Below are 115343 nucleotides of genomic sequence, written 5' to 3'. Positions count from 1 at the left end.
GAAACGCCAGCGTGTTGCTGCACAGCTGGGTCGGCACATCCAAGCTCTCGTGCCCGTCGGAGCAGGCCAACAGCGGCCTCGGCTCGATCGGCTCGAACCGCTTGCCGGTCCAGGGTGAGAACCGCCGTCCCACCCGCCACGCGAGGTTGAGGCTGTTGATGTTGAGGCTGCCGAGCGGGCCCGGCGACACCCATGAGATCAGCGCGACGTGGTAGAAGCCGTCCATGTACTGCGGCGCGAGGCCAGCGTCGTGCAGCGCCCGCAGCTTGGCGAAGATCGTCGAGTCGGCGGTCGGCGTGTGGTTCAGGGCGCCGCTGTACGACGCGAGCATGTGCAAGATCGTGACAGCATCTCGCAGATCACGGCGCACCAGCGCGAGCGGATCGGTGTCGGCTGTCGTCGGTGGTGACTCGGCGAGGGTCAGGGTCGTGAGCTTGGCTGGCGGCTTGACCGACGCTGGCAGCGGCGAGTCCTCGGCGACGCGGGTGACGATCGCGGCGCGCGGGATCTCGAGGTGGGGGAACAGGTCGCGGGCGACGACATTGAGGGTCTCGTCGAACAGCACGACGAAGCCGCAGTGTTGATACCGATACGACGCGTCGGCGGCCGTGGGATCGTAGGTCTCGAGCAACCCGGCTGTCGCGAAGGTCAGCTGGCCAAGCAGCACGCCCGGCGCGATCTCGACGAGCTCGGTGATCAGGTGGGGCAAGGGCGGGTGGTTGCCGAGGCCCGAGAACCGATAGTTGAGGCGCAGGACCTGGCGCGGGGTGCCGGGGTAGACCGAGGCCGCGCGGTAGACCACGCACTGGCCCCCGTCGCGCTGGTGGCCGTAGCGCAGCTGCTGGTCCGTGGGCGCGTCGGCGAGGTGCCACATGAAATTGATCAGCGCGTTGCCGGCCAGGTTGACCGGCGCGTGGTGGATGACCTTGAAGTGGTTGGTCGCCCGGTACATCGGCACGTCATCGGGCACGACCTTGCCGGTGATCTGGTGCCGATCTCCCTCGCTCATGCTCGCGAAGGTCTGGCCCGACCAGGCCCGGTTCTCGCCGACCGCCGTGCCCCACACGCACCCGAGCAGGTTGCCGAAGTCGGCGATCGGCTCGGCGAGGTCGCCGGTTCGCAGCGCCAGAGTCACGCCGTAGTAGTGGCCGGTGACGCGCTCGGGCACCGCGCCCAGCCGAAACAGCTTGCACAGCTTGCGCAGCGGCAGCGCGTTGTTGTTCTTGTCGCCGACGAGCGCGCTCATGTAGTGCTTCATGAGCCCGAGCACCGAGCCCGCCGCGGCCAGATCAGCGCGGATCTGAGCGGCCAGCGGGTCGTCCGGCGCGGCGTGGTCGAGGCAGGGCAGGGACTTCAGGCGCTCGCTCGCGATCAGCGGGACCGGCAGCGCCAGCGTGATCCCTGCGGCATGCAGGGTCTGGCTGGGGAGCTCGACGTCGATCCGCTCGTCGGGCCCGGCGTGGAACCGGGTCACCGCCTGCGTGGTGTGGAGGACCCGACCGGCGACGGACTTGACCACCAAGTAGATGTCGGTTGTTCGCGAGAACACCTTCAACGTGCGACCGCGCTCGTAGTTGAGCTCATAGCTGCCGTCGCTCGCCGAGAGCACCTGACCGATGCGTTCGTCGCGGAGATGGCCCTTGTTGAACGCAGCCACGATGACGCCTGGCACACCAGCGCCGCCTTCGTATTCGGTGATCTTGCCGCGTATTCTTGCTTGCATATGCTCATACCAAGGCGAGGGCGTCTTGTAGTGAAACACGTTTAATTCGGATCGCCCCGCGCAAGCTGAGCGCGGGTCTGGGTCGCGATGACGCTGGTGTTGCGCATCCGCTGCGGGTCGAGCGGGAACCGATGCGTGGGGACGGCGGGGCCATCGACCCGCGGGGCGCGCAGCCGTGCGCTGAACTCTCGGCATCGCAGCCGATCGCGGCAGCTCGGCGAATGACCCCGACGGGCTCGGACCTCGACGCCCGCGGCGGTCGGAAAACCGTCGCCATGTCGCGGTGTTGCGGCTGCATCCTGGGCGGACTGGCGGCCCGAGCCTCGCGCTTTGGGGCCCGGCAACGAAGTTGGCACCCGCTGGTTTCTCCTGGCACCGAAACCTGGGTACCTTCACCCGGATGATGGACCTGACCCCAATCGCCCAGGCGATCTTGGTCTACACGGTGCTCGCCGTGGGCGTGCTCGTGTCCCTGTTCGGCGGCCTCGCGCAGCTGCGCGAGCTCCCGCGCGCGCTGAAGTCTGGCCCGAGCGCGGCGCTGGTGCGGCGCGGCTTTCTGGCTGCGAGCGTCGGCATGGGCAGCGTGGGCGGCTCGCTGCTGGCGCTCGAGCTCGGCGGCCCCGGTGCGATCGGCTGGATGTGGGTCGCGTCGTTCCTGGGTATGGGCTTGATCTACGCCGAGGTCATGCTCGCCCTGCGCTACCGCCGACGGTTCGGCGAGCAGCAGCGGGTTGGCACGGTCTACGCCCTGGCTGACGGGATCCCGCCGCTGCACGTGCGCGCGCTCGAGTGGCTGGGCGCGCCCAACCTGATCTCGGGGAAGACCCTGGCGCTGCTGTTCTCGCTGGTGTTCATGGTGTTCGCGGTCGCGGCCGGCTCGATGTTCCAGACCCAGCAGAGCGGCGTGCTGCTGGCCACGCTCGGCGGGGATCGCTGGCTGGTCGCGGGGTTCCTGGTCGTGGCCGCTGGGGTCGGCGTGATGGTGCCGAAGCTGCGCGACTTCGTGGTCGCGCTCGGGCCGGTGGCCGTGGCGCTCTACGTGCTCGCGGTGATCTTGATGATCGTGCGCTCGCCCGGTGACCCCGGCGCCGCGCTCAGCCAGATCCTCGCTGGCATGGGCGGCGCGAGCCCGGCCGAGCTCGCGGGCGGGGCCGCTGGTGGCGGCCTGCTGATGGCCATGCAGGTCGGGTTCTTGCGCGGGACCCTGGCGACCGAAGCGGGGATCGGCAGCGTTGGGTTCACGCCCCAGGCCGACGACGTCAAGCGCCCCGAAGCTGCAGCTGCGGCTGCGATGCTGGCCCCGCTGGTCAGCGGCATCGTCATCCCGACGCTGACCGCGATCGTGGCCCTGACCTCGACCCCGTGGGTCAACCAGCGGGTCGATGAGCCCGGCGAGCGGCTGGCCAGCGCCGACGAGCGGCTGGCCAGCGACGCCGAGCTGATCGAGATCGCCGCCGTCTTGGGTGACGGTGATCTCGACCGACTCAGCCCCGATGATCGCAAGCGCGTCGTCGCGCTGTGGGCTCCGCTCGAGCGCCCGCAGTCGCGGGGCACGGCGGCGAGCTTGCAAGCCGGGCAGACGGTCGTGCTGCCGCTCGACGCGATCGCGCCCGAGGGCGCGACCGACGACAGCCAGGGCCTGCTCGAGGATCACGTCTACCCGATGGTCATGCGCGCGAGCCCGCGCGGCATGAAGGTCCCGACCCGGGAGGGCCAACCCTCGCTGGTGCTCGGGTTCGCCGAAGAGACCCAGATGATCCGTGAGGTCGTGTTTCACGATCGCAACGCCGCCCGGGGCATGCACGCGGCCTACGATGTGCGGATCCCGGTCGAGAACGAGGTCATCGGGCCCGAGGGCCAGCAGTACATCCAGCTGACCCCGGTCGACGACAGCGTGGACCTGCATCGCATGTCCAAGACCCGCGACGGCCCCTACGTCGTGTTCGGCGACTTTCGCTTCGAAGGTCGCGTGGTCAAGATGTTCCAGACCCGGTGGGGGGTCCACCACGCGCTGATCGAGGCCGACCCGCCGCCCAATCGCCCGCTGAGCCTGCGGACCACGGTCCCGTCGGCGGCGTTTCGGGGGCCCTACTTCGACAACGGCGACGCTCGGGCGCCCCTGGCCATGGTCACCCGCGAAGAATTCAACGCGCCGATCGGCGCGCGCCTGCAGATGGAGTTTCGCCCGCCTCCACGGGGCATGGAGTTCGGCCACCTGCTGACCTCGGGCGAGCTCCTGACTCCGCCGTGGGCGTTCTTGGCGGACACCACCACGGCGGTGATCCGCCACAAGACCGACCCCACCAAGGACTTGCTGATCCCCGTCAGCTCGACCCTGGTCGACGGGACCCTGCGGTTCTTGAGCGGGCGCAAGGACATCGCGGACTTCGCCAAGGTCGATCGCTGGCGCGACTACACCGGTCCGTATCTGCTGCCGCCGGCGCAGCAGTTCGAGGTCGAGGTTCACGCGGGCGCCCGGTTCCCGGCCTCGAGCAGCTATTTGAGCCGCCTGGGTCTCGACCGCAGCTCCATGGCCGGGCCGCTGTCCGACCGCCGCACGCTGGTCGCCGTGCACCCCTACGGCGAACCGCAGGGCTCGCGCGGCGAGCTCTACACCCCGCATCCGGCCGAGCTCGCGCCGTTCATGGACGGGCCCTACGTCTCGGGCCAGGGGCTCGAGCGAGTTGGCTGGGCCTCGCGCATGACCGTCAAGCGCAGCAGCGCGCTGTTGCTGTCGATCAGCGTGCTGCTGTTGGCGCTGACGACCATGATCGCGTGGTCGGGCTACGGCGCCCGCGCGGCTGACTTCGCGCTCGGCCGCGGGGCCGGGATCGGGTTTCGCATCGTGTTCTTGCTCGCTGGCCTGAGCGGCGCCGTGCTGACCGTGATGCCGATCCTCACCGTCGCCGACTACGCAATGCTGGGCCTCGTCACCCTCCACGGGCTCGGCCTGATCATCTTGCTGATCCGCACGCGCTCGCTGAAGTCACCGAAACCGCCAAGCGCATGACGACCACGACCCTGCCCCTGCACCGCCGCCTCCTGACCTTTGCGACCTGGGCGGCGGTCGGGGCGGCGGTCGGGGCGGCAGACTGAGCGATCACGGCAAACGCCTTGCTTCATGCCTCTCCGTCCACTTGCAGCGCGGGGAACGGGTTGGGGCGCTCCGACCAGCTCTTGCTGTCGCTCGAGGCGAGCGCCTCGTCGAGCAAGCAGGCGTCGAGTCGAGCTCGGACCGCCGCTTCGTCGACGTTCTGCCCGATGAAGACGATCTGCTGCGAGCGGTCACCGAAGCGGGGGTGCCAATCGGGCGCCTGATCCGGGCGCTGCCCCTCCTGTGGCCAGCGATCACGCGGCACCGCGGCCCACCACGTGCCCATGGGGTGGACGTTGCTCGTCCGGCCTGCCTGTCCCCACTCGTAGGCCACGCGATGGTCCTCCGCGACCCAGAAGAAGCCCTTCGAGCGCAGCACACCCTTCCAGACCGCGTCGTCGTGGAGGAAGGCCCACAGCTTCTGGGCGTCGAAGGGCCAGGCCGAGCGATACGTGAAGCTCGAGATGCCGTACTCCTCGGTCTCGGGCGTGTGCTCGCCCTGAAGCTCCTTGATCCACCCGGCTGAGCTGGCGGCCGTCTCGTAGTCGAAGCGGCCCGTGTCCAGCACCGACTCCAGCGCGACCTTGCCGTGCGACGCGGTGATGAGCTCGGCGCCCGGGTTGAGCGCGCGGATGATCGACTCGAGCTCGCGGGCGCGCTGCGGCGTGACCAAGTCGACCTTGTTGAGCACGATCACGTCGGCGAACTCGACCTGCTCGATCAGAAGGTCCGTCACCGTGCGGTGATCGTCCTCCCCGAGGGACTCACCGCGGTCCGCGAGCGCATCGGCCGAGTCGTAGTCGGACAGGAAGCTGGCCGCGTCCACGACCGTGACCATCGTGTCGAGCCGCGCGACCTGGCCGAGGCTGACGCCGTCCTCGTCCTCGAAGGTGAAGGTCTGCGCCACCGGGATGGGCTCGGAGATGCCGGTCGACTCGATCAGGAGGTAGTCGAAGCGCCCCGCCTGCGCGAGGCGAGAGACCTCGGCGAGGAGGTCGTCCCGCAGCGTGCAGCAGATGCATCCGTTGGACATCTCGACGAGCTTCTCCTCCGTGCGAGAGAGCTCGGCGCCCCCGCGCTCGACGAGCATCGCGTCGATGTTGACCTCGCTCATGTCGTTGACGATCACCGCCACCCGGCGACCTTCGCGGTTGTTGAGGACCTGGTTGAGCAAGGTGGTCTTGCCGGCTCCGAGGAATCCAGACAAGACGGTGACCGGCAGGCGTCGATCGGCCTGTGCCGCGGGGATGTTGGTGTCGACGGGCATGGTGGGCCTCGAGCTTTACATGCAACTCCATTGCATTTGCAAGTGAAGTCAACTAGGACTCGGCCGAGGCGCGCAACCTCGAAGACGCCACGACCCCCCGATCCAAGCCCCGCGTCTCGTGAGCCTGATCGCGGGCTCTTTGGGCGTGGGCAAGACCTCCGCGATCAATCACCTACTCATGAAGATGCTCGACTGGCTGATCATCGGCGCTGGCGTGCACGGCCTCCATGCGGCCGCTCGCCTGCGTCGGCGCGGGTCGACGCTGCGCTTGCTCGACCCCCACCCGCACCCCCTGGCCGAGTGGGAGCGGCGAGCCGAGGTCCTCGCCATGGGCCACCTGCGCTCGCCCCTGGATCAGGACATCGACGTCGGGGAGCTCTCGCTGCATCACTTCGCCGAGGCGCAGCCACGGCTGGAGCCCGGATCGTTCGCGGGGCCGTGTCGCGCGCCCTCGGTGGCGCTGTTTCGTCGCCACGTCGAGTGGGTCCGCGGGCGACTCGACCTCGACGCCCTGCTCGAGCGTGGCCTGGCCCGGAGCGTCGAGCTCGTCGAAGGCGGCGTGCGGGTCGAGAGCGACCGTGGGAGCCTGACCGCGCGTCGACTCATTGTCGCGATCGGCCGACCACGGACACACGTGCCCGCGTGGGCCAAAGCGATCGGCGGTCCAACCTTGCACGTGTACGATCCCGAGTTCGACCGCAGCCCGCCGAGCGGATCGGTCGTGGTCGTGGGCGGAGGGCTCTCGGCGGCGCAGCTGGCCTTGCGCTGGGCTCAGCTGCGGCCAGGCGCGACGACCTTGATCTGTCGCCGCCCCCCGCTGATCGCCGAGCTCGACGCGGCCCCGCGCTGGGCCGGTCCGCGCTGGTCCTGGCGCTTCGCAAATTTTCCGCTCGCCGGACGGGTCGCCATGCTCGACAGCGAGCTTCGTCGTGGGAGCGTTCCGCCGCGGGTCGCCGCCCGCCTCGCCCGCGCGCAGCGACGCGGGAGCCTGCGCGTCGTGTTCGGTGAGGTCACCCATACCCAACGAGAGGCGGCCGGGCTCGCGCTCTCGATCAACGGTGACCCCGCGCTGCGCTGCGATCGGCTCGCGCTCGCGACCGGCTTTGCCCGCGGGTTCGAGGGCGTGCCTCTGTTCGACCTGACCGCCCAGGCCCTCGGGCTCGCGCGCGGGCCCCGGGCGACTCCTCTGCTCGACGCGGCGCTGCGCTGGCATCCCCGGATCCACGTGATCGGTGCGGCGGCCTGCCTGAGCCTGGGTCCGCTCGCGGCCAACATTGCCGGAGCTCGGCTCGCCAGCGCCCGACTCGAGGTGCTCGCCCTGCCGTGAGCGGAGCAATCGCCCTTGGCCCGCTCGGCCCGTTGGCGTATGCGAAGGCATGCCGACCACCGACCCCGAGCTCGCCGCGCAGCTGTGCGAGATCGAGCTGTTGATCTGCGATGTCGACGGCACGCTCACGGATGGCACGACGACGTGGTTGGGCCCCGACCACGGCTGGTCGCAGACCTACCGCCACCGTGACGGCGACGCGATCCGTGCGCTCATGGCAGCCGGCGTCGGCTTCGTGCCGCTGTCGCGCAACGGCAGCGCCTGCGCGCGCGCCCGGATGCAGGCGCTGGGCCTGGACACCAACTGGCTCGGCGTCGACGACAAGCTCGCGGCGCTGCGCGAGCTCCTCGTGGCGTACGGGGTCTCGGCCCGCAAGGTCTTGATCATGGGCGACGGCACCCACGACGCGGAGCTGATGCCTCATGTCGCGGTGGGCGTCGCGGTCGCGGACGCCCACTCGGCGGCGATCCGCGCGGCCCGCCATGTGACCAAGGCCGGCGGCGGGCAGGGGGCGGTCGAGGAGCTGATCATCCAGATCTTGGCAGCCCGCGCTGAGCGAGCCTGAGCGAGCCTGAGCAAACAGATCAGGGCGCCGACTCGCCAGCGTTCGTGTACACCGGCTTGATGTCGACGGGGATCCCATCGAGCTTCGCCAGCGCCGCCTCCATCGGCGGCGACATCACGGCGTACTTGGCCAAGAACGCGTCGACGGCCGCCTTGTCGCCGTTGTGCTGAAGCATCACGACGTCGTGCACGAGCGACTCGATCGACTTCTCGAGCTTCTTGGTGTCCACGCTGAATTGCCCGGTTTTCTCGTCGAAGCTCACGGCGCCGTCCTCCAGGAACCGATTGATCTGGAACGCGGCGCCCTTGCCATGGGCCTCGGCGACGCCAAATCGCACGCTGCGAAACAGCCCGGCGAAGTAGGTCACCAACAGCTGATCCCGAAACGTCTTGGGGAACTGCTTCTTGTCGATCATGAACAGCACGTTCCACGCGCCCATGACGTCGGCCTTGCCCTCTTCGAGCGGGGAGTAGCTCGACCCCAGCGCGACCCGAACCTCGACCTCGCGGCCGTCGACCTCGACCATCGCGGGGCCCAGGCTGTGGCTGAGCTCGTGAAACAGGACCTCGTTGAAGAACGCCTCTTGCGAGAGCAGGGGCAGCTGCTCGGGGTTCATGATCCGCTCGGCGATCGGCTTCATGATCACGTCGAACTTGGCGTTGATCGCGTTGCGCAGCATCACCTTCTTGGCGCCCTTCTCGGCCCGCACGCGCTCGTCGTTGGGCAGGTTGAAGGCGATCGTCTGGACCGACTTGCGCGCGTCCCCAGAGGTGAACACCAGGTCGACCACGCGGATCGGGCTCTCGGCGCCGCGCTTGGTCTTGACCTCCTTGGGCACGGGCAGGTTCTGCTCCATCTTGGGCAGCCAGTCCTTGTAGACCCCGAGCTTTTTTGACGCGACCGGATCGGACACGGTCACGAACGCTTCATAGCTGGCCTTGAGCCCGAGCAGCTCGTCCTCGTAGGTCTCGTACGGGCCGATCGTGATCTCCACGTCGGAGTCGAGGTCCATCCAGTCCTTGTCGGATTGGTAGTAGTCGTCGCTGCGAAACGCGGCCGCGCGCGAGCGCAGGAAGGTGGCGAGCGAGGCGTTCTTGGTCAGCGCGGCGGCGGCCTCGAGCTTTTGCGCGGCCGGCTCGAGCCACTCGGAGAACGCCTCGCTGTAGGCGACCGGGCGGAGCTGGGTCGGGTCGTTGGGGTCGCGGACGACCAGCGTGAACAGACCCTCGAGGTCGTCACGCATGGCCGGGTTGGCCGCCGTGAAGGCCCGGAATTCATCGGCGGTCAGGCCGGGCGGATAGAACCCCGCGCCGGGCGGGTGCGGGATGTTGATCGCAAACGGGGCGAAGTGATCCTGCCGGTCCCAGGGTCCGCGCATGATCTGGAAGTAGTCGTAGCGCAGCTGCTCGAGCTCCCCGCCGGCCTTGGCGGCGTCCGCGAGCCGCTGCGCGTGGGTCGGGTACTCCGCCCAGACCTGGCGATCGAAGATCGGATCGAGCAAGCGCGCGGCGGCGATCAGCTCTTCGAGCGCGGCGCGCTCGGACTCCGGCAGCGCCGAGAGATCCGCGTGCAGCACGACCGGCTGAAACTGGGCGACTTTGGCCTGCAGCGCGGCCGCGTCGACCTCCGGGTTGCCGAGCGCGTAGCCCGTTGGCTCAGCTGACTCAGTCGTCTCAGTGGGGTTTGCGGTGGGGGTCACGGTCGGCTCGGGGGCGGGCTTGTCACACGCGCTGGTGAGCGCGCAGCTGAGCGCGAGGCTGGACAGAAGCAAGACGGGGCGCAGTTGGAAGTCGGGCATCGGGTGCTGCGCAGGCTCGCACACGACCCTGAGCAGGTAAACTGCTCGGGATGCGACGCGTGATCGTGGTGAACTCGCTGACGAATTGCACCGAGCACGAACGTCCGGAGCCGTCGGCTTGAGCCAGCTCGGTCCGCGGCTGTCGGCGATCGCCCGGCACGTGCTCGCAGGCTCGCCGGTCGCAGATCTTTGCTGTGATCACGCCGCGCTGGCGATCGCGCTGGTCACCAGTAAGCGCGTCCCCAGGGCGATCGCGGGTGACCTCAACCTGGCCCCGCTGAGGGCCGCCGCCGCGACCATCGAACAGCTGGGCCTGGGTGATCGCGTGGAGCTGCGCCAGGGCTCGGGTCTGCAGGTGGTGACACCCGGCGAGGTTGGCACCGCCGTGATCGCGGGTATCGGCGCGCCGCTGGCCGAGCGCTTGCTGACCGAGGCCGAGGCCGCTGGCGCGCTCGCTGGATTATCTCGGTTGATCATTCAGCCCAACCACGGCTACCCCAAGCTCGGCAGCCTGCGGGCCCAGATTGACGCGCTTGGCTGGGCGATCGTCGATGAGTCCCTGACCCGCGATCGTGGTCGGCTGTATGTGATCCTCGTCGCCGAGCCGGGGCCGCCGACGCTGCATGACGAGGTCGACCGCGAGCTCGGACCGATCTTGCGCCGCGCCGACGACCCGTTGTTCGGTGAGTGGGTCGAGCATGAGCGCGCCCGCCTGACGCGGGCCTGCCACGGGATGCAGCGTGGCCGCGGCGATCCTTCCCAGCTCGGGTCGTACCAGCGGATGCTGACGATCCTCGATTGACACCCAGTGTTGCTCGGCGCCGACGGTGGCGGCGGCGCCGGGCATGCTCGCGCGAGCGGACACGTCGCGGATGCCTGCGTGGATCGGCGCGGGAAGCAAATTTTGCCTCGATCCGGGCGCTGCTCCCGAGCGGTCGTATATCCGTTCACGCCTAGTCTACCGCCGACATGCGCAAGCTCATCGACGACATTCTGTCCAGCCTGTGGTTTCGCCCCGGGCTGTGGATGTTGGCGTACACCGTGTTGGCCGTCGCCCTGGTCTACGGCGAGATCCAGCTGCATGCGCAGGGCGTCGACACGAGCCGCTACGAGCTGCTGCGGATCGACGCCGCGGGCGCCCGGACCATGCTTGGGTCGATCGCGACGGCGATGCTCACGGTCACCTCGCTGTCGTTCTCGGTGATGATGCTCGCGGTGGTCCAGACTGCCAACGCGTACTCGCCACGGCTGCTGCGTCGGTATATTCGCGACCCCCTCAACCAGCACGCACTCGGGATCCTGCTTGGCACCTTCCTGTACAGTATGATCGTGCTGCGCTCGATCTGGAGCATTCCGGACTTTGTCCCGTTCATGGCCACGAACGTGGCGCTGGGGCTGTCGTTCGTCGCGACCGGGGCGCTGCTCCACTCGCTCAATCATGTCCCGCAGTCGATCAAGGTAAGCTCGATCATCTCACTGATCCTCGAGCAGACCGAGACCGTGATCGAGCGCGGCTTTCCGCGAGATGTCGGGCGGGCGTGGCCGGGCGAGGGCGACCCCGAGCTGCCCAAGTGTGAGCCGCGCGAGGTGCTGGCGGGCACATCGGGGTATATGCAGCACTTCGACCACGAGAAGCTGCTTTCGACCGCCGAGCAGGCCGATGTCGTGATCCGCATGCGCTGGATCATTGGCGACTACATCCTGGCTGGGACCCCGCTCGCGAGCGTGTGGGGCAAGGTCGACGCCGAGCTCGAAGACACGATCCAGCGGGCCTGCGTACGCGGCAGCGAGCGGAGCTCACCGCAAGACGCCGGGTTTGGTCTGGATCAGATCACCGACATCGCCGTGCGCGCGCTGTCGCCCGGCGTCAATGACCCCGCGACCGCAGCGACGGCGATCGATGCGCTGACCTACCTGCTCCGCAAGCACCTCGTGCATGAGGCGGCCTCGTCGTACCGCTGTGATCTGAACGGACAGCTGCGGCTCGTGCTGCCTCGCTGGTCGTTCAACCACATGATTGAGGACACCTACCTGCGGATCCTGCAGTACGGTGGTGAGGACGTGCTGATCGTCCGCCAGCTGCTCCGCGCCTGTGAGCAGCTGACCTGCATCGCTCGCGGTGAGCCCGAGCGCGAGCTGCTGTGGGCGCTCGTCCAGGAGATCCACACCCGCGCCCGCGTGGCGTTCTCGAGCCAAAGTCAGCTAAGTCAGATCGACCGCCTGTTTCAGCACACGACCGCCGAGCTGGGCCGGCCGCCGCTGCCGCTGTTGTCGGGGACGGAGTGACCATGTCTGCCATCGCGACTCAGTCAAGCCGCGCCGCGGCGCTCGGACACGTGCTGACGGCCTCCACGGGCCTGTTCCCGGCGCCGCTTGGCTCGATCCGGCGGCTCCGCAACGGCGATCAAATTTTCCCCGCGATGCTGGCCGCGATCGAGGGGGCGCAGCGACAGATCGGCTTCGTCACGTTCGTGTACTGGACCGGCACCATTGCGGATCGCTTCGCTGATGCGCTCGCGGACGCCGCCCGCCGCGGCGTCGAGGTACGCGTGGTGCTCGACGCCGTCGGCGCCCGGGCCATGAAGGAGCGCCTGATTGATTCGATGCGAGAGGCCGGCGTGATCGTGCGGTGGTATCGGCCGCTGAGCCCCTGGCGGATCTGGGAGTCGACCCACCGTACCCATCGCAAGCTGCTGGTCGTCGACGGTCAGCTTGGGTTCACGGGCGGCGTGGGGATCGCCAAAGAGTGGGAGGGCGACGCCCGTGATTCCTCGCAGTGGCGCGACTCTCACTTCGAGCTCGACGGGACCGCGGTGCTGGGCTTGTGGGGGGCGTTCCTCGCAACGTGGCTCGAGGCTGGCGGCGACCCGATCGCCCCGCCGACGCCGGCCCCGACACCGGCCTCCGAGCAGCCGCTGCGCGCCCACGTGGTCCCGGCGACCGCGGCGATCGGCTGGACCGCGATCGCGACCGCGCTGTGGGGGCTGATCGACGCTGCCGAGCGCTCGATCAAGATCGCCACCGCCTACTTCACGCCGGACGACGAGACGGTCGAGAGGCTGGGCGCCAAGGCCCGGTCCGGGGTCGATGTCGACCTGCTGCTGCCGGGTGATCACGCGGATCAACGGGTCGTGAAGATGCTGGCCGAGCCCAAGCTGCGCCCGCTGATCGAGGCCGGGGTCCACGTCTACTATTTTCGGCCAACGATGATGCACACCAAGGTGTTGATCATCGACGACGTCTTCACGTGCTTTGGATCGGCCAATATCAACAGTCGATCCATGCGCAAGGACGAAGAGATCTTGGTCGCGACGGGGGCGGCCGCGCTGGTGCAGGATCTGCTGATCGACTTTGCCGCGGACCTCGAGCGCAGCCGGTTGCTGACCGTCGACGAGCTGCGCGAGCGGCCCTGGTGGCAGCGGGCGCTGACGACCCTGATGGCGCCGCTGGACTCGGAGATCTGACCAGTAGCCAGACTGGTCACGCCGGAGCCCTGCCGCCGCGGCGGTTCAAGAAGGTCTTGACGTTGCGAGCGTAAGTGGGAAACTGACGCCGCCACGTGCTCGAGATGACTCAACGCCGCCGCCTGGCCCGAGTACTCGCCGTCCTGTTGGGCGTCGTGCTCTGGTGGCCAGCCGCGCATCGCGTCATCTCGCAGTCGCAGCAATCGAGCGTTTCGTCCAATGACGAAGATCCGCGCCCAAACGGGAAGCTCGAGCAATCGGACGACGTGCCGAGCGAGAGCAGCGAGGGTGGGGACACCGAGCTCGAAGACGGCTCCCTCGACCATGTCGCGTTTGTCTCACCGCTGCGCGCGTCGAGGACCACGGCCACGCGACTCGCCATGCTCCAGCATGCGCTCCCGCGGCTGAACGCTGGCTACGACGGCCTCGAGCGCGAGCGCGGGCCCCCCATCGGCTGAACGACGAATGATCTGCGTTCGGGCCACGCCGTGGCTCGGGCTGCCGATCAATCTTGGTTCGCGACCCGCACGTGGCTCGTGAACCCTGTCGTCCCAATGGCGGGTCGGCCCACTCGGCCCACTCGGCCCACTCGGCACTAAGCCGATCGCCGTGGGCCTCGCCGTGCCCGAAATCTGTCCGTCCGACGAATCGAGGAAGTCCGTGATCCGGCTTCGATCTCCGCTCCTATTGAACAATTTCACGGCCACAGCGATCGCGGCTCTACTGCTCTCGGGTGGCTGCACGCGGCTGCTCGGCGACAACGTCGCGCGGGCCGCTGAGCGCGATGTCCCAGACGACTGGAGCGCCGCGGTGGCCAACACGCAGACCAGCTCCGCGGCTCAGCGCCAGTGGGACGAGTTCTTCGACGATCCCCACCTCCGCGCGCTGATCGAGGAGGCGCTCGGCAACAACCAGGAGCTCGACATTCGTCTCCAGGAGATCATCATCGCCAAGACCGAGGTCGGGACTCGCCGGGGGGAGTACGTCCCGCGGCTCGACGGTGTCGTTGGGGGTGGTGTCGAGAAGGTCGGTCGCCACACGAGTCAGGGGGCGGCTGACGAGGCCAACAGCGTGGCCGAGAACCTGCCTGATCTTCACTTTGGACTGGCGGCCTCGTGGGAGGTCGATGTCTGGGGAAGGCTGCGCAACGCCAAGAAAGCCGCGGACAAGCGCTACCTGGCCAGCATCGAGGCTCGCAACTTCGTCCTGACCCAGATCATCGCCGAGGTCGCCGCTTCCTACTACGAGCTGCTCGCGCTCGACAACCAGCTCGATCTCCTCGACCGCTACCTCGAGATCCAACGAGACGCGGTCGAGATCGCCAAGCTGAAGAAGGAGGCCGCGCGCGCGACCGAGCTCGAGGTCCAGCGCTTCGAGGCCGAGGTCTCGAAGATCCTCAGCCTCCGCTACGTGATCATACAGGCCCGGGTCGAGATCGAGAACCGGATCAATTTCCTCGTCGGTCGGTTTCCCCAGCCCGTCACGCGGGACGCCTCGACCTTCCAGCAGACCGAGCCGCCGACGGTCGATGCTGGGCTCCCGGCCGAACTACTCGACAACCGGCCCGACGTCCGCAACGCCGAGCGGTTGCTCGAAGCGGCCGAGCTCGACGTCAAGTCGGCCAAGGCCCGGTTCTTCCCCTCGCTGAGCATCGACGCCGAGCTCGGCTACGAGTCGTTCAACGCCAGCCACCTCGTCGATACGCCGGCCTCGCTGGCTTATGACATCGCTGGCAACCTCGTCGCGCCGCTGCTCAACTTCGCTGGGATCAAGGCCAACTACCAGGCCGCCAACGCACGACAGATGCAGGCGGTGCTCGAGTTCGAGCGAACCTTGCTGCAGGCCTACACGGAGGTCGTCATCTACCTGGCGAAGATCGACAACCTCAACCATCGGTTCATGAGTCTGCGCGAGCAGGTCGCCAAGCTCGAGCAGGCGATCGAGACCTCAAACATCCTCTACCGCTCGGCCCACGCAGACTACATGGAGGTCCTCCTGACCCGCCGCGATGCCCTCGACGCCGAGCTCGACCTGGTCGAGACGCGCCTGGCCCAGATGCAGGCGTTTGTCGGGATCTACAGGGCGCTCGGGGGCGGGTGGCGGACCGCCGAGTAGCGACCTGGCAGCCACGTTCATGAATTCGCAGTCGAGTACAAATGCCATGAGCCTCTCATCAATTCACTCCGCTCTCCTCGCGTTGCTATGCCTCGCCCCGATCGCGTGCTCGGGGGCACAGGGGCACGAGGAGGAACACGAAGTCCAGCGCAAGGTCGTGCTGACCAGCCCCGTGGCGAAGGACGTCGTCCACACCCAGCAATATGTCTGTCAGATCCACTCGCGCCGCCACATCGAGCTCCGCGCGCTCGAGCGCGGCTACCTCGAGGAGATCCAGGTCCAAGAGGGCCAGGCGGTGAAGAAGGGCGAGCTCTTGTTCAAGATCCTCCCCGTCGTCTACAAGGCCAAGCTCCACGCCGACCAGGCCGAGCTGCTGCGCGCAGACATCGAGCTTCGGAACACCAAGAAGCTGTACGAACGAGACGTGGTCTCGGACCAGGAGCTCGCGCTCGCCCAGGCGGCGCGAGCCGGGGCCAAGGCCAAGGTCGAGCTGGCGGCGGCGGAGCTGGCCTTCACCGAGATCAGGGCCCCGTTCGACGGCATCATCGACCGCCAGTACGAACAGGAGGGGAGCCTGATGGAGGAGGGGGACATCCTCACGACCGTGTCCGACAACAACGTGATGTGGGTCTATTTCAACGTCCCGGAGGCCATCTATCTCGCGTTCGAGGCAATTGAGGGAGCTGTCGATCCAGCGCATCCGCAACACCTCACGTTCCCGGACGCGCGAATCGAGCTCCAGCTGGCGAACGGCGAGACCTTCACCCACGGCGCGGGCGACTCCGTCACAGTCGAGTCCGACTTTGACAACGAGACAGGCAACATTCTGTTCCGCGCGGACTTTTCCAATCCGGAGGGCCTGCTGCGCCACGGTCAGACCGGGACGCTGTTGATTCATGGGACGCTGAAGGGCGCCGTCGTCATCCCCCAGCGCGCGACCTTCGAGATCCTCGACAAGCAGTACGTTTACGTCGTCGGGGAAGACGGGGCCGTGCATCAACGCGCGATCACCATCTCGCACGAAATGGACGACATCTTCGTTGTCGAGGACGGACTCGATGTCACCGACAAGATCGTCCTCGATGGGATCCGACAGGTTCACGAAGGCGATTATCCGGAGACGGAGTTTCGCGAGCCTGAAGCGGTCCTCTCCCACATGAAGTTTCACGCCGAATAGCAGCGGCTCACGGGTACGATCATGTTCAAGAAAACTCTCCAGCGGCCGGCCCTGGCGCTCGTCACCTCGATCCTGCTCCTGTTCCTGGGGATGCTGGGGATCGCGCGGCTCCCGATCGCCCAGTTCCCCGACGTCGCCCCGCCGACCGTCTACGTCTCCGTCGCGTATCCCGGTGCCAGCGCCAACGTCTTGGTCGACTCGGTCATCGTTCCTTTGGAGCAGTCGATCAACGGGGTTCCAAACATGCGCTACATGGTGTCCGCCGCGACCAGCGCGGGCGAAGCGACGATCCAGATCTACTTCGAGCCTGGCACGGATCCCGACATCAACGTCGTGAACGTGCAGAACCGGGTCAACATCATGTCGAGTCGGCTACCGGAGCTGGTGGTGCGCGAGGGCATCCTCGTCAGCCAGGTGGTGCCGAGCATGTTGATGTACTTGAACCTCTACAGCACAGACCCGAACACGGACCAAAAGGACCTCTTCAACTACGCCAACGTCTACATCATGCCCGTGCTCAAGCGGATCCAGGGCATGGGTATCCCGCGGAATCTCGGCAACCGCAGCTTCGCCATGCGCATCTGGTTGAACCCCGAGCGCATGCGCGCCTATGACGTCTCCGTCGAAGATGTCATGGAGGCCCTGGCCGAGCAGAGCATCATCGGCTCGCCGGGCCGCCTGGGTCAGGCCACAGGCATGACCTCGCAATCAAAAGAGTACGTGCTGACCTATGTCGGGCGCTACAACAAGCCAGAGCAGTACGGAAACATCATCCTGCGGGCCAAGTCCGACGGTGAGATTCTTCGGTTGAAAGACGTCTGTGTGCCCCCCAAGGTGAGCACACCGGTGTGGGAACCGAGCGAGGGGGAGGAGCCGCCAGACCACGGGGTGGCAGGGACCCCGCGCAACCAGCAGCACGCCGGCATCGAGCTCGGCTCGGAGTTCTTCGACATCTACTCCGACGTCGACGGCTACCCCGCGGCGTCCGTCGTGCTCAAGCAAGCCCCCGGGTCCAACGCGGCCGAGGTCATCGACGAGGTCAAGACGACGCTCGAGGAGTTGAAGCAGTCCTTCCCGCCCGGAATGGACTACGAGATCGCCTACGACGTCTCCAGGTTCGTCGACGCCTCGATCGAGAAGGTGCTCCACACCCTGCTCGAGGCGTTCATCTTGGTGTCTCTGGTGGTCTACATGTTCCTCGGGGACTTTCGTTCCACGCTGATCCCGACGCTGGCGGTGCCGGTGTCGCTGGTGGGGACGTTCTTCGTCCTGGACCTGATGGGCTTCTCCATCAACCTGATCACGCTCTTCGCCTTGGTCCTCGCCATCGGGATCGTGGTCGACAACGCGATCGTCGTGGTCGAGGCGGTCCACGCCAAGATGGCCGAGAAGCAGCTCTCGCCGTATCGGGCGACCCTGGACGTGCTCCACGAGATCAGCGGTGCGATCGTCGCAATCACGCTGGTGATGACCTCCGTCTTCGTTCCGATCACGTTCATTCCCGGGCCGGTCGGCGTCTTCTACCGCCAATTTGGCGTCACCATGGCCACGTCGATCGTCCTGTCCGGCGTGGTCGCGCTGACGCTCACGCCGGTCCTGTGTGCGATGATCCTCGAGCCCCACGCCCACGCCGACGCGGGTCACGAGGACAAGCCGAACAAGCCGCGCCGACTCGCGACTGTCGCGGTGTACGTGCTCGTCGGGTTGCCGGTCCTGGGGAGCCTCAGCTATCTGGCCTACACCTTGTGGGGGCCGTTTGGCTTGCTGATCGCCGCGGTGCCCTTTGTCCAGCGTCCGTTCAGCCGCGGCGTCGACATGGTCACCAACGTCTACGCGAGGATCCTGCGGCGGATCGTCACACGCCGCGTGCTGACCCTGGCGGTCGTCGGGGCCTTTGCCGCCGGCATTGTCGCGACGAACAAGCAGATGGCGAGCGGCTTCATCCCGAGTGAGGATCAGGGCATCATCTACGCCGTCATTCAGACGCCGCCCGGATCGACGCTCGAGTACACCAACGCCAAGTCGCAGGAGCTGGAGGTCATCGCCAAGCAGGTCGAGGGCGTCGCGTCTGTCACCTCCGTGGCCGGCTACGAGATCTTGACCGAGGGCCGGGGCTCGAACGCCGGGACCGCGATCATCAACCTGAAAGACTGGTCCGAGCGCGAGCAGACGGCCCGCGAGATCATCGAGCAGCTCGAACGAGAGACCCATGAGATCACGGACGTCAAGCTCGAGTTCTTCGAGCCACCCGCGATCCCTGGGTTTGGCGCAGCTGGCGGGTTCTCTGTGCGCGTACTCGACAAGACCCAGTCGAGCACGGCCGACTACCAGCGACTCGGCGAAGTGACCGAGGAATTCATGGCCGCGCTGTCCGAGCGCCCGGAGGTGCAGAACCTGTTCACGTTCTACGCCTCGGACTATCCGCAGTACGAGATCGTGATCAACAACGACGTGGCCATGCAAAAGGGCGTGTCGATCGACAAGGCGCTGGAGAACCTCAATATCCTCATTGGCAGCACCTACGAGCAGGGCTTCATTCTCTTCAACCAGTTTTACAAGGTCTACGTCCAGGCCTGGCCGGAATTCCGGCGGATGCCCGATGATCTCGGCGAGTTGTTTGTGAAGAACGACGCCGGGGAGATGGTCGCCTACTCCTCGTTCATGACGATCGAGAAGCAGCAGGGTCTCAACGAGATCACCCGCTACAACCTGTACCCCTCCGCGCCCATTCAAGGTGTTCCAGCCCCCGGGTATTCGAGCGGTGAGGCGATCGCCGCGATTCAAGAGGTCGCCGCCGAGACGCTGCCGCAGGGCTACGACCTGGGCTGGGAAGGCCTGTCCTGGGACGAGTCGAGCCAGGGGAACGCGGTGATCTACATCTTCTTCGTTGTCGTTGCGTTCGTTTATTTGGTGTTGGTCGGCCAGTACGAGAGCTTCCTCATTCCGCTCGCCGTGCTGCTGTCGCTGCCGGTCGGAGTCTTCGGTGCGTTCTTTTTGCTGCAGGCAGTGGGGCTGGCCAACGACGTCTGGGCCCAGCTTGGGGTGATCATGCTGCTCGGCCTGTTGGGCAAGAACGCGATCCTGATCGTGGAATTCGCGGTCCAGAAGCGCCGGGAGGGCCTGTCGCTCGAAGACGCCGCCATCGAAGCTGGAAAGCTTCGCTTCCGGCCGATTCAGATGACGTCCTTCGCCTTCATCGCCGGTCTCATTCCGCTGGCCATCGCGACCGGCGCCGGGGCGATCGGCAACCGGACCATTGGCACGGCCGGGGTTGGCGGGATGATCGTGGGCACCGTGATCGGCGTGTTGTTGATTCCCGGCCTCTACTACTTGTTCGGCCGAATCGCCGACGGTCGGGCGCTGCTCCCGGACGAGACGGCGGAGCCGCTGTCAGAGCGCCTCGCGGAGCGTCTCGAGGGAGATCCGACCAGCCCGGACAGCGAGGGGCCCGCGTAGTCCTCCGCAGCGCTTGTTGCTACCCGTGTTCACGCGGATCGACCGGCAGCTCGCGTGCCACGATCATGGCTCCGCGACCCTACCGTCGGCCGCAAAGAAGCGCGCCTGGACGATCCGCGAGGGCACGCTGGCGCCGCAGGCGGCGACGTGATCCGAATCAAGCGACCCCGAGCGCGGCGGCGCAGGCGTTCGCCGACGCGATTCATGCGTGGAGCTGACGGGGCGGTCAACAACACGCCGGGAGTGACCATCAACTGGAGCTGACGCTCGGCTCACCGGATTCATCGTGCGGCAACACACGTCGCTTTCGAGCTGAGCTGACGTGGTCCAACAACCGACGGAGACTGGTACCACGCGCGTCCCTTCGGTAGTGTCTGTACGCCATGCTCCATTCAATCAAGCTGATCGGCGTCGGGCCAGCCGACTCGCTCGAACTCGACCTGCAACCTCGAGTAAATCTGATTGTGGGGGACAACGGACTCGGCAAGACTTTCCTGCTCGATGTCGCCTGGTGGATCCTTGGACGCTCCTGGCCCAGCAGCTACCAGGCGCTTCCGCGCAGGGGCGCCCGTGAAGCCAAGATCGAGTACGTCGTCGACATAAAAACCGCCAAGAAGAAGCACTACAGCAACGGCTTCGACCGACCAAGTCAGCAGTGGAAGCGCTCGGGCGGCCGGCCACCCAGTCCTGGCTTGGTGCTCTATGCTCGCGCGGATGGAGGATTCTCAATTTGGGACCCAGCCCGTAACTACTGGCGCGACAGTCCCTCGCTCGGGGTATCGGACCCGACGCGGCCCGACGCCTACCACTTTACACAGCGCGAAGTGTGGGACGGGCTTCGTCAGGGCGATCGAGTCTTGTGCAATGGCCTGATCGCGGACTGGGTAAATTGGCAAGCGGCCCAATCCCCCGCATTCACGCAGTTGATGGCATCGCTGGGGGTGCTATCCGAGCCCGGCGAGACCCTCACGGCCGGCGTGCCAGTGCGCATCTCTTTAGACGACGCCCGCGACATTCCGACACTGCGTTTCCGCTACGGCGATGTTCCAATTGTCCACGCATCGGCCGGGGTGAAGCGAATCGTAGCGTTGGCTTATCTCCTGGTCTGGGCGTTCGACGAACATCAAAAGGCGTGCGAACTACTCGGCAGGACAGCCGAGCAGTCCGTGATTTTTCTGATCGACGAAATCGAGGCACATCTGCACCCGCGCTGGCAGCGGGTCGTGCTCCCAGCTTTGTTGGATGTGGTCGACAAGCTCACTCCAAGCGGTGCGAATGTACAGATTCTCGCGGCCAGCCACGCGCCGCTGCTACTGGCGTCGCTCGAGCCACGTTTTGATCCCGAGCAGGATCGCATCATTCATTTCGACGTCAAGCACGATAAAGTCATTATTGACACGTCTGAATTTGCTCAGCAAGGAGACGCGACAAACTGGTTGGTCTCCGAGTTCTTCGGGCTCAAGCAGGCGCGTTCGCGCGAGGCGGAAGAGGCAATCGAGGCCGCGGAGGCGTGGATGCGAAGTGATCGCCACGTGCTCCCCGCTCACCTGAGCACCAGCGAGCAGATCGACGCGGAATTACGACGGACGGTGCCGGGGCATGATCCGTTTTGGCCGCGGTGGATCCTCACTCGCGGGGCTGAGCCGAAACGGCCCGCTCGCAAGGGTTCGAGTTCAGCCAAGAAGAAGGGCACCAAGCAATCCAAAAAGCCAGGCGGCGCTCGAGGGCGTTCACGATGATCCCCGTGCCGCGCCCCAAAGAGCCACGGACCTTCGACAAAGATGTTCGCCAGCCCGGTCAGCGTTGGTTGGCCTCGGACGCGAACCCGAAGACCAGGCCGCCTTCGTATTGGCGTAAGGTCACGCCCCAGCTGTGCGACGCCTTCTCCACGCGCTGCGGCTACACGGCGATGTGGGACCTGTGCGGAACCGTTGACCACTTCGCACCCCAGAGTCGGGACCGCAGCAACCTCTACGAGTGGGACAACCTCCGATACGCGTCGCAGTGGATCAACGCGAGCAAGAAGGCCCACGTCGACATCCTCGATCCCTATGACGTGGAGGAAGGATGGTTTGAGGTGTCGTTACCGTCCCTGCAGTTGGTCGCGTCGGACAAGGTCCCGCCGGACAAGCAGGCGCTCGTTCAGTCGACGCTCAAACGCCTCCCCATCACTCACGATGAGCGGGTGATCCGACAGCGCCGTGCCTGGCTCGAACAGTACGAGCAAGGGCGCGTCACGCTGGAGGGTCTGTATGATTTTGCGCCGCTGCTCGCGGCGGCGCTCGAGAAGCAGGAGTCCGGGTCGGGCCGCAAGGCACCCAAGAAGGAGACCGTGGCCAAGAAGAAGACCGTGGTCAAGAAGAAGCGTCACCGCTAGGACAAGCATGTGCGGGTGGTCGAGCACGGGAAGAGCACGCAACGATTCATGACGCTCGCTCACCACGCTTCGCCCTCACCGGGGCGCGAACACGAAGCGCAGCTCGGCCTCGATCCACGCCAACCAGCCGGGATCCGCGTCTAGCCCGGCTCGGCGCAGCTGCATGTCGACGCTGCGCATGGGCATGTGCACCTCGACGCGTCCGCCAAGGCCGAACTCGACGCGCCCGCGCACCTGCAGGTGCTCACGCAGGCCGGCGTTCGCGCGGATCGACAGGCAGCTCCCGCGCCACGAACATGGCCCCAGCCACCTGCGCCAGCCCAAACAGCAGCGGCCCGACAATCGGGACCGCCAGCATCAGCGAGATCGGCAGCCCAAACCCAAGCAGCGCGTCCTGGTGCCGCCGCACGAACACCTGCTGCTCGGCGTGGCGAATGTCCAGGCAGTCAAAGTAGGGATCGAGCAGCTCCCACGCGACGGTGCGCGCGGTCAACCACGCCTGACCGACCGTGCCGGCGATCGTGCCGACCACCGGGATCAGCCCGACCAGCAGGCAGCACAGACTCAGCGTCACAAATTTGATCAGCCGCCAGATCGCAATGCCGATCGAAGGTCCAAGCGGCATCCCAGGCTTGGCCCCCAGCGCCGCCGCGCGCTCTGGATCGATTGTGCGCAGCCCCGCCAGGAACACGCCCTTGTTGAACATCGGAAACACGATGTTGACCGTGAAGATCGCCAGCAGCGGCCCGACCAGGAGCGCGACCAGCGAACCGACGATGCGCAGCGCCCACAGCCCGACTGCGATCCACACGCTCGCGTCGGGGCTCGGCGCCGTGTTTGCCCACAGCGCCCAGATCGACCCCGAGCTGATCACCAAGGCGAGCAGGAACACCGCCCCCGCGAGCTTGAGGTAGGCCGTGCCGATCTCCGAGCTGTGGAGCGCGAGCTTCATGCCCTCGAGGGCCAAACGAAACCCCCGCAGGAAAGGACGTGGTTGCTTGGGTTGGTGCGGCTCGGGCATCGCGGCCCTCAACTGTAGGCCAGCGCGGCGCCCGAGGCCACGCGGTCGCTACTGAACCCGGCGGACCACGTTGTTGGCGCCGTCGAAGAAAAACAGCGAGTTGGACGGGTAGTGAAACACCACGTCGAACGGGCTGCCGAGCCGGGCTTGGGTCCCGACGCCCTCGGCGTAGCCGGGCGGGCAGTTCATCGCGCCGTCGCAGTGCTGCCCGACCAACGTGGTGATCGACCCAGACGCGAGCACGCCCTGGCGGATCGTGTGCTGGTCGAACTCGGTGAAATAGATGCTGGTCCCATCCGAGGTCATCCCGCGCGGGCGGTGGATCGACGCGTTTTGCCCGACGCCGTCGGCGTAGCCAGGCATGCCGTTGCCCGCGAAGGTCCCGACGTACGCGGTGCCGACGTTGTAGCTGCGGATGTGATAGCCGTTGGTGTCGGCGATATACAGCATCCCGCTGTTGTCCGAGGCGATATAGCGGGGGCTCAGGAACTGGGCCTGGTTGCCGACGCCGTCGGCGATCCCCGGGTTGTTGGGCTGGCCGGCGATCGTCGTGACCGCGCCGGACTGCACGTCGAAGCTGCGCAGCACCGCGACCGTGCCGTCGAGCAGGTACACATGCCCGGCGTAGTAGGTCAGCGCGCGCAGCTCGAAGAACTCGGCCGCGAGCCCGACCCCGTCGACGTTGGCCTGGTTGCCGGTCCCTGCCACGGTGGTGACCGCGTAGGGCGGGGTCAGGTTGACGGCCTTGATCTTGCGGTTGGCCCCGTCGGCGACCCACAGCGTGGTCCCGTCGGTGGTGATCGCTCCGGGTCCGCCAAACCGCGCGCTGAGTCCGACCGCCGAGTCGAGGTCACCCGAGTTTCCGCCCGCGCCGTCGCCCGCGATCGTCGTGACCGCGCCCGACACGATGTCGATCTGGCGAATGCAGTTGTTGGCGCCGTCGCTGACCCACAGCTTGTCGTTGCTGATCGCGAGGTTGGCGACGTCGCCAAACCGGGCGCTCGCGCCGACGCCATCGAGCAAGCCGGGGGCTCCGACGCCGCCCGCGAACAAGCTGGTGGTGTTGCCCAGGTTGCAGGTCGGGTTGCAGCTGTCACCGTTTGCCAGGTTGCCGTCGTCGCAGACCTCGCTCGGGTCGAGCATGTCGTCGCCGCAGGTCTGGCCGAGCGGCTCGAGCTGACAGTTGGCCGAGCAGCCGTCGCCGGCTTGGGTGTTGCCGTCGTCGCACTCCTCGGCGTTGCCGCCCTCGAGGTTGCCGTCGCCACAGTTGCCGCCGACCTCGACCTGGCAGGTGGCCGAGCAGCCGTCGCCGTCGTCGGCGTTGCCGTCGTCGCACTGCTCGCCGTCGGCGTAGTCGATGACGGTGTCACCGCAGTTGGGCAGCGGATCGCCGTCGCCGTCGCCGTCGCCGTCGCCGGGATCGCCGTCGCCATCCCCGGAGTTCGAGTCCTCGCCCGTGTCGGCGGGATCACCGTCGCCGTCGCCGAGCGGATCCAGGGGCACGCAGCTGCCCATCTCACACATCAGGCCGGGATCGCAGGCGCCGCCAGAGGTGCACCCACAGCCCTGGGACCCGACCAGGCACAGGCCGCCGGTGTCGGTGTCGGTCCCGCCGCTGCCCGCAGACGCGCCGGGCAAGTCGTCGCCGCCGCACGACAGCGCGACGACCAGACCCAGGGAGAACGGAAAGGCAAGGTAGCTTCGATTCATGCGCCAAAGGCTATCAGGGCGCCTCGTCACGGTGGCGTGTTGGCGCAGGTCCGCACCGAAACGGTGTGTACGATCACCGCGACCCGCCGCGCCCCGGGGTCCCCTCGGGCAGGTCGAGCGAGTATCATCCGCGCGCCATGGCCTCCTACCAGTACATCTACACGATGAAGGGCCTCTCGAAGGTCTACCCCGGCGGCAAGAAGGTGCTCGAGAACATCCACCTCTCGTTCCTGCCCGGGGCCAAGATCGGCGTGCTCGGAAACAACGGCGCGGGCAAGAGCACCCTGCTGCGCATCATGGCCGGCGTCGACACCGAGATCATCGGCGAGGCGTGGGCGGCCGAGGGCGTGCGGATCGGCTACCTGCCCCAGGAGCCCGAGCTCGACCCCGACAAGGACGTCAAGGGCAACATCGAGGAGGCCGTGTCCGAGATGCGTGACGTGCTCAAACGCTTCGAGGAGGTCTCGATGAAGTTTGGCGAGGTCAGCACCGACGACGAGATGAACGCGCTGCTCGAAGAGCAGGGCAAGCTGCAAGACAAGATCGACGCGGGCAACGGCTGGGAGCTCGACCACACCCTCGAGCTCGCGATGGACGCGCTGCGCTGCCCGCCCGGCGACTCGCCCGTGACCAACCTCAGCGGCGGCGAGCGGCGTCGGGTCGCGCTCGCGCGGCTGCTGCTCGAGCGGCCCGACATCTTGCTGCTCGACGAGCCCACCAACCACCTCGACGCCGAGTCCGTCGCGTGGCTCGAGCACCACCTGCACGAGTATCCCGGCACCGTGGTTGCGATCACCCACGATCGCTACTTCCTCGACAACGTCGCCGGGTGGATCCTCGAGCTCGACGGCGGCAAGGGCATCCCGTGGCAGGGCAACTACTCGAGCTGGCTCGACCAAAAGCAAAAGCGACTCGCGACCCAAGAAAAGAAAGAGAGCGCCCGCCAGCGCGAGCTGGCCCGCGAGCTCGAGTGGATCCGCATGTCGCCCAAGGCCCGGCAGAGCAAGAGCAAGGCCCGTATCCGCGCCTACGACGAGCTGCTCAACAGCGCCGAGGAGCGCAAGAAGGACACGACCTCGATCCACGTGCCGTTCTCGCGGCGGCTCGGCAACATCGTCGTCGACGCCAAGGCGCTCAAGAAGTCATTCGGCGACAAGCTGCTGTTTGAAGATCTGAATTTTTCGCTCCCGCGCGGCGGGATCGTCGGGATCATCGGCCCCAACGGCGCGGGCAAGACCACGCTGTTTCGGATGATCACCCAGCAAGAGGAGCCCGACACGGGCAAGCTCGAGATCGGCGGCACCGTCGACATCGCCTACGTGGATCAGAGCCGCGACACCCTCGACCCCGACAAGAGCGTGTGGCAGGAGATCAGCGAGGGCCGGGACAGCGTCGATCTGGGCGGCGTAGAGATGAACTCGCGCGCGTACGTGGGCAAGTTCAACTTCAACGGTGCGTCGCAGCAGCAAAAGGTGGGGACCCTGTCCGGCGGTCAGCGCAACCGCGTGCACCTGGCCAAGCTGATCAAGCGCGGCGGCAACCTGTTGCTGCTCGACGAGCCGACCAACGACCTCGACGTCGACACCCTGCGTCACCTCGAGGACGCGCTGCTGTCGTTCCCTGGCTGCGTGGTGGTGATCTCGCACGATCGCTGGTTCCTCGATCGTATCGCTACGCACATTCTGGCGTTCGAGGGCGACTCGAAGGTCAACTGGTTCGAGGGGAACTACGCGGACTATGAGCAGGATCGCAAGAACCGGCTCGGCGACGACGCGATGGTGCCCAAGCGGATCAAGTACCGGAAGCTGACCCGCGACTAAAATTAGCGGGGGTCGTCAGACCCCCGCATCGTGAGTGTCTCTGATCTGCTCCAATCACTTGATTGGGATCAGGTCGGGGAGCTTGCGGCTCGGGGGCCGCAGGTACCACGACCCAAACGCGAGCAAGAGCAGCAACATGGGCATGAGCGTCTGCTCGGCCTCGTCCATGCGGATGTGCGAGTAGATCGCCCCGGTCATGATGAACACGACACCCGCGTAGGCCCACTCTTTGAGCCGCGCGTAGTTCGGCGCCAAGATGGCGATCGCGGCCAGCAACTTGACAGTCCCGAGCAGCGCCGCGAGATACATCGGGTAGCCCAGCCGCTGCAATGACTCGGTCACCTCGGGCTGTCCCATGAGATCCATGAAGCCGGCAGCCAGGAGGAGCACCGCCAGGATTGCGGTGGTGATCCAATAGCCGACGACCTTGCCCTTCGAGTTGTCGCTCATACCGAAGAGCCTGCGCCGCGTCCTACCGCCGAGCCACGGATCAAAGCCGCGATCTTTGCGGCGCTGAGCACAACTGCGGCGGTTTGGTCAGCTCCGGCGCCAGTGGGCAAAGACGGCGCGGCTTCGGTGGCGTCTGGCGCCGGGCAGGCGAGCGCGCGCGAGCTCGGCAGCGCCGCCTGAGCTCGACCCGCGGCCGACTTGTAGCAGCCTGTGCGCGCCTACTGGATCACGACCTCGGCCACGTACATCGCGTTGTTGATCTCGTTCTGCTCGGCGAGCACGCCTTCACTGTCGATGATCGCCCCGACCCAGTAGCGGGTCCCCGCGACGAGCCCACCGGGCAGCGACAGGCTCCGGGTCCAGGTGAACGGACCGTTGCGTCCCTTGTTGAGCGCGGAGGTCGCGAGCACGGTGTCGGAGGTGGTGATCGTCGAGTTGGTCGACAGGTACCACTTGATCGTCACGAGCTGGGTGGTCCCGCGGTTCTCAGCGGTCTGGGTGACCTCGAGGGTCTGGCCCGAGCTCACGTAGTAGGCCGGCTCATTGAGCGAGGGATTCGACTCCGGCGCCGAGCTCAGCGCGGCGCCGCTCGGTCCGGTGATCGGGGTCCGGGCGTGGCGCGAGTAGCCGTTGATGTTGGCGCTCCACTCCCAGTGGTAGAGCGAGAGATCCTCGTTGACGCTGGGTCGCTGGCCGTAGTGGGCGATCAGCCCGTTGCTGACGTCCTCGCTGATCACGCTCTCGGTCGAGGCGCCGTTGGTGCTGACCACGTTCCAGGCGTTGCCGAGCACGTTGAACACGTCGCCCTCGTGGCCGAGGCCGAGCGCGTGGCTGAACTCGTGCAGGGCGGTGTTGAGCAGCGGACGATAGCCGCTGCCAGTGTAGGCCACGCTGTCGGCCTTGGCGTCGGTGGTGGTCCAGTCGTAGTCGATGTCGAAGTAGACGTCGGACTCGACGAGGGTGCCGCCCGAGCTCCAGCTCCACGCGCACGCGAGCGAGCCGCACAGCTTGGTGTTGTTACTCGTGAACGCGACCTCGGACTCACCGTTGTTGTTGGCGACCACGGCGTCGTTGTCGTTGACCAGCGAGAACCGCATGTTCGACGGGTTCGCGTTGAGCTTGGCGGCGGCGTTGTGCAGCGCCGTATAGTGGCTGGGCATCGCGCCTTGGACCGCGGGATCGAGGTACATGGTCGTGGAGCTGCCCGACCGCGCGTTGTTGAGGTTGTAGGCGTGGGCCGGCGTCGACGCGTGGAGCATGCCGAGCGCGGTGATCGTGGTCGCGGCGCCGGCGAGGGTGATGGAGATGAAGGTGGTGCGCATGATGAAAGCTCGTGTCTGTGGGGTTCAGGTGTCGGGTGGTGGTGGGCGAGGCGGCGGCTAGCGAGCGATCACCGGGTTGAATTGGTTGGCCTCGAGCGCGGCACGCTCGGCGCGATCGGCCTCGGTCTCGCCGGCCGCAGCCTGGATGGCGGTCGCCCTGGCCTGGTGACGGGCGTGCGCAGCCGCGAGCTCGTCGGGGGTGGCGACCCGCGGGCCCTCGAACACGAACGGCTCGCTGAGGTCGAGCGGCTGCGCTTCTCCGCCGCCGAGCCCGGCGTCGCGGATGCTGGCCGCGGCCCGGCCTGGCCACTGCGCGCCCGCGGCGACCCGCGAGACGCCGTCGCCAGCGTCGCCCTGACTCAGCAGCTGAACCCGACCCTGGTTGCCGCCCACGAGCGGGCAGCCGCGCTCGCCGTTGCCCTCGATGAACAGCAGATCACGGTCACCGAGCTCGAACACGGGGATCTCGCTGACGGTCAGGACCTTGCCGTCGGGGACCGGTCCTCCGAGGAACCGAGCTGCGTACTGGCGGCCGGTCGCGACGCCCTTGATCCCGTCTTCGACGGACCAGGTGATCACGGTGAACGGCAGCTGGGCCCCGTCCTCGTCGGGATCCGACAGCTGGTAGTCGATGCCCGTGACCTCGCCGATGAACACGGCCTCGGCTCGGGCGGCGTACTCGTGGACGGCCTCGACCTCGAGGTTGGTGAGCTCGGTCTCGCCTGGGGTGACGACCAGCTCGGCGCTCGGCGGCGCGTCGTCGACGGGCTCGCTCTCGCAGGCGAAGCAGGTCGTGGCGATCGCCAGGGTCAGGGCACGCAGCGCTGGGTTGGCTCGAAGGGTGGTGGGTGCGGTGGGGTGGGTACGGTGGGTCTTGATCGTCATGTCGTCTCGTCCAGCCGCGACGCGCCCGAGGGTGGGCGCTCACGCGGCTGTACGCTCCGTTGACGACGAGCCCGAGCTGGATGACGCGACGACGTCAGAAAATCGAGACGGGGTTCACCTCGGCCGGCGTCTCGTTGTCGCCGACCGTCACCGAGCTGCCGAGCCCGAGCTGACTGAAGTTGTTCTGGCCCCAGCACCGCACGTCGCCGCCCTCGAGCAGCGCGCAGGTGTGGTTGCCGCCGGCCGACAGCTGCGTGGCCACGCCGCCGAGCTGGACGGGGCCAGCGAGCACGGGCAGCTCGTCGTCGCCGACGTTGTCGGTGTTGCCGTAGCCGAGCTGACCGACGGAGTTGTCGCCCCAGCACAGGACCTCGCCGTCGTCGCGCCGCGCACAGGTATGGTTGGCGCCGCAGGTGACCTGGACCGCCGGGCCGCCGATGTCGACGGGCACGCGCGAGGACGGGACGTCGTCGTCGCCGACGTTGTTGAGGTCGCCGTAGCCGAGCTGGCCCGACCCGTTGGCGCCCCAGCACATCAGCTCGCCGCCGCCGAGCAGCGCGCAGCCATGGTTGCCCCCGAGCGCGACCGAGACGACCTCGGTGTTGGCCGGCAGCGCGGGCGGGATGATCTGCACGAGCCCGACGCTGGACGGGGCCTCGTCGTCGCCGATGTTGGCGAGGTGGCCCTGGCCGAGCTGGCCGTTGTCGTTGCGGCCCCAGCAGCGGACCCCGCCGTCGACGAAGTTGACGCAGCTGTGCCAAAAGCCGATCGCGAGCCTGGAGGTGACCGGGCCCAGGCTGACCGCCTCGCCGGGGAGCAGCATCTCGTTGACCGGGACGATGTCAAAGGTATTGGCGTAGCCGAGCTGACCTTGCTCGTTGAGGCCCCAGCAGCGGACCTCGCCGTTGCCCACCCGCGCGCAGGTGTGGCGCTCGCCCGCTTCGATGTCGATCGCCGGGGGTACGCTGACCGGCGGAAGGTTGGCGAGCGACTCGTCGTCGCCGATGTTGTTGATCGTGCCGTTGCCAAGCTGGCCGCGGTCGTTGAGGCCCCAGCAGCGCAGCCCGCCGTCTTGCAGGATCGCGCAGCTGTGGTGACCGCCGAGGTCCAGCTTGATGACGGGGCCGGGCAGCGCGACCGAGCCGACGTCGCTGGGGAGCTCATCGTCGCCGACATGCTGGTCGTTGCCGTAGCCGAGCTGGCCGAGCTCGCCGCGACCCCAACAGACGATCGCGCCGCCGTCGATCAGGGCGCAGCTGTGGTGCATGCCAGCGTGGACCTGGGCGACGCGGGTGAGGGTGCAGTCGTTGTCGCAGCCGTCGCCGTCGATCGCGTTGCCGTCTTCGCACTCTTCGTCGCCCTGGACCTCGCCGTCGCCACAGACGGTCTCCTGGCACATTCCTTCGATGCAGGCCAAGCCGGTCCCGCAGGTGTCGCCCGAGCACGGGCAGCCGGGCTCGTCGCAACCGGGCTCTCCGTCGCCATCGCCGGAGGGGTCGCCGTCGCCGGAGGGGTCGCCGTCGCCGGACGGATCGTCACCGTCACCGTCGCCCATGGTGCCGGCGGTCGCCATGGTCTCGGAGCCTTCGCCGTCGGCGGCGCTGTCACCCTTGCAGGCGCTCAGCGCCAGGACACAGCTCGACAGCGTGAGCGCGAGACGAAGGAACGAAGGGGTCGAAGCTGCAGTGGACATGTCGTAGGTCAAGCAAGTGGAGCCACGAAGGCTGGCCTAGAGCTGGTTGGCTGGCTAGAGCAGGTTGATGCTGCCAGCCTCGGCCGGGGTCTCGTCGTCGCCGCGGACCACCGTGTCGCCGTAGCCCAGCTGGCCGTAGTCGTTGAAGCCCCAGCAGCGGATCTGGTGGCCGTTGACGATCGCGCAGGTGTGATAGTCGCCAGCGGTGATCCACGTGGCGGTGCCGCCCAGCTCGATCGTCTGGACGTCGGCCGGGGCCTCATCGTCGCCGATGTGCGAGATGTCGCCGCGACCGAGCTGGCCGTAGAGGTTGCGGCCCCAGCACTTGACGCCGCCGTCGGTCAGCAGCGCGCAGGTGTGGTGCTTGCCGAGCGCGAGCTTGGCCGCGTCGCCGCCCAGGTCGATCGGAAACAAGGTCGCGAGGGTCTCGTTGTCGCCGACGGTGGTGGTGTCACCCTGGCCGAGCTGACCGTAGAAGTTGTCGCCCCAGCACAGCGCGTCGCCGGTCTCGTACAGCACGCAGCTGTGCTCGGAGCCCAGCCCGATCTGGGTGACGAGGGTGCCGTCGGGCAGGCCCTGGGGCAGGATCGGCACGGGCACGACCGAGCCCGGGGTCTCGGTGTCGCCGATGTTCTCGGTGTTGCCGTAGCCGAGCTGCCCGCGGTTGTTGAGGCCCCAGCAGCGGACCTTGCCGTCGTCGAGCAGGGCGCAGTTGTGGCTGCGGCCGACCGCGAGCTCGGTGACGACGCCACCCAGGTTGAGGTCGACGGTCAGCGGGATCGAGAGGCTGGTGTTGTTGCCGTAGCCGAGCTGGCCGGAGCTGTTGAGGCCCCAGCAGCGCACGTTGCCAGCCCCGACCAGCGCGCAGCTGTGGCTGCCGCCCGCGAACACGTCGATCACGTTGGTGTTGATGCTGACGGGGTTGACCGAGAACGGAAATTCGTCGTCGCCGACGTTCTCGTTGTTGCCCAGGCCCAGCTGCCCGGTGCTGCCGTAGCCCCAGCAGCGCACGGTCTCGTCCATCAGGTAGACGCAAGAGTGGTGGGCGCCCACGTGGACGCGCAGCGCCTTCGCACCCACGACCACGTCGCCCGCGCTCGAGGCTGGCTCGTTGTCGCCGATGTTGTCGAGGTTGCCGTAGCCGAGCTGGCCGACGTTGTTGAGCCCCCAGCAGCGCACGCGGCCGCCCTCGATCACGGCGCAGGTGTGTGACGCGCCAGCCTCGATCGCGAGGAACTCCGTGTACGAGCAGTCGTTGTCGCAGCCGTCGCCCTCGAAGTCGTTGTTGTCGTCGCAGTCCTCGGCCGGGGCCTCGGTGATGCCGTTGCCACACGACGCGGACGCGCACATGCCATCCGTGCAGGCCAGGCCTGGATCACAGCTGGCCTCGGAGCCGTCGCACTCGCAGCCGATCGATGTGCACGGCTGGTCGCCGTCCCCGTCGCCGCTTGGGTCGCCGTCGCCCGCAGGGTCGCCGTCGCCGTCGCCGGTCGAGTCGCCGTCGCCGGTTGGGTCACCGTCGCCGTCGCCCGCGGTGTCGTCGGCGGTGGTGAAGGTGTCATCCATGACCTCTCCACCCGCGCACGCGAGCCCAACCACGAGGGCGCCGATGGTGAGCAGAGCGGAGCGAGGCGAGGAAGTTGAAGTCGAGCGAGCCATGTCAGTAAGACCTGGCGGATTCGTCGAATCCGCCGCGGTAGGTGAGATGGCGAGTGTACCTGCGTCCGCAAGCACGATCACCCTCGCTCGTTGTCCAGCGATGATTATCTGACCAGGCCCCGCCCCCCGCGCCTGCGCACGCCGCCGGGTTTGGCCAAAAGACCGGGCGCACCAAGACCGTGGCGCAGGGCACACGCGAGCGCGTTCGTTTTCAGAACAGCGACACAGGACCCGCCGAGAGCACCGGCTCGTCGTCGCCGACATTCGCGGTGTGCCCGTAGCCCAGCTGCCCGTCGTCGTTGACGCCCCAACAGTAGAGCTGGTTGGTGTCGGCCAAGATCGCGCAGGTGTGGTGGCCGCCCGCGTCGATCTGCTTGATCGGGCCGCCGAGATCGATCGGGCCGATGCTGCTGGGTGCCTCGTCGTCGCCGACGTTCTGCTGGATCGCGGCCCCGAGCTGGCCGACAGAGTTGAGGCCCCAGCACAGCGCGGTCTGATCATCGAACAGCGCGCACACGTGGCTGTCTCCAGCGCTGATCGCGACTGCGGGCGCGGGCAACGAGATCGGCGGCATCGTCGAGGGCAGCTCGTCGTCGCCGATCGCCTCGGTGTTGGCCTGGCCGAGCGCGCCGACCGAGCCCGAGCCCCAGCACAGCACGTCGCCAGTCTCGAACAGCGCGCAGCTGATGCTGAGCCCGAGCGCGAGCTCGGTCACCTTGGCGTCGACGGGCAGCCCGAGCGGGACCGCGGACACGTCACCAGCTTGGCTGGGCGGGCTCATGTTGCCGATCGACTGGGTGTTGCCGTAGCCGAGCTGACCCGAGAACCCGGTGCCCCAGCAGCGCACCCTGCCAGTGGCCAAGATCGCGCAAGTGTGACTGACACCGGTGGACTGCGCGACGATCGATCCGCCGATCGGCACGTCTCCGGCGGTGTCGGGCAGCTCGTCGTCGCCGATCGACTGGGCGTTGCCGTAGCCGAGCTGACCCGAGAAGCCGCTGCCCCAGCAGCGCAGCGAACCATTAGCGAGGCGCCCGCAAGAGTGGCTGCCGCCCGCGTCGATCTCGAGGATCGGCCCGCCAACCATGACGTCGAGGATCGAGCCGGGGAGCTCGTCGTCGCCGATGTTGTCGGTGTTGCCATAGCCGAGCCGCCCGCTGAAGCCCGCCCCCCAGCAGCGCACGTTCATGTTGGCCATGAGCACGCAGGCGTGCGAGTCACCCATGCTCAGCGCGACGGTCGGCTCGGGCAGGATCACGTCGCCGATGTCGGCCGGGGTCTCGTCGTCACCGATGTCGTCCATGTTGCCGTAGCCGAGCTGGCCCTGGCCGTTGTAGCCCCAGCAGCGGACCCGGCCGCCCTCGATCAGCACGCAGGTGTTCTGGTAGGAGGCGTCGACGTAGAGGATCTCGGTGAACGAGCAGTCGCTGTCGCAGCCGTCGTCGTCGACGAGGTTGCCGTCGTCACACTGCTCGAGCGGCTGCAGCTCATCGTCGCCGCACACGGGCGCGGTGCAGAGGTTGTCGATGTCGTGACAGTACAGGCCGGGGTCACACTCCGGCTGGTCTGGATCGCAGGGACAACCCTCGTGGATGCATGCGCTTGGATCGCCGTCGCCGTCGCCGTCGCCGGGATCACCGTCGCCGTCACCGACACCGTCACCGTCACCGATCGTGGTGCCACCGTCGCTGTCGCCGCGGTCAGCCTCCCCGTGGCCGCCGTCGGTGCTGGTGTCGCCGGCGGTCCCGGCCTCGGTGGTATCGGGTGTAGCGCCAGGATCGTCGGGACAACCGCCAAGCAGGAAGATCACCGCACACGAGCTGGCGGCTCTCCCCGCGCTGGTGACTCTTCCACTGGAGAACGTGAGGTTCGAGTGCATGTCAGGACCGTCGAGCGAGCGGCTCGCTCTTTAGTAGTAACACTGGACCCATCGCGCGATTAGCTGGGCGATCGACCCGACTTGGGTGACCGGCGTAGATTCGCGTTCTGTCGGCGATAGACGATCAGCACGACAAAGTTGCCGCCACTCGACTGCCGTACTCGACGCGCTCGCGTGGCCCCGAGGTCGGGGCCACCGCGTCGCAGGAGCAAATCAGTGGAGGCGCGGGCCAGTGATGGGTCCGCGCCTCGCCGTGATCAGAACAGCGAGACGGGCCCGGCCGAGAGCACCGACTCGTTGTCGCCGATGTTCTCGGTGTGCCCGTAGCCCAGCTGCCCGTCGTCGTTGACCCCCCAACAGTACAGCTCGTTGGTGTTGGCCAAGATCGCGCAGGTGTGGTTGCCGCCCGCGTCGATCTGCTTGATCGGGCCGCCGAGCTGGACCGGGTCGATGGTGTTGGGGGTCTCGTCGTCGCCGATGTTCTCCTGGATCGCGGCGCCCAGCTGGCCGGCAGAGTTTCGGCCCCAGCACAGGGCGGTGTCGTCATCGAACAGCGCGCAGACGTGACTGTCGCCCGTGGTGATTGCGACCGCCGCCGACGGCAGCGAGATCGGCGACTGGCTCGACGGGAACTCGTCGTCGCCGATGCTCTGGGTGCTGCCCTGACCCATCGCACCGTTGAAGCCCGCGCCCCAGCACAGCACATCGCCGGTCTCGTACAGCGCGCAGCTGATGCTGAGCCCGAGCGCGAGCGCGGTCGCCTTGGTGTTGGCGGGCAGGCCCAGCGGCACCGCCGGGACATCGCCAGCCTGCGCGGGCGTGTTCATGCTGCCGACCGCCGTGGTGTTGCCGTAGCCGAGCGCGCCCGAGGAGCCGGCGCCCCAACAGCGGATCTTGCCATTGGCCAAGATCGCGCAGGTGTGGCTGATACCGGTGGCCTGGGCGACGACAGCCCCGCCGGTCGGGACGTCCCCCGCGGTCACCGGAAATTCGTCGTCACCAATGCTGTTGCTGTTGCCGTAGCCGAGCTGACCCGAGAAGCCGCCACCCCAGCAGCGCAGCGTGCCGTTCGCGAGGCGTGCGCAAGAGTGGCTGCCGCCCGCGTCGATCTCGAGCACGGGGCCGCCGACCATGACGTCGAGGATCGAGCTGGGGAATTCGTCGTCGCCGATGTTCTCGGTGTTGCCGTAGCCGAGCCGGCCGCTGAAGCCAGTTCCCCAGCAGCGCACGTTCTGGTCGGCCATGAGGATGCACGAGTGCGAGTCGCCCATGGTCAGCTCGACGCCGGGCTCGGGCAGCATCACGTCGCCCACGTCAGCCGGGGTCTCGTCGTCACCGATGTTGTCGGTGTGACCGTAGCCGAGCTGGCCCTGGCCGTTGTAGCCCCAGCAGCGCACGCGGCCGCCCTCGATCAGCGCGCAGGTGTTCTGATACGAGGCGTCGACGTAGAGGATCTCGGTGAAGGAACAGTCGCTGTCGCAGCCGTCCCCGTCGTCTTGGTTGCCGTCGTCACACTGCTCGAGCGGCTGCAGCTCGCTGTCGCCGCACACGGGCGCGGTGCAGACGTTGTCGGTGTCGTGGCAGTAGAGGTCGGCGTCACACTCGGGCTGGAGGGGATCGCACGCGCAGCCTTCTTCGGTGCAGTCCCCGGTCTCGCCGTCGCCGTCGCCAGTGGGGTCGCCGTCGCCATCGCCCGGGTCACCGTCGCCATCGCCCGTGGGGTCGCCGTCGCCGTCGCCGGAGGGGTCGCCATCGCCGTCGCCCGTGGTGTCGGTCGCGGTGTCGAGCCCGGGATCGGGGTCGCCAGGGCAGCCGGCGAGCAGCAAGATCGCGGCGCAGGAGCTGGCGAGTTTTACAGTGGAGAACGGAAGGATGGAGTTCGAGTGCATGTCAGGGCTCCGAGCCAATCAGGCTCGTCCCTTAGTATCACTGGACCCCCCGCGCGATCACCCTGGTTTTAGTCCAAAACTCGAGCGACCAGCTCGGCCTCGACGTTCTGGCGGTGATCGGAGATCTGCAAGACGTACTTGCCACCGTCAGACTCGGCGATCTCGATGCGGATCACCGCTCCACCGACCTGGTCCAGAGTTAGGGTGACGCTGCGGATCAGCGCGCGGGCGACCGAATCGCGGGGTGGCAACAGGCTCAGACGTGGCGTGCTCCCGCCCGGAACCTCGACCCGCGCGTCGGCGACCAGGGCTGTCCCGTCGCCCGGGGCAAAGCTCGCAACCAGGTGATCCGCCAGCCATCGCAGCGCGGGGGCGTCGGCTCGACGCGGCATCGCTCGCTGCGGCAACGATGGATCATTGGGGACGATCGCAATGGCGCCAGGCTCAATTCGGGTCGTCGAGCCGGTCGCGCCGTCATCTCGCAGGACCAGCGTCGCGGGTGCGACAAACGCCAACGAGCCCGAGCCGACGAGATCCTCGACCAGCAGCGGTGAGCTGCGGGTGGACGTGTAGCGGGCCACCAAATTCTGCGACTTGCGGGCAAATGCCCCCCACAGCTCCAGGCGATTGTCCAGGCGGCGCTGGTGTCGATCGGGCGGCGTCGCGGGTGCGGCGAGACCCGCGAGCGCGGCCCCGAGCAACGCCAGCCCGCTCGCGCTCGAGATCAGCAGCGCACGCCGAGTCGTGTGGCTCACGGTTCGCGCTCCTCTGGGCTCGGGGTTGGTTTCGCGGCCGGCTTTTTTGGGGCCCGGCGACCCCGAAGCTTGCCAAACAAAGACGCGAGCCCGGGCGTCGCGAACAGGCCCAACCCACACGCGAGCGCGCTCCCGATCGCAACCGCCAAGCCCAGCTCGCGCCACAGCGGCTGGGCCGAGATCAGCAACACCCCACCCGCGATGACCTGGCAGCCACCCGCGAGCAGCAGCCCGCGCGCGACGATCGGCTGGCCCATGCTCACCGCCCGACACGCCCGCCCGCCCGCGACCCCTGCGGTCGCGCCGACGATCAAGATCGCAGGCAGGAGGTGGGGCCCGCTCGGCTGATCGAGCAGCGAGAGCCCGAGCAGCACCCCGGCCTGGCACGCGAGCGAGACCAGCCCGCAAGCCAGCGCGATGCCAAGCCCACCGGTCCCCAGCCACACGAAGAACGCCGTCAGCCACAGCCCGGCGACCACGACCACGCCAGCGCGGCGCAGGAATTCACGCTGATCGATCATCGCGGCGATCGCGGGGCCGCGCAGCGGCGGCAGCTCGGCCAGGCGCGCATCCGGGAGCGAGACCTGGGGCAGGCCGTCGCGGCCGCGCAGCTCGAGCCGCGATCGAAGCTGGACCTGCGGCTGCCCCTCGACGACCTCGTCGACCAGATAGCCGTTGATCCACGGCCCGAGCGGGCCATCGAGGGCCGCCTGTGCGCTCGGGAAGTCGTGGATGTCCGCGGCTCCGCGCACGAACTCCGCGAACGCCTCGGCGCGGAGGCGGTGATCGGTCAGCACCACGCTCAGCGCCTCCATCCGCGCGCTCAATTGCAGCTTGGACAGCGCGAGCTTGCGGGCCTCGAGCTCGGCGCGCGGCAGCACGAAGCTGCCCGGAGAGTCGAGGCGGCGGGCCTCCTTGGGCACCAGCGTGGCCAGCTCGGCCGCGGTCGCAGCCGACGCTTCGAGGGCCGCCGCCGCGGGGGTCTCGAGCTCGTCGGCTGCGCGCTCGCCCTGCGAGCTGGTCTCGACGATCATGCTCGGGTCGAAGAAGTGTTGGACGAGCTCGCGCTCGCTGAGCTGCAGCGCGGGGTCGAGGATCGGCACCCGCGCCGGGGATCGGTAGCGCAGCTGCGGCGTGACCCAGGCCCCGGCCGCGCACACGCTCAGGCAGATCAACACCGCCAGCGCGGGCATCGGGGCCAGGCGAAAGCCCGGCCGCCGCCAGTCGAAGTCACCGCGCAGCAGCTCGAGCAGCGCGGGCAGGATCACCCGCAGGATCACCGCGATCAGCAGGTAGGCCAGCGGCCACCACAGCGCCCAGCGCTGCCACAGCGGGTAGGGCGAGAGCGCCAGCGGGACCAGGGCCCCGGCCATGATCAGCGTCGAGATCCAGCCGCGTGAGTCGATCTCTTGCAGCCGCAGCGCCGCGTCGCAGGCGAAGCCCAGCAGCAGGACCGACAGCGCGATCGAGGCCACCCCCATGCCGTCGAGACCCAGGCCCGAACCCACGCCCGCAGCCAGCTGCAGGTTGACGGCCGCCCACACCAACAACACCCACGCCGAACCCAGGCACACCGCCAGGGCCAACACCGGGATCACCCGCCGCATCGCGATCGACAGCAGCAACACCAGCGCCGCGAAACAAGCCGCGAGCACCTTGGCCCAGTCACGGCTCAGCTGCTCGGCGAGCGTGGCCTCGCGCAGGCTCAGGTCGAACAGCGTGAGCTCGACCGGCAGACCCTCGAGCGCGGCCTCGAGCTCGCCGCGTAGCTCGTTGATCTGCTCGGCCTGGGGGCGATCGCGGTCGGTGACCAGCCCGATCAGGGCTCGATCGCCGCTCGCCGCGATCAGATCACCGCTCGGGCTGACCTGCGGCGCGTCACTGCCGAGCACCTCGGTCACGTGCCCGAGCTGGCCCGCCTCGCGGGTGGTCAGCCCGTGGATCCCCAGCGGATCTCGTCGCGGCTGCTCACCGGAGACCACGAACAGCGGGCTCGACAGCCGCGCCTCGAGGGCCTGGATCTGCGCGCGCATGTTGGCGTCGGACAGTCGCTCGGCCAGCGCGCCGTGGGTCTCGATCGGCAGCAGGTACAGCGCGTGAGCGTCGAGCCAGCGGGTGATCTCGGTCCGCGGCGGCGCGAGCGGCACCCGGCGCTGACCGAGCGCCTCTTCGATGGCAAACCCCGCTTCGGCCAGGATCGTCGCTGGGTCCGTGATCGTCCCCTCGGCCGGATCCGTCGACTCGCCCGGGGTCGCCGCTGACTCGAGCGCGTCGAGATCCACCCGCAGCAGCGCCAGCGGTCGCCCGCGCGCGCTTCGATGCTGCTCGGGGATCAGCCCCTCGGTCGCGCCCGACCACGGCGCCGGACCCCTGAGCAGCTGGATCAACGCGAACACGCTCACCACCGCCCACACGGCCAGCAGCGCGAGCGCCAGCGGTCGCGGCAGCGGGCCGAGCCGACGAGTCGCGCGAGCGCCGGGGGTGCGCTGTGTCTCGCGACCTCGATCGTGATCCTGGCCCGTGCTCACGCGCCGCGACCTTAGCCTGGTATCGACCGCGCAGCGACCAGCGCCCGATCAACTGCGCGACCCAGGCGCCCGCCGAGCTCCAGCGAGCGTGTATAACCGGGCGCCCATGAGCTCGTCCCAGCCTCTTAACCCGGCCCAGCGCGCCGGTGTCGAGTATCGCGGCGGGCCCCTGCTGCTGCTCGCTGGCGCCGGAACCGGCAAGACCCGCGTGATCACGCATCGCGTGGCCGCGCTGATCGACGAGGGCGTGCCAGCCTGGCGGATCCTCGCGGTGACCTTCACCAACAAGGCCGCCCACGAGATGCGCGAGCGGATCGCAAGCTTGCTCGGCGTCGGGCTCGACGAGCTGCGCCGCGATGGCCCGTGGATCGGCACCTTTCACTCGATCTGCGCCAGGATCCTGCGGCGCCACGGCGAGGGGGTCGGGCTCTCGCGCAATTTTGCGATCTACGACGCCGACGACCAAAAGAGCCTGATGCGCAAGGTGCTCAAGGTCCTCGACATCGACCCGCGCATGTTCTCGGCCAGCGCCGCGCTCGGCAAGATCGACGCCGCCAAGAACCTGGGCTGGGGCCGCGAGCGGCTCGGCGATCTGGGCTACAACGAGCCGGTGCTCGGCTGGACCCGGCGGGCCTGGGCGCTCTACGAAGATCAGCTGCGGTCCGCCGACGCCGCTGATTTTGGCGATCTGCTCACGCTCACGGTCCAGCTGCTGCGCAACGCGGGCGAGGTGCCGAGCTATCCGGCCGGCCAGGCTTCGGCGCCCAGCTCCACCCCCAGCCGCACCGTCAAGCTGCACACCGAGCGCGAGCCAGCGGCGGCCGCGGCCAGCAAGGTCGATCCGGTCGTCGGCCTGCGGCGGCGCTTCTTTCATGTCGTCGTCGACGAGTATCAGGACACCAACCCGGTCCAGGCCGAGCTCGTGGACCTGCTGTGTGGCGAGCGCTCGCAGCTGTGTGTGGTCGGCGACGACGACCAGGCGATCTACGGCTGGCGAGGGGCAGACGTGCAGCAGATCCTGCGCTTCCCCGATCGCCACCCCGGCTGCGAGATCATCCGCCTCGAGCAAAATTATCGCAGCACCACGTTGATCTTGGACTGCGCCAACGCGGTGATCCGCGACGGCCCGCGCCGTCACGACAAGCAGCTGTGGAGCGAGCTTGGGCCCGGCGATCACGTCCAGCTGTACGGGTTCGCCGATGAGCGCGAGGAGGCCCGATTCATCGCCCGCACGATCCAAGTTGCGATTGACGACGGCGAGAGCCCGTCCGAGATCGCGGTGTTCTATCGGACCCACGCGCAGTCGCGGCCGCTGGAAGAGGCGATGCGCCTGTACGGGATCCGCTACCGGATGCTCGGCGGGATTCGGTTCTACGACCGCCGCGAGATCAAGGACCTGGTCGGCTACCTGCGGCTGCTGACCAACCCGGCCTCGGATCTGGACTGCCTGCGGGTGATCAACGTGCCGCCGCGGCGGATCGGGACCAAGACGATCGAGCGGCTGGCGAGCTGGGCGGTGAGCAACGAGAAGTCGTTCTATCAGGCGACCGGTCCGGACTCGAAATATGGCGAGGACGCCGGCCTGGGCAAGGCCGCGCGGCGGGCCGTCAAGGAGTTTCACGACGTCGTCGAGCAGCTCAAGATCGACGCCCAGAACCTGGCGCATGATCAGATCGCCGCGCTGGTGGTCGAGCGGACTGGTTATATCGAGTCGCTCGAGCAAGAGCCCGACGGCGAGACCCGGATCGAGAACCTCGAGGAGTTCATTGGTTCGCTCGAGCAATTTGTGGCCGAGCAGCCCGAGGCCAGCTTGGCTGAGTATCTCGAGCAGATCTCGCTGGCGACCTCCGGGGATGACGAGAGCGCGGACACGGCGATTACCCTGATGACGATCCACTCCGCGAAGGGGCTGGAGTTCGATCGGGTCATGCTCACTGGCATGGAAGACGGCGTGTTCCCGCACATGCGCGCGCTTCGTGACGGGGACCCGGACTCGCTCGAAGAGGAGCGGCGCCTGGCGTATGTCGCGTTGACCCGGGCGCGCCGCAAGCTCGTGATTAGCTATGTGCAGTCGCGGTTCTTGTGGGGGGAGAGCAAGCAGAACATGCCGTCGGAATTCTTGCGATCGCTGCCGGATGAAGCGGTGGCGCGGCATGGGTTGGCGACTGCCCGGCGCCGTCGGCCGGCGACGAGGGCCGCCCCGCAGCAGCGGGAGGCCCAGTGGGACGATGAGATCGAGCTCGAGCCCGAGTACGCAGGCTCGGGAGGGTTCGGCCGGAACGCGGGCAGCGTCGAGCGGGAGACGGTCGAGTATGACGATGTCGAGTATGACCCGGTCGAGTGGTTCAAGGGCATGCAGGTGCGGCATCCCAAGTTTGGAGTCGGGACGGTGCTGTCGTGGTCGGGGGCGGGGGAGCAGCTAAAGTTGACGCTGGTATTTGGGGCGGCCCGCAAGACGATCATGGCCCGGTTCTGCCAACCGTTGTGAGGGACCCCCACAGGCGGTTTGGCACAGAGGGCTCTGGGTTGGCTGTATGTGGTGGCATGTGTGGCCCCCTTAGGAGGGGCTGCTTCTGACCGTTTGCGCTGTGGTGGTCTGCTGAGACTTCTACGGCGGTTTGGCAGTTCGGGGTCACTCGCTTCGCTCGCGCCCTCTGGCCCCTAAATAGGCCCTGTAGAACAGCAAAAAGATGGAATTTACCTGAGGAGCCCAGCGTACGAGGGGTTGCAACACCTTCCGCGAACGCGACGAGGAGCTCTTTCAGGCGAACCGGATCCTACTCCAAGAACTACGAGCCGAGAAGTACAAGATCGGCCGCTACCTCAGGCAAGCCAGGGGTGGCATGGCGCCGCGTGACGGCGGACCCGAGCTCGGACCGCCGCTGCGGCGCCGTCAAAGCCCTGCTCGTCGTGCATACGCGAAGATGTGTCTTCCATCGAAATGCCTCGTGCTGGACCGTGTTCGGCGCTGCGCCCGAGCCGGACAGGTTGCACCGTACCCAGGGTTTGCTGGCCCCGCGGGCCGGCGAGGACCGGGGCGTGCCGCATCTGTCTGCGCGTCCGGGTGCAGCCGCCGGCTTGCGCTTTCACTTCGGGCGTTTTCGCCCCTGGGTACGAGCCGCCAGGATTTGCATGAAGGCCTTGACACAGCTGGAGGTCCCAGGTCTTCATGCCTCTCCACCACACCCCACACCGGGCACGAAGAGAGAACAGGGATGCAACTCGTTACTGACCACTCACAACTGCGCTACTTCGACAAGATCGCGATTCGGCAGCCAACCAAGGGACTTTGGCTCACCAGGAAGTCCGACAACTGGGTCAATGCCAACACCGGCGGGTCCACCCCGCCAGAGGCGGGGATCTTCACCGTACGGAACTACACGATCGACTGTCTCGCAGAGATGCTCGATCCCTCGTCTCAGAACGATGTTGCCGTGCAGGATGTCATGAGCCAGATCCGCATCGGAGACCTCCCATCGCTCACGCTCAATGACATCATCGACGTCAGCGTCGACCTCGAGAGCGGTCTCCCCGCCACGATCAAGCGGGAGTTGGTCGGGGGCGGCGTGTTCGCCCTCTTGCCACCGTATCACCCGATCTTCGGTGGCGTCAAAGTCCTCCTGGCCGTCGAGAACAACAAGAACGTGAAGGAGGACGCCGAGGCGTACCTGAACACCGCCCTGCAGGGCATGTACTTGGTGCAGCATCGAGACGGTACAAAGCTATCCTCTCACTGGCAAAAGGCGGGCTTCACCGGCATGTGCCTGAGCATGCGTTCCAAGGCAGAGCTGAAGGACTACTGCATCAACATCGTCATCACGTACGAGGACGACGGCGTCCAGAAAGAAAAGATCATGTCCATCGAGTTGCCCGTCTTCCCCAGCCTGGTCTCGGCCCCAAATGGCAAGGTGTATTTCGACAACAAGATGGCGAACATCACCTCTCAAGGCGTCATCCACGGCCTATTTCCGAGTGGCCGCTCCTGGAACGATGGCCAGAACAACATGGACATCGAGGGCGAATACACGACGACGGAGTGGAACGAGTACGAGGTATACAAGATGTAGCCAACGTCACGCTCATCAGGGCGGGGTGGTCGAGCCACTGCTCGCGGCGGTGGGCCGAGTCGGTCTCGCGTGACTCCAGGGTCGAGTCGGTCGCCTGCGTCGCGAACATCTGTTCTTTCCTCGAGGGCCAGGAGAACGATCAGTTCGTCAACTGCCAGACCGATGACGACTGTGACTTCCTCGGTCCACCCTACACCGGCGAGTGTGACAACCATCTGGTGCGAGGCTGCCACGCAGGAGAAAGAGCGGATGTACCTCGACGGCGCTACTGCTGCCCGAGGGCACCGTGCTCTCGACGGGGAACGGTGCCCGTCGTAGCGTGACTGCTCGCCGCTGAGGTTGCAGCGCTTGCCGTCCTCGAACAGGATCTCGTCGTCGCTGCCGTAGCCGCGCAGCTGAAAGTCGCACACGGGGCCCTTGGCGCGGCTCCAGAGCACCGCCACGGCCCACAACTCGCGCGCGTTGTCGGCGAGCCGTCGTTCGCGGGCGTCGGGGTGCTCGTCGACCGGGACGCTCCAGTCGAAGTTGGTCTCCGGTAGCTCGAGGTCCTCCCACTCCTCGAAGTCAAGCACCTCGAGATCTTCGAGCGTCAGGTTGACGGGCACGATCGGCCGGTACCGACCCCCGCCGCGGCGCCAGAGAATGCGGACGCGAACCAGCGCGTCGTCGTGCTCGGCGAAGATGTCGACCCACTCGCTTGGGGTCTGTGTTGACTGTCGCTTCTTGGCTCGCTTGGTCATGACTTGATGCGTCCTGGCTTCGCGTGATTGAAGTGCTTGCTTCGCTGTGTAGCCGCTTTGGTCCCGGGTTTGCGGTGCGACGCTCACTGCAAATCAGCGTGCTCCGGGGCAACGTAATCCAGCTGAGCGGTCGTCGTCGCTGGCCGAGAGAGCGGCGACGACCCAACTTTTGTCGCCCAACTCGCGGCCGTGGGTGCGCCCCGCTGCGCATCCAGTGTTTCGGTGGGAGCGCGATCGGGGGAGACTCGGATCAGGAGCCGACCTCGATGGCGATCAACAAGACGCTCGTCTGGATTCTCGCTGGCGGTGCCGCGCTGGCGCTCGGTGGTGTGGCGATCTGGTTGTTGCGCTGGCGCGCGAACGCGGCGGTGGTGCTCGAGGAAGAGCAGCCGATGACGCCGGAGCCCCGCGGCTTCTTGACCGCGGCAAACGTGGGGCGACATCCGTGATAACGCGGGATGGAGAACAAGGGCACTTCGAGCGATCAGCGTTCACCATAGTAATTAGCCAGCGCAACCCGGAGTGCCCGCACATCCATTTGGACCCGCTAGCGAGCCCAATCCAGCTCTGACTCGCCGCGCGTCGCAGTATTGCTTCGAACGTTGTGGGCGGCACCGAGGCAGCGCGAACACCACTCACGACGGATCACCTCCTCAGCAGGGAGGGGCCGGCCGTAGACATAGGCAGCCTGCGGGCCTATGTAATCGCCCGGTTCACCAACGATCGCTACTTTTACGGATTGGCAACCGAACGGGCTCCCCTAGTGTTTCAGCAGGCCCTGCCCGCCCGACGACTCGACCACCGAGTACGACGGCATCTGGACGCAGTAGAGCTCAGGCTCTCCATAGACGTTGGGGGCGATGAAGTGGAGAGCAGGATCCTGCTGCGAGCAACGTTGGCAGATCCACGCCCCTCGCGACTGTGTGATCGGTAGAACCAGCGCCATTGCTGCGGCGCGATCCTTCTCTGTCGGTGCGTCCACCCGACCGTAGACCTCACCTGGCGAATCGGCCCACGGGTGCGGTATGTAGTGGGAGTAGTCCAGGCTGCGGAGCCAGGCCGTGTGTTGCGGCGACCAACGGACCCGAAGACCCGAGCTCCCTGGTGCCGCAGGACCACAGCATGCAGTTTGGAAAAGGCATCAAGTGCTTCAGAGCCTGGGGAAGGTGCCATGTAGTAGTTGATTATCATCCGCTCGACAGACCGAGAAGGCGAAGCGGAGATCGGCCCCACCCCGTCACTGGGCGGTCCGTCTTGATCGCAGTGACGCTGGGGGCGATGCCCCCGCACGCGCCCCGACCGGATCTGCCGTCGATGGTTCCAGCCGTGCCCGCGAGCGGGCGCTCGCCAGCGCGGATCGCGGGACCTGCCAGATCGGACAAGTTCGTGACAGGGTCGCGCGGCTGTCAGTATAATACCGCGCGTGACGACCGGCGAACGCGAGCCCATCGAACATGACCTGATGAAGACTTAGCCGCCGCCGAGTTCGAGGTGGTCGAGCAGCACGTCAAGCCGACCATCGGCGAAGAGGACACCCACGTCCGCGTGGTGCTGCGGATCCCCGAAGACGACGCCGAGTCATTCTAGTTCGGCCTGATCTACACCCTCGGCGCGCTGAGCTTTCACGACGGAAGGCCCCGAGGTGTCTCGGGAAATTGGTTTGAGGACGACGACGAGTGAACGGCCGCCGACATGCTCCGCGGTCTGGAGTTCGTTCGAGGGCCCTTGCACTGGTACGCCGACTACGTCCGCGGGCGCTGCATCAAAACGTCGGTCGACATCAGCCCCGACGGCACCGTCCTCCTCGAGACCGTCAACCGAGGCGAGGCGGCCCTCCGGTGGATTGACCGCCTGCGAGGCAAAATCTACCTCCAGGCCGTGGAGTAGTGTTCGTGGGCGACCCACAAAAACTGTAGGAGAGCCATCAAGTCCGTCTGTCGCCGGACTGGGGGGGCCGTCGACAATGCAGTGTGGATACAGCCGGAAGAAAGGCCGCATCCAATACGTGACCGCATCCAACCAGCTCGTTTTGCGGAGCTTGGACAGGCTGACGCGATCGATGTCGAGTCCGACCTCGTCCTCCCCCAACCACGGCTGCTTTCGCCGAATGAACCCGCGAACCTTGCAGCCGGCCCCGTCGACGAGACCGTTCTTCGCCAAGCTGAACATGTGCGCTCGGAGTCGAATGCTCGCGTCGGCATCGAACGCTCGGAGCACCACAAAGGTAGAGAATTTGGGCGGCTTGGGATCGTGGTCGAGGGACAGATTCTCGATTCGGCCCTGGTCCTCGACGAGCATACCATCGTCGAGGTCGTCCAGCTCGCCGATCTGGACCTTCATTCCGGTCGGTACCTTGGACGGAGCGTCGAGTTGCGCCACCTCGGTCTCGCTCGCCAACCGAGAGTCGGCTCCCAATGAGTGGGCATGCGCGAGGAAGTGGGTCGAGTAGGCGACGAGCAGCCCGAGTCGCGCGCCCGCTTCGGCGAGGCTCACGACGACCGGGCCCAGCTCGCCCATGAGCTCGGGCGGGATCCCTGACGTGACAGCGCGCCGGAGACTTGCCCGATCGACAGGCCAAGGGCGCCTGCTTGATCGAGGAGCGTGCGTGCCAGTAGCCGGGCGTCCGCGATCGATGCGTTGTCGCCCGCGAACAGATCGTGGAATTGCGAGAACCCGTCGTCGACAAATTCCGCGGTCTCTTGCGCGAACGAGATCACCCCTGCGGCGCTCGCCTCGTCGGTCGAGCGGTGATGGCTCAGAACCGTCGTCAAGCCGAAGGTCGTTCACTCCATCTACCGTTGAGCAGCGAAGCCGTGGGTCGGGGAGCCGGGTCACAGGCGGCCTTGGGCGAACGAGGTGCGATCCCAGATAGTTGTGCGAGCGCCTGTGGCCTCGAGGGCGCGCTCGTGGACCAACTCCCAGGTGATGGGGGCGTCGTGTAGCTCGGGGGGTAGCTCGAATTCGATGACCGTTGGGGCGCTGCCGACTCCGACTCGATCGTCTGCATGCTCGACGCGGATCATTTGGCCATCGCCGACTCGTTGGCTGCTGAAGTGGCGAGCGAGGATCCGCTGGGTCGACCAGCTCGGCTCGGTGGCGTCGCTGTGGAGCTCGACGCTCAGTCGCCGAAACAGATCGCCCGTCGGGAACGCGTGGCCGACGACGCGCGGGGAGAGCTCGATGACCACACGGCCGGGGTCCGGCCGGGTCGCCGCGATTGCGACGGCGGCCCGCAGCATGCTCGGTCGGCCGACGACGGTGAAGCCGTGATCCAGGTGACCCGCGGCCGCTGGCGGCATGTGACAGCGCTGGCAGCTCTCGTCTGCGAACGCCGAGCGGGCGTGCTCGGTGATCGTTCGCTGCATCTTGAGCCCGTGCCCGGCGCGGCCGAGGCTGGGGAACCAGAATTCGTGACAGCCCGCGCAGGCGTCGGGGGAGGCGAATTCAGCTGAGCGGCGTAGCGGGTGGGGGATCCGGGAGTCGTCGGCGTGGGCGCTGGGGCCAGCGAGCACGGCGCCGTCGCGGCCGGTCAGGTGACAGGTCACGCACGCGACCCCGGCGGCTGACTCGCGCGGGGTCGGCTCGTGCACGGGGTTGGCCTCGGGCGCGTGGCATGCTCGACAAAAGCCGGGGTCGCGCTCGAGCTCGAGCGCCGCTTGGAACATGGGATCTTCGTATGCGCGTCGATGCAGCGAGTGGGTCCACTCGCTGGCGATGTCGGCGTGGCAGGTGACGCACTCGTCGTTGCGATCGAGCCGGGCTCGAACGTCGGGGTTGGGGCCGCGGGCGGGGCTGGGCATCGTGGCGGCGGCCGGACGGGCCGGGCGCGAGGTCCCGCCGTCGCTCGCCTCGGTGAGCGCGGCCGCGAGACCGAGCGTCACGAACACGGCGACGATCGACGCGCGCGCCCGCACCTCAGTTACCCGGCCTCTGAACGCGAGCGCGGACGCCCGCGAGCGCGGCGGTGGACATCTCGGGCTTGGCGATCGCGCGACCGGCCGCGAACGCCTCGACGAGATCGGGCTGCTCGAGCCACTTGGCGAGCTGCTCGGCGTCGAACTCGGGCACCGCCCAATTGTCGTTGCCGACTCGAAACGCGACCTCGGGGCCGGGGGCCGGACCCTGGTACTGGCCCGTGTCGGTCAGCCACGCGCCGCCCTCCCGGAACGTGAGCACGCGACCGTCGAGCGTGCGCGTCAGCTCGCCGCGCTCGTCGTCCATGATCCATCGCCAGCTTGGATCGATCTCGCCGCCGTGGTCGATCGTGGCGGTGATCCGGCCGAGCGCGGGGTCGGTGAGCGGCTTGCCCGTGTCTGCGTCGAACGACAGCTCGGGCTGACCGTCGCCGATGAAGATCGCCCGGCCATCTTGCCGAAACGCCAGCTCGAAGCCGTCGCTGGCCCAGCTCACGATCGGTTCGCCGCTCGGTAGCGCCAGGATCTGGACCTGACCGTTGTCGAGCATCGCCAGCCGATCGCCAGTTGGGGACAGCGCTGCGGCGTCGGGCGTGACGTCGGGGACCCGGAGGATCGGCTCGCCCGTGCCCAGATCGATCACCTCGAACCCGGCTTTGGTGTCCAGGACCAAGCGCTCGAGCTCGGGCCCGAGTCGGCCGTCGTAGACCCCGAGCACGTCGGTGCGTGGCTGCTTGTGGTTGCCGAGCACGGCGTCGACGACCATGAACTTCGAGTCGTCGTACAGCGCCAGCGCACCGTCGCGCGACCACCACCACGACAACCCGGTGGTGGCGATCGGCAGTCGCGTGGTCGCGCCCGCACGGCGCAGGACCAGGGTCTCACACTCGAGCAGCTCGGCGCCGTGACCCGAGCCGATGTCGAGCAGATCGCAGTCAGGTGGCAGCGGCGTGGTGAGCGGGGTGCACATGTCCCCGCAGATCTGGCCGTTGACACGCAGGGCGTCCCCGACGAAGCCGTACACCTGCACGTCGACCGTGCTGTCGTAGTCGACCGACTCGAGGATCACGTGCGAGCGTCGACCCAGCGGCGGACTGGTCAGCGTGGTCTCCCACTCCACCATGCCCGCCGCGCCGTCGTAGTCCTCGTGGCTGATCGACACCGCCCAGTGAGTCGCGCCGTCGGTCCGCCACTCGCCGTAGCGAAACAGCGACTCTCCATACTCGTTGTAGTCGTCAAACGTCTCTGAACCCATCTTGCTGTCGAGATCGCCGAGCCCGGCGAAGTGCAGCGTCGTCGTCGTGCCGCTGCGTCGCTCCGAGTATTTACTCATCCAGATCATCCAGCGAAAGTCGGGGTCGAAGTACACCTCGGCGTCGGACCTGGCGGTGTCGATCGCGTCGATCTTGTTGATCGCGGTCGCAGGGTTTGGGTCCACCGACATCATCTGCTGGGTGATCGGGCGTCGAGTTTCGACCTGCTCGACCTCGTCCCACTCACAGTCGTAGGTGTAGTAGCTCTCGTAGTGATCGCACTCGATCGGGAACCCGATCTCGGTCCACCCCACCGTCGCGCCCGCCCGGGTCCAGCCGAGCTCGAGCTCCTCGAGCTCACCCGTGATCGGGATTGACTCGGCGCGCACGAGGGTGGCCGCGTCCGCGTCCCAGATCTCCAGCCGCGCGGTGTCCCGCCACACCAGCGCGAGCTGGTGGTCCTCACTCGACCACGTGATGTCGTCGACGGTCGCGCAGTCGGGGCAGGGGAGATCACGCAGCTTGCGGCCGGTCTCGGCGTCGACGATCGTCACCCCCGCGCTGGTGTCCAGCGTCAGCCGCCCGTCGGCCGAGTCGTCGCCACCCACGAACTCGAAGAAGTCTACGGCCGGCAGCCAGGCCTGGCAGGGCTCGGCGTCGCCCTCGAGCGTGCGGATCAGCCGGCCAGACTCGATGTCCCAGATCGTGCACTCGCCCAGCTCCGTCGACGCGAGCCGCCGGCCCCCGGGCTCGAACAACCAGCTGCTGATCTCGGTCGCCGTCGACTGCGGCACGATCACGATCGGGAGCTCCACGGACGGCCCGTCGATCTCGGCGACCGGGCCCGGCGGCGGCGGCTCGGCGGCTACCGGAGCGCCGCGGTGACACGCGGCGAGGGTCCAGGCCAGGGATAGCGCCGTCTTACCTACGCGAGCGGTCATGCGCCGACGATACGACGATAATAGGCTAGATCGCCGATCCGTTTGGAGTCGCGTCGTGAATTCAAGCTGATTGGTGCTCTACGCGCCGTGGTCGACATCGTCGGGCTCGGTCACGCTTGGCGCCAGGAACATCACCACCGCCATCGCCAGATACCCCTGCGCCCAGCCCAGCCGATCGGGGTGGTTCCAGGGCGCGAACACCTCGAGCACGGTATCGCCCATCGTCCAGCGATACCCGTGCATCAGGCCCACGCTGGACAGCAGCGCCGCGGCCAGCAGCCAGATCCCCGCGATCGTGAACTTCCGCTCGATGATCAGGACCGTGACCGTGGCCAGGATCATCGCCGTGAAGATGAAGCCCTGCTCGAGCGCGAAGGCCCCGTCGATCCACGTGTCGCTGACCGAGAACGCGGCGACCAGGGTCTCGTCGAACGGTCGCTCGGGGTTGCCCATGCCCGCCGCCCGCAGCCCGTTCTTGGCCATGACCGCTCCCCAGGCCGCGACGCCCGGGAGCAGCCCGATCACCACCGCGGGGGCGTGGGCCTTGGGCGTGACCTGGAACGCCTGCGCGGTGATCACCACCCCGATCCACAGCACGATCGCCATGCCCGCGTCGACGGGGACCACCCAGGTGATCCACGCGAGCGTGCCGCTGAGGCACACGAAGGTCACGAACACCGCGTTGAGCACCGAGTAGCCGGCCCGCGCGCCCATGGCCTTCCAGCCCGGGTGACCGATGTAGATCGTGGTGGGGAAGCACGAGCCAAACGCCGCGGCGACGATGCTGCCAGCGCCGTTGACCGCCAGCGAGGGCACGACCGGGTAGCGATCCCCGGCGGCCTCGGCCGACTCGAGGTTCTGCAGGCTGCCGACCACGTTGAACAGCCCCATGGGGACGATCACCGCGAAGTAGGCCGCGAGCATGCCGGGCTGTGACAGCGCCGCGAACAGGTCGCCGATCACCGGGAGTGGGATCATCAAGCCAGCGCTGTTGACCGGCGCGTCGCCAGCGGGCGCCAGGCCGATCGCCCACGCCAGCGCGGTCCCGATCACCACGGCGACCAGCCCACCCGGCAGCCGCCCCTTGAACCGGACCCGACCAAAGTAGACCAGCAGCACGATCGCCAGGGTCGAGAGCCCGACGATCGGATGCGAGAAGGTGCGGAACAAGAACCCGAGCGAGATGAAGCCCAGCGCGATCCCGGCGAGCGTGGACAACAGCGCCGCGCGTGGCGTGATCCGGCGTAATTTTTCGGCCACGAACGAGCCGCCCAGCTCGATCAGGCCCGAGCCAAAGCACGCGAGCAGCCCGGCTTGCCACGCGACCTGGGCCGGGTCAGCCGCCCCGGCGGCCTCGGCCGCGAGCTTGGCCGGGAGCATGACCAGGAACACGTGGGCGAACAGCGAGATCGTGTTGATGCCGTAGGGCAGCGCGCACACGTCGTCGCGTCCGGTCTCCCTGGCCAGCTTCATGGCCTGGCGCGCGTAGAACAGGTTGCCGACGACCAGCGAGATCGCGGCGCCCGGCAAGATCGTGCCGCGGACCAGCTCGTCCGAGAACCCCAGCACGTAGGGCGAGCGGCACAGCGCGTCGATCAGCAGCAGTTGAACCAAGTTGTCGAGCGCGAGCCCGAAGAAGCCGTCGATGTCACCGCGGACGAAGGGGCGCACACCTGGCGGATACCACGAACGCTCGTGGACACGCTATCATCGGGCCCGAACCGTGAGCGACTTCGAAGCCCTCCCGACCCCGGTCCTGCACTCGATCAGCGCCCACGATGGTTGGCTGCTCCGGGTCTGGGACTTCTCGCCCGCGCATCGGCGTCCCACGCTTGGGGTCGTCGTCGTTGGTCACGCGATGATGGCCGACAGCCGAACCATGTGCAGGCCGGACCGGCCCACGATCGCCGCGGTGCTGGTCGCGGCTGGGTTTCGAGTGTTGGTCCCGGATCTGCGCGGTCACGGCGAGAGCGGGCCGACGCCCCGCCAAGGTGGCGACTGGGATCTCGACGCGCTCGTCAGCGACGTTGGCCACTATGTGGACCTCGCCCGCGCGCTCGAGCCCGAGCGGCCGGTCGCGCTGCTCGGGCACAGCGTGTTTGCCTACGCCGCGCTGGGCTGGCTCGGGCAACACTCGCAGTCGAGCGTGGGCGCGCTCGTGGCCATGAGCTGCTCGGTCTGGAACCGGCGGTTCGAGCCCAGTCGCTGGCGTTGGTGGCTGAAGCGGCTGTTGATCTGGCCGCTCGTGTTGATCTGCGAGCTGGTCGGCTACTTGCCCGCGCGGCGGCTGCGACTGGGCTCAGCCGACGAAGCGCGCAGCTTCTGGCGCCAGTTTCATGGCTTCATGCGCCGCAACAGCTGGGACTCGCAGGACGGCGCCGTCGACTACTTCGCCAACCTCGAGCACATCCACGCGCCGATGTTGCACGTCATGTCCGAGGGCGATCTCCTGTACGCGCGCCCGGCCGCGGCCGTGCGACTCAGCGCCGGGATCCGCCAGCGCGAGCTGCTGGTCCTCGGTCGCGACGACGCGCCCGGCGAGCTCGCGCGGCTGCGTCCGAATCACATGGGGATGGTCACGGATCCCAGGACCAAGCTCGCCTGGCACTGGGTCGCCGGGTGGCTGCAGCGCAAGCTGGGCGTGGCGGACTGAGCTGTCAGGGGCAGCGCGTCCCGCCCTCGAGGAGCTCGACCCGCTCGGGCACGTTGGCGTCGAGCTGCCGATAGTTGCCCTTCAGTCCCACGAACCAGTCGACGTGCGTGCCCTCGATGCCACCGCCGACATCGGCCGCACGCAGGCAGCCGTCGTGGGTGCGGCCGTCTGGCAGCGCCACGCCGTCGAGGCCAGGTGCATAGACGGATGTGCCGAACGGCAGCACGGAGGTGTCGGTGGCGATGCTCAGGTAGGGCACCAGCGCGTTGCCCCGCGAGCCTTGACCCCACACAAATCGGGCCGGGTCGAGGACCGCGAAGCAGTCGTAGCCGTCCCCACACCCACAGCCGCCAATGTTGACGACGCGATCATCGAGCAGCTTGCCGGAACCCTCGAGCTTCAGCGCGCGTGCAAAGCCGGCCGGGACCGTTGCGATGCGCTGCCCGGCGCAGGTGCCGATCGTCGTGCTCGCGGGCGGGTCGAAGTCGGCTTCGTGGCTGACCCAGTAGTAGGTCAGATCGAACACGCCGATCGACGCGCCGGGGTCACCCGCGGGCGGGGCTGTGCGGGTGCTCGTGTCGGCGGTGGTCTGGCTGCTGGCCGTGTCGGCCTCGGTGTCGCCGTTGGCGGTGGCGCACGCGAGCGGGATCGACAAGACGAGCGGAGCGAGTCGGACCGGGCGCACGTTCCGAGGGTAGCCTGCCGAGTCATGATCAGGCGACGCTCGCGTGCGGTTTGCCGGGCTAGAGCGCCATGCGCTTGGGGTCGTCCGTGCTGCAAACCGGACTAAGCTGCGGGTCGTGACCGAGCGACCTCTGCTTCCCGAGTCGGCCGTCGACGACCTCAACGCGATCCGCGGTGGCTTCAACGAGCTGATCGGCCTGCGCTTCGTGAGCGCCAGCTACGACGAGGTCGTGGCTGAGCTCGAGCTCGGGCCGACCCACCAGCAACCCTACGGGCTCGTGCACGGCGGTGTGTATTCGTCGATGGTCGAGACGCTCGCGTCGGTCGGTGCCGCGCTCAACCTCGAGGCGTTCGGTCGGCACACGGTCGGGCTCGACAACCACACCTCGTTCTTGCGGGCCGTCCGGTCCGGCACGTTGATCGGTCGCGCGCGGCCGCTGGCTCGCGGTCGTCGCACCCAGGTCTGGGAGGTGAACATCACGCACGATGGTGAGCTCGTCGCGACCGGCAGGGTTCGCCTGCTGGGCATCGAGCGCGGCACCGCGGTCGCGGGCGAAGTGGTAACCGTCACGTCCGGCAATGGCGCGGTCCCACAGCCCGAGTAACGTCGCTTGCAAACGCGCGTACGGGGCGACACAACTGCCCCGCTGTGCCGAACCTGTTGCGAGCGCTGATCCCGACGCTCACGCTGCTCACAGCAGCGGGCGTGCTCGGCTGTGGCGTCGACGAAGCGCCGCCGGCCAAGCAAGACCAACCGCCTGCGCCGGTCGAGGTCGCGTCGGCTCGCGCGGGGCAGCTCGTCGACGAGTGGGTGTTCATCGGCGAGGTCCGCTCGCTGCGCTCGGCCCAGCTCGCGCTCGGGGCCGGCGGCGAGATCGTGATGATCGAGGCGCGCGAGGGCGATCACGTCGAACAAGGCGCGCTGTTGGTCGAGATCGACAAGCGCCAGGCCAGCGCGCAGCTGTCAGCGGCGGTCTCGAGCCGGCGCGAGAGCGAGCGAGAGCTCGATCAGGCCCGCCGCGAGGCCGATCGCGCCTCTGCGCTCGGCGACCAGATCCTGCCCGGCGAAGAGATCGAGCGGCAGGGCGCCCGCGCAGACACGCTCGAAGCTCGCAAGCGTCGGCTCGCTGCAGAGATCCGCGCGGCCCAGGCCCAGCTGTCCGACTACCAGCTCGCGGCTCCGTTCGCGGGCGTCGTCGCGGCCCGCTACGCGGATCTCGGTCAGTGGCTCAACCCGGGGCAGGCCGTGCTCGAGCTGGTGGCGATCGACGATCTCGAGATCCTCGTCGACGTCCGCCCCGAGCTCGCGTCGCACCTGCAAGTTGGCGCCGAGGTGGCCCTGCGTCCGGCCGGGGGCCTGCTCGGAGTCGGTGCCAGCGGGGCGGCGATCGGCGCCGGCGAAGTGCTCGCGGTGGTGCCCTCGCTCGACCGTGGCACCCGCACGCTCAAGGTCCGGGTCCGTCCGAGCGAGCCGCGTGCGTGGCTGTTGCCGGGTGCCCCCGTCGACGTCGGCTTCTCGGTTCGCTACGAGGTCGGCGCGGGTCCCAGCGCAGACGCCGTGATCGTGCCCCGCGACGCGCTGGTGCTGGGGGCGGTCGACACCCGCGTGCTCGTCGTCGACGACGGCAGCGCCAAGCCGATCGTCGTCGAGGTCGTGGCGACCACCGCGGACGAGGCGTTGGTCCGTGGCGAGGGCCTGTCCGTCGGGGCCGTCGTCGTCACCCGCGGGAACGAGCGCCTGCGACCGGGGCAGTCGGTGCGCCCGATCACCGCGGACGGCGGTGACGTGGGCCCAGCCGACGAAGGGCCAGCCTCGTGAGCGAGCCCCAACCCGACGCCCAGCGCAGCTCCGACGGCAGCTCCGACCGCAATTCACTGCTCGCCACGATCATCGGGCGACCCGTGACCGTGAGCGTGGGGCTGATCCTGGTGATCCTCGCCGGGCTGCTCTCGATCGCGCGGTTGCCGATCCAGCTGACCCCCGACGTGATGATCCCGTCGGTCACCGTGACCACGCGCTGGCCCGGCTCGAGCCCAGCCGAGGTCGAGGCCGAGCTGCTCGAGGACCAAGAAGAGGCGCTCAAGTCCGTCGTCGGCCTCGTGCGCATGGAGTCCGAGGCCAAGCCCGATCAGGCCCAGATCACCCTCGAGTTCGAGGTCGGTACGGATCTCGACGTCGCGCTCGTGCGGGTCTCGAACGCGCTGACCGAGGTCGCTGCGTACCCGGAGGCCGCGGACCAACCCGTCGTCGCGACCGCGAGCAACTCGGGCCCGCCGCTGTCGATCATCGCGATCCGCTCGCCCGACGGCCTGGCGGTCGCGCCGTACCGCACGTGGGTCGAAGATGACATCCTGCCCCGGCTCGAGCGGATCCCGGGCGTGGCCAGCATCCGCCACATCGGCGGGCGCGACACGGAGGTTCACATCGACCTCGACGCGGGCGAGCTGGCGGCCCGCAACATTCGGATCTCCACGGTCGCCGAGCGCGTGCGCGGGGAGCTGACCGACGTGTCCGCTGGCGACGTCACGCTCGGCAAGCGCCGCCTGCTGGTCCGCACCGTGCTGACCCCCAGCGAGGCCAAGCAGCTCGAGCAGGTCGTCATCGGCGCGGGGGCAGGCGGCACCCCGATCCTGCTCGGCGACGTGGCCAGCGTGACCGTCGCGCTGCGCAAGCCGTTTGGCGTGGCCATGACCGACGATCGGCCGTCGATGGTGCTGCTGCTGTTCCGCGAGGCCGGCTCCAACGTGCTCGAGGTCTCGCAGCAGATCCGCGACACCGTCGACGAGCTGCAGCTCGAGAAGATGGGCCCCGAGGGCCTGACCATCGAGGTCCTCGACGATCAGACCGACTACATCCAGGGCGCGCTCGGGCTGGTCCGTCAGAACCTGCTGCTCGGCAGCGGCCTGGCGATCTTGGTCCTGTGGCTGTTCTTGCGCAGCGTCGGCGCGGCCGGGTTGATCGGTCTGTCGATCCCCGTGTGTGTGTTTGGCACCGCGCTGGGCATGGCCGTGCTCGGGCGCACCGTCAACGTGGTCTCGCTGGCCGGCACCGCGTTCGCGGTCGGCATGGTCGTCGACAACTCGATCGTCGTGCTCGAGAGCATCGACACCTGGCGCGACCGCGTCGACACCATGTCCGAGGCTGCGCTGCGCGGCGTCGGCGAGGTCTGGGGCGCGCTGCTGGCCAGCACCGCCACGACCGCCGCCGTGTTCATCCCGGTGATCCTGTGGCAGGACGAGGTCGGCGAGCTGCTCCGCGACGTCGCGGCGGCGATCTCGGTCGCGGTCCTGGTTTCGCTGGTGGTCTCGGTGTTTGCGATCCCCAGCCTGGCCGCGCGGTTCTTGAAGACCAAGGCGCAGCGACAGCGCGAGCGTGAGCTGGCGGGCGAGTCCACGCCCCCACCAGACCGGGCGGGTGGCCTCGGGCCGCGCATGCGAGCGGTCGTGGGCCGCCAGGTCGCGTGGCTGACCGCCAACTCGGGGCGCGCGCTGACCGTGTTCGTGGCGGCCGTCGGCGCCTCGATCACCCTCGGCCTGCTGTTGCTCCCGCCGATGGAGTACCTGCCGACCGGCAACCGCAACCTGGTATTTGGCATCATCACGCCGCCGCCCGGCTACTCGATCGCGGAGGTCGAGCAGATCGGCGAGCGGTTCCAGGCCACCGTCGGCGAGCACACAGGTGTCGACAAAGATGGCGTCCCGGCGATCCGCCGCAGCTTCTTCGTGGGCGATCCCAACCAGGTGTTCTGCGGCGCGGCGGCGGTCGACGAGACCCGCGCGAACGAGCTCGCGGGCTTTTATCGGCAGGTCCAAGCCGAGGTCCCGGGCACCTACGCGTTCGCCAGCCAGGCGTCGCTGTTCGCCAACCGGCTCGGGGGTGGACGCGCCGTAGAGGTCGATCTCTCCGGCTCGGATCTGCGCGAGCTCGTCGGCGCTGGGTTGGCGCTGATGGGGGCGATCCGCGAGGACATCCCGACCGCGCAGCTGCGCCCGATCCCCTCGCTCGAGCTCGGCGCGCCCGAGCTGCAGGTGGTCCCCAACCGCGACGAGACCGCCGGCCTGCGGGTCGGTGGGGCCGAGCTCGGCCAGGCCGTCGACGCGCTCGTCGACGGCTCGATCATCGGCGAGTGGGGCAAGGACGGCGAGTCCAAGGTCGACGTGGTCTTGCGCGCGCTGGTGGCCCGCGCGCCCGGCAACCACGACCCCGATCAGCTGACGCCAAACGAGCTCGCCGCTGCCCCGGTCACCACGCCTGGTGGTCAGGTGGTCCCGCTCGGGACCCTCGCGCAGATCCACGAGCGCCTGGGGCCCACGCAGATCCGCCGGATCGAGCGCTCCCGATCGATCACCTTGCAGGTCACCCCACCCGAGGATCTCGCGCTCGAGACCGCCATGGAGCTGATCCGCGCCCGCGTGGATCAGATGCAGCAGAGCGAGGCGATCCCAGCCGGCGTGGGCGTGAGCCTGTCGGGCACCGCCGGCAAGCTCGAGCAGACCAAGGGCCGCTTCGGCCAGGTGTTGGTGCTCGCCGTGTTGATCTCGTACCTGCTGCTCGCGGCCCTGTTCGAGGACTTCATCGCGCCCCTCGCCGTGCTCGTGACCGTGCCCTTGGCCGGCGCTGGTGGGGTGTTTGGGCTGCTGATCGTCGATCGATTCCTGGGGGATCAGCCGTTCGACCTGATGACCGCGATGGGCTTCCTGATCTTGATCGGGGTCGTGGTCAACAACGCGATCTTGGTCGTCGACGGCGCGCTCGCCCGAATGCGCGATGGCAGCTCGCTCGCGCTCGCCGTGCCCGACGCCGTCGAAGCGCGGGTCCGACCGATCTTCATGAGCGCGCTGACCTCCCTCGCTGGGCTCGTGCCGATGGTCGTGTTCCCGGGCTCCGGCTCGGAGCTGTATCGCGGCGTCGGTGCGATCGTGCTGGGCGGCTTGGCGCTGTCGACGGTGCTCACGCTCTACGTGGTGCCGTGCGCGTTCACGCTGGTGTCGCGGCTCCGCGGGGTTCGCTGAGTTCGGCTCTTCGCGCCCGAGGCCGACTCACACCAACTCTTCGGCGGGCGTACACGCGGCCACCAACGCGATCGCGTTGGTGGCCCAGCCGACTACCCGCAGACGTCCAGGACCACGGCTTCCGTCTGGCCGTCGGTGCCGCAGTACCAGTTGTCGCCGTTGCCATCGCAACAGCCCTCACCCGACAGCTCACCGCACGGCTCGCCCTCCACCAAATTGGCGGGACACGAGCTCGGGTGGACGCCGTCGGGATCCTCGCCGTTTCCGCCACAGGCGTAGTAGGCCTCGGCCTCGAGCCAGCCACAGTTGAACACAGGGTCGTCGCCGTCGCCGTCGCCGTCTCCGTCGCCGGTAGTCGGGTCAGGGTCGCCATCACCGTCACCCGTGGTGGGATCCGGGTCGCCGTCGCCGTCGCCCGTGGTGGGATCGGGATCGCCGTCGCCGGGCGCCGTGGAGGCCGTGTCGGTGCCCGAGGTCTCGTCCTCGTCGCCGTCGCCGTCGCCGTTGGTGTTGCTGCCGTTGTTGCTGAGCGTCACCGAGGTCGTGGTGAGCGAGGCGAACTGATCCCCGTCGCCCTCGTCCGAGCAAGCGCCGATCGTGAGAAGCAGGATAGAAGCAAGATAGATGTTGCGGGTCGTCATGGCGATCGACGGGCAACCTACCCAGATGTGGCTCGATCCTCAAGCAGCGCGAGCGTTTCGCGTTTGGCACCATGAGCGCTCCCCGACGCGAGGTGTGGTGGGGGCCGAGCTCAGAACACGACCTGTAGCCCCAGGCTGCCCCCCGCCTGCAGCCGCCCCGGACGATCGTCGAAGTAGTAGCTGGCGTCCGCCCGCAAATACAGCGACAGGCGCGGGGCTTTGCGAAACGGAAAGCGCAGCCCCAGCCCGGCCTGGGCGCCGCTGCGCGACGCGAGCTCGGTCGAGGCCAAGCCGTCGAACGAGAACCCGTGGTCGCCGGATTTGCCACAGCCACTGTCGACGTCAGCCCCCACATCGAAGCTGGCGTCGACAAGGTGGGTGTACCCCAGCGAGTAGCTCGGCCGAACCCACGAGGACATCCGCAGCTCGTGACGGATCCCCAAGAACCCCTGCGCGCCCACGCCAACCGGGAGCGCGTGCGCGCCGGCCCCGAGCTCACCGGTGACGTACAGTCCCCGAACCACCCGGACCCCCAGCCCGAGCTGCAGGGAGCCGCCGACCGCTGGCGGCGCGTCGAGGAACCGACCGTAGACCCGAGGTCCGACGTGGATCTCCATCCGGCGGTGGTCGAGCTCGGCGAGCCGAGCTTCGGGACCGACGGCGGCGGTGGGTGGAGTGAGCAGTAAGCCAGCGAGCGCGAGTCCAGGCAGCATGACCCTCGAACACCGCGGCCGCCGATGCGCGTCACCACGCGGTTCGACCGAACTGCTCCGCATCGCTCACGACAGCGATGTCGGGCTCAGGGCTGTGGCGGGTCTTCTTCGATCGAGGGCAGCGGCGGGTCTTCGCTGGGCGGGGGCGGGCTCTCGCCCTCCGGACCCGGCGCGGGCCCTGGCTGCGGCTCTGGCTGCGGCTCTGGCTGCGGCTCTGGCAGCTCGGGTACCGCGTCTTCGAGCAGCTTCAGCGCCTCCGAGGGCAACAGCTTGCCACCGTCGCGCAGCTCCCAGTTTTGCTCGCGCGCAGCCTGGGCCGCGAGCGCCTGCTTCTTCGAGTAGCGCATGGCCTTGCCAAACTCCTTGGCGACCATCTGCAGCACCACGCGCGCCGAGGTCTCGTTGAACTGATAGCGAAACACCAGCTGTCGCTTGTCTCGCTCGAGGGTCATGCCCGAGATGATCCCGCCCGCGACATCCCACGCCCCGACCTTCTTCAGATCCGCCTCGAGCTGATCGTTCCAGTAGGTCTGCGCTCGCTCGGCGTGGTCGGTCTCCAAGAAGTCGAGCTTGATCACCAGCTCGGGGTTGTTGGCGGCCTCCCACATGAGCTCCGCGCGACTGGGGATCTCGATCGGGAAGCTCGGGCCCACCCGGACCATGCCGCGGATGTCCTCGATCACCAGCTGGATGCCGGCCTTGGGCTCGGCGTAGGTGTAGCGCTTGATCTTCGCAATGTTGGCGACGAAGTTGCCGGACGTGTTGCCCTTGCTCGCGTCGGGCCCGGCGATGACCTGCTCGACGAACGCCTCGCGCAGGTACAGCGCGACGTCGTCACCGGGCAGCAGCACGAACTGGCGATCGTCGGGGTTCTCGGCCTCGAGCTCGGCGCTCTCGTAGCGCGGATCTCCAACGCGGATCCCGTCTTGCTCGCGCCAGTCGACCACCAAACCCTGCTTGGCGCAGGCCCGATCGATGCCAGCTCGCATCTCGTCGTGGCCAAAGTTGTACTGCACGGCCACGAACGCCTGGGTCTGATCCGTGGCGTCGGGGCTGCCCATGACCACGTACTCGAAGTCCTCCCAGATGTTGAAGCCGGCGTCGTCGATCAGCAGTTGAAAGTCGCGCAGCGGCGCCATGATCTCCGTCGCGGAGTCGCGAAACGGGAGCTTCTTGATCCGGCTGTTGGCCAGGACCAGCGTCCACGTGGCGTTGGGGGGCACGAGCGCGGTGATCTTCGAGGTCTTGTCGCCGAACTTGGGCTTGGGCTTGGGCTCCGGGTCGGGCTCCGGCAGCGCAGCCTCGGCTTCGGGATCGGTTGGTTGCTCGACTGGGGGAGGCGCGGCCTCTTCCGGCTCCGGCGGGTCTTCGGGTGGGGGCTCGGGCTCGTCTTCGACCTCACCCTGGGCCTTGTCGGGCTCGATCTTCTTGACGTCGAATTCGATGAAGTCGATGTCGTAGTCGGGCAGCTCCTCGCTGAGCTCGAGCGGCTCGTGCTGGACGTTGAAGGCCCACACGAACGCGACCACGAACAGCGCGTGGGCGAGCAGCGACAGGGCGCCGGACAGGCTGTATCGAGTCTGCTCGCGCACGGACGCCAGCAGTTTAGCAAACCGCCAGGTTCGCGCCCGCGCGACTGGTCACACCCGGGGTTCGCGCGCGCGCCGGCCTATGCGTCGGCCTATGCGTCGGGCTAGTAGCAGGCTTGCCTCAGTTCAACAGGTGGTGCTGGGGCGGGTGTTGATCGAGCATCTCGCGGATCTGCGGGACCTCGGGGTGCAGCGTGGCGAGCAGCTCCAGGGTGTCGGCGACGCGGTCGAGCTCGTGGGCCATGCCGTAGTGGCGACGCAGGTTCTCCAGCATGCGGGTCAAGATCAGCCGCGAGTGGCACGGTCGCAGGTGCAGGTGCAGCTCGGGCGAGTCGGGCTCGACGTGGTGACCGACGACGCTGGTGAACAGCGCGGCGAGCTCGTCGAGCTGCAGCCGCCGGCCCCCGCGGAAGGGATCCCACACCTGAGGCTCGGCCCCCGGCTCGTCGACCTGCAGCCCGACCAAGAAGTGCCCGGGAAAGCTCAGCCCATGGAGCTCGACCCCGCAGCGCTCGGCGAGGTGAATCGCGAGCACGCACAGGCTGATCGGCAGACCCAGGCGGCGCTCGAGCACCCGGTCCATCAGGCTGTTGCGCGGATCTTCGTAGCTTCGGATGTTGCCGCGGAACCGGTTGCGACGCAGAAACTCGAGCACGCCCTCCGCGATGTCGACGGCGCCCGCTCGCCCGGCGCAGTGATCCACGACCGCGAGCTCGATCTCGGTCCTGGCGCCGCGTGCTTCGGCCCAGGTGTCGCCGTCTTGCAGCGCGGCCGCGTAGAGCATGGCCGAGTCGAACAGCGGCACCGCCGCCTCGGACGGCCCGACCAGGTCGGCGAAGCGGTGGAGTAGATCAATGCGCAACTCAGGCTCCCCAGCGTTCGACGACCTGCTTGACGCGCTCGCGGACCGCCGCTTCGTAGTATTGATGAAACAGATCCCATGTGCACAGCGTGGTCGGATCTTCGACGCGATCGACAAACAGCTTGCCCCACAGGTGGTCGACTTCGTGCTGGAAGGTGCCCGCGCTGATCCCCCGGACCTCGAAGTCGAGCGGCTGGCCGTCGCGGTCGAGCGCGCGGACCCGCAGCTGAGCATGCCGCCGCACCACCCCGCGCAGGTTGGGCACTGACAGACAGCCCTCGTAGTTCTCGAAGGTGTCGTCGCCGAGCGGCTCGAGCTTGGGGTTGATCAGCACCGTCAGCGGGATGTTGGGCTTGTACGGATAGCGGGGGTTGTCCGCGACCTCGATCGCGCAGACCTGCACGGGCTCGAACACCTGGTTGGCCGCGAGCCCGGCCCCCTTCGCGTGGCGCATGGTGGCAATGAGGTCGTCGATGAAGCCCTGAAATTCGGCGGTGCTCAGCTCTTCCGCAGAGACCTCGCGGGCAGGCTGACGCAGCACTGGTTCGCCGATCTGGGCGATGGCTCGAATCGTCACGCGCCGAGTCTAGCAGGGGATCTCGACGGCGCGCGTCGATTCGACTGGTTTGGCGCAGCGGCTCGCAGGCCCTCGGCGTTGGCAGCGGCGGCGCGCTAGTTCGCGGGGGCCACGGGGGCTTCGCCTTCGTCCGCTGTGTCGGGCACGTCGGGCGTGTCAGGCGTGCTCGGTGCCCCACAGGTCGCGCCCGCGAAGAACTGCGCGAAGAATTCCGGCGCCCGGTCGAGCGGCCAGCGCTCGACCGTGGACGCAGCGAGCACGCCCGCGGTCGTGCCGTCGAGGATCCGGCAGATCGGCATGGCCGTGCCCTGCCGCCAGACCGCGACCAGATCCCGAGTACGCAGCGCTTGCGTCCCCGAGCCGACCCAGCGCGTCAGGGCCGTGTTGTCGGCCACGTACAGGTCGATGCTGGCGTCGTCGGCGAGGCGGTGCAGCGTCAGGCCACGCTCGTCGAGCTCGACGAACACACCCGCGCCCTCGGCCGGTCCACCGAGCACGACCAGCTCCCAGACGCGGCCACCTTGGCCAGCGTGGATCGGCACGGCCTCCGTCGCGTGAGGACCGATCCGCGCGATCGATCCATCCAAGAATCCGACGATCAGCGTGGGGTCCCCGTCGGGGATCGGGACCCACGCGAGGGTCGTCGCCGCGCCGGGTAGCTCGATCGTCGTCAGCGCGCCCGCGGCGTCAATTCGCTCGAGCGTGCCGCCGCCGAACGGCTGGACCAGCGCGAGGGTGCCGTCGTTGGCGATCGCGGCGAGGGCCCCCGTGTCGGGCGCTTGGTTGCCCTGCGGCGCGGCGATTCGGACGGCCGGCTTGCGCGCTTGCAGATCCACGATGTGTCGCTCGAACCCCGAGACGTGGGCCGACCACAGGCCGTTGGCCGAGAACCGCGGCGCGCCCCCGAGCGCATCGGGCCCGGCGGTCCAGCCGGCGGCCGATCCAGGCGCGAGCCAGCTCTGCGCCGCGCCCCCGGGCGCCCACGCGAGCACGTGCGAGCCATCGGGGCTCACCCCGATGTCCAGACCGGTCTCCAAGCCCGTCGCGTCGGCGGCCATGCTCGCCAGCCCGAGCAGCTGCGCCCCCCCGTCGGGCACCCGGATCACCCGGACCACGGCCTGCAGGTCTTCGCCGTAGCTCAGTGAGCTGGTCGCCAGAAGCTGCGCCTGGGCGTCGAGCTCGAGCATGAAGGGATAGGCTGGCGGCCCGACCACGGGCTCTTGCTGGCCCTCCTGATGTTGGGTTGGCAGCACCTGCCACGGCGCCTCGACGCGGATCGATCGGTGGCTGCCCGAGTCCAGCGACCACAGCCGGTAGTGGGTCCGCGGCTCGAGCGTGGCGGTGACGATCTGCGCGCTGCCGCTGGCGCCCGCGAGCAGCTCGGGGCGCTCTTCACCAGCCGCCAGCCACCCGGCCTCGGCAGGTCGGGCCCACGCCACGACCGCGAGGTTGCCCTGGCCATCGCCGATCGCCGCGTGATGGGGATCGATCGCCAGCTCCCGGTTGTCCCCGACTCGCCAGCCCCGCTCGGGTGGCTCTGCGCCCCAGCCCGGGAAGTGATCGAGGATCAGCACCTCCTCGTTGGGGCCCAGCCGAAAGTCACCCGTAGGTAGGTTGGACTGCGCGGTGCTGGCTGGCGTGGGGTTGCCGCTGGCGTCGGTCCAAAACGCCCATGGCTTGACCAGCGAGAGCGGGTAGTGGGCCTGGTCCTCGAGCCTGCGGCCGACCAGCCCGGCGTTGTTGCGGTCGTAGATCTCTCGGTAGATCACGCCGCCGCGCGAGACCACGCCCAGATCACTGTCGATCGGCGCGCTCGGGACCAGCTGGCGGGCGCGCTGCTGGCTGGGCTGCCAGACCTCGACATAGTCGGCGGCCGCGCCCGGAAAATCGTGGATCGCGGCCGCGCGCAGCGACGCCTGCTCTGCGGGCTCGACCACCTGCATGCCGCCGTCGTCGAAGCTGGCCAGCGGGTGAGTGGCGATCCCCTCGCGCAGCGCCCACTGGCGCAGCTCGGCCGCGGCCACGACCCCGCCGCTCGGTGACAGCGCCAGCCCGGTCACGAACGCGTGCGCGACCATCGACCAGACCAGCTGCGGCTGCGGCTCGCGGGTCCACATCTGGATGTGATGGCCGTCGCTGAGCACCAGGTGCGGACCGGCGACGGCCATCGCGGTGATCGGGCTGCCAGAGCTGCTCGGGCCGGTCGCGCTGGTCGGACTGCTCAGGGTGAACGCGCGTGCAGGCTGGGTTGCGTCGGCGGGCCACTCGAGCACCCGGCCGTCGAAGCCCGCCGTGTACCAGACGCCGTCGGGCGCGACTTGCAGGGCCGCGAGCCCACCTGGGTGCGCGCGCGAGGCCGCGAGCAGCTTGCCGTCGGCCCACACGCGGACCCAGCCATCCGCGTCACCGCTGGCGAGCCGCCACTGCTCGCCGGGTCGCGGGGGCAGCAGCGCGAGGTCGACGATCGCCGCGCTGTGAAACGGTAGACCCAGCTCGGACGGGCGCAGGGCAGGACTGGAGGTCGCCAGGGTCGGCGCGCTGCTGTGGGTCGACGTGACGGTGGGCGTGCAGCCCAGCGAGCTGAGCGCGAAGGCGAGGACCAGACGGCGAGAGCGCGGCACTGGCACAAACTCTAGCAGATCGTCGATGACCGCCTTTCATAAACCCCCACAGCGTCCGGTCGGGTCCCTGCTGTACGCATGGTCAGGTGTGACCCCGGCCGTCCACGTCGGGTGGGCAGCGGGATGTTTCCGCGGAGAAACACCCCGCATTGGGCAGCGATCTGTCCACATTCATTTCTACGTTGTAATCGCTACATTCGCTGCGTTCACGCCATTGGCGTTCGTGACAGTAATTTCGGTCAATCGCCGAGCCGGGGTATCAAGGCCGCGATCACCTCAATGTGCTGCTCATGCGCAGAGCTGCAAATGCACACATATACGCAGATGAAGACCGACCCCAAGCGGATGGGGCATCCCAACGCTGATCGGGGGCTATGCGGGTTTGCGGGGACTCTGATGGCCCTGCTCGAGCGGCGAGACTATGGGTTCCTCGATGATCTATACGATTGTGTGAACAATGCGACCCGAATACTCGGGGTCGACAAGTCGGTACGCATCAAGGGGCGGATCCAAAAGCGCGTCGCCCACGGGATCATCCCCAACGAGACGTCAATTGATGACTGGAAGGCCTGCCTGGGCTTCATGATCCTGTTCAAGGAGCACTCCAAGGCGGCCGGAGACGGTCACTGGCAGACCTGCGTGACCTTCTCCGATCTGTTCGGGGGATTCAGCTACGACCACCTCGACGTCAAGTCCACGAGCGGGATCCTGTTCTTCAAGAAGACCACCACCACCCGATACAGCAAGCTCAAGGACCTGCCGTCGACGGCGGTGCTCAGCGACAAGCTCGACACTGGTGGTCTGTCCTACAAGAAGGGCGACTTCGGGGTGCCGCCGTCGGTGATCTCGGAGGTGCTGTCCGTCGCGGGCCTGAACGTCAGCAAGACCGATGTCGTCGCCAGCAACGCCGAAACCCTGAAGATGTTGACGAGGTGGAGCATGGTGAAGATGCTCAAGAAGACGTTCGTCGACGCCATGTACAACAGCCAGACGGGCGTGAGCCCCAACGATGGTGTGTTGCTTGGCGTGGGTACGCCAGCGAGCGTCCGCACCGACCTGAGCACCTACTACAACGTCGTCCACTGGGTGTACGTCCCAACGGTGCCGAACAGCCGGCCCAACAGCGGTGACTTCAAGGTCTGGACCTGGGGCAACGAATATAGCGCGAAGGATCTGTTGGACAGCAGGGGCATGGCGCCGGTCTACGCAGTATACCTGGCGCCGTAGGTGCGGCCGTGAGGCGGTAGACTCGAGGTCATGGCCCAACTGTATCGATCCTGGTCGCTCGCGCTCGCGCTCACGCTCACCTTCGCGTCACCGAGCTGCCACCCGCGTACGAGGGGTTCGCGGGCGGCACCACCAGCGCTGGCACGGGCTTGGATCTTCGCGTGTTGATCAGCGCCCAGGCCGGCGTTGGATCAGGTGAGATCTGCGACGTCCTCGTCTACCGCCCGGCCCCGTGACCCCCAACTCCATCGCCCAGCCATGAACACCTGGAAATGCTCGAACTGTAGCGCGACCGCGACGGCCTACTTGGCGCCGATCTGTCACGGCCAAAAAATGCACTCCACCACGCTCGTGGTGAGGAAGCGAAAGTTCGGTGACATCACGCCAGAGAAGATCGAGCCGTTCGTGCCGCGCAAGAAGCGAAAATTCGTCGTTGTGCGAAAGGCGCCGCCCGCTCCGAAGTGGAACTCCATGACCGTGCTGTTCATCCCGTTCGACGCGGGTGGGGTGTCCAGGACAAAGAAGGGCCTGCTCGAGAAAGGGAGCCGGGGCGAGGTGCTGCTGTCTGACCAGGACTCGTTCTTTCGGTTGCCATACGACGAGGGCTTCTTGAACAAGCGCGACTTCACCATGATGCGGGAGATGGAGGAGAGCGATATGGTGAAGGTCGAGACCCAGTCGAAGAAGGGCCTGCTGTTCCGCCCAGACACGACGGACAAGATGATGGAGGAGAAGGTCAAGGGCGGGCGGTTCAACTGGAATATCGAGTATGATAAAATAGCCGAGCAGGCCGTCTCGGGTATCAGCAGTGAACATGATCGAAAGTGGGAGAAAAAGCTGTTTCTCTTCACGAAGACTGGAAAAGTGACAAGTCATGTAAAGTGTGCTTGCACGACGAGCCACTTCGCCCGCGCAGACCGAGTGCCGAGGGCGTTTCCGGACATTATCTTCCTGTCAGAAGAGCTGAAGTACAACCAGTTTCCCGATCAGCTGGATGTCTTCGGTGTCGCGTACGTCAGGCAATCCAGCTCGGCCCTGACGTACAATAAAAAGGGAAGCCCAAAGGACTGGAAGCAGCAGATCTCGTGCTACGTCCGGACTGAACATCGAAGCAGCCACGAGCAAAACGCCGTCTTCACAACGAAACCCAAGGTCACGGACAACAAAGAGAGCGTGTTGGTCCTCACCAAGAAGCTGGGCGGCGTGAAGCTGGCCGTGTGCGGGGTGCACTTCTCATCCAAGTACGTCGGCCAGTGCAAGAACAACTCGAGCAAGGGCCGATTGGTGTTGAAGGAGAAGTTGAAGTGGAGCGAGCAGGAGCACGTTGACGTGCTAATTGGCGACTTCAATTTCGACTGCTCGTTCGACTCGCGGTTCATCACCGAGTACGTGTCTGGGCCACAATTCATCGGTGTTGGCGAGTCGCTCTCGACGCAGCGGATCGAGCGAGTTGTCTCCACTCGCGCCTCAAACACGAGCCAGGCGGGCCCGCTGCGGTTCATGAACGCGGTCGTCACCAACGACGAGACAATCATCCACCCCAACTCGAAGTCCGGGGAGGCCAGGCCACTCGTTGGTAATCAGTCGACAGAGGATGGGTACTACAGCGATCACCCGTGGGTCTTTGTCGCTGTTGGTAAGCGGACTTCCGACCTGTTGTAGGTCCGCACGCGCGCGCAAAACACAGACGCCCGACACCGCGAACCTCGCGACGCCAGGCGCCCACACAAACCGCCCGCTACGGGCGCGTCAAGCTCAGTAGTTGATCCAGGCAGCAGCGGTCCAGTCGTCGCCGCTGGGATCCACCGCGCCGATGTAGCTGGTCCCGCCGCAGCCCGAGCCATCGCCGCTCACGTCGCCGCTCGGGACGATGTTGGGGCTACCCCAGGCGATGCTGCCGAGCCCCGGATCGGTGTCGAGGTTGGCGCGCGCGGGATCCTGCACCCACGCGGCCCACCCGGCGCTGTCGAGGCTGTCGGCGCCCGAGACATGCGGCTCGGCAGAGAGGATGCCGAAGAAGATGTTGTTGGCGATGTCGATGTTGCCGCCGTCGGCCTCGAGGAAGGTCGCCTCGTCAGCGAGGTTGGTGGCCTCGTTGGTGGTGTTGGTGAAGATGCTGGCGTACCAGCTGCCGTGGGTGCCCTCTTTGATCGTGATCCCCTTGCTCTTGCCACCGCCGGCGCCCGAGCCGATGCAGGTGACATTGCACAGCGTCGGCGCGGTCTTCGGGGTCGCGTCGAAGTCACTGCTCTGGTTGGAGATCTCGAAGCAATTGTCGCCGGTCGAGTCAGCCTGGTGAATGAACACGTGCTGCGCCGTACCGCTAAAGCCCTGGTCCATGTCGAGCGAGTCGTCGGCGGCGCCCGTGACCACGATGTGGTCCAGGTCAAAGCTGCCGCCGAACATCTCGATGCCGTCGTCGAGGCCCATGTGCGACTGCACGTAGCTGGCCTTGGTCTGGGTCCCGCACGCGTAGAAGGTGATGCCGTTGAGCTCGTTGCCCTCGGAGATGGCGAACCCGGCGTACTCGACCCGGACGTAGCGGAGCGAGCCGCAGTCGTGGGCGGGGTTGGTTCCGCCGTAGGTGGGCGGGATCGGGAAGCCCTCGGCCATGCCGACGCCGCCCTCGAGGTTGACCGTGGCCTCGCCGAGCAGGACCAGGCCGCCCCAGTCGCCGGCGGCGGGGTTCTCGGCGTCGAACGAGGTGAACACGATCGGCGCGTCGGCGGTGCCCTCGGCGACGATCCGGGCGTCTTTCTCGATCACCAGCGCCGAGCCGGCGCCGCCCCGGATCAAGGTGCCCGGCTCAATCGTCAAGGTCGCACCGTTGACGAACACCAGGGTGTCGGGCGCGAGCATGTAGGTCTTGTCCGCGGTCCAGGTAGTGTCCTCTGAGATGTCCTCGCTGATCGTGACGGTGTCGCCGTCGCCGTCGCCGGTAGCGTCGCCGTCACCGTTGGTATCCGTGTCGCCATCAGCGGTGCCGTCATCCGTGCACGCGCCAAGCAGCAGCAAAGAGCACATCGAGCCAGTGGTCAGGATCGAAAAAATTCGCGTCATGGTTGGGGCACTAGCTACCTCGCGATTGTGACGAATCGCGATCGAGTCTGCGAAGTTCGTGTGACGTTCGCAGCCGCGCTGCCCGCAGTCTTTACCGCGCCGGTAGCGGCTCGACCCCGAGCAGCTCGCAGGTGTGCTCGTAGAGCCTGGCGCAGATCTGAGGATCCCGCGCGCTCGGGTGGACGCCGTCGATCTTCTCGCGCTTGAAGTAGCCGCCCGCGTGGGCCCGCAGCTCCGCGGTCGGCAGCAGCGCGAGGTAGATCGAGGTCGCGGCGCCGTCGTCGAGCGAGTCGCGGCCCTGCATCTTGAACCCGTCGACCAGCAGCTTGGTGGTGACCACGCCTGGGTGCAGCGAGACCGCGATCGGCCCGCTGTCGCCGAGCCGCCGGGCCAGCTCGACCGTGAACACCACCATCGCCAGCTTCGACTGCGCGTAGGCGGCCCGGTCATTGAAGCCGGCTTTGAAGTTGAAGTCGTCCCAGCGCAGCTCGCCGTGCTTGTGGACCATGGAGCTGACGTTGATGCAGCGCGCGCTGGGCGAGCGGCGCAGGCGGGGCAGCAACAGCTGGCAGAGCAGCGCAGGCGCGAGGTGGTTGACGGCAAAGGTCAGCTCGTGGCCCTGCGCGGTGCGAGCGTGCTCAGTCATGAACACGCCGGCGTTGTTGAGCAGCACGTCGAGCGGACGCTCGCCGAGCGTTACCTCGAGCTCGGTGGCGAGCTCACGGACCGCGTCGAGATCCGACAGCTCGGCCGCCAGCGCCTGCACGCGACCGTGGCCGGGGATCTGCTCGAGCGCGGCGACGACGGGCGCGAGCTTGGCGTTCGTGCGCCCATGAATGATGAGATCCGCGCCGGTCGCCGCGAGCGATTCGGCGGTCCTGCGGCCAATGCCATCTGTCGCGCCAGTGATGAAGATCGTGGAGGTCATGAGTCAGGGCGAAGGATCGACGAAGCCGTTGGTGATGTCGGCCATCAGCTGCAACCGCTCGACATCCTCGAGGGGGAGCTGCGGCGGCGCGAAGCCGCTGGTTGAGCATGGCAGGTCCAAGATCTTGCCGAACATCACGCAGCCGGCCAAGTAGCTGCCGGCCAGCGAAGGATGGCTGCCATCGTTGGCGTAGAGGGGGATCGGCGGGTCGAGCTGCAGGGCTGACATCCACGCGTCACCGACTGGCGCGACCTCGCTGCCGCTGGCCAGCGCGGCGTTGATGTAGCCGGTGGCCAGCCCTTCGTACATCTCCTCTACGGTCATGCCCAGCTGGATCAGGTCTGCGTTGCCCTGCTCGCGCGGCCAGGTCTGGTAGAGCAACACTCGGCCGTCGCCGGCCATGGCGACGAGCCCCGTGAAGTCGATGACCGCTTGCTCGAAGGTCGGGTAGTCGAGGATCGGCTCGACGCTCTGACCCTGCAGCACGACCACGTCCCAGTCGCCCGCGAGCGCGTCGAGGACCGCGGGGTTTTGCAGGTGGTCGATCACGCGTGTGCCACCCGGGGTGATCGCGTCGCTGATCACGGCCGCGGGGGAGTCGGCGCTCAGCGCCTCCACGATGCCCGGCAGATCGTTGACGGCGGTGTAGCTGTTGCCGACGAACAACACGGACAGCTCCTGCGGCTCGCCGTCGCCGTCGCCGTCGCCATCGCCTGGCTCGCCGTCGCCATCACCGGGCTCGCCGTCGCCATCACCGGGCTCGCCGTCGCCGTCGCCGTCGCCGTCGCCGTCGCCGTCGCCCGAGTCGCCGTCGCCGGGCTCGCCGTCGCCGTCGCCCGAGTCGTCAGTGCCCGGGTCGCCATCGCCCGTCTCACCGTCATCACCGCTGGTCTCGCTGGCAAGCGGGGCGTCCGTGTGACCCGCGACGCACCCGGGCAGCGCGAGCAGCCCGACGAAACTCAGCGTGAACAGCCGACGCATCCGCGGCTAACGATACCCCTCTGCCTGCAGCGTGAACAGCCTCGCGTAGCGCTTGTCGTTGGCCATCAGCTGCTCGTGGGCGCCCTCTTCGATGATCTTCCCGTGGTCGAGCACGACGATGTGATCGGCTGACCGCACGGTCGAGAACCGGTGCGAGATCAGGATCGCCATGCGATCCGCGGTCAGGTTGCGGACGTGCTCGAACACCGTGGCCTCGGCTTCGGCGTCCATCGCCGCGGTCGGCTCGTCGAGCACCAGGATGTCGGCGGCGGTCCGCATGAAGGCCCGCGAGAGCGCGACCTTCTGCCACTGCCCGCCCGACAGCTCGCGCCCGTCCTTGAACCACCGGCCGAGCTGGGTCCGATAGCCGTCGGGCATGTCGGTGACGAAGGTGTCAGCCATGCCCAGCTGCGACGCCTCGCGCCACCGGGCCTCGTCGTCAAAGTACTCGACGTCGCCCGCGCCCACGTTCTCGCCCAGCAGCATCTGATAGCGGGCGAAGTCCTGAAAGATCACGCCCACGCGCGCGCGCAGCTTGGCGGGATCCCACGCCGAGAGCTCGAGGCCGTCGAGGGTGATGCGGCCTTCACTGGGCTCGTAGAGTCGCGTGAGCAGCTTGATCAGCGTGGTCTTGCCCGAGCCGTTCTCGCCGACCAGCGCCAGCGACTGGCCGGGCACGAGGTGCAGCGTGACATTGTCGATCGCGGGCATCGTCGCGCCCGGGTAGGTGAAGCTCACGCCTTCAAAGCGCACGCCGTCGCCAGGCTTGGGCCCGACCAGCTCCACGCCCGGCTCACTACCGACCGGCTGATCCAGGTACTCATAGAGGTTGGACAGGTACAGGTTGTCCTCATACATGCCGCCGATCGCCGACAAGCTGGCCGCGACCGCCGACTGGCCCTGGCGAAACACCAGCAGGTACATGGTCATCTCGCCCAGGCTGATGTGGCCGCGCACGGTCTCGACGGCGATCCACGCGTAGGCGCCATAGAACGCGCCGGTTCCCAGCAGGCCCAGGGTGAAGCTCCAGAACCCGCGGCGCAGCGTGAGCCCGCGATCCTCCGCGAACACCAGCGAGAAGATCTCGCGGTAGCGCTGCAGCAGCAGCGGACCGAGCCCGTAGAGCTTGACCTCTTTGGCGTAGTCTTCGCGCGCGAGCACGGTCTCGAGATACATCTGCTTGCGCGTCTCGGGCGAGCGCCAGCGAAACAGCCGAAACGCCTCGCCCGAGAATTTTGTCTCGACCAGGAACGCCGGAAGCCCGCCGAGGACCAGGACCAACACCGCCCAGGGTGAGAACGCGAGCAGCAAGATCGCGTAGCTCGTCAGCGAGATCGCGTTCTGAACCAGCCCAAAGGTGCGGTTGACCAGGCTGAGCGGCCGCGACGAGGCCTCGCGCCGGGCCTGGGTCAGCTTGTCGTAGAACTCCGAGTCCTCGAAGTGGACCAGCTGCAAGGTCAGCGCCTTCTCGAGGATCATGACGTTGACGCGGTGGCCGAGCATCGCCCGCAGCAGCGACTGGCACACGCTCAAGCCCTTTTGCGAGGCCGCGAGCACGACCATGACCCCGCCCTCGAGCGCGACCCAGCCGAGCACCAGCGTGAACGCTGGCTCGGCGCCGGCCGAGACCGCAGCCGAGGCCGCGACCACGGCGTCGACGATCTCGCGCCCGATCCAGGCCCCAGCCGCGGGCATCAGCCCGGCGATCAAGGTCAGCGCGGCGATCAGGATCGTGAGCAGCTTCGAGCTGGTCCAGACCAGCTCGACCGCGCGGCGGCTGTACTGGAACACACCGAGGAACTGCTGGGTGACCGAGCCCTTGGGCTTGCGGCCGGCGGCGTTGGCTTCGGCGCCGTGCGGCGAAGGGCGAGCGTGCTTTTGGCTGTCGTGGGCGACCATGAGCGGGGGCGGGGGAGCGTCGCCCATCATGGGGCTGTGCGTCGATGGCCGCACCCCCCCGAAACGAGGGGGGCGGATCTGCGGCGCTCAGCCCCGAGTTTGCGTTCGGACCGCGCGCAGCACCGCCCCGGCGACGATCAGATCCGCGAGAATGATCCACAGCGGCCCTCGAGGTCCGAGCGCCAGCGCGTAGCCCAGGACCCACGGAATCGACATCGCCCCGAGGCTCGCGCCGACGAAGAAGGTGCTGGTCACGGCGCCGTCGAGGCGCATGTGCTGACTTGCGAGCGACAAGGTCGCGGGGAACATCGACGCGAGCGAGAGCCCGAGCGCGACCGTTCCGATCCACATCGCGGTCTCGCCGGGGATCAGGACCAGGCACGACACGCTTGCGATCGCGCCGAGCAGATCGATCGTCAGCAGCGTCTGCGGCCGGACCCGGGCCGCGAGCGGGATCGTCAGGACTCGGGCCAGGGTGAACGCGGCCCAGAAGCTCGACACCAGCTTGGTCGCGGCGTCCTGGTCGAAGCCGCTTCGGGTCGCGACGGTGAACGACCAGCCAGCGAAGCCAGCCTCGGCGCCCTGGCACAGCACGAACCACGCGACGAGCAGCCCGATCAGGCGGCTGTCGGCGGGCGCGGGCGAGCGCTGCTCGGTCGTAGCGGGCTCGGTTTGGGTTGGGCTCCGCGTTGACGAGACGCTCACGGCGAACGGCACGATCGCCAGCGCCAACCACCAATATCCCCACGCGACCGAGCTCGACGCCCCGACCACGAGCGGCGCGATCAGGGCCCCGACTCCATAGCAGCAGTGCAGCGCGCTCATGTAGGGGGCAATGCGGGCGCCCTGAACCCGCGCGAGCATCATGTTGTTGCCGACGTCGAGGACGCCCTGCGCGGACCCGAGCAGCAGGAACAGGCCGATCAAGCCGACCCGGGTCGGCACCAGCGGAACCGCCGCGAGGCCGGCCGCGATCACCAGCAGCGCTCCCACGAGGATCGGATGCGCGGTCCGGCGATCGTAGATCCGGCCGACGACCAGCGACGCGAGCAGATAGCCGAGCGAGCGGGCCGCGAACAAGATGCCGAGCGCGTCGGGATCGCTGTGGGTCTGGACCGCGAGCGCGGGCAAGGTCGGGCCGAGCACCCCCGACATCAAGCCGAGCGCCACGTGGCCGCCAAAGTATCCGGTTGTCTGGCGCGCCGCCTGGCCCCGCATGTTCGCGGCCGAGCATCGCCGGTTTGCGACCGGCAGGCTAGGGAGCCCGCCGGGCTCTGAGGATCTCCACGGTGCCGGCGTTGCGGTAGCCGGTGTGGCGCGCCAGCGTGACGGCGTCGCGGGTCAGCGCTGCCCGGTCACCCCACACCTGCGGTATGACACCGAGCAACATGGCCGCACGAGAGCTACATGGTACGTGGACGCCGCTGCCCTTGGTCCAGACAGCGGGCAAGCGAATCAAGGGCAGCGACCTGGCGCTCGGCGAGGCCGGTGCGTTCTTGGGGGTCTGTGAGGAGGGGCTGGCGCCGTGGGTTCGGCTCGGGCGCTGGGAGGCCGGCGCCTGGACTTGGAGCGCGCCGTGGACCGTGCCCCCGCGGCCGGACAATGCGGGGGCGCCGGATCGATGGGTGGGCCAGATCGACGAGGTCGGGTCGGTGTGGCTGGCGATCGATCGCCTCGATCCGATGCGCATTGCGATCAACCGGACCGAATATCAAGGCGGCAGCTACGGCGTGGTCGTTGGGCGGTGGGGCGGCGTGTTCGATCAGATCGAGTCGCCCACCGACTCGGACATTCGCTTTGGGCAGCCGATCGTGCTTCGCGGTGATGAGCTGTGGTCCAACGACATGAGCGACCTGTGGCACTTTCGGCGGGTCGCGGGCAGCTGGCAGGGTGTGTCGACCGACTGCACGCCGCAATTTTCTGGGGGCGCCGACGAACTCGGGTGGACCGCCGATGTCGCCGACGATGGGCGCTGGGTGGTACAGGACGTGTGGACGCTCGTCGCCGTGTTCGAGCGCCGACCCGTGCGCGGCGGGGGTGAGCGGTTTGCCTGGACGCGGACGTTGGCGTCGAAGACCAGCGTGAAGGGCATGGCGCAGACACCAAACGGGCTGGTCGTCGTGCATGAAGACCGCGACGGGGTCGCGCTGGAGATCGTGTTGCACGATGAGGACCTCCGGCCGATCCAGCAATGGACGCTGGACGAGGCGTTCACGGCGAGCTCTGCGGTCGTGGAGGGGCATCGGGTGGTGCTGCATCGCCAGGATGCGCTGCTGGTATTCGACCTGTATACGGGTTCGGTCACGCACCGGTTGATGATCCCGAAGGAGCTGGTCAAGGTTGGGCGGTATGCGCTCAACGCGAGCATGCGTATTTTTGGGGACGTGGTGTGTGTGATGACGGATTGGGAGATCGGGGTTTATGAGCTTGGTGTCACGGCCGTCGGCGGCGTGTGAGGCCGGCACCCAAGCCCAGGCCAACGAGCGCGAGCAGGGCCACGGCGCACCGCCGGGGTCACGCGTTACACACGCTACTGGGCCGCGCGCCCGGGCACCGTCACGAGCGAGGCCTACTTCGCCAACGTCGACACGTGGCCGCCAAGTATCCGGTTGTCTGGCGCGCCGCATGGCCCCGCATGTTCGGGGTGGAGCATCGCCGGTTTGCGACCGGCGGGCTAGCAGCCCGCCGGGTTCTGCGGATAAGCGATTGAAAAGCCGTCTCCAGCATGTCTCCAGCGCCGGGGCTCCCGGCGTGCGGAGTCGTCAGTTCAAGACGTGGAACGAGAACGCCCGGTAGCCCCCCGAGCAGGTATCGCCGACTGGCGCGTTGGGGTCGGACACCTCGATGCAGCGCTGGTGCTTGAGCGAGCGCATCTGGCCGTACCTCAACGTCCAGCCGGAGGTCGTGGCGGAGTAGCCCGACGCCTGGGTCCAGGCCGCGGCGTCGCCGATGCCGCCGATGACATTGCACTCGACGGACAGGTCGTCCTCCATCTTGAGGAACCGACCGGTCGGGTTGCCCTGGACGTCGAGCGCCTCGAACTGTCGCTCGGTCTGGCCGTCCATGTCGATGTCGACGACGTGAACGGTGAACGTGTAGCCCTGGGACCCACTGGCGGGGGCGTGCGTAGCCGAGACTGTGCTCAGGCCGGGGCAACCGACGAAGCCCTGTTGGCGGCTACCGAGCTGGACGATGTCGCCATCGGCGAGCGAGTTGAGGTCGGAGATGATCGTCCAAGATGTCACTTGGATGACGGGCTGTTCGTTGCCCTGCTCGGTGGCGAGCACACCGCTGGCCGCCTCGCCCGGCTCCGTGCCGTCGAGCGCCTCGATGTCGAGCTCGACGTCGAACTCATCGAGCTCGAGCGCGTCGACGTCATGGACCTCGCCGGGGTCACACGCGGCCAGGCTGGTCAGGGTGCAGGCGGCGAGGGCGATGCGGAGGGTGTGGGCGAGGGGGAGCTGAAGTCGTGACATTGTCTGGGTTCCTTGTGTTGAAGTCTCCGGGACCAATTCCCGGCGCTGACTGGGCTGTCCGGTGACGCTCGGATTCAATTGAAGAAACCCGTCAAGAACCGATCTTCGGCCAGTGAGCGGCCGGTTTGCGGCGCCCTGGGGGCCCCGCAGCCGAGGCCGGGCTCGAGCTCGGCTCCTCAATCCCGTTCCCGACACGTTCGCCGATGACGAGTGGCACCACCGCAAACAGTGCCACCACGGTGCGCTCAACCCTGGGGTTCAGGCAGACACACGCCACCTTCGGACTGGGCCTGGGTGCGGAAGGTGTTGAGGTACTCCCAGGCCGGCAGCTCGTCTTGCGGGATGCTCGCGTCCTCGCGCACGTTGGTCACATGATAGGTGTGTTGATTCCAGATCCGTCGCGCGGGGACCCACCGATCTTGGGCGTCTCCGATCACCTGCAGCGTGGCCGAGTTACCAGGAAGATCGCTCTCGGACACGACCACGAGCTCGGCCGAGCCGTCGTTGTCGACGTCGGCGACGACGGGATACTCGGTCGTGGTCCGGCTCAGCCTCGGGACCTGCAGCACCACCTGGCCAGCGTCATCGAACACGAACAGCGAGTTTTCGTCGCCGTAGATCGCCTCGGCGCTGCCGTCACCCAGGAAGTCGAAAGCGGTGCCGCCCGCGATTCCGGTTAGATCGGCCACGGGCGCGGCCCAGACCAACGAGAAGTCGCCGCGGATCACATTGTAGTGATTCGCCGAGCTGACCGCGAACTCCGACGCGCCGTCGCCCGTGAAGTCGTGGATCGCCGCTGGCCGTCGCCAATTGTTGTTGACGGCAGGATCCCCGCCAGGCGTCTGGTGAACGAAGGTCTTGGTCCCGTCATGCTCGAGCAAGCTCAACCCTTGCGGGCCAGATAGCAACACCTCGGGGAGTCCGTCGTCGTCGAGGTCACCAACCTGCGGGTGGCTGGGCGAGATGTCGAGGTGCTCGTAGTAGAGCGAGCCGTCATGGTGATACGCGCTGCGCCCGACGATGAGCTCGAGGTCGCCGTCGCCGTCGAGATCCGCGGCCGCGCTCGCGTGATAGAAGTTCAGCGGCTCGTTGGGCTTTTGAAACAGGACGTTGCCCTGGTGATCGAGCAGGCCGTTGCCCAAGAAGATCTCCACGTCGCCGTCGTTGTCGAAGTCTGCCAGCCCGAACGCCGGACGAGACGAGCCCAACCATGGGATCGCGGTCTGGGACTGAACTTCGCCCTCGTTCGAGATGATCACGAGCTGATTGGTGCTGGTCGCGGCGATGATCTCGGGTAGTCCGTCATCGTCGATGTCGCCGATCGCCGGCACCTGCGAGAAGTTCAGGCCGAGATCCAGATCCCAGTGGACCTCGCCGGTCGCCCCGTCGAGCACCCACAGCCACTCGGGAGCGTTGTTGAGCCCATCGTGCGTCATGACGATGATGTCCGGCACATCGCACAGATCGACCGCGCCATCATCGTTGTCGTCGCTCAGATTGGCGACCAGCGGCGTGGTGATGGCGTTGACGTGCAGACCCTCGCCGTACCACTCCCACTGGACCTCGGGGTCGAAGCTGCCCGCGACCGCTGACTCTTCACACGGGGGGATGGCGTCGAGCTCGCCGTCCTCCACGGTGCAGCTCGGCCCGCCCGTGTCGGCTTGGTCGAGCTGGGGCGAGTCGACGTCGAAGATGGTTCCATCGTCGGTGTCGGCGTCGCCGTCACCTGGATCGCCATCACCGTCACCATCGCCGTCGCCGTCCCCAGGATCGCCATCGCCATCGCCGTCGCCATCGCCGTCGCCGTTGTCGCTGCCGGACTCCTCGCCTGGCGTGGTCTCACCAGCGTCGGCGGTGGCGGCCTGTGTCAGGTTCTCGCCCGACGAGTCCCCGCACGCGCTCGAGCCCAGCGTCGGACCGAGCAAGAGCGCGAACGGGATCCCCCAGCGACGGTGATGCGAGGACATCAGGCCTTGTACCAGATCTAGCCTGCGCGGCGGGGCGCGCGTTGGACTCATGCAGTCGGGCAATCTTGCAGGATGGGATCGCAAGCTAGGGCTGGCCTCCAACCCCAAGGTCATGACTCCTTCGCGTCGGCCGGCACTCGAGCATCGCCGCGTGGCCGTGTGTCTCACGCCACCTCGTTCACGGTTTGCAAGGTCAGTCGAAGCCACCGCAGCCGCCACACGACGACGCGCAAGACGACGCGCAAGACGTCCCACAAGATGATGCCCCGACGTCGTGGTGGTCGTGGGTGGACAGATCAAACAGCCAGCTGTCGTGGTCGCTCGACGCGTGATGCGTGCTGGCGTCGAGACCGAGCGCTTCGGCATAGTCGTGATGACGGTGGAGCGTGATGTCCTCTGAACCCTCGGGCGCCACGAATGCTGCGGTGGAGTTGAGAGTCTCACAGCTCCGGGCTGCGAAGCCCTCCTCACCGACGTCGAGGACCGTGCAGCCCAACTCGTCGACGAGCGAGACGTCGCGGATCTGGATGTCGTGCTCGTAGCTCAGATCGCACCACAGCCAGGCGTAGAAGAAGTGGTCGTCGAAGCCATAGTAGCCGTAGTACAGACCCTCGCGCTCGTGCGCCAGCTTGCCGCGCATGCGGTCGCGCGTCTTGACCTGGGCCGCGGGGCGGATCAGCTGACGATCGATGGTGGTCTCGACCTTGTCGACCTGAATCTGGGCCGCGAGCGCGGTGGCGAGCTCGTCGACGAAATTGGAGAAGGCGGACTCGTGTGTGTCGAGGAGCTGGTCGTAGCGGGCCTGGTCTTCGAACACCCCGCGCATGCGCTCGCGCAGCGCCTCGAAGGGCTCGTCAGCGCGGCTGGAAAACTCGCGCATGAGGCCTTGGACCTGGACGAGGATCGGGAATTCGCCGTCGTCGTGGACCCGGTTGATCTCGGCCGTGATCAGCAGATCGAGGGTCGGGAGCTGGTGCTCGAGGACCAGCTGGATGCGCTCGAAGGTGCTCAGATCGGGGCCCTTCGACACGAGGGCGGGGACCTCGATCGCCTTCATGGCTGCGTTTAGATCGTCGGGGCGGCCGGCGCTGTCGAGGTAGAGATCCGTGCCATCGATAGCGAGGCGCACGATGTTGGTGATCTTCACCGATCGCAGCACCATGTTGAGCTGCTGGAGGATCGACACCGCGGTGAAGGTCTCGACCTCTTTGCGATCCCCGCTCAAGCCAGCGGTGAGGTAGTAGAACAGCTTGCCAAATAGCTTGCTGGGCTTGACACGCTGAATCGTGGTGAGCTGGGCGGGGTCGATGCCGATTGTGGCGGTGAAATACATGCGCTACTCGAGTTCTGGTTGGGTGAGGGTCTGACACGCGCCGCAGTCGGCGGTGACGATGCTTCGAACTCCGGGGCCCCACCAGCGGGGATCCGGGGTCCCGAACCACAGGGCGTACAGACCCAGTGTTTCGCGGAAGCGTGAGCGGTTGAGGGCTTCATCGCCGCCAGGATCGTGGTGGACGAAGCGGCCGAACTCGGTCCGGCACAGCTGGTCGTATTCGCGTGTGCACAGGATGAGCTCATGCCAGCCGTCATCGATCATCGCGCTGGGGGTCAGCCCCTGGCCGAGCTCGGCCGAGCTGTGCGCGGCGAGGTTGACGAAGCGGATGACCTCCGTGAGCAGCAGCTCGACGTCGCTGGGATCCACCTGGCAAGCGTGGACGAGCTTGTCACGCAAGATGGGCTTTCGTCGCAAGATCGCGCGGGCGAGGGCTGCGTGATCGAAGCGGACCGGGTGGGTGGACGAAGTCCGCTTCGAGTGGTCTTGGGGCCAGCCCATACTCTTCCTTACTATCACGCCAAGTCGCGGTGACGAGGTGCGGGCCGCCCAGACGGCCGCGGTCACTCCCCCACGCAGCGCAGAGCCGAGGGCGGGCTTTGCAGGACTTCGACGACGGCTGCGATGTCATCCTCGGCGATCCACTGGCGTCCACAGGGCAGGATGCAGTCGGCCATGCGAGAACTCGGCAGCTACCCTTGCGGTCGCCTCTGGGCCTGTCAAGCCAGCTTCGGGGCGGCTTCGCATGTTGCGACGGGCTCGGGCCTGAGCTAGCGTCGCCTGTGCTTCGCGCCGCCCGTGACATGAGGAGCCTTTGCGCTGTACCCGTCGCTGGCACCACGCTCGGGGTGGCCGCGTGCGACGCCAAGATTGAAGCCGCCCTGCGGCGTTGAGGTGACGGTAATGCCGGCGGCGATCGGGGTGTTGCTCGTCTCGCTGTTGGCCATCGGCCCGCGCGAGCATGCGCAGCGCATCGACTGGGAGGCGGTCGACAACTGCCCCTCGCAGCCGGCCGTCGAGCAGGCGACCGTCGCCTATCTCGGGCGCCCGCTCGCCGACTATGAACACGCGCTGGTCGCCGTCGGCCGGGTCGAGCCGAGCGTGAGCGGCTACCAACTGCGCCTGACGATCGACGTCGACGGGGTCGCCGAGCGCCACGAGCTGGGGGCCCTCGACTGTGAACAGCTCGGGCGCGACGCGGCCCTGTTGATCGCCAGTGCCGTGGATCCCTTCACCTTCGGGCCCCCGTTGGACGCCCCAGCGGCCCGCCAGTTGTTGGTCGTGTCGACGCGGGTTGTCGTCCAGCGACCACGGTCGCGGTCGGTTGCCGCCACGGGCCCCGAGCCACCCAAACCTTCGCCTTCGCCCGAGCCTTCGCGCCCACCCGAAGATTGGGAGTTGACCATCGACGCGCCGACGCTCGACGCACCCCGGCGCGCGCGAGCTCGGCGTCCGTCGCCCACGCTCGGAACGCTTGGGATCGCCGGAACCGGCTTCGCAGGCTTGTTCCCGCGGGTCGGTGGCGGCCTCGAGCTCGAGGGTGGGCTTCAGCGCGGCTTGTTTCGCTGGCAGCTCGGCGCGTCCGGGTGGTTTGGCGGCAGCTTCCGCGCCCCGCAGACCGACGTTGGCGGGGATCTGTGGGCGCTGTCGGGGACCACGGGCGGGTGTGTGGTCCCCCGGGTCGAACGTGTCGAGTTCCCGGTCTGCGGCGTCGTCGGGGCCGGCGTGATCGTGGCCACCGCGGTCAACACGACCGCGCCCGCCTCGCTCCCGCGGCCGTGGGTCTACGCCGGCCTGGATCTGCGCGCGGTCTGGCATCCTCGCCCGCGGCTCGGGCTCTATCTTGGGCTCTCGGTGCTGCCAGCCCTGGCTCGTCCGGCGTGGGCGGTCTCGAGCCCCGACGCGAGCTTTCGGATCGCGCCGGTCGCCGGTTTACTGCGTCTGGGCGTGGCGCTGGGCGGGCTAGAGCACCGACCAGTTTGAATTCACGACGCCAGGCACATCTGGGGCCGCTCCTGCCGTTGTCGACTCGGCGCTCGCAGTATGCCGGATACAGCTTCGGCCTCGCTCCTAGGCAGGAACGGCCCCAGACGCACCTGACGACGCGACTCCAAACTGATCGGCGCTCTAGGCGGCCGTGGCAAGAAACCGTAAATTGTTTTCACGCGATCCAGCCACCGCGGACAATCAGCTTGGCATGCAGGTATCGGCATCGGTCAGCGGCAGCTCCGACCTGGCGCTCCCGCCAGGGTTCGCCGATCTTTACGCCGAGCACTACGACTTCTTGTGGCGCTGCGCGCTGCGGCTGGGCGTGGATCCTGCGGCGACCGAGGACGTCGTCCAGGACTGCTTCATCGTCGCGCTGCGGCGCTTCGATGACTTCGATCCCGACGCCTCGGCCCGCGCCTCGACGTGGTTGTTTGGGATCCTCCGCAACGTGCTGCGCAACCACGCCCGCGCGGAGCGACGCCGGTCGGCCCGGATCGATCTCTACGCGGTCGCCCACCAGACCGACGCCGAGCCAGAAGCCAGGGCCGAGGCCGCGCTCGCGGCTCGGCTGCTCGACGAGTTCCTGGTCACGCTCGATCCCGACAAGCGGGCGGTGTTTGTGCTCGGCGAGATCGAGGGCATGACCGGGCCCGAGATCGCCGGGACCCTCGCGCTCAACCTCAATACCGCGAACGGCCGGCTTCGCGCCGCTCGCCAGGCGTTCACGCGCCACTTCGATGGTGGACCCACGCCGCCGTCCGCTCGCCGAGCAGCCGAACACCGTGCGCCGACCGAGGCCCGCAGCCGCGGGTTGCCAGCGATCGTGGCCGCTGCCGGGTACGGCGGTTGGGCGGGCTCGGCTGCGGTGCTCGGGGCGCATGGGGCCAAAGTGATCGCCGGTCTGATCTTCGCGGCCACGTGTGTGGGGGCGGTGATCATCGTCGCCTCTGCGGACCCGCGCGAAGCGCCCGCGGCTGGCCTCGAGTTGGGCCCGACGGTCGCCGAAGCGGGGCTGGCTGCTGCCGATTCAGCTCGGGCGACGTCGACGCCCGCGCTCGAGCCTGAGCCCGAGCCCGAGCCCGAGCCCGAGCCCGAGCCCGAACCCGAACCCGAGCCCGAGTCCCCGCCCGAACAACGCGATCCCAAACCGTCCGTCACGCTCCGCCCGCTCACGCGGCTCGCCGAAGCCCGCACCGCGCTGCTCGCCGCCGACCCCACGCGGGCGCTCACGCTCGTCGAAAATCGCCGGTTTGAGAGCTCCCTCGAGGGCCGCCGCGTCGCGCTCGAGATCGCCGCGCTGTGCCAGCTCGATCGCTCGCGTGACGCCGAGACCCGGGCCCGGAGGTGGCGTGATCAAAACCCCGATCACCAGACCGGGGCCCGCTTGGTCGGCGTGTGTTGGACCGAGTGAGCGGTGATCAAACGACACATGATCGCGGCCTCGCGGACAGTCACGCTTGAACATGGCACAGACCATCCACTACCAACCCATCGTGCTGTTGGCGACCTTCGTCATCCTCATGGCCGGCTGCGAGCTCGAGCCCGGTCAGCTCGAGGTCGGGTCCGAATCCGACGATGGCGACGCGAGCACCGACGACGAATCCGGCGGTGAACAGCTCGAGCCCGAGTGCCTGATCGGCACCGACATCGACGCCGTCGGCGTCGAGCAGTCGAGCTGGGCCCCGCCTTGTGAGGTCGTCTGCGATCAAGGCTGGGGGCACGGCGGCGAGCAGCTCGAGATCGACTGGACGATCAGCGAGTTTCCCCAACCCTACGAGGCCCTCCGCCCCCGCGGGCTCGGGTTGCTGGTCGACGACGAGGTCGTCGTCGGGGCGTTCAACGGCGTGGGCCTCGATTTGATCACCTACGACGCCACGGGGCAGCTGCTGTGGCGGCGAACATCAGCCGAGGTCGTGGGCGAGGTCGGTGAGCTCACCACCACCACCGAAGGCATCTATGTGCTGCACGCCGATGGCATACATGGCGGGCTGTCGGCGTTCGAGAATGACGGCGAGCACCGCTGGACCCGGGAATTCGGCGACGCGTTTGGCTACGGTGTCGCGGGTTCGGACGCCGGGATCGCGGTGGTGCGCATCCGCGATCCCTACGATGAGCCGGAGTTCGAGCTGGTGTTGTTCGGTGTTGACGGCGAGGTGATCTGGGCGGTACCCACCGCCGAGTTGGGGAGGCATGTCGCATTCTCGGGCACGAACGACACGATCGGGGTGGTCGGTGGCGGCGACGTCAGCATGCACTCGACGGCCGACGGGGCCTACGTTGGCGGGACGCCCACCAGCGGCACCGTGGCGCCGGTCCGCTCCGGGCTGGTGTTCATCGACGAGGAGACGATCATCAACGTCGGCGGGATCATGGACTCGGGCACGGCTCGCTTCAATGGTTGGTTCGAGCGCCTGACCACAGACCCGAGCAGTTGGAGCTACAGCTATAACCGCGCGAGCTCGTGGTGCCCCGATCCAGATAGCCCTGACCCGGAGGCGAGCACCTCCGAGAACTTCTTCGATGTCGTCGAGCTCGCGGACGGGACGATGCTCGCGGTGGGTCAGGAGATATTCTATGCAAAGGGGGGAGGTGGCGAGCACCCGCGGAGCGTTCAGTTCTCGCCGACCGGGGAATTCTTGCGAAGCGATCGGGCGCTGTGGGATGGCCGTTCGGTCGCCGCCGTCGCCACCTCCACCGGCGAGAGCTACGTCCTCACCACCGCAACAAACGATCTCGACGGCGCCGAGGGCTTTCGCGTGCGCCGGTACACGGCGCCCTGACACACGCGGTGCCGATCAGAGCACCGAGTGGCTATCGTGCGTCGACGCGACTCGGCGAGGCCCTCCATCGCGCTAGGTAGTCCGGTCGGGAGCACGGCTCCGCCAGTCTTCAGTGACGAGGTCGAGGTCCCGCTGGGCGGACGCGCCGAGCGCCCGTCGAGGGTGCCAGACGAATGGAAGCGGGGTCGCGGAGCCAGGCAGTGTGTGCTCGAAGCCTAGCTGCCACACCAAGCTCAGCGCCGATGCCGACCTGTGCCCGGGCTGCGGAAGCACAATCGTCGGCAATATCGACAGCTCGCTACTGGCAGCCGCTCGAGCCCGCGAACGGTGAGATTGACCATCCACCCCGGCGCAATCGGTCGAGACGCGCATGGCAGCCCCGTGCTAAGAGAGCGTCATGGCCGTCTCCAGACCTCGCGCGGCGGCCCTGGGACTCGGCGTAGTTTTGAGCGGCTGTAACCTGCTCGAGTTGGGCCCGGCCAGCAAGATCACGACCACTGAGATCATCGCCACGCGCGTTCGCGTGGTCGAGCTGGGCCCGCTCGACCCCGAGCGGGTGTACATCCCCAGCGTCGCGCCGGTCGCCGAGTTGCTCCCCGGCGACCGGGTGCGCGCGGAGCTGGTCGTCGTCGATCCCGAGGGGCTTCCGCTCGCCACCGACGAGCTCGACAGCATCTGGCTGGCTCGCGGGCGCGACAATCCGGGCCTCCACGACCCTGTCTTCGACGTTCGTTGCGAGGAGCTCGACGACTGGACGATGGACTCGGACTGTCGCCTCGGCGAGGGTCGCAGCGCCATCGAGTTCACAGTGCCGCCGCTCGCGGAGGACGCTCTGGCCTATGCCGGATTCCGGCTCAATGCCGTCGTCGCGTGGAACGGGGAGCGAGCCGAGAATTGTTGGGCCACCCGGCGCGCGCGCGAGGTGATCCCACCAGACTGCGGCTTCATCGAGTTCAACTGCGCAGTCGGACCGATCTGGTGGCTGCAGGCCTACGCCCGCTCACAGGGGCTGCCCCCGACGGTTCCGCCCGACCTGTTCCCGGCGCCCATCTACGGGCAGCAGGCCAACCGGCCCCCGGTCGTCGAACACATCGAGGTCGAGGTCGACGGTGAGATCCGCGATCCCCTGGTCGTGCCCGCCGGAGGCGTCGCCGGGCCGGTCCACGTCGAGGCCGGGGACAGCGTGAAGCTGCTGTTCACCGTCGATCCGCTCGAGCAGCTGGCGCAGGTCTTCTACGTCCCGCTTGGTCAGCTTACTGGCGCCCCGTTGAACGCGTTCACGGTGGGGTTCGAGAGCGTTTGGGTGCGGGTCTCGACCAGCGCTTCGATCGAGTATGAAGAACCCGAAAACGAGGGCGGGCCGGTCAAGACCGACAGCGACTCGCCGATCGTTCTGCACGTCGACGAAGAGGCTCGGGCCGGGACCGCGCGGGTGGTGGTCGTCGTCAACGACCGCCGTGGGGCCGAGGAAGTCTACTGGGTGGAGCTCGAGGTCCAATGAGGTCGGCGCTTCGACGCGGGGCGATGGTCCTGGGCCTGCTCGCAGGGCTCGGTCCGCGAGCGACCCTCGCCGCGCCGCCGACGGTCGAGCGCCCCGCAACGACCCAGGTGAGCGGGCGCGTGCGCGAGGCCGGCGGGAGTCGCAGAGGCGTCGCGGGGGCGGTCGTCCTGGTCGTCGAGGCCCCAGCCGATGTCCGCCCCGGTCGCGAGGCCCGCGACCCGCTCGACCCCGACGCCGTGAGCTGGACACGGCGGGCCGAGACCGACGCCGAGGGCAACTTCCTGCTCGAGGAGGTCCCGGTCGGCAAGGTCCGGGTCGTGGTTGTCGCCGGCGGCTACGCGCGCCTCGAGCAGTGGGCTGAGGTCGACGCGGGAGACCGCGCGAACGAGCTCGACCTCTACTTGCGACGTGACGCCGGCAGTGACTACCGCACCGAGGTTCGGACCGAGCGCAGCCGCAGCTACGCGGTCGAGCCCGAGCATGTCATCGACGCCCAGCAAGCGCGACGCTATGCCGGCAGCGGCGATGACCCGCTGCTCGGCGCGCAGAACCTACCGGGCGTGGCCCGGAGTCCGCTCGGGCTCGGAATGATCGGCTTTCGCGGCGGCGACCCGACCGAGGCTGGGCACTACCTCGACGGTCACCCGATCCCTCGTTCGTTTCACATCCTCCCGATCGCCAGCGTGCTCTCGGCTCCGATGGTCGACAGGATCGAGCTCAGCCCTGGCAACTACTCGGCGGCCTACGGCAGCTTTGGCGGCGGCCTGATTGCGATCGAGAGCCGCCCCGGCGGCCGCGCGGGGATTCACGGCCAGGCCCACCTCGATCTGTTCGACCTCGGCACCACGCTCGAGGGGCCCGTCGGCGAGGGCTCCGTGCACGTCGGCCTGCGCCGCAGTCACGTCGGCGACATCCTGCAAGCGGTCCGCGCCCTGCCGACGGCCAACCCCGCCTTCTGGGACTATCTCGGTCGCTTCGACCACCCCCTGGGCGCCCGCACCCAGCTCACCGTCCGGGCTCTCGGCGCCGGTGATCGCCTGACCGGCGACGAGACCTTCGAGTTTGGCGCGTCCTTTCATCGCTTCGACCTCGCGCTGCGTCGAACCAGCGAGGACTGGCTCATCTACGTGAGCCCCTCGCTGCGGCTCGACGCCTCCAACCTGCAACAAGGCGGCAACGAGCTGCGCCGCCACGCCAACGTCTACTCGGTCCGGGCGGCGTTCACCCGCCGCAATCTCGTGCCCTGGCTGAACATCGAATTCGGCTCGGACATCGTCGTCGAGCGCTGGCGCCTTCGCGACCACACACAATTCAACCTCGCGTCTTTGGAAGGCGAGATCCGGACCATCGAAGACGACGAAGACACTCGCGGCGATCAGCTCCGCCTGGGCGCCTGGATCTCGCTGCCGATGAGCTTCGGCGCCTGGCAGCTGGTCCCCGCGCTGCGAGCCAACGTGTTCGCCTACACGGGCTACCCACGCATTCGCCCCGATCCCCGGGTGGATCTACGCGGCCCCGTGCACGAGCGGGTCGATCTTCACCTGGCGCTGGGCATGTACTCGGCCCCGGTCGTCGTTGCCCGCGGGGAAGACTCGGATCTGATCGAACAGAACGGATTCCTCGGCGACGGGCTGGCCGATGTGCCTCAGTACTTGATCGCCTATTTCGAGCCCAACATCTCGATTGACGTCGACGACCGCTCGGCGAGCGCCACCTATGTCATTCATGGCTCGGCCGGAGTGCAGGTCCGGCTGCCCTGGGAGCTCGAGGCCCGCGCGACTGGCTTTTGGCGCGAAGGCCTGCCGGTCACCCTCGAGCGCTTCCGGGGCGATCCCTACTACTACGGCCGGCGGCGGTCCCTCGGTCTCGAACTGCTCTTGCGGCGCTCGCTGGCCAACGATGTGATCGACGGTTGGCTCGGCTACACCCTGATGTGGGCCCGGGCTGAGGACCAGGCCGGCGAGTGGTTGCCGGCCGTGTTCGACCAGCGCCACAACTTCGTCGCCCTGCTTGGGGTGAACTTGCCTCGGAACGTTCGCGTGGGCGCACGCTTTCGTCTGGTGTCCGGCAACCCGGAGACGCCGGTGGTCGGACGCGAGGTCGTCGCCGACGACGGCGTGTGGTTCTACCGTCCGCTCCGCGCTCCACGGGGGACCAGCTATCAGCCCATGTTTCACCAGCTGGATCTACGCGTCGACAAGTCCTGGGTGAAGGACCGAACCCGCGTGACGACCTATCTCGACGTGCAAAACGTGTACAACCGGATCTACCCCGAGGTCTGGATCTACTCGCGGGACTGGGCCGAGCGCAGCTCGTTGATCGGGCTGCCGATCTACCCGAGCCTCGGGGTGCAGGTCGACTTTTGACCATCGTGCCTCGGCAGGCGCATGTCCGAGCGCGCGCCCAACGTCGCGTCATCGGTGACGCGTTCTCAGCCGCGCTTCATGAAGCCGTAGCCGTTGTTGATCAGCGGCATCACCTGCCCCCTCCAGTAGCGCTCGACCTGCACGCCCGCCGGCAGACACCGACCGATTACATCATCGAGCTGAAGTCGGAGCTCCTCGGACTCGACCTTGTCGAGGCACGTCCGCAGTTTCAGCCCGGGCGTCCGCCCCAGCGCGAGGAGGCGCGTACGAACGGCTGTTTCCGCTTGGGGGCGCTCGTTGTCGTCGCTAGCGAGGTCGATGAGCTCGTCGATGTCGTCGGCGCTGAGGTAGAGCGTCAGCGACTCGATCCGACCAAGCGCCTCGTGGCGAATCTTCTCGAGATCACCCCAGTTGATCCACAGCGAGCGAAGCCGCGAGAGCATCACCTCGGAAGGCGCCCAGCCGTCGAGCTCGATGTAGCCCTCGAAGAACACCAGCTCCTCCAGCTGCGGTAGCTCGTCCAGCCAGCGGAGGCCGCCATTGCGGGGATCGATCCCACAGTAGTTGGTGAACGCGACTCGCCTGAGGCTCGGATGTCCCGCCAAGGCGCTGAGATCGTGGAGCAGCGTGGTGCCGTAGAGGACCAGCTGCTCGAGCTTGGGAAACAGGGCAAGGAACGGCGCGGACTCGTACGAGCCCTCGTCGAAGAAGGTCACCGCCTGGAGCTGATCGACGATCGACGGGTCTGCTCGCAGCGCGCGCTCGACCTCCGGCCAGAGTTCGTCGACGCTCTCATTCGCCAGCGCGAACTCGCCGAGCCGCCACTGCCCCGACTCCAAGTGCAGCTCTTGGGTCTTGCTGAGCGCTGCCAGTAGATCATTCATGTCCTATCACTGCGCGTCGTGGTTCGAGGGGTGGCGCCCTGAAGCGACCATCGGCCTCGGCGGGACCGAGCGTCACGGCGAGAGGCTACATCTTCGTGGTCTTGCTGGGAACCTCAGGGGACCTGCGCTCACGCCAGGGTTTGCTCGCGCCGGGCAGGTTGGGGTCGAAGTCGCGCTCAGGGTCGCGGAGCCAGGCAAGTTTGGGGGCGACATCGTGCCGAGCCGGCACCGGACCTGCTGCGGCCCGGACCAAGAGCACGGCGGCGCGATCGTCTGCCGCCCGACGCCGTCCACGGCTCGTCGGTGCAAGTGGTTCGGCCCTCGGCGCAGAGCCAGCGCATCATCAAGCCGGCGATCCACGTGCGTCTCGGCGCTCAGGCTCACTGCATGGCGCGCGAGCAGAGCGACGATTCCGAGCAGCCCTGGCGCATCGAAGAGCACGAGCTGCAGACCTGGGTCGAGGCCCCGTTCGCGGGAGATTTTCGCTGGCCGTAGACTCGCGGCGTCGTCTGATCTTTGGACCACGGAGAGACTCAGGGTGGCATTGGGTGCTTAATGGTTGCGACGATCGGAGATGCACCTCTGGAACGCTTACACAGGCGAGTGTGAATTTTCGAGTTCGTGAGTCGTGAGTTGTCAGTATGCGAAGAGCATTGATAGCGGTTGGGCCGAGTGGTAGGCATACTTTGTACCGGTGCCAAAGTGGCCGGAGGACCAATGTAATGCAAACTACACACTCGCGTCGTTCAAGTCGGACTGGATTCGTCGCATTGGCTGTCGGATTGGCCTCAGCTGTGGCCTTGTCAGCGTGCATCGAGGACGAGGGTTCGTTGGGGGCGGACTTGGTGGAGGACGAAGACCTCGAGAACCTGGGAGACATTGAAAACACCGAAAACATCGATATTGACGGCGAATCACCCGATGAAGTCGACCATGGCGACGCCCGAGACGACGCAGGGACCCCTGCCGAGCCTGGGCCGGCCACGCCAGACTCGATAGATGCGCCCAACAACGACGTCACAGTCGGGTTGCTATGTTCGCAGAACAATGACTGTCACGAATATTGCGACTGTGTAGGGGGCACGTGCGTGCCGGACGGCTTCGGGCCTCCGCCTGAAGGCGACGTCTGCAACACACCGCCTGTGCGTACTTGTAACTCGAGCGCCAATTGTCAGAGCGGCTGCACCTGCTCTGGGGGCATCTGCCAGTCGGTCTTCTCGCCCTACAGCGAAACGTGTCACTTGCCGCCACCAGACACGTATGAGAACGACGATACTTGGCAGAAATGGAAGGCCTACACCGGCAGCCCCCAAGTGCACAATCTGCACTCGACGACGGACGAGGACTGGGTTGCCGTGTACTTCGCGGTTGCGGGAACCTATCGTTTCCAGACGACCGGACTCTCGGTTGGCACGGACACCGTGCTCGAAGTCTACGCATATGCCAACGGCGGCAAGGGCGCGCTCGCCGGTTCCAACGACAACGTCGGGGGAGCGTGGTGGGATCCCAACAGCAAGGGCTCACGGGTGACCCTCGGGGTGCCAGCCAACTCGTCGTATCTCATCCGGGTCGACAACAAGTCAGCGTCGAGCATCTACCGCGACTCGTACGAGTGGCCGAGGTACACGCTCCAGGTCGTGAGTCAGTAGGACGCTCGGACGCGCATGGCCTTGGCCGCGAGCCCGCTGACGATGTGGTGTATCCTCCGTCGGCGGTCCAGCGGTCGAGGAACTCCGTCTTTTCGTACGCAGATGGTTCAAGAACGCGATCGGCTCGGGATCCCGAGGCTCACGGCACTCGAGCACGAGCTCGGGAAAATCGTGGGCCGTGGGCAGCGTCGGGCTTCGTCCCCGCCGCGTCGGGCTCGGCCTTCTGCCGAGGCGAGCAGCCGATCGACAGACCGCAGATGAGCACGAGGAGGACGACGCGAGGCATGAGCGGGTCGCTTGCGGAGTATCCCATCGCGTCCCTACTTATCGACCTCGGGATCGTGAACCAGCTCGGACGCATGAACCCCAATCCCATCCGCGAGCTTGAACAGCCAGTCGAGGTCAGCGTCGCGCTGGCCGGCCAGCACCTCGAACAGCTCGCGGCGATCGATCCCCGCCCGATCCGCGACCACCGTGAGCGGAGTGTGGCTCTGCTCGGTCAAGCGACGCAGATTGAGCGTGATCAGCTCGTGGAGCGGACGCTGGGGCACGACCGAGCGATCGTACACCACCGGCCGCCCCACACCGTTCCGCCAATTGTGAGCTCCACCAACGCGGCTGAAACCACCCGCGCCGCCTGACCGCCGCGAGCTGCTCGAGATAAACCCCAAGCGCGGGCCGACGCGCGGGGTCAGCCGCGAGCGCCGACCGCAGGACCGCGAGCAGCACGGGCGGCACCTGCCGATCTCCCCGGCCAGGCTCGAGCATGGCGCCGTCCCGGGCACGCTCGACGAGCACCATCGTGGCCGCGGAGACGTCCGCGCCCGACGGCGGGTCACCAAAGGGCGGCGTCCCGAACAGACAGGCCCACGTGGCACAGCCGAGCGCGAACACGTCGCCCGCCGGCCCGCGCTGGCCGTCGGCGAGCTCCGGCGCGATGTAGCCGGGCGTCCCCGCGATCCGCCCCCAGCGACCCGCCGAGCCCGCGAGCCCGAAGTCGCCGAGCTTGGCGACGCCCGCCCTGACCAAGACGTTCTCGGGCTTGATGTCCCCGTGCACCAGACCAACCTCGTGGATCGCGGCGAGCCCGGTGCCTGCCTCGATGATCCGGTCGAGCACGTCAGGCCACCGCTTGCCGACGCTCCACGTCTTCATGTCGGCGTCGCACAGCTCGAGCACCGAGTACAGCCATCCGTCGTGGTCCCCGAACTCGAGCACCCGCAGGATGTTCGCGTGGTCGAAGCGAGACATGGTTCGCACTTCGGCGAGCGCAGCCAAGATCGCCTGGTCGTCGCTGGCGTGGTGGACCTTCAGGGCGACCTCGCGCGCGAGCAGTTGGTCGACGGCCGCGAACACCGTCGAGCACCGGGTCCGCGCCAGCATCCCCAGCAGCAGATACCGGTGCTCGGGCTTCGCGCCGAGCAGCTTGTCCGCGACCAGCGGCACAGCCCCGCCGACGCGCGCAGCGACAATCTCCACGATCCGCAGCGCCCGAAACCGACGAGCGTCCGCGGTGATCGGACCCCACGATTTCGGCTCACGCTCCCACCATGATCCGTTCCGAGTTTGCGGCCATGACTCACCCAATGGAAAGTCACTTTGTTTCTCGCTCGCTGAAGTCGCCATTTAGTATTCATTCGTGATAGGTGTATTGACGATGTCGATCACGAGGCAGCTCTGCGTGGGGCCGGCCGAGTTTGCGGCGCTCAATCGCCAGCTCGTTGCATTCTTTCGGCGCCGTGGGCCGGTCACGTGTGACCCGAGTGATCTCGCCGCAGACACCTGGATCGCGGTTGTGAGGTGGTACAGGGGCGAATGCTCATTACGGCACTTCGCGTTCGTGGTCGCTCGCGGCATGGTCAGCGCGGCGTGGCGAAAACGGCGGATCATCACGACGTCCGCGTCCGACGAGGAGCTCGGCGACTCGGCAACAGCCGAAGGGCCAAGCCTCGATAGTCTGCTCATGCTCGCGGCGCAGCACGAGGCAATGGAGCGCGCCCTCGAAGATGTGACAGATCCATACCGCGATGCGCTGGTGTTGTGGCTGGAGGGTCTGGACAATTACCAGATCGCGGCTGAGCTCGACATCGCCTACAACACCGTGCGCTCGCGTATGAGCCGGGGTAAGGCTCAGCTGCTCGCCGCGATCGTCGGCACAGTGGAAGATGAGATCAGCTGATCCACGGTGGCGGTCGTCGAGCGGTCTCGCGCGACCAGGCGATCATTCGCCTGCGCGGTTGGTGGGCGCCGTCGCGAAATGTGTTGGTGTGCATGAGCGGGTTAGTCCGCCCCGTCGTGAAGCGTTCCCGATCAAGTCGGAGTTCCCTCACGCTCGGTCCGGCGTCGGGCCTCGATCTCGGCGCTCACCATGGCGATCGCCCGATGGACGCGGGTTCGAACCGTTCCGACATCGATCCCCTCCGCCTCAGCGAGCACGCGGGGGTCCTCGTCGCGCAGCCGGCTCTCGAGCGCCTGCCTGTAGCGGGTCTTGATCGCGGCCATGGCCGCGCGAAACAGCGTCGAACGTTCGTGCATCGTCGTGCACTCCTCGGGGCTCCACTCGTGCCGGACCCACCAAACGTCCAGTGGCGTGCGGGTGCGGGCGGGTCGACGCCGCTTCGCCTTTTGATGGTTCATCAGGCGGTTGTGGGCGATGACGAACACGAACGACCGAAACGAAGCGGGTCCGGTCGACCCGAAGCCCTGCAACTCGAGCGCAACGATCTCCAGGGTCTGCTGGGTCAGATCGTCGACGTCGGACGCCTCCACGCGCTTAGCGAAGAACGGCAGCAGCTCGACCCGGAGTTGCCTGAATAGATGCTGTTCTGCCCCGGGCTCGCCTCGCTGTAGGGCTCGCAGCAACTCATCGAGTGCCATCGACGCGGAGGGTACACCAGGAGGTTCCGACACATCGGTCGGATGGAGGTCGCACATCTTCACGCTGCTCGGGCTTGGTCGAAAGACCAGTTCGATCGCTGCGCCGACAGATCGCTCGGATGCCGACCGCACATCCTCCCGCCGCGCTGTTGTACGATGGGCCCCCCCGGATTCTCCGATTGTCGCGGGACGATCCAGCACGTTCCCACTCTGATCGGTGGGCAGAGCTCGCGGTTGCAGTCGACGCGGCTGCGAGCGCGCGCGACGACGACGCATCGACACCCGGGGTCCCGTTTGGTCGCTTCGAGCTGCTCGAGCAGATCGGTGACGGTGGGATGGGGGTGGTGTTCCGGGCGCGCGACACCAACCTCGGGCGTGAGGTCGCGCTCAAGTTGTTGAACCTCGCTGGCGATCAGGCGGAAGCGGCGGTGCTTCACGAGGCCCAGTGCTTGGCCAAGCTCTCGCACCCCAACGTCGTCGCGCTGTACGACACGGGGAAGGTCGGCGACGAGCTGTTCCTGACGATGGAATTGGTCGCTGGCATGGACGGTAGGGCGTTGTTCGCCAGGTTCTTGCCGACCTGGCAGCAGGCTATCGAGATTTTTCTCGGTGCGGGTCGAGGACTCGCAGCGGCGCACGCGGCCGGCATCGAGCACGGAGACTTCAAGCCCGAGAACATGCTCGTCAGCCAGGATCGGCGGGTTCGCGTCGCTGACTTTGGCGTGGCTCGGGCGCTGCGGGATCAGATCAACGCGGGCGACGACAACACTGCTGGCCGGGAAGAAACCGGCGGGCGCGGCACCGTGAACTACATGGCGCCCGAACGGCTGCGCGGTCGCCGCGGGGACGCACGGTCGGATCAGTTCTCGTTCTGTGTCGCGCTGTGGGAGTGCGTGTACGGGGGGCGCCCGTTCGTCGGGGAGACTCGAGCGGAGTTGCTGACGGCGATCGAGCTGGGGATGCTCTGGTCAGACGAGCCGCTTCGGGGGGCGCCTCGTCGGTTGCGGAAGGTGATCGAGAAGGGGCTGTCGCCCGAGCCCGTGAATCGCTGGCCGGACATGGGGAGCCTGCTCGAGGCGCTCACCGAGATCCGCAAGGCAGGCGAGCGTCGTCGTCGTCAGCTGCGAGCGGGGCTGGTCGCGTCGGGGCTGGCGGTGGTGTGCTCGCTGGCGACGGCGGTGGTGATCGAGCAGCGTGCACCTGGGGACGGGGCGCAGTTCGTCAGCGATGCGCGGATGAGCTGGTCTGCGCACACGGCCATCGCTGCGGCTCGTGGGGGGGACGTGGCGGGTGCGTTGTCGCGGCTGGAGTCGGCCGAACAAGCTGAGCGCAGCCAACCGTCATCCCACATGCTCGCGCTCGCCAGCGAGCAGGTCGCGCTCGAGTTCGAGCGGCGGTTGCTGTTCCCGGACGCTGTGCTGGCGTGGCATTTGACGATCATGTTTGCCCGCGACGAAGACGACCGCGAGATTGAGCTACGGGCCTGGAATCGACTCGAGGACGCGGCCACTATGGCTCGGCAGGCTCCGCGTTGAAGCACGTCACAGTGCCATCCTCGTTGCAGACGCCGTCATGACACCAGTAGATTGTCCCCTGGCAGACGCCGCCTGGCCAACACGGCCCACCAGTCTCGCAACAAATCGTGCTTTCTAACGGGTCGTCGTGCGGTTCATATTCGGCGCAGAATCCAGCTGCACAAGCGTCGTCGACGGGTACGTAGGCAGACACCTGCCCAATTTGAGGATCCACGATCTCCCCATAGATCACACTAAACGCCCGCGACCCCGACGGACACGGCGCTGTCCCCTTGATCCTGCTGGTGTTGCTGCTCGGGTAGTAGCAGACGTCCGCGAGCAGCTTGGGCACGTTCGCTGGCGTGTACTCGCAGGCCCCCGGGACGGACGTGCAGAGGTAGCGGTACTCGGCGTCGGCCGTTGAGGGGATGGCGATCAGAACCAACGTGAGCAGTGTGAAAACGGTCCGGTGGCGCATGGACCCGAGACTACTCCCGGGACGACTTCGTGTCTGTCTGGGAACCGGGCAGAACATTCCAACTCTCGGACGCCAGTGTCAGCGACGAGGTCGCATGTTCGCGGCAGGAACCAGTGTGAGCGCACCGATAGCGGTGAGCAGGATGAACGCGGACGTGAAGGAGCCGCCGCCGTGAGCGACTGCCACGGCCAGCCCGATGGCTCCAAGCGCGCCGCCGAGGCGCTGCACGATGTTGACGAGCGTCGCTGCGTCGCCCATTCGCTCGGCGCTGACTGACGCGTAGGCTGCCGTCATCGCGGGCATCTGCGCCAAGGCCAGGCCCATGCCCCGCGCGACCAGCAGCAGCGTGAGCAAGCCGCGAGAGGGCGGCTGCGGGGCGAGCAAGGGGGTGGTGGTGATGACCAGCAACCCGACCCCGACGAGGCTGACCTGGCCTGCACCGAGGCGATCGCTGAGCGATCCGGCCACCGGTAGAATGAGCGCGCTGCCAAGCCCCATCGCCAGGAGAATCAGCCCGGTTTCGGCCAGGCTCCGTTCTGCTACCAGCTGAAGGTACAAGGGCAAGATCAGAAGTCCGCCATACATATTTGCCCCGGTGAGCCCGGTGGTAGCGGTCGCTGCCGCGAAGGTCTTGCAGCGCAAGAGTCGGAGGTCGATGAGCGGATGACTTGCGTCGAGTGTGACAAACACGAAGCCGACGATCATCACGCCCCCGACGACGATCGCCGTGACCGCCGTGGTCGTAGCTCCGGTCGAAGCGGCCTCGGCCGCACCAAACAAGAGCAGCGGCAGCCCGAGGCCGAGCATGGCGAGCCCGCCTCGGTCCAGGCGCCGATCGGCGTCCGTCGAGCCGACAGGCACGAGTCCGCGAGCCGCAACCAGCGCGGCGACGCCGAACGGGATGTTGATCCAAAACAGCCAGCGCCAGGAGACGAATTCGAGAATCACTCCTCCAACCGCGGGCCCCACGGCGGGCCCGAGCGCGACGACCAAGCCGATGGTGCCCATGAGCCTGCCGAGTTGGTTCGGCTTGGCGACCGAGCCGAGCACCGCCTGCCCGGCGGGAATCATCAGCCCGGCGGCCAACCCTTGCACAAACCGCGCTGCGATGAGTGTTAGCGGGTCTGGGGCCGCGCCACACGAGGCGGACGTGAGGACGAAGGCGGCCAGCGCCGCCCTCCATACCCGACCGTAGCCGTACCGGCTCGCCAGCCAAGCGGTGGCGGGGAGCGAGACGGTAAGTGCGATGAGGTACCCCGAGGAGACCCACTGCACCAAGGACAGCGTGACGGCAAAGTCGGCGCGTACCGACTCCAGCGCGAGGTTGGCCACCGTGGAGTCGAGCATCGCCATGAGCGCGCCCGCGCCGGTCACGGCGGCGATCTTCCAGGTCTGCGCAGGGATGCCGGGTTGGGTCGCCGCTGGTCGCGTTCGCTGATGCATGGTTCCGGCTCCTTTGTCGTGTCGCACGTGGTCTAGTTATGATACATCTGTATCATAACTCAACCGCGTAGGCTTCGGGTCAACAGCCAATGCCGAAGATCGTCGATCACGAACAGCGTCGCGCGCGGATCCTCGAAGGGTTGGTCCGCGTGGCTGGACGCCGGGGGATCCACGCCGTGACGATGCGCTCGGTCGCAACCGAGGCAGGGGTTTCGCTGCGCTTGGTGCAGTACTACTTCCAAACCAAGGCCCGGCTCATGCACGCCGCGCTGCTGGACCTCGAGCGCCAGAGCCACGAGAGGTGGGCCGCCCGTCTGGCCCGACTACCGCAGCCCCCGTCACCGCGCGCGTTCGTCGAGGCGTTCGTCGACGAGGCGCTGCCCAGCGACGAGGACAGCCGCGTCTTTCACCTGGTCTGGACCTCCTACGCGGTGCTGGCGATGACGGATCCCGAGCTCGCCGAGCAGCCCTTCGTCGATGGACCCAATCAGCTCGAGCGGCAGCTAGTCGACGTGTTGAAGCGGGCGCAGGCGGACGGACTGCTCGCCGGTGGTCTCGATGCACGGCTCGAGGCGGCGCGCTTGCTGACCCTCACCCATGGATTGGGCACGAGCGTGTTGATCGGCCAACGTACCGTGAGCGCGGCCACACGGGTGCTGCGCTACCACCTCGACCACCTGTTCGGCCGATCCGACCGGGCTCAGCCGACCACGGCGAGCACATCGATCTCGTAGATCGTGTGGGTCCAGACCGCTGTGGTCGATCGACTCGGCATCGGCAACAGCAACAGCTCGCGGCGTGCGCTCAGGGCAGCACGCGAATGCTCGCCCGCACCAACAACCGCTCGGGATTCGGCAGCGCCACCAGGTTGACCCCGCAGCGAACCAGCGCGTCGTCAGCCATCCGGTGGGTCCACTCGTACGCCCGGGCCACGCCCGCCCCCGCTTCGCCCAGCAGCTCGGTGATCCGCAGATCCGATCGCTGCCCATCCGGCTGAACCTCGGGGTTGAGCTGCCGCATCTCCGCGCCCAGCAGCTGCCCCGGCGGCCACCCAAACAAGCGCGCGGCGTGGGCGTTGCTGTCGACGATCCGCTGGGTACCAACGTCGATGATCAGCAGCGCCTCGGAGGTGCTCCTGAACAGCGCGCGGTGGCGTGCCTCACCGTGGTCGAGGTGGTCGAGGTACACGAAGCGGGTCACCGCGTCGGCCAGGCGGGCGCCGAACCGGGCGAACAGGCGCGGCTCGTGGGTGAACGAGCGCGCGCGCTTGCAGTCGTGGATGCCCATGAACCACGCCGGGCCGAGGCGGGGCTGGACGACGAGGATCATCAGCGAGCGCACGCCGTGCTTGGCGGCCAGGCTGTCGGCCGGGATCGCGTGGGCGTTGGGGCCGGCGGCGAACACCTCGTTGGTGTCGCGGGCGGTGGCGATCGCGGCGTCGCTGAAGGCGTCCTCTTCGAACACGGCCGCGAGGTCCGCTCCCTCTTTGACCCGCGAATAGACGATCGGCCCCGACGGAGCGCCGCGCTCGATCGGGATGAAGAAGCTCAGGAAGGCGCGCTCACACCCAAAGATGTCCAGGAAGCTGTCGACCGCCTCGTGCAACATCTCGGCGATCGAGTCGCCGTTGTCGACGATCTCGTCGACGATCTCGATCGCGGCGAGGATGGATTCGGCGTCGGACGGCAGGATCGTGTCGGGTGCGTTCATGGGCCGGGCGCGAGCGAGAGCATATCAGCCCTCGCTCGACCATCGCGACGCGCCATCCTCGAGGTCAGGTCACTCGGGGCTCTCGGCCTTCTTGAACTTCTTGCAGCGCGAGTCCTGAGCGAGCAGCGAGGGCACCTCGCGGATGTAGTCGCTCGCGTTGTTGGCCGCGTAGAGATCCTCGGCCTGCTGGGCGTGGACGCACACGGCGTCCTTGTCCCGCTTGTACTTGGCGACGGCCGCCAGACCCTCGTGGGCGGCGCCGTCGAGCAGCGGTGCGGTGCCGTCGAGCGCGGCTTCGTACTCGGCCTGGGCCTGGTCGAGGCGCTCGGGGTGCTTGATCTGGGTGTCTTCTTCGCCCTCGCCAAACGCCTGGTTGAGGTGAGCCTCGGCCAACATCAGGTGGTTGAGGCTCTTGTAAGGCCCGCCGAGCGCGAGCGCGGCCTCGAGCTCGGTCTGGCCGGTGGCGGCCTCGTGCACGCGGACCAGATAGGTCGCGTGGGCGATCGCCGCGAGCTGTTGGACCTCCACGTCACCGAGGCGCTCGCCGTCCTGCACCGCCTGCTGCGCGGCCACCTTGGCGTCTTCGGGGACCGCCTCGACGGCGGCCAGGGCCAGCAGCGACCCGGCCATGGCGTTGGCGCGGACCTGGGTGTCGGACGTCATCGTGTCGCGCAGCTCCGCCGCTGACGCGGCGACGGCCTCGTACTCACCTTGCAAGTAGCGCTGGTAGAGCGACGAGATGGCGGCGGGATCGGGATCTTGGGGAGGCAGCGGCTCGACCTCGGGCGGCTCGGGCTCGGGGTCGGCGTCGGCGTCGCCCGTCTCGACGTCGTCGGGTTGGACGGTCGGTTCCTTTTTGCAAGCCGGCGCGACGGCCAGAGCTGCGAGGGTGAGCAGGGAGATCAGCGTGGTGGGGAGTCGCGTGTTCATGGTGTCTGTGCGTCGGGTTGGGGGTCGTCGGCGTCGCTTGCTGGCTCGGCCGCTGGTGCGGGCTTGGCGGGCTTGGCGGGCTGGGCGTGTTGGGGCCGCTCGACCACGCGCACCTGGATCTGTCCAAGTCCGCCGAGCATGCCACGCAGCACCTGCCCGGCTGCGGGCTGGGGTTGCTCGAAGATCATCAGCTCGCCCACGACCTCGACCCGGTCACCGAGGTACAGCGCGATCGTGTCGTGGGGTCCATGGTCTTCGCGCGGGGCGATGACCCGCGCGGCCTCGAGCTGCTCGAGACCGACCACGCCGCTGTCGTCACTCAACAAGATCATCTCTGCCGCGATCGCCGTGGCCCGCGAGGACTTGGCGCGGTTTTGATAGACGCAGGCGTGCGCTCCGGTACCGAGCGCGCCCTCGCCCTGCTGCAGGGTGCCGACGAGGTGGACCGCGCCGGCCTTGGCGGCGGCGATCGTGCTGATCGGCAGCCGCTCGAGCTTGGCCACGTGCAGGTCGAAGTCGGGCTTGCGGCGGATGCCCCGGCGGCCCCGCTTCTTGCGCATCACGGAGTTGGTCACGACCATGACCCCGACCGCCAGCGTGATCAGCAGGGCGACCTTGGCCCACGGCGCGTCGAGCAGCCAGTTGATGTCTTGGTCGCCGTCGGGGACCCGCTGGCCGCCGAGCTCGGGCGGGCCCCAGGACAAATTCGAGGCCAGACGAGCGCCGAGCCACGCCGCTGCGGTTGCCACTGCGATGGGAAGCTGCATGGGCATCACGGCTACCAGTACGCCTCGACCAGCATCAGGGTGAATTCGAGCGAGCCGGTGTCCTGGCCGTCCTCGACGACCTCGCCGACGAGCAGCGAGCGACCGATCTCGCCGGGCTCGATCCGCTCGACCCGCTCGCCGAACAGCCTTGGACCATTCTTGAAGTCGACTCGCGGCATCGCGCCCTCGATCGGGACCGAGCCCGTGTTGGTCATGGTCACGACCCAGCGGATCCGGCCAAGCCAGATCTCGGGGCGGCCCTCGACGGCCAGATCCAGCATCGGCCCGATGTCGTAGGCCCGGTTCGGCCGGCCCTCGTGGATGCGCGGCAGCAAGCGCATGCGGCTGCCCTGGTAGTCCATCTGGACCAAGAACTCGCGCATCACGTTGAGGCCCAGGAGCCCGCCGGTTCGGTCCGTGGCACACGAGTCGCAGACCGAGACCAGCAGGCCGGGGATCCGCACGTCGCCCAGGATCAGGGCCGGGAGGTGGACCATTCGCGACTCTCGCAGCCCGCTCGCGGTGTTGAACTCGAGGCTGGGGGCGTCGTCGGGGATCTCGATGCCAAGCTCGTGAGCGGTCGCCGAGGTCAGCGTGGTGTACGACGCGCCGGTATCGAACAGGTAGTCGACCTGCTTGGTCAGGCCGCTGGGGCCCTCCAGCTCGAGCGACAAGAAGATCGCGGCGCCCTGCTCGGTGAACGGCACGATGATGTCGCGGTCGAGGGCCACCCGCGTGTTCTCGAGCACGGGCTTTGGAAACTCGCCACCGCCGGGGTCGATGTTGTCCGCGGCCTCGTGCCCGAACGCGCTGAGCTTTCGCGTGGCCGAGTGGGCGTCGCCGAGGTGCCCTTGGACGATCCACTCGCAGCTGCGCAACGCGGTGCCGACCAGATCGGGGATCAGCAGCACCGCGATCGCGAGCGCGCTGGCGTTCCAGGCCCCGGGCAGCCAGGTCATCGCGAGCTTGATGTGCTTGGGTTGCTCGTGGTGCTTCCAGGCGGCCAGCGCCAGCGGAAGCCCGAGCGTGAGCGCGAGCGCGAGCAGCCAGCCCCAGGTCGGATGCCAGTCCTCGTTTGCGCTGCGAGCCAGCGAGAACACCGTGAGCAGCGTGACGACGGTGACCACCAGCGAGATCAAGCCGAGGAGCACCCACCCGAGCCCAGCCACGACCGCGTCGAGTGTGGAGTCGAGCGACGTCGGCTTGCCTGGGGGCCGGGACCGAGGATCCGCGGCGATCCGCGGTGTGTAGGGCTCGCTCAAGTGGGCGCCAATGTAGCAGTTCAGTCGACCGCTCGCTGCCTGTCCCTGCCGCAAACTCCACGTTTGCGGCCCACGGGCCGCTCCTTCCACCCCGTCGGCCTCCCCGCCAACGCCGCAACCGGGCTCGACACGATCCAGCAGCCCAGGTCCCCCGGCTGTGAACTCTGGTTGGCTGACGCAGTGCTTGCGCCTAAGATCCAAGCACCACGATGCCGGGGCCTCCCAGCGCCAAGCCGCCGATCTTCAAGATCGGGTTCGAATCCTACGACGACTTCTTGGTCGAGTATGGCGATCACCTTCGCAAGGGGGTGTTGATGTTGCCCGCCGAGATGGGGCTGGGGCCGGGCCAGGACGTGCGCATCAAGCTGGTGTTGCCCAACCAGAAGGTGCTGTACCTCAAGGGCAGCACCCGCGAGCACAGCGCTGGCGGCTACCGGGCACAGGGGGGCCAAAAGCCTGGCTCCGACGAGATCCAGGTCCAGCTCGCCACGTTCTCGGCCGAGCAGACCCAGGCGCTCGAGAGCTGCGTCAGCGGAGCGATCTCGTCGGAGGCCAAGCCGAACACGGTCGAGGACGTCGGCCCGATCAACCTGCTGTTGGTCGACGACTCGGTCGGCGTGCGCATCGAGCTTGGTGACGCGCTGCGGGATCGCGGGCTGCGGGTTCGTGTCGCGGAGAATGGACTCGTCGCGATCGCGGCCGCTCTCAAGCGCCCACCCGAGATCATCTTGTCCGACGTCGAGATGCCGGTCATGGACGGCTGGACGTTCCTGCGCATGACCCGAGCGCGGCAGCGCCTGGCCCACATCCCGTTCGTGTTCTTCACCCGGCTGACCGACGATCTCTCGCGTCTGCAGGCCTATCGCATGGGCGTCGAGGACTTCCTGTCGAAGGACACGGGCGCCGACGAGGTGCTCGCGCGGCTCCACGGGGTCCTCGCCCGCCACAAGAACCGGTCGATCCCCGCCGCCACGAGCGCGCTCGGGCAGGGCGGCCAGGGGCTGCGCGGGGACCTCGAGCACGTCAAGCTCGGCAGCTTGATGTCGTTCCTCGAGTCCGAGAAGCGCAGCGGTCGGCTGCTGCTCGACAACGGCCGCGATCAGGCGGTGCTCGAGATCAACCGCGGCTCGCTCGCGGGCGTCGAGAACCTGGGCAACTACTCGCACGCGCATGATCGGGTGTTCGAGCTGCTCGACTGGCCGACCGGGAACTTCGAGTTTGCGCAGACCGACGACGGCGACATGCCCGAAGCGGCGGGCGAGCTGACCCAGCTGACCTACCTGCTGATGGAGCACGCGCGTCGGGCCGACGAGGCCGCGAACCTCCAAGACGGTCCACAACACGGTCAAGACGAGTAGCCGCAGACCAGGCGGCTCGCGCGGGCCTACGCCAGCTTCGCCGTCACCCGCAGGCGGAACAGCGCGCCGGGTCCGTCGCTGTCGAGGTACTCCAGCGAGCCGTCCATGCCCTCGGCCAGGCCCTGCGAGATCGCGAGCCCGAGCCCGGTGCCCTCGCCGGCGCTGCGGGTGGTGAAGAAGGGCTCGAACAGGCGCGGCCGCACGTGCTCGGGCACACCGGGGCCATTGTCGCGAACATCGATGGCCAGGGCGTCGTCGAGCAGCCGCACCCGCACGCGGACCTTGGGCTGATCGCCCTCGCCCTCACGAGCGGCCCGCGCGGCGTTGAGCACCAGGTTGATCAGGATCTGCTCGACCAGCGCAGGATCGGCCAGGGCCTCGAGCTCGGGATCCCCGGCGACCTCCAGCGTCACGCCAGCGCAGCGGGGGTCGGCGCGCAGCAGCGTGACGACCTCTTGCGCGCGCGCGACCACACCGAACGCGAGCGTGACCTTCTTGGCTGGCTTCGAGTAGTCGAGCAGCTGCGCGACGATCGTCTGGATGCGCTGGGTCTGGGCTTGCACGCGGACCAGCAGATCGCTGGCGTCGGCGCCGAGCTCGGGCTCGCCGAGCAGCAATTCGGTGTAGCCAACGATCGCCGCCAGCGGGTTGCCGACCTCGTGCGCGACCCCGGCGGCGAGTCGCCCGATCGCGGCCAGACGCTCGGATCGCTGCAGCCGCTCGCGCGCGCTCGCGAGCGTTGACTGCTGCTCGCGAAGCGAGGCCGTCATGTCATTGAACGCGAGCGCGAGCTCGGCGAGCTCAGCGGGGCCTTCGGTCGGGGCCTCGACGTCGAGCTCGCCCCTCGCGACCCGGGCGACCGCAGCCTCGAGCGCCCGCGTGGGTCGCAGCACCTGCAGCTCCAGCAGCAGGCCGCCGAGCACCAACAGCAGCACCCCGACGCCGACCGCGACGATCAACATCTCGCGCCAGTCGTGGCTGCGGGCCCAGGGCGAGTGCTCCGCGATCATCCGCAGGGACACGCGCTGACCGTCGCGGCTGGGGATCGGCTCGTCGATGATCAGCATCTGGTAGCGGTCCAGCAGCTGATCATCAACGCGCGAGCCCAGCTCGGTCGGGGGGTCTGGGAGCCCATCGAACCCCGCGTGGACGCCGACGCTGGCCAGCTGCTCGAGCGCGTCGTCGGTGCGCACGCGGTGGACCTCGTAGGACACGCCGAGCTGCGCGGAGGAGTCGTGGAGCAGCTCCTCGAGCGAGTCGCGCTGAAAGTCACCGTTGCGAAACGAGCGGGCAGCGAGCATGGCCAGCCCGCGGGCGTGACTCTGCAGTCGCTCGATCTCTTGCTGATCATGACGGCGCTGGCCCAGCCACTCGGCGGTGAACGAGAGCGAGACCACGGCCATGACCAGCACGATCGTGAGCATGGCGATCAGCTCGACCCGCAGGCTGTAGCGACGCTTGCCGGGGGGCTCGGCCACGCACCTTTATATGCTCCCTGCGGCGATCCTGCACTTTGCCGGGCCGATGGCCGCCGAATCCCTCGCGTGTGGGGACGATCACTCGCAGGCGCGAGACCGCCCCAACTTTTGGATTGCTCCTGGACGGCTTGGCAGGGCACACATAGCCACGCGTTGCTTGCGCTATGGCTCCGAGGCGCGATCCCGCGCCGCTTTTTGTGGCAGATCGCGCTGTCAATATCAACGAAGTGCCAACTAGCAGCGCGAGCAGCGATGCGATAGCAGCGCACCGTGCTGCCGTTCGAACTCCCCGACTTTTACATGCCGTATCCGGCGCGTTTGAACCCGCACCTCGAGGGAGCCCGCACCCACTCCAAAGCATGGGCCTACGAAATGGAGATCCTGGTCGGGGAGCAATCTGATGCTCCGCCGATCTGGGATGAGCGAGTATTCGACGCCCACGATTACGCCCTACTGTGTGCATACACCCACCCAGACGCGTCCGCATCAGATCTCGATCTGGTCACCGATTGGTATGTATGGGTGTTTTACTTTGATGATCACTTTCTCGAGATCTACAAGCGTACTCAGGATTACGAGGGCGCAAAAACCTATCTCGCCCGGCTGTCGGCGTTCATGCCGCTCGACGGCTCGACGGTGAACGAGACCCCGACAAACCCGGTCGAGCGGGGATTGCTCGATCTCTGGGCACGCACGGCGCCCAGCATGTCGCAGGCCTGGCGGGCGCGATTCATGGAAGCCACGGCCCACCTGCTCGACGAGTCGCTGTGGGAGCTGGCCAACATTCGCGAGAATCGGGTCTCCAACCCAATTGAGTATATTGCGTTACGTCGCAAGGTCGGCGGCGCGCCCTGGTCGGCGGGCCTCGTCGAATATGTGGTCCGAGGTGAGGTGCCCGCGGCGGTCGCAGGCAGTCGAGCAATGTGCGTATTGCGGGACTCGTTCTCCGATGCGGTCCACCTGCGCAATGACATCTTCTCGTATCAGCGCGAAGTTCAAGACGAGGGCGAGAACGCGAACTGTATCTTGGTGGTCGAGCGGTTCTTGGGGGTCGACACCCAGACCGCCGCTGACCTCACAAATGATCTGCTGACCTCGCGGCTGCAGCAGTTCGAGAACACCGCGTTGCTCGAGGTGCCCCCCTTGGCCGACGAGCACGGGCTCGACCCGCTCGAGCGGCTCGACATCTTCAAGTACGTCAAGGGCCTGCAAGACTGGCAGTCGGGCGGCCACGAGTGGCACATGAGGTCGAGCCGCTACATGAACGAGCGGACCGGCGGGTCGGCGGCGATCGGCGGGGATCTGAGCGGTCTCTTGGGTTTTGTCGTGACGCCCGGCGCGCTCGGGCTCAGCCGGGTCAAGAGCTACACCCATGTGCCGTTCAAGCCGGTCGGGCCGGTGGCGATCCCGAACTTCTACATGCCGTTCTCGACCTGGGTGAGCCCGCACCTCGACGCTGCGCGGGCCAACTCGAAGGAGTGGGCGCGGCGCATGGGCATGCTGATCGCGCTCCCCGGCGTCCCCGGAGCGAGCATCTGGGACGACCACAAATTCGACGTCGCCGACGTCGCGCTGTGCGGCGCGATGATCCACCCAGCCGCATCCGCCGAGCAGCTCGATCTGACCTCGTGCTGGCTGGTCTGGGGCACCTACGCCGACGACTTCTTTCCGATGTTGTTCGGCAACGCGCGCAACATGGCCGGCGCCAAGCTGTTCAATGGCCGGCTCGCGTCGTTCATGCCGCTCGACGGCGCGCCCATGCCGATCCCCACCAACCCGGTCGAGCAGGGCCTCGCTGATCTGTGGATCCGAACCGCCGGCCCGATGACGGAGAACGGGCGTCAGCAGTTTCGCAAGGCGGTCCTCGACATGACCGAGAGCTGGCTGTGGGAGCTGCAAAACCAGATGCAGAACCGGGTGCCGGATCCCGTCGACTACATCGAGATGCGTCGCAAGACCTTTGGGTCGGACCTGACCATGAGCTTGTCGCGGCTGGCGCTCGGCGACCAGATCCCGCTCGAGCTGCTCGCGACTCGCACGATGCGCGAGCTCGAGAACTCCGCGGCCGACTTCGCTTGCTTCACCAACGACATCTTCTCCTATCAAAAGGAGATGGAGTTCGAGGGCGAGATCAACAACTGCGTGCTGGTCGTCGAGCACTTCTTGGGCTGTGACTCGGTTCGCGCGGTCGAGGTCGTGAATGAACTGATGACCGCCCGCGCCCAGCAGTTCGAGCGCATCGTCGAGGTCGAGATCCCGGCCCTGGTCGAGGACTTCGAGCTCGACAAGGACGCCAGCGCCAAGCTCGACGGCTACATTGACGGGCTGAAGCAGTGGATGGCTGGGGTGCTGCGCTGGCACGCCGCGGTCGACCGCTATAAAGAGCCCGAGCTGCGGGCCAGCTCGCCCCCACACGGGTTCCTCGAGCGCCTCGCACGGAACAGCGGGCCCGCCCTGGTTCCTCGGGCGCCTGCACCCAGCGCGCCCGCGAACGGGAAGCTGATCCCCGCAGGTGCCACGGGGCTGGGTACCTCCGCGGCGCGGCTGGTCGAGGTGCTCGGCCAGGCCAAGGCGCCGGCTCAACCCAGTGCCGCGGCGACCAGTCCCGCTGTGACCAGTCCCGCGGCGAGCAGTCCCGCGGCGACCCCGACTTTCGCCCAGGGGCCGACCGGCCTCGGCACCGCTGGGGCACGAATTGGCCCCGCTTAACTTGTCGCGCTCGTAGAGCGCTCGGCTGCGTCCCATTTGTTCGACCACACTGACCGAGAGAAGAGAATTCAAGATGGCAAATAACGAAGAGACCAACCTTCATACGAGCTTGGACACGTCGGCCGCGCGCAACCTGTCGACGACGACCAAGTCCACCCCGCAGATGCAGGGCATCACGTCGCGGTGGCTGCTCAAGCTGCTGCACTGGGTCGACGTTCAAGGCGGCGTGTATCGTGTCAACCGTCGCTTGAGCTACGCGGTGGGTGACGGTCGCGTGACCTTCACCAACATCGGGGCCAAGGTCCAGGTCGTGCCGCAGGAGCTGTGCGAGCTGCCGGTCCTGCGCGGGTTTGACAACATCGAGGTGCTGCAGGCGCTCGCCGATCGCTTCGTTCAGCGTGACCTGCAGCCCGGCGATGTGATCGTCGAATTGGGCAAGCCCGCCGACTCGGTGTGTCTGATCGCGCACGGCAAGGTCAACATGATCGGCGCCGGCAAGTACGGCGACATGACGGTGTTGGACACCCTGGCCGACGGCGATCACTTCAGCTACCAGGCGCTGCTCGAGTCGCAGGATTACTGGCAGTTCACGGCCAAGGCCGTCACCACCTGCACCGTGCTCACGCTGCAGCAGGACGTGTTCGACGCCATGATCGAGCAGTCCGAGGCGCTCCGAACCCACGTCGAGGGCTTCAAGGCCCGCGCTGCGCTGCCGCAGGACAACGAGGGCGAGGCCGCGATCGAGATGTCGGCCGGCCACAAGGGCGAGTACGTGCTCCCCGGCGCGTTCGTCGACTACGAGCTCAAGCCGCGCGAGTACGAGCTGAGCGTGGCCCAGACCGTGCTGCAGGTGCACACGCGGGTCGCTGACCTGTTCAACAACCCGATGAACCAGACCGAGCAGCAGCTGCGCCTGACGATCGAGGCGCTGCGTGAGCGGCAGGAGTACGAGATGCTCAACAACCCCGAGATTGGGTTGCTGCACAACACCAACCTCGATCAGCGGATCCACACCCACAGCGGCCCGCCCACGCCCGACGACATGGACGAGCTATTGTCGATGGTCGACAAGGAGCCCGGCTTCTTCTTGGCCCACCCCCGCGCGATCGCGGCGTTTGGGCGCGAGTGCAGCCGGCGCGGCGTGTACCCGGTCAGCACCGACGTCGGCGGCCACAAGGTCCCCGCGTGGCGCGGCGTGCCGATCTTCCCATGCGGCAAGATCCCGGTGTCCGAGTCGCGGATGAGCTCGATCTTGTTGATCCGTACTGGCGCCGACAATCAGGGCGTCGTCGGCCTGCATCAGACCGGGATCCCCGACGAGTACCAGCCCGGACTCAACGTGCGGTTCATGGGTATCAACGAGAAGGCGATCATGCAGTACCTGGTCAGCGCGTACTACTCGGTCGCGGTGTTGGTGCCTGACGCCATGGCGATGCTCGAGAGCGTCGAGCTCGGCCGCTCGGGCGACTAGCCCGCGCTCGACCGTCGCCGCCCACCCAGGAGAACAGAGCTGATGAATACGACCACGAGTCTCTCTACGGCTGCTGCGCGCAAGCTCGCCAGCGTCACAAAGTCGGTTCCGCAGATGCAGGGAATCACCCCACGGTGGTTGCTGCGGCTGCTTCCCTGGGTGGACGTCTCGGGCGGCGTCTATCGTGTCAACCGTCGCCTGAGCCACGTGGCGGGCGACGGGCGCATTGACTTCACTGATGTCGGCGGCTCGGTGCGGGTGATCCCGCAAGAGCTGTGCGAGCTGCCGTGCTTGCAGGGCTTCGAGGACGCCGAGATCCTCGAGGCGCTCGCCGATCGCTTCGTGCAGCGCGAGCTCGCGGCGGGCGAGGTCCTCGCTGCGGCGGGCGAGCCGGCCGAGCGCTTGTTCTTGATCGCCCGTGGCCGAGCCAGCATGACGCGACTCGGCCAGTACGGCGACACCGTCGATCTGGGCACCCTGGGCGACGGCGATCACCTCGGCGATCGGGCGGTGCTGCAAGCCGCGCAGACCTGGGACTACACGGTCCGCGCCGAGACCCCGTGCACCGTGCTCACGCTCGAGCGCAGCGCGTTCGACAGCGCGCTGAGCGACGCTGCGGCGCTCCGCGCCCATGTCGAGCAATTCATTGCGAATTCCCGCAGGCCGCAAGACAAGAACGGCCAGGCCGAGATCGAGCTGGCCGCGGGCCACCGCGGCGAGCACACGCTGCCGCAGACCTTTGTCAATTACGAGCGGCGGCCGCGAGAGTACGAGCTCTCTGTCGCCCAGACCATCTTGAAGGTGCACACTCGCGTCGCCGATCTCTACAACGGATCGATGGATCAGACCGAGCAGCAGCTGCGCCTGACGATTGAGGCGCTGCGCGAGCGGCAGGAGCACGAGCTCATCAACAACCCCGACTTTGGCCTGCTCCACAATGTCGTGGGCAAGCAGCGCCTGCAGACCCGCGGCGGCCCGCCGACACCCGCCGACCTCGACGAGCTGCTGTGCCGTCGCAAGCGCACCAAGCTGTTCTTGGCCCAGCCCCGCGCGATCGCGGCGTTCGGCCAGGAGTGCACCCGGCGCGGAATCTATCCCCAGACCACGGAGGTCGGGGGGCAGATCGTGCAAGCGTGGCGCGGGGTCCCGTTGCTGCCGTGTGACAAGATCCCGATCACCACCGCCCAGACCACCTCGATCCTCGCGCTGCGCCTGGGCGAGGAGCACCAAGGCGTGATCGGGCTGCATCAGACCGGGATCCCCCACGAGTATGAGCCCAGCCTCAACGTTCGGTTCATGGGGATCAACGAGCGAGCGGTGCTGAGCTACCTCGTCAGCGCCTACTACAGCGTGGCCGTGCTCGTGCCGGACGCGCTCGGGGTGCTCGAGAACGTCGAACTTGGTCGTTGACGTGGCGCGGCCTGGGCCGCAACCTTGGTCACTCGCTCACACCGCCTGATTGGACCAATGGAAACGCTCCGATTCTCCGATAGCCCCGAGCTGAACAACGCGTGGCTCGTGGGTCTGGTCGTCGCGCTGCTGCTGGTGGTCACGTGGTGCGGCCTGGTGGTGTCCAGCACGCTGTTTCGCTGGGCCGTGCGGGCCAGCGGTGTCAGCAGCCTCGTGCCCCTGTCGGAGTGGATCCACAAGCGCGCGCGGATCGCCGCGGTCTCGCTGTCGCTGCTGGTGGCGGTCGCGGGCGCGGGCGTGCTGGGCTTCACGCTGTGGAGCGGGGTCGACCTCAAGCCGCGGTTTGATGCGGCGTGGGCGACCGTGACCCCCGAGGCAATGACCGCCGTCGGCCGCAGCTTCGCGCTGTTGGTCGCGCTGGTCATTGGGTACTTCACGCTCGAGCGAGCGAGCCGGGGGTTGCTGCGCAAGATCTCGCAGGTACTGAAGGCGCGCAACCTCGGCGAAGAGGAGCGGGTCTACGCCGACAAGTTCGAGCAGCAGCTACCTTCGGCGATCAACCTCAGCATCGCCTATGCGGCGGTGTCGCTGTCGCTCAACGCCCTGGGGCTCCCGACCGTCCTCGCGTGGTTTGTGAGCACCGCCCTGTATGTGCTGATGCTGATCAGCGCGGGGCGGACGCTGGTGTACTCGATCTACGTGGTCTCGGGGCAGCTGCTCGAGCAGCGGGGCGACCGTGACAAGCCACGCTTGCTCGAGGAGTACTACGCCACGCTCAAGCGGCTGCTGCCGGTCGGGCAGATGAGCTTGGCGGCGATCCTTCACGTGGGCGTCGCCACCCTCATCATCCAGCGCTTCGAGACCCTGGAGGCGTTCGCCCCCTACGGTCCGATCATCATCCGAATCATCGCGATCTTCTTCGCGGCCAGCCTGGTCGTGGAATTTAGCAGGGTCATGATCGCCAAGGCGCTGGCGCCGACCCTGGAGCGGGAAGACGAGAACCACCGGCGACGCAGCACCTTCGTCGAGCTGCTGCAGAACATCGCGAAGTACATCATCTACTTTTGCGTGTGCATGATCGTGCTGCGCGACTTCGGCGTGGACCCCACGCCGATCTTGGCCGGCGCCGGCATTCTGGGCCTCGCCGTGGGCCTGGGCGCGCAGACCCTGGTGCGCGACATGCTCAACGGGATCTTCCTGCTGTTTGAGGATCAGATCCTCAAGGGTGACTATATTCGCGTCAATGACACGGAGGGCGTCGTCGAAGAGATCACGCCACGGGTCACCCGAATCCGCGATCGCTTCGGCCGCCTCCACATCTTGGCCAATGGAGAGATCAACAATGTCATTAACTATAGTCGGGGGTGGACGCTGGCCGTGGTCGAGGTGTCGGTGGCCTACGAGGCGGACCTGAACAAGGTCCTGAGGGTCCTCGACGAGGTCTGCGCCCAGGTGCAGGCGGACGTTCCCGAGCGGGTCGTCGACGCACCTCAGGTCATGGGTATCGAGAGCCTGGACGAGAGCTGGATGCGGGTTCGCATCGAGGCCAAGGTTCACCCTGGCAACCACTTCGATGTCAAGCGGTTGCTCAATCGCATGCTGTTCGATGCGTTCTTGGCCCACGATCTGGAGATACCGTACCCCAAGTCGATCGAGCTGGAGGGGCCGCCGTTCCCGGAGCCGGCCCCGCACGTGGGCGTGGATCACGCTGCGCGAAAATGACAGTGTCATGACAGAAGCGTGAACCTTGCGAGCTGCATTTGCGCAGCGGCTGGAGTTGGTCCTATAACAGTAGACTACTGACTTACGGGTACGCCCGCACCCGAGCGAGCGACAGTTGATAGATCTACAGCATTTCCCCCAAAAAACGTCGGGCCATCCACCCACGGTGCATCTGGTTGGTGCCGACAGGTTCGCGCAGCAGAGCATCTCGGGCATGCTGGAGGGGTCCAGCTACGCGATCCAGGGCTACGCGAACCCCATTCAGTTTCTTGACCGGTTTGACGCCGGGCCCGGCTGTGTCGTGCTCGAGCTGCGTATGCCACAGATGAGCGGAATTGAATTGCAGGCCCGCCTCGGCGACGCCAAGCCCCCGCTCTCTATTGTATTCATCAGTGATTGTCCCGACGTACCCTCGGCGGTCCAGGCGATCAAGGCCGGAGCCCTCGACTTTCTAGTCAAGCCCGTGACCGCCGCCGCGCTGCGCGACGCGATCGACAGAGCGGTGGCGACCGACCGAGCGCGGCGAACCGCTCGGGCTGATAGCGAGCAAGCGCGCGAGCGCTATGCGACCCTCTCGCCCCAGGAGCGACGGGTCTGCCGGCTCGCGGGTGATGGCCTGCTCAACAAGCAGATCGCATGGGAGCTCGACCTCGCCGAGCAGACGGTGCGGGTCTACCGCAGTCGCGCGATGCGAAAGCTGGGGGTCGACAATCTCGCCCACCTGGTCCGGTTCTTGGTCTGCCTGGATATGTAGGGCTGAGCGCGAATCGGCACGGTCTGCCGTTGACGCGATGACACGATGACACGATGACGCGATCGCACGATTACGCGATCACGCGCAGTCGCTTCGAGCGGATCCCCGTGCCCTCGCCAGAGCCGCCAGCGTCCGACCCACGCGCGTTGTGATCGCAGCGTGCGCACCCCGGCTGCGCGCCTCGGGGCTTCCCAATGCGCAGCCAGTGGAACGCGAGCCACCCCGCCGCCAGGCCGAGCGTGGCCAGCGTGGCGAGCTCATGAACCCACTGGGGGAGCAGCATCGCGCTCACCATAGCCTCGCCCGGGCGGGTCGTCCACGGCTCGGCGGGCGCGCCAAAACCACCACCCGAGCGACGCGGCAGCGAGCGCCAAGACCCCGCCCAGCCCCACCACGATCCACCACAGCCCATCCGCCTCGGTCGCCGCGCTCAGCCGCCACGCGCCAAACCACAGCGCGTCAAACTGCGCCGAGGTCCACGCCGCCCGGGCCTGACCCGCGCGCCAGAACTCGAGCGCCGGCTGCTGCTGGCGCCAAAACGCGATCACCGGGGTGGCCTCGAGCCGCCAGTCGGAGATCCACATGTAGCGGTCGCGCCCATACTCGTGGTTGAGCTGCCAGAACAGCGAGAACACCGAGTGGCTGGCCAGCCATGCCTGCAGCGGCACGCTGGCCCCGAGCAGCGCCGCCGCGGCCGCGCGCGCTGGCTTGGTGTGCTCGCGCCAGCGCTCGAGCCAGCCCGCGAGCGGCACCAGCAAGAACGGGACGGTCGGCACCAGGTAGCGCGGGCCGATCGCCCAGCCGCCGTGCCAGTCGCTGCGACACGCCACGAACACCAGCCGCGTCAGCGAGAGCGCGAGCACCAGGTAGGCCGCGGGTTCGTCGCGCCGCCGCATCGCCGGCCACGCCAGCGCCGCCAAGATCAGCGGCGGTGAGTACCAAAACAGGCTGCGGCCGGGGGCGATCAGCATGGCGAGCAGCCCCTCGAACGGCCACACCCAGTGGCCGTAGTGATCGAAGCGCCCGGTCTCGAACGGCGAGCCGAACCGCCACCACTGGGTCGCGCCGAGCAGGGCCACGCCAGCCGCACCGAGCCCCACCGCGATCGCCCAGATCCGCCAGCTCGCGCGCACGCGGGCTCGGATCTGCGCGGGCCCCAGCGCGTAGCCGAGCAGACA

General features: G+C 67.6%; 87 protein-coding genes (2 of these 87 cut by a window edge). 39 read left to right on the top strand and 48 right to left on the bottom strand.

Annotated features, from left to right (window positions below; genetic code table 11):
• Positions 1-1723, bottom strand: partial view of a hypothetical protein gene (locus ENSA7_RS34930; protein WP_146158494.1) — the 5' portion only. It extends 419 nt beyond the left edge of the window; only the first 1723 of its 2142 coding nucleotides appear in the window; the start codon lies at positions 1721-1723; its stop codon lies beyond the left edge, outside the window.
• 403 nt (positions 1724-2126) lie between these two features.
• On the opposite strand from ENSA7_RS34930, the gene ENSA7_RS34925 reads away from it, so the two are divergent.
• A complete protein-coding gene (locus ENSA7_RS34925; RefSeq protein WP_181234412.1) occupies positions 2127-4733 on the top strand; it encodes an alanine:cation symporter family protein in 2607 nt (868 codons plus the stop codon).
• Between the two features lie 109 nt (positions 4734-4842).
• Here ENSA7_RS34925 and zigA read toward each other — a convergent pair whose 3' ends face one another.
• Entirely contained in the window at positions 4843-6084 is a 1242-nt protein-coding gene (zigA, locus tag ENSA7_RS34920; RefSeq protein WP_106093742.1) for a zinc metallochaperone GTPase ZigA, read from the bottom strand.
• 118 nt (positions 6085-6202) lie between these two features.
• On the opposite strand from zigA, the gene ENSA7_RS34915 reads away from it, so the two are divergent.
• Both ENSA7_RS34915 and ENSA7_RS34910 read left to right on the top strand, forming a co-directional pair.
• Positions 6203-7411, top strand: a complete 1209-nt coding sequence (locus ENSA7_RS34915) for an FAD-dependent oxidoreductase (protein ID WP_146158493.1) — start codon at positions 6203-6205, stop codon at positions 7409-7411.
• A gap of 49 nt (positions 7412-7460) precedes the next feature.
• On the top strand, positions 7461-7976 hold the full coding sequence (locus tag ENSA7_RS34910; protein ID WP_106093740.1) for an HAD hydrolase family protein: 516 nt from the start codon (positions 7461-7463) through the stop codon (positions 7974-7976).
• A gap of 19 nt (positions 7977-7995) precedes the next feature.
• On the opposite strand, the gene ENSA7_RS34905 is transcribed toward ENSA7_RS34910, so the two are convergent.
• Entirely contained in the window at positions 7996-9774 is a 1779-nt protein-coding gene (locus tag ENSA7_RS34905) for a DUF8614 domain-containing protein (RefSeq protein WP_106093739.1), read from the bottom strand.
• 118 nt (positions 9775-9892) lie between these two features.
• Here ENSA7_RS34905 and ENSA7_RS34900 point away from each other — a divergent pair, with 118 nt between their 5' ends.
• The 10 genes from ENSA7_RS34900 (at position 9893) to ENSA7_RS34860 (ending at position 22363) form a co-directional block, all read left to right on the top strand.
• Positions 9893-10576: a tRNA (adenine(22)-N(1))-methyltransferase gene (locus ENSA7_RS34900; RefSeq protein ID WP_181234411.1), complete on the top strand. Its 684-nt coding sequence runs from the start codon at positions 9893-9895 to the stop codon at positions 10574-10576.
• Between the two features lie 167 nt (positions 10577-10743).
• Positions 10744-12060, top strand: a complete 1317-nt coding sequence (locus tag ENSA7_RS34895) for a DUF2254 domain-containing protein (RefSeq protein WP_106093737.1) — start codon at positions 10744-10746, stop codon at positions 12058-12060.
• 2 nt (positions 12061-12062) lie between these two features.
• Entirely contained in the window at positions 12063-13238 is a 1176-nt protein-coding gene (locus tag ENSA7_RS34890; protein WP_106093736.1) for a phospholipase D-like domain-containing protein, read from the top strand.
• Positions 13239-13504: 266 nt separating this feature from the next.
• Positions 13505-13696, top strand: coding sequence for a hypothetical protein (locus ENSA7_RS42765; RefSeq protein ID WP_146158492.1), 192 nt, complete (start codon positions 13505-13507; stop codon positions 13694-13696).
• A gap of 202 nt (positions 13697-13898) precedes the next feature.
• Positions 13899-15353: a TolC family protein gene (locus tag ENSA7_RS34880; protein WP_181234410.1), complete on the top strand. Its 1455-nt coding sequence runs from the start codon at positions 13899-13901 to the stop codon at positions 15351-15353.
• Positions 15354-15399: 46 nt separating this feature from the next.
• Entirely contained in the window at positions 15400-16530 is a 1131-nt protein-coding gene (locus ENSA7_RS34875) for an efflux RND transporter periplasmic adaptor subunit (RefSeq protein ID WP_106093733.1), read from the top strand.
• A 21-nt stretch (positions 16531-16551) separates the two neighbouring features.
• Entirely contained in the window at positions 16552-19986 is a 3435-nt protein-coding gene (locus ENSA7_RS34870; RefSeq protein WP_106093732.1) for an efflux RND transporter permease subunit, read from the top strand.
• Positions 19987-19999: 13 nt separating this feature from the next.
• Positions 20000-20137, top strand: a complete 138-nt coding sequence (locus ENSA7_RS44535; RefSeq protein WP_181234409.1) for a hypothetical protein — start codon at positions 20000-20002, stop codon at positions 20135-20137.
• A 232-nt stretch (positions 20138-20369) separates the two neighbouring features.
• Positions 20370-21725: an AAA family ATPase gene (locus ENSA7_RS34865; protein WP_106093731.1), complete on the top strand. Its 1356-nt coding sequence runs from the start codon at positions 20370-20372 to the stop codon at positions 21723-21725.
• Positions 21722-22363, top strand: coding sequence for a hypothetical protein (locus ENSA7_RS34860; RefSeq protein WP_443655669.1), 642 nt, complete (start codon positions 21722-21724; stop codon positions 22361-22363). The genes ENSA7_RS34865 and ENSA7_RS34860 overlap by 4 nt, the downstream gene beginning before the upstream one ends.
• A gap of 75 nt (positions 22364-22438) precedes the next feature.
• Here ENSA7_RS34860 and ENSA7_RS44530 read toward each other — a convergent pair whose 3' ends face one another.
• The 3 genes from ENSA7_RS44530 to ENSA7_RS45155 are packed head-to-tail and all read right to left on the bottom strand — an operon-like array spanning position 22439 to position 25094.
• Positions 22439-22597 (bottom strand): hypothetical protein, encoded by a 159-nt coding sequence (locus ENSA7_RS44530; RefSeq protein ID WP_181234407.1) that lies wholly within the window; start codon positions 22595-22597, stop codon positions 22439-22441.
• A 10-nt stretch (positions 22598-22607) separates the two neighbouring features.
• Positions 22608-23384 carry an EI24 domain-containing protein gene (locus ENSA7_RS34855; protein ID WP_106093730.1) on the bottom strand — a complete coding sequence of 259 codons (777 nt, stop codon included), beginning with the start codon at positions 23382-23384 and terminating at the stop codon, positions 22608-22610.
• Between the two features lie 48 nt (positions 23385-23432).
• Positions 23433-25094 carry a DUF4215 domain-containing protein gene (locus ENSA7_RS45155; protein ID WP_219908112.1) on the bottom strand — a complete coding sequence of 554 codons (1662 nt, stop codon included), beginning with the start codon at positions 25092-25094 and terminating at the stop codon, positions 23433-23435.
• Between the two features lie 137 nt (positions 25095-25231).
• Between ENSA7_RS45155 and ettA the strand changes: the two genes are divergently transcribed.
• Positions 25232-26914: an energy-dependent translational throttle protein EttA gene (gene ettA, locus ENSA7_RS34845; RefSeq protein WP_106093729.1), complete on the top strand. Its 1683-nt coding sequence runs from the start codon at positions 25232-25234 to the stop codon at positions 26912-26914.
• 54 nt (positions 26915-26968) lie between these two features.
• Here the strand turns inward: ettA and ENSA7_RS34840 are convergent, their stop codons facing one another.
• The 9 genes from ENSA7_RS34840 to ENSA7_RS34800 all read right to left on the bottom strand — a co-directional run bounded on the left by ENSA7_RS34840 (position 26969) and on the right by ENSA7_RS34800 (position 39974).
• Positions 26969-27364 (bottom strand): DoxX family protein, encoded by a 396-nt coding sequence (locus ENSA7_RS34840; protein ID WP_106093728.1) that lies wholly within the window; start codon positions 27362-27364, stop codon positions 26969-26971.
• 218 nt (positions 27365-27582) lie between these two features.
• Complete coding sequence (locus tag ENSA7_RS34835; RefSeq protein WP_106093727.1) at positions 27583-28686, bottom strand: matrixin family metalloprotease; 1104 nt, start codon at positions 28684-28686, stop codon at positions 27583-27585.
• A gap of 57 nt (positions 28687-28743) precedes the next feature.
• Entirely contained in the window at positions 28744-29571 is an 828-nt protein-coding gene (locus tag ENSA7_RS34830) for a hypothetical protein (RefSeq protein WP_106093726.1), read from the bottom strand.
• Positions 29572-29665: 94 nt separating this feature from the next.
• Positions 29666-31264, bottom strand: coding sequence for an RCC1 domain-containing protein (locus ENSA7_RS34825; RefSeq protein WP_146158491.1), 1599 nt, complete (start codon positions 31262-31264; stop codon positions 29666-29668).
• Positions 31265-31318: 54 nt separating this feature from the next.
• Entirely contained in the window at positions 31319-32830 is a 1512-nt protein-coding gene (locus ENSA7_RS34820; protein ID WP_106093724.1) for an RCC1 domain-containing protein, read from the bottom strand.
• 304 nt (positions 32831-33134) lie between these two features.
• Entirely contained in the window at positions 33135-34733 is a 1599-nt protein-coding gene (locus ENSA7_RS34815; protein WP_106093723.1) for an RCC1 domain-containing protein, read from the bottom strand.
• A gap of 326 nt (positions 34734-35059) precedes the next feature.
• On the bottom strand, positions 35060-36691 hold the full coding sequence (locus ENSA7_RS34810; RefSeq protein WP_106093722.1) for an RCC1 domain-containing protein: 1632 nt from the start codon (positions 36689-36691) through the stop codon (positions 35060-35062).
• Positions 36692-36759: 68 nt separating this feature from the next.
• Positions 36760-37446, bottom strand: coding sequence for a LolA-like protein (locus tag ENSA7_RS34805; RefSeq protein ID WP_106093721.1), 687 nt, complete (start codon positions 37444-37446; stop codon positions 36760-36762).
• Positions 37443-39974 carry an MMPL family transporter gene (locus ENSA7_RS34800; RefSeq protein WP_106093720.1) on the bottom strand — a complete coding sequence of 844 codons (2532 nt, stop codon included), beginning with the start codon at positions 39972-39974 and terminating at the stop codon, positions 37443-37445. The genes ENSA7_RS34805 and ENSA7_RS34800 overlap by 4 nt, the downstream gene beginning before the upstream one ends.
• 106 nt (positions 39975-40080) lie before the next feature.
• On the opposite strand from ENSA7_RS34800, the gene ENSA7_RS34795 reads away from it, so the two are divergent.
• Entirely contained in the window at positions 40081-42462 is a 2382-nt protein-coding gene (locus tag ENSA7_RS34795) for an ATP-dependent helicase (RefSeq protein ID WP_106093719.1), read from the top strand.
• A 1455-nt stretch (positions 42463-43917) separates the two neighbouring features.
• Here ENSA7_RS34795 and ENSA7_RS45560 read toward each other — a convergent pair.
• Positions 43918-44781, bottom strand: a complete 864-nt coding sequence (locus ENSA7_RS45560) for a hypothetical protein (protein ID WP_244924012.1) — start codon at positions 44779-44781, stop codon at positions 43918-43920.
• A gap of 266 nt (positions 44782-45047) precedes the next feature.
• On the opposite strand from ENSA7_RS45560, the gene ENSA7_RS34780 reads away from it, so the two are divergent.
• Positions 45048-45230: a hypothetical protein gene (locus tag ENSA7_RS34780; RefSeq protein ID WP_106093717.1), complete on the top strand. Its 183-nt coding sequence runs from the start codon at positions 45048-45050 to the stop codon at positions 45228-45230.
• Positions 45231-46359: 1129 nt separating this feature from the next.
• Here the strand turns inward: ENSA7_RS34780 and ENSA7_RS34770 are convergent.
• The 5 genes from ENSA7_RS34770 to ENSA7_RS34750 all read right to left on the bottom strand — a co-directional run bounded on the left by ENSA7_RS34770 (position 46360) and on the right by ENSA7_RS34750 (position 52560).
• Complete coding sequence (locus ENSA7_RS34770) at positions 46360-47298, bottom strand: hypothetical protein (protein ID WP_106093715.1); 939 nt, start codon at positions 47296-47298, stop codon at positions 46360-46362.
• Complete coding sequence (locus ENSA7_RS34765; RefSeq protein WP_106093714.1) at positions 47271-47552, bottom strand: hypothetical protein; 282 nt, start codon at positions 47550-47552, stop codon at positions 47271-47273. Before ENSA7_RS34765 ends, ENSA7_RS34770 begins: the two co-directional genes overlap by 28 nt.
• A 60-nt stretch (positions 47553-47612) precedes the next feature.
• Complete coding sequence (locus tag ENSA7_RS34760; RefSeq protein WP_106093713.1) at positions 47613-48695, bottom strand: multiheme c-type cytochrome; 1083 nt, start codon at positions 48693-48695, stop codon at positions 47613-47615.
• A 1-nt stretch (position 48696) separates the two neighbouring features.
• Positions 48697-50889 carry a WD40 repeat domain-containing protein gene (locus ENSA7_RS34755; protein ID WP_146158489.1) on the bottom strand — a complete coding sequence of 731 codons (2193 nt, stop codon included), beginning with the start codon at positions 50887-50889 and terminating at the stop codon, positions 48697-48699.
• Between the two features lie 78 nt (positions 50890-50967).
• A complete protein-coding gene (locus tag ENSA7_RS34750; protein ID WP_106093711.1) occupies positions 50968-52560 on the bottom strand; it encodes a SulP family inorganic anion transporter in 1593 nt (530 codons plus the stop codon).
• Between the two features lie 52 nt (positions 52561-52612).
• Between ENSA7_RS34750 and ENSA7_RS34745 the strand changes: the two genes are divergently transcribed.
• Complete coding sequence (locus tag ENSA7_RS34745) at positions 52613-53542, top strand: alpha/beta fold hydrolase (protein ID WP_181234406.1); 930 nt, start codon at positions 52613-52615, stop codon at positions 53540-53542.
• Between the two features lie 4 nt (positions 53543-53546).
• On the opposite strand, the gene ENSA7_RS34740 is transcribed toward ENSA7_RS34745, so the two are convergent.
• A complete protein-coding gene (locus ENSA7_RS34740; RefSeq protein WP_146158488.1) occupies positions 53547-54227 on the bottom strand; it encodes a 3D domain-containing protein in 681 nt (226 codons plus the stop codon).
• Positions 54228-54342: 115 nt separating this feature from the next.
• On the opposite strand from ENSA7_RS34740, the gene ENSA7_RS34735 reads away from it, so the two are divergent.
• The 3 genes from ENSA7_RS34735 to ENSA7_RS34725 are packed head-to-tail and all read left to right on the top strand — an operon-like array spanning position 54343 to position 59239.
• A complete protein-coding gene (locus ENSA7_RS34735; protein WP_244924011.1) occupies positions 54343-54831 on the top strand; it encodes a PaaI family thioesterase in 489 nt (162 codons plus the stop codon).
• 44 nt (positions 54832-54875) lie between these two features.
• Entirely contained in the window at positions 54876-56045 is a 1170-nt protein-coding gene (locus tag ENSA7_RS34730; RefSeq protein WP_106093709.1) for an efflux RND transporter periplasmic adaptor subunit, read from the top strand.
• Positions 56042-59239 (top strand): efflux RND transporter permease subunit, encoded by a 3198-nt coding sequence (locus tag ENSA7_RS34725; RefSeq protein WP_244924010.1) that lies wholly within the window; start codon positions 56042-56044, stop codon positions 59237-59239. The genes ENSA7_RS34730 and ENSA7_RS34725 overlap by 4 nt, the downstream gene beginning before the upstream one ends.
• A 92-nt stretch (positions 59240-59331) precedes the next feature.
• On the opposite strand, the gene ENSA7_RS34720 is transcribed toward ENSA7_RS34725, so the two are convergent.
• The 6 genes from ENSA7_RS34720 to ENSA7_RS34695 all read right to left on the bottom strand — a co-directional run bounded on the left by ENSA7_RS34720 (position 59332) and on the right by ENSA7_RS34695 (position 66242).
• A complete protein-coding gene (locus tag ENSA7_RS34720; RefSeq protein ID WP_106093708.1) occupies positions 59332-59880 on the bottom strand; it encodes a hypothetical protein in 549 nt (182 codons plus the stop codon).
• 110 nt (positions 59881-59990) lie between these two features.
• Positions 59991-60593 (bottom strand): hypothetical protein, encoded by a 603-nt coding sequence (locus ENSA7_RS34715; protein WP_106093707.1) that lies wholly within the window; start codon positions 60591-60593, stop codon positions 59991-59993.
• 86 nt (positions 60594-60679) lie between these two features.
• Positions 60680-62185 (bottom strand): hypothetical protein, encoded by a 1506-nt coding sequence (locus tag ENSA7_RS34710; RefSeq protein WP_106093706.1) that lies wholly within the window; start codon positions 62183-62185, stop codon positions 60680-60682.
• Between the two features lie 118 nt (positions 62186-62303).
• On the bottom strand, positions 62304-63044 hold the full coding sequence (locus ENSA7_RS34705) for a transglutaminase family protein (RefSeq protein WP_106093705.1): 741 nt from the start codon (positions 63042-63044) through the stop codon (positions 62304-62306).
• Position 63045: 1 nt separating this feature from the next.
• Positions 63046-63621, bottom strand: coding sequence for a peptide deformylase (def, locus tag ENSA7_RS34700; protein WP_106093704.1), 576 nt, complete (start codon positions 63619-63621; stop codon positions 63046-63048).
• Positions 63622-63716: 95 nt separating this feature from the next.
• Positions 63717-66242, bottom strand: coding sequence for a WD40 repeat domain-containing protein (locus tag ENSA7_RS34695; protein ID WP_106093703.1), 2526 nt, complete (start codon positions 66240-66242; stop codon positions 63717-63719).
• 306 nt (positions 66243-66548) lie between these two features.
• Here ENSA7_RS34695 and ENSA7_RS34690 point away from each other — a divergent pair, with 306 nt between their 5' ends.
• Both ENSA7_RS34690 and ENSA7_RS34685 read left to right on the top strand, forming a co-directional pair.
• On the top strand, positions 66549-67469 hold the full coding sequence (locus ENSA7_RS34690) for a hypothetical protein (RefSeq protein WP_181234405.1): 921 nt from the start codon (positions 66549-66551) through the stop codon (positions 67467-67469).
• A gap of 258 nt (positions 67470-67727) precedes the next feature.
• Positions 67728-69131, top strand: coding sequence for a hypothetical protein (locus ENSA7_RS34685; RefSeq protein WP_106093701.1), 1404 nt, complete (start codon positions 67728-67730; stop codon positions 69129-69131).
• A gap of 93 nt (positions 69132-69224) precedes the next feature.
• Here the strand turns inward: ENSA7_RS34685 and ENSA7_RS34680 are convergent, their stop codons facing one another.
• From ENSA7_RS34680 to ENSA7_RS34655, 5 genes are all read right to left on the bottom strand, one after another.
• Positions 69225-70529 carry a beta-helix domain-containing protein gene (locus ENSA7_RS34680; protein WP_106093700.1) on the bottom strand — a complete coding sequence of 435 codons (1305 nt, stop codon included), beginning with the start codon at positions 70527-70529 and terminating at the stop codon, positions 69225-69227.
• 91 nt (positions 70530-70620) lie between these two features.
• Positions 70621-71457 carry an SDR family NAD(P)-dependent oxidoreductase gene (locus ENSA7_RS34675; protein WP_106093699.1) on the bottom strand — a complete coding sequence of 279 codons (837 nt, stop codon included), beginning with the start codon at positions 71455-71457 and terminating at the stop codon, positions 70621-70623.
• A gap of 3 nt (positions 71458-71460) precedes the next feature.
• Positions 71461-72438: an SGNH/GDSL hydrolase family protein gene (locus ENSA7_RS34670; protein ID WP_181234404.1), complete on the bottom strand. Its 978-nt coding sequence runs from the start codon at positions 72436-72438 to the stop codon at positions 71461-71463.
• Positions 72439-72444: 6 nt separating this feature from the next.
• Positions 72445-74364: an ABC transporter ATP-binding protein gene (locus tag ENSA7_RS34660; protein WP_244924009.1), complete on the bottom strand. Its 1920-nt coding sequence runs from the start codon at positions 74362-74364 to the stop codon at positions 72445-72447.
• Positions 74365-74424: 60 nt separating this feature from the next.
• Positions 74425-75555 (bottom strand): MFS transporter, encoded by a 1131-nt coding sequence (locus ENSA7_RS34655; protein ID WP_106093697.1) that lies wholly within the window; start codon positions 75553-75555, stop codon positions 74425-74427.
• Positions 75556-75725: 170 nt separating this feature from the next.
• On the opposite strand from ENSA7_RS34655, the gene ENSA7_RS34650 reads away from it, so the two are divergent.
• Positions 75726-76793 (top strand): hypothetical protein, encoded by a 1068-nt coding sequence (locus tag ENSA7_RS34650; RefSeq protein WP_146158485.1) that lies wholly within the window; start codon positions 75726-75728, stop codon positions 76791-76793.
• Positions 76794-77099: 306 nt separating this feature from the next.
• Here ENSA7_RS34650 and ENSA7_RS34645 read toward each other — a convergent pair whose 3' ends face one another.
• From ENSA7_RS34645 to ENSA7_RS34625, 4 genes are all read right to left on the bottom strand, one after another.
• Positions 77100-77813, bottom strand: coding sequence for a hypothetical protein (locus ENSA7_RS34645; RefSeq protein WP_106093695.1), 714 nt, complete (start codon positions 77811-77813; stop codon positions 77100-77102).
• Between the two features lie 245 nt (positions 77814-78058).
• Positions 78059-79780 carry an FG-GAP repeat domain-containing protein gene (locus tag ENSA7_RS34640; protein WP_181234403.1) on the bottom strand — a complete coding sequence of 574 codons (1722 nt, stop codon included), beginning with the start codon at positions 79778-79780 and terminating at the stop codon, positions 78059-78061.
• Between the two features lie 193 nt (positions 79781-79973).
• Positions 79974-81113, bottom strand: a complete 1140-nt coding sequence (locus tag ENSA7_RS34630; RefSeq protein ID WP_106093693.1) for a hypothetical protein — start codon at positions 81111-81113, stop codon at positions 79974-79976.
• A 3-nt stretch (positions 81114-81116) separates the two neighbouring features.
• Entirely contained in the window at positions 81117-81614 is a 498-nt protein-coding gene (locus ENSA7_RS34625; protein WP_106093692.1) for a glycine-rich domain-containing protein, read from the bottom strand.
• Positions 81615-82016: 402 nt separating this feature from the next.
• On the opposite strand from ENSA7_RS34625, the gene ENSA7_RS34620 reads away from it, so the two are divergent.
• The 5 genes from ENSA7_RS34620 (at position 82017) to ENSA7_RS34600 (ending at position 89749) form a co-directional block, all read left to right on the top strand.
• Positions 82017-83096 carry a hypothetical protein gene (locus ENSA7_RS34620; protein ID WP_106093691.1) on the top strand — a complete coding sequence of 360 codons (1080 nt, stop codon included), beginning with the start codon at positions 82017-82019 and terminating at the stop codon, positions 83094-83096.
• 214 nt (positions 83097-83310) lie between these two features.
• Entirely contained in the window at positions 83311-84513 is a 1203-nt protein-coding gene (locus ENSA7_RS34615) for an RNA polymerase sigma factor (RefSeq protein ID WP_146158483.1), read from the top strand.
• A gap of 52 nt (positions 84514-84565) precedes the next feature.
• Positions 84566-85882, top strand: coding sequence for a hypothetical protein (locus tag ENSA7_RS34610; RefSeq protein ID WP_106093689.1), 1317 nt, complete (start codon positions 84566-84568; stop codon positions 85880-85882).
• Between the two features lie 397 nt (positions 85883-86279).
• Positions 86280-87383 (top strand): hypothetical protein, encoded by a 1104-nt coding sequence (locus tag ENSA7_RS34605; RefSeq protein ID WP_146158482.1) that lies wholly within the window; start codon positions 86280-86282, stop codon positions 87381-87383.
• Positions 87380-89749 carry a TonB-dependent receptor plug domain-containing protein gene (locus ENSA7_RS34600; RefSeq protein ID WP_106093687.1) on the top strand — a complete coding sequence of 790 codons (2370 nt, stop codon included), beginning with the start codon at positions 87380-87382 and terminating at the stop codon, positions 89747-89749. Before ENSA7_RS34605 ends, ENSA7_RS34600 begins: the two co-directional genes overlap by 4 nt.
• A gap of 65 nt (positions 89750-89814) precedes the next feature.
• On the opposite strand, the gene ENSA7_RS34595 is transcribed toward ENSA7_RS34600, so the two are convergent.
• On the bottom strand, positions 89815-90633 hold the full coding sequence (locus tag ENSA7_RS34595) for a hypothetical protein (protein ID WP_106093686.1): 819 nt from the start codon (positions 90631-90633) through the stop codon (positions 89815-89817).
• A gap of 309 nt (positions 90634-90942) precedes the next feature.
• Between ENSA7_RS34595 and ENSA7_RS34590 the strand changes: the two genes are divergently transcribed.
• Complete coding sequence (locus ENSA7_RS34590; protein ID WP_146158481.1) at positions 90943-91128, top strand: hypothetical protein; 186 nt, start codon at positions 90943-90945, stop codon at positions 91126-91128.
• A gap of 818 nt (positions 91129-91946) precedes the next feature.
• On the top strand, positions 91947-92282 hold the full coding sequence (locus ENSA7_RS34585) for a hypothetical protein (RefSeq protein WP_146158480.1): 336 nt from the start codon (positions 91947-91949) through the stop codon (positions 92280-92282).
• Between the two features lie 402 nt (positions 92283-92684).
• Here the strand turns inward: ENSA7_RS34585 and ENSA7_RS34575 are convergent, their stop codons facing one another.
• A complete protein-coding gene (locus ENSA7_RS34575; RefSeq protein ID WP_181234402.1) occupies positions 92685-93761 on the bottom strand; it encodes a serine/threonine-protein kinase in 1077 nt (358 codons plus the stop codon).
• Between the two features lie 178 nt (positions 93762-93939).
• Here ENSA7_RS34575 and ENSA7_RS34570 point away from each other — a divergent pair, with 178 nt between their 5' ends.
• The gene (locus tag ENSA7_RS34570) at positions 93940-94461 is read left to right on the top strand and encodes a sigma-70 family RNA polymerase sigma factor (RefSeq protein ID WP_146158479.1); all 522 of its coding nucleotides are present in this window, start codon (positions 93940-93942) and stop codon (positions 94459-94461) included.
• A gap of 131 nt (positions 94462-94592) precedes the next feature.
• Here the strand turns inward: ENSA7_RS34570 and ENSA7_RS34565 are convergent, their stop codons facing one another.
• Positions 94593-95159 (bottom strand): RNA polymerase sigma factor, encoded by a 567-nt coding sequence (locus ENSA7_RS34565; RefSeq protein WP_181234401.1) that lies wholly within the window; start codon positions 95157-95159, stop codon positions 94593-94595.
• A gap of 179 nt (positions 95160-95338) precedes the next feature.
• Here ENSA7_RS34565 and ENSA7_RS34560 point away from each other — a divergent pair, with 179 nt between their 5' ends.
• Positions 95339-96694: a serine/threonine-protein kinase gene (locus tag ENSA7_RS34560; RefSeq protein ID WP_181234400.1), complete on the top strand. Its 1356-nt coding sequence runs from the start codon at positions 95339-95341 to the stop codon at positions 96692-96694.
• A 535-nt stretch (positions 96695-97229) separates the two neighbouring features.
• Here ENSA7_RS34560 and ENSA7_RS34550 read toward each other — a convergent pair.
• Positions 97230-98594 carry a DHA2 family efflux MFS transporter permease subunit gene (locus tag ENSA7_RS34550; protein WP_106093679.1) on the bottom strand — a complete coding sequence of 455 codons (1365 nt, stop codon included), beginning with the start codon at positions 98592-98594 and terminating at the stop codon, positions 97230-97232.
• 89 nt (positions 98595-98683) lie between these two features.
• On the opposite strand from ENSA7_RS34550, the gene ENSA7_RS34545 reads away from it, so the two are divergent.
• Positions 98684-99328 carry a TetR/AcrR family transcriptional regulator gene (locus ENSA7_RS34545; protein ID WP_106093678.1) on the top strand — a complete coding sequence of 215 codons (645 nt, stop codon included), beginning with the start codon at positions 98684-98686 and terminating at the stop codon, positions 99326-99328.
• A gap of 70 nt (positions 99329-99398) precedes the next feature.
• Here ENSA7_RS34545 and ENSA7_RS34540 read toward each other — a convergent pair whose 3' ends face one another.
• The 4 genes from ENSA7_RS34540 to ENSA7_RS34525 all read right to left on the bottom strand — a co-directional run bounded on the left by ENSA7_RS34540 (position 99399) and on the right by ENSA7_RS34525 (position 103263).
• Positions 99399-100304, bottom strand: a complete 906-nt coding sequence (locus ENSA7_RS34540; RefSeq protein WP_106093677.1) for a PAS domain-containing protein — start codon at positions 100302-100304, stop codon at positions 99399-99401.
• Positions 100305-100373: 69 nt separating this feature from the next.
• Complete coding sequence (locus ENSA7_RS34535; RefSeq protein WP_106093676.1) at positions 100374-101234, bottom strand: hypothetical protein; 861 nt, start codon at positions 101232-101234, stop codon at positions 100374-100376.
• Entirely contained in the window at positions 101231-102001 is a 771-nt protein-coding gene (locus ENSA7_RS34530) for a hypothetical protein (RefSeq protein ID WP_146158478.1), read from the bottom strand. Before ENSA7_RS34530 ends, ENSA7_RS34535 begins: the two co-directional genes overlap by 4 nt.
• An 11-nt stretch (positions 102002-102012) precedes the next feature.
• Positions 102013-103263, bottom strand: coding sequence for a retropepsin-like aspartic protease family protein (locus ENSA7_RS34525; protein ID WP_106093674.1), 1251 nt, complete (start codon positions 103261-103263; stop codon positions 102013-102015).
• Positions 103264-103472: 209 nt separating this feature from the next.
• On the opposite strand from ENSA7_RS34525, the gene ENSA7_RS34520 reads away from it, so the two are divergent.
• Positions 103473-104621: a response regulator gene (locus ENSA7_RS34520; RefSeq protein WP_106093673.1), complete on the top strand. Its 1149-nt coding sequence runs from the start codon at positions 103473-103475 to the stop codon at positions 104619-104621.
• Positions 104622-104647: 26 nt separating this feature from the next.
• On the opposite strand, the gene ENSA7_RS34515 is transcribed toward ENSA7_RS34520, so the two are convergent.
• On the bottom strand, positions 104648-106099 hold the full coding sequence (locus tag ENSA7_RS34515; RefSeq protein WP_106093672.1) for a sensor histidine kinase: 1452 nt from the start codon (positions 106097-106099) through the stop codon (positions 104648-104650).
• Between the two features lie 270 nt (positions 106100-106369).
• Between ENSA7_RS34515 and ENSA7_RS34510 the strand changes: the two genes are divergently transcribed.
• The 5 genes from ENSA7_RS34510 to ENSA7_RS34490 all read left to right on the top strand — a co-directional run bounded on the left by ENSA7_RS34510 (position 106370) and on the right by ENSA7_RS34490 (position 114165).
• Entirely contained in the window at positions 106370-108808 is a 2439-nt protein-coding gene (locus ENSA7_RS34510; protein ID WP_146158477.1) for a family 2 encapsulin nanocompartment cargo protein terpene cyclase, read from the top strand.
• 73 nt (positions 108809-108881) lie between these two features.
• The gene (locus tag ENSA7_RS34505; RefSeq protein ID WP_106093671.1) at positions 108882-110279 is read left to right on the top strand and encodes a family 2B encapsulin nanocompartment shell protein; all 1398 of its coding nucleotides are present in this window, start codon (positions 108882-108884) and stop codon (positions 110277-110279) included.
• Positions 110280-110321: 42 nt separating this feature from the next.
• Positions 110322-111689 carry a family 2B encapsulin nanocompartment shell protein gene (locus tag ENSA7_RS34500; protein WP_106093670.1) on the top strand — a complete coding sequence of 456 codons (1368 nt, stop codon included), beginning with the start codon at positions 110322-110324 and terminating at the stop codon, positions 111687-111689.
• A 57-nt stretch (positions 111690-111746) separates the two neighbouring features.
• Positions 111747-113411 (top strand): mechanosensitive ion channel family protein, encoded by a 1665-nt coding sequence (locus tag ENSA7_RS34495; protein WP_106093669.1) that lies wholly within the window; start codon positions 111747-111749, stop codon positions 113409-113411.
• A 166-nt stretch (positions 113412-113577) separates the two neighbouring features.
• Positions 113578-114165, top strand: coding sequence for a response regulator transcription factor (locus ENSA7_RS34490; RefSeq protein WP_280524058.1), 588 nt, complete (start codon positions 113578-113580; stop codon positions 114163-114165).
• A 70-nt stretch (positions 114166-114235) separates the two neighbouring features.
• Here the strand turns inward: ENSA7_RS34490 and ENSA7_RS34485 are convergent, their stop codons facing one another.
• Together ENSA7_RS34485 and ENSA7_RS34480 are read right to left on the bottom strand one after the other, a co-directional pair.
• Positions 114236-114448 carry a hypothetical protein gene (locus ENSA7_RS34485; RefSeq protein ID WP_106093667.1) on the bottom strand — a complete coding sequence of 71 codons (213 nt, stop codon included), beginning with the start codon at positions 114446-114448 and terminating at the stop codon, positions 114236-114238.
• Positions 114423-115343 carry the 3' portion of a hypothetical protein gene (locus tag ENSA7_RS34480; protein WP_106093666.1) on the bottom strand. It continues 720 nt past the right edge of the window, so only the last 921 of its 1641 coding nucleotides appear in the window; its start codon lies off the right edge, out of view; the stop codon is at positions 114423-114425. Before ENSA7_RS34480 ends, ENSA7_RS34485 begins: the two co-directional genes overlap by 26 nt.

The sequence above is a fragment of the Enhygromyxa salina genome (assembly GCF_002994635.1).
GTDB lineage: Bacteria > Myxococcota_A > Polyangia > Nannocystales > Nannocystaceae > Plesiocystis > Plesiocystis salina_B.
This window is presented reverse-complemented; position numbering and strand designations above follow the sequence as displayed.

What these genes read in the sequence shown, in the direction of transcription:
- ENSA7_RS34890 (WP_106093736.1), top strand. Translation starts at nt 12,063, where the DNA reads ATGTCTGCCATCGCGACTCAGTCAAGCCGCGCCGCGGCGCTCGGACAC.
- ENSA7_RS34840 (WP_106093728.1), bottom strand. Translation starts at nt 27,364, where the DNA reads ATGAGCGACAACTCGAAGGGCAAGGTCGTCGGCTATTGGATCACCACC.
- ENSA7_RS34630 (WP_106093693.1), bottom strand. Translation starts at nt 81,113, where the DNA reads ATGTATTTCACCGCCACAATCGGCATCGACCCCGCCCAGCTCACCACG.
- ENSA7_RS34905 (WP_106093739.1), bottom strand. Translation starts at nt 9,774, where the DNA reads ATGCCCGACTTCCAACTGCGCCCCGTCTTGCTTCTGTCCAGCCTCGCG.
- ENSA7_RS34495 (WP_106093669.1), top strand. Translation starts at nt 111,747, where the DNA reads ATGGAAACGCTCCGATTCTCCGATAGCCCCGAGCTGAACAACGCGTGG.
- ENSA7_RS34855 (WP_106093730.1), bottom strand. Translation starts at nt 23,384, where the DNA reads ATGCCCGAGCCGCACCAACCCAAGCAACCACGTCCTTTCCTGCGGGGG.
- ENSA7_RS34505 (WP_106093671.1), top strand. Translation starts at nt 108,882, where the DNA reads ATGGCAAATAACGAAGAGACCAACCTTCATACGAGCTTGGACACGTCG.
- ENSA7_RS34655 (WP_106093697.1), bottom strand. Translation starts at nt 75,555, where the DNA reads ATGCGGGGCCAGGCGGCGCGCCAGACAACCGGATACTTTGGCGGCCAC.
- ENSA7_RS34820 (WP_106093724.1), bottom strand. Translation starts at nt 32,830, where the DNA reads ATGGATGACACCTTCACCACCGCCGACGACACCGCGGGCGACGGCGAC.
- ENSA7_RS34770 (WP_106093715.1), bottom strand. Translation starts at nt 47,298, where the DNA reads ATGGGCGAGCTGGGCCCGGTCGTCGTGAGCCTCGCCGAAGCGGGCGCG.
- ENSA7_RS34615 (WP_146158483.1), top strand. Translation starts at nt 83,311, where the DNA reads ATGCAGGTATCGGCATCGGTCAGCGGCAGCTCCGACCTGGCGCTCCCG.
- ENSA7_RS34875 (WP_106093733.1), top strand. Translation starts at nt 15,400, where the DNA reads ATGAGCCTCTCATCAATTCACTCCGCTCTCCTCGCGTTGCTATGCCTC.
- ENSA7_RS34925 (WP_181234412.1), top strand. Translation starts at nt 2,127, where the DNA reads ATGGACCTGACCCCAATCGCCCAGGCGATCTTGGTCTACACGGTGCTC.
- ENSA7_RS34670 (WP_181234404.1), bottom strand. Translation starts at nt 72,438, where the DNA reads ATGCGTCGGCTGTTCACGCTGAGTTTCGTCGGGCTGCTCGCGCTGCCC.
- ENSA7_RS34860 (WP_443655669.1), top strand. Translation starts at nt 21,722, where the DNA reads ATGATCCCCGTGCCGCGCCCCAAAGAGCCACGGACCTTCGACAAAGAT.
- ENSA7_RS34565 (WP_181234401.1), bottom strand. Translation starts at nt 95,159, where the DNA reads ATGGCACTCGATGAGTTGCTGCGAGCCCTACAGCGAGGCGAGCCCGGG.
- ENSA7_RS45560 (WP_244924012.1), bottom strand. Translation starts at nt 44,781, where the DNA reads ATGACCAAGCGAGCCAAGAAGCGACAGTCAACACAGACCCCAAGCGAG.
- ENSA7_RS34520 (WP_106093673.1), top strand. Translation starts at nt 103,473, where the DNA reads ATGCCGGGGCCTCCCAGCGCCAAGCCGCCGATCTTCAAGATCGGGTTC.
- ENSA7_RS34645 (WP_106093695.1), bottom strand. Translation starts at nt 77,813, where the DNA reads ATGTCACGACTTCAGCTCCCCCTCGCCCACACCCTCCGCATCGCCCTC.
- ENSA7_RS34895 (WP_106093737.1), top strand. Translation starts at nt 10,744, where the DNA reads ATGCGCAAGCTCATCGACGACATTCTGTCCAGCCTGTGGTTTCGCCCC.
- ENSA7_RS34865 (WP_106093731.1), top strand. Translation starts at nt 20,370, where the DNA reads ATGCTCCATTCAATCAAGCTGATCGGCGTCGGGCCAGCCGACTCGCTC.
- ENSA7_RS34595 (WP_106093686.1), bottom strand. Translation starts at nt 90,633, where the DNA reads ATGAATGATCTACTGGCAGCGCTCAGCAAGACCCAAGAGCTGCACTTG.
- ENSA7_RS34660 (WP_244924009.1), bottom strand. Translation starts at nt 74,364, where the DNA reads ATGGGCGACGCTCCCCCGCCCCCGCTCATGGTCGCCCACGACAGCCAA.
- ENSA7_RS34675 (WP_106093699.1), bottom strand. Translation starts at nt 71,457, where the DNA reads ATGACCTCCACGATCTTCATCACTGGCGCGACAGATGGCATTGGCCGC.
- ENSA7_RS34545 (WP_106093678.1), top strand. Translation starts at nt 98,684, where the DNA reads ATGCCGAAGATCGTCGATCACGAACAGCGTCGCGCGCGGATCCTCGAA.
- ENSA7_RS34685 (WP_106093701.1), top strand. Translation starts at nt 67,728, where the DNA reads ATGAACACCTGGAAATGCTCGAACTGTAGCGCGACCGCGACGGCCTAC.
- ettA (WP_106093729.1), top strand. Translation starts at nt 25,232, where the DNA reads ATGGCCTCCTACCAGTACATCTACACGATGAAGGGCCTCTCGAAGGTC.
- ENSA7_RS34680 (WP_106093700.1), bottom strand. Translation starts at nt 70,529, where the DNA reads ATGACGCGAATTTTTTCGATCCTGACCACTGGCTCGATGTGCTCTTTG.
- ENSA7_RS34605 (WP_146158482.1), top strand. Translation starts at nt 86,280, where the DNA reads ATGGCCGTCTCCAGACCTCGCGCGGCGGCCCTGGGACTCGGCGTAGTT.
- ENSA7_RS34550 (WP_106093679.1), bottom strand. Translation starts at nt 98,594, where the DNA reads ATGCATCAGCGAACGCGACCAGCGGCGACCCAACCCGGCATCCCTGCG.
- ENSA7_RS34780 (WP_106093717.1), top strand. Translation starts at nt 45,048, where the DNA reads ATGGCGATCAACAAGACGCTCGTCTGGATTCTCGCTGGCGGTGCCGCG.
- zigA (WP_106093742.1), bottom strand. Translation starts at nt 6,084, where the DNA reads ATGCCCGTCGACACCAACATCCCCGCGGCACAGGCCGATCGACGCCTG.
- ENSA7_RS34690 (WP_181234405.1), top strand. Translation starts at nt 66,549, where the DNA reads ATGCACACATATACGCAGATGAAGACCGACCCCAAGCGGATGGGGCAT.
- ENSA7_RS34535 (WP_106093676.1), bottom strand. Translation starts at nt 101,234, where the DNA reads ATGAACACGCGACTCCCCACCACGCTGATCTCCCTGCTCACCCTCGCA.
- ENSA7_RS34755 (WP_146158489.1), bottom strand. Translation starts at nt 50,889, where the DNA reads ATGACCGCTCGCGTAGGTAAGACGGCGCTATCCCTGGCCTGGACCCTC.
- ENSA7_RS34870 (WP_106093732.1), top strand. Translation starts at nt 16,552, where the DNA reads ATGTTCAAGAAAACTCTCCAGCGGCCGGCCCTGGCGCTCGTCACCTCG.
- ENSA7_RS34640 (WP_181234403.1), bottom strand. Translation starts at nt 79,780, where the DNA reads ATGTCCTCGCATCACCGTCGCTGGGGGATCCCGTTCGCGCTCTTGCTC.
- ENSA7_RS34715 (WP_106093707.1), bottom strand. Translation starts at nt 60,593, where the DNA reads ATGCTGCCTGGACTCGCGCTCGCTGGCTTACTGCTCACTCCACCCACC.
- ENSA7_RS34650 (WP_146158485.1), top strand. Translation starts at nt 75,726, where the DNA reads ATGGCCGCACGAGAGCTACATGGTACGTGGACGCCGCTGCCCTTGGTC.
- ENSA7_RS34910 (WP_106093740.1), top strand. Translation starts at nt 7,461, where the DNA reads ATGCCGACCACCGACCCCGAGCTCGCCGCGCAGCTGTGCGAGATCGAG.
- ENSA7_RS34570 (WP_146158479.1), top strand. Translation starts at nt 93,940, where the DNA reads ATGTCGATCACGAGGCAGCTCTGCGTGGGGCCGGCCGAGTTTGCGGCG.
- ENSA7_RS34825 (WP_146158491.1), bottom strand. Translation starts at nt 31,264, where the DNA reads ATGTCCACTGCAGCTTCGACCCCTTCGTTCCTTCGTCTCGCGCTCACG.
- ENSA7_RS34610 (WP_106093689.1), top strand. Translation starts at nt 84,566, where the DNA reads ATGGCACAGACCATCCACTACCAACCCATCGTGCTGTTGGCGACCTTC.
- ENSA7_RS34625 (WP_106093692.1), bottom strand. Translation starts at nt 81,614, where the DNA reads ATGGGCTGGCCCCAAGACCACTCGAAGCGGACTTCGTCCACCCACCCG.
- ENSA7_RS34600 (WP_106093687.1), top strand. Translation starts at nt 87,380, where the DNA reads ATGAGGTCGGCGCTTCGACGCGGGGCGATGGTCCTGGGCCTGCTCGCA.
- ENSA7_RS34540 (WP_106093677.1), bottom strand. Translation starts at nt 100,304, where the DNA reads ATGAACGCACCCGACACGATCCTGCCGTCCGACGCCGAATCCATCCTC.
- ENSA7_RS34620 (WP_106093691.1), top strand. Translation starts at nt 82,017, where the DNA reads ATGCCGGCGGCGATCGGGGTGTTGCTCGTCTCGCTGTTGGCCATCGGC.
- ENSA7_RS34500 (WP_106093670.1), top strand. Translation starts at nt 110,322, where the DNA reads ATGAATACGACCACGAGTCTCTCTACGGCTGCTGCGCGCAAGCTCGCC.
- ENSA7_RS34720 (WP_106093708.1), bottom strand. Translation starts at nt 59,880, where the DNA reads ATGACGACCCGCAACATCTATCTTGCTTCTATCCTGCTTCTCACGATC.
- ENSA7_RS34485 (WP_106093667.1), bottom strand. Translation starts at nt 114,448, where the DNA reads ATGCTGCTCCCCCAGTGGGTTCATGAGCTCGCCACGCTGGCCACGCTC.
- ENSA7_RS34530 (WP_146158478.1), bottom strand. Translation starts at nt 102,001, where the DNA reads ATGCAGCTTCCCATCGCAGTGGCAACCGCAGCGGCGTGGCTCGGCGCT.
- ENSA7_RS34795 (WP_106093719.1), top strand. Translation starts at nt 40,081, where the DNA reads ATGAGCTCGTCCCAGCCTCTTAACCCGGCCCAGCGCGCCGGTGTCGAG.
- ENSA7_RS34830 (WP_106093726.1), bottom strand. Translation starts at nt 29,571, where the DNA reads ATGACGATCAAGACCCACCGTACCCACCCCACCGCACCCACCACCCTT.
- ENSA7_RS45155 (WP_219908112.1), bottom strand. Translation starts at nt 25,094, where the DNA reads ATGAATCGAAGCTACCTTGCCTTTCCGTTCTCCCTGGGTCTGGTCGTC.
- ENSA7_RS34810 (WP_106093722.1), bottom strand. Translation starts at nt 36,691, where the DNA reads ATGCACTCGAACTCCATCCTTCCGTTCTCCACTGTAAAACTCGCCAGC.
- ENSA7_RS34835 (WP_106093727.1), bottom strand. Translation starts at nt 28,686, where the DNA reads ATGCGCACCACCTTCATCTCCATCACCCTCGCCGGCGCCGCGACCACG.